This is a genomic window from Priestia sp. BR_2 (genome assembly GCF_041954005.1).
GTDB classification, from domain to species: Bacteria; Bacillota; Bacilli; order Paenibacillales; family Paenibacillaceae; genus Paenibacillus_AQ; species Paenibacillus_AQ lautus_A.
Genome location: NZ_JAVFHM010000188.1, coordinates 230687 through 346029 on the forward strand (window position 1 = coordinate 230687; position 115343 = coordinate 346029).

Here is a 115343-nt window from a genome sequence, read left to right on the forward strand (position 1 = left end):
ATGCGCGAATTGCGGGAAGCGGGGGTCAAGACGATGTGTCTTCTCGCTTTATCCGACGAGGGTAAACCCTTCTATGACGAGCAGGTAGCCAAACAGCTGTCCCGGGACGGCACCCCTTGCTTCGCATGCACTCCTGCGCTTCTTCCGCAGCTGGTGGAGGGCGCCCTCAAAGGGCAGGATTTGGCGGAGCTCGCGAAGCGGATTGGCACCAAAGGGATATAAACGCTGATCCAGGGCGGGGTGCTTTAAGCCCAAATCCGGTTCGCTTGTTAGATGACCGACTAAAAAGACCTCACCGTGATCCCGTAAACAACGGATCATACGTGAGGTCTTCTGCATGTTATTATGATTGGTTTTCGGTGTTTTGACCCGCGTTAGGCTGCTGCTGTTCAAACACCTCGGCTGCTTCTTCGGCAGAGAACTCGGTGTCAAATTCACCTGGAACCGGCATTTTGTTCAATTTCGTAGTCTGGACTTCCGCTTTTGTCGGTTCGTTGCTGTTACGGTTTTGTTCGCTCATAGTGGCACCTCCTTATGCTAGTACGACTTCTGTATTTTGCCAAGGATGCCTAAATTTTATGCAAAAAGGGCAGCAACAGCATCCGGCGGCATGTTCGGCACGAAGCTGACCGTTTCTCATGTTCATCGATGATAATAGAATTTCGTATTCAACGAATGCCTGTTTCTCTGCTATCATAGGGATAATCCTTTCAGGATAGACGGAGATCAGGCAGTACATACAGAACGGAGGATGTACGATGAGCAAGTCCTATACGTTCTACCCCCTTGGGGATTCGGCCGTCCTCATTCAATTTGCGGACTTCGTGAGCGAGAAGGTGCATCGTCAGGTCACAGACATGACGAGGCGATTGGAACGGGAGCCATTTATGGGCTGGATCGAATGCATCCCGTCGTTTACGAGCATCGCGGTTTACTACGATTATCATAAGATCGAAAAGCCTGACGGATTCGATACGGTATTTGCATATGTATGCTCGATGCTGGAACAGCGGATGGAGGCGAACACGGCAGACGAGAACCGGAGGCCTTACGAGGTTGTCGATATTCCGGTTTGTTACGGAGGCGAATTCGGGCCGGATTTGGACGAGGTGGCCCGGAAGAATCATCTGTCGCCCTTGGATGTCGTCAAGATTCATTCCGGGCAGGATTACTTGATCTATGCCATCGGTTTCGCCCCCGGGTTTCCGTATGTAGGAGGAATCCCGGAGCAAATCGCAACCCAGAGGAGAAAGACGCCCAGACTGCGAATACCGGCTGGTTCCGTTGGAATCGCCGGGACGCAAACCGGCATCTATCCGATTGAAACGCCGGGCGGCTGGCAGATTATCGGCCGGACGCCGCTCGCATTGTTTCGTCCCGGCGCCGAGCCGCCAACGCTGTTGAAAAGCGGGCAGTATATTCGGTTCCGGCCCATTCAAGCCGAGGAATACGAGCGGTTAAGGGAAGTGAGACTATGAGCATGACCGTCATCAAGCCGGGTCTGCTGGCGACTCTTCAGGATTCAGGGAGACGGGGTTACGGCAGGTACGGTATCATTACGGCTGGAGCCATGGACGACTATGCCTATCGGCTTGCCAACCGACTTGTCGGCAATGAGGGCGAACACGCCGTTCTGGAGATCACATGGTCAGGATTGGCCGTTGAATTTCACGACAATTGTTGGATTGCCCTTACAGGCGGGGATTTATCGCCGCTAATCGATGGCGTAAAGGTGCCCATGTGGCGCCCGGTGCTGGTCAAAGCGGGGCGTGTGCTGAGCTTTCAACAGCCGGCAGCGGGGTGCCGCGCTTATATGTCCGTATCCGGCGGATTTGATGTCCCGCCGGTCATGGGCAGCCTCAGCACGTATTTAAGGGCAGGTATCGGCGGATATGAGGGAAGAGCGCTCAAGCAAGGGGATACGCTGCATGCCCATCCTTCCCGGCTTCCGGTGGATTCGTCTGAACGAAACCTTCATGTTGACGATTCCGGCGGCTTTCTCACCGCGAAATGGTCCGTTTCTGCTTCAGGGTATGACTTCACCGGGCAAGATGCGGTGGTGCGCGTGCTGAACGGACGTCAATTCGATGATTTTGACGACGACAGCCAGCAAGCGTTGTTCCGGGATCGGTTCACCGTTACTCCGCAATCGGATCGTATGGGCTACCGATTGTCCGGTCCGCCGCTGACATTAAGGCAAGCAAAGGAATACATATCCGAGCCGGTTGCTCTGGGAACGGTACAGGTTCCCTCCGATGGCCAGCCGATTATTCTGATGGCGGATCGGCAGACGCTTGGCGGCTATCCCAAAATCGCGCAGGTGGCTTCGGTCGATATTCCGCTGATCGCCCAGCTGCCGCCAGGCGCCAGCATCCGTTTTGCGGAAATTTCCTTGGCGGAAGCGGAACGGCTATACGCGGCCCGCGCCCGGGAGCTTCGAATGATGGAAGCGATGATCAAGCATAAATTAAAGGAGTGGTGATTTCGCCATGGTTCGAGTGGACCTGAACTGCGATATGGGAGAGAGCTACGGAGCTTACAAGCTGGGCAACGATAAGGAGCTGCTTCGAAGCATCACCTCGGCTAACATCGCTTGCGGGTTCCATGCAGGCGATCCGGCCGTCATGCGGGCAACGGTGCGTCAGGCGGTCGAGAGCGGCGCCGCCATCGGCGCGCATCCGGGCTTGCCCGATTTGGCCGGTTTCGGAAGAAGAAGGATGGACATTACGCCCGTTGAGGCTTATGACATGGTCACCTATCAGGTGGGGGCCTTGATGGCTTTTGCGATACAGGAAGGAGCCGGGCTTCAGCATGTAAAGCCGCATGGAGCCCTTTATAATATGGCAGCAGCCTCCAGGCCCCTGGCAGACGCGATTGCCTCCGCCATCAAACAAATCGATCCGACCCTCATTCTGTTTGGATTGGCAGGCAGCGAGCTGATCGCGGCAGGGGAAGCAGCAGGGCTTCGAACAGCCAGTGAAGTGTTTGCGGACCGCACGTACCAGGACGACGGCTCCCTCACGCCGAGGAATCGGCCGGATGCCGTCATCACCGATCCCGAAGCTTCCGTCGCGCAGGTGGTGAGGATGGTTAAGGAAAACGTGGTGGTATCCTTGACCGGCAAGCTGATCCCGATAACAGCGGACACCGTTTGCATACATGGAGACGGTGCGCACGCATCGCTATTCGCCACCACCTTGCGATCCCGGCTTGAAGCCGAGGGCGTCAACGTACAAGCGATCCAATCGTAATGATCAGTTAAATATTTACGAATGACCCAGGCAGCTTACATAACGAGTACAGGAGATATGCCATATGTTAAAAATATTAATTTCAGGCTTTGAGCCCTTTGGCGGGAGTTCCGTCAATCCTACGGAGAGACTGGTTGAGGAGATCCGGCAAGAGGTCTTTCCTGGGGCCGAGATCCGGACGCTGCTTCTTCCCGTGCATTACGACGAATGCGCGGACATTCTGCTGCAGGAGATGAAGGCATGCGAACCCGATGCGGTCATCGCTTGCGGCGTGGCGGGGGGCCGGACCGCCATTACGCCGGAACGGATCGCGATTAACATCAAGGACATACCGCCGGATTCGACGATGACGGATAACCGGGGTGCACGGCCGCAAGACGAGCCTATAGACGTTGACGGACCGGACGGATTATTCTCAACCCTTCCGATCCGTTTGATGGTCGACCGGCTGAAGGAAGCAGGGATACCGGCAGCGGTATCCAATACAGCCGGAACGTATATTTGCAACAATACGATGTATGCGATTCTGAATGAAATCCGGCGCGAGCAACGGTCTGCTATTGCCGGCTTCGTGCATTTTCCGGCTTCGACGGAGATGGCCGTGGAGAAGCCGTCCCTGCCGACCCTATCGCATGAAACGATGCTGAAGGGCCTGCGGATCATCGTTCAAGCAACGATCGATGAATTGAATGGACGTGCTTAAGGGCTTTTTAAAAGCTCGTTCGACAAGTGTTACATCGAACCAGGCCATATTCAGATAAACCAGAAATCCCGCACCCCGTCTTCCATGGAAACATGGCATGAAGGGATGCGGGATTTTTTAAGACAACGATACGCATAGATTCGAAGCAAGGACCCTGCGGATATCGTCGTTAGTCGACTTGATCTTCGATCACCGGCACGCAAGGAGAGAGGAACGCGTCGCGCTGCTCCTGTAGTTGTCCGCGTGCCAGTACTTGAACCCGGAACTCGTTATCGTAGCCTTCCAAGTTCTCATCGTCCCGGGTGTACAGCAAACCGTATGAACCGGGAGCGATTTCGCCAATCAATTGGTACAACGCTACAATCTCGGCAGCTTCGGCTCCCTTGCGGTTGGTAAACCCGCCGACATGAAGATAATATGAGCCGTTGGCCGCATTTAAGGATAACAAGCCGCTGCCCCATGCGAATTCGGTAATTTTAAGCTGTATTTTCTGAATGATCATATCGAGCTGCCCGGCATCCGCTTCCGCAGGACTCTCTTGAATGGTAGCCCAGCCGTGAAATTCGTACATGAAAGCTCACTCCTTGTCGTTATAATGGATCGGTATCGATGTGGACTTCTATTCCATATCTTTGGCTGTATTCATGCAGTTTGTCAATAACCGATTGGGCAGGCTCCCCTTCAAAATGATAATAGACCTTTCTGCCGGTTTGCTCGGCAGCTTCGAAGGTCGCTTTCATTTGATCGCGCACCTTTTTGTTCACCTGCTGGAGGGCAGGCTTGGTCTGGGCGATGTATTCATCGCTAATCGCGTCGAATTCCCGGCCGATGGGATCGGAATCAAACTTCATTCTTGATTCTCCGCCGAGCCGTTCCGCCAGCGCATCGGCGGCCGCGTCCGGCTTGTTGACCTTCTGCAGCTCCCCGGAATATCTCGGTGCCTCTTGGGGGGTGTCGTTTGATTCGTCAGGCTTTTCGTTATCGGGTTTGTCACTCGGCTTATCTTCATCGGGCTTTTCGTTATCCGGTTTATCTTGATTCGGTTTGTCTTCGTCCGGCTTATTATGCTCATGGTCATCGTCAGGCTTCCGTGGATTCTCTCGCGGTTGTTCATGGGGCCCATCCGGCTTTTCGCGCGTCTTCGAGCCGAATTTATCGGTGAGCGAATCCAACCATCTTCTTGCCCGCGGGCCCAGTTTATTGGACAGCCACGAGAGGCCTTTGCCTACCGGGATCCGGCTGAGGATCACGGCTAGCACGGCAGCGGCCGCGTTTTGAGGAGAAAGCAGCTTCTTCGGATCGCGGATGTATCCAGCGATTTCGTGTCCCCCTGCGGCAATGCCGGCACCTGTCATGGCAATGCCGAGTGCTGGCCAGAAGCTGACAAACAGCAGGGACAGGGCAAAGGCGCCCAGTATGATGCCCGCTTGTTCCCAGCCGCTAAGCCGATCCCACCAATTCTGGAGGGAGTCGAACAGGCACGCAAAGCAGGAGGAGTCCGCTGCCGTCATGAAATCGCCAACGCTGGCTAGGATCCCGGCAGCTAGCATGAGGATTCCGATGGCTCCCAGAACGGCAGAATACTTTCTTACATTGTCCTGAACCTGATCCCTTTGGCCCGCGGCTTCGAGATTGCCGTACAGCAGCGAGTATCCGAGCTCGCGCCGCTCACGGTAGAAACCGATCAAGTAGCCCAGGCGTTTCCGGTCCGTAAACAAAGCCCGCGTCATCTGCCAAAGCTCCGTTAACGGATTGATGAGGGCTTCCCCCTTAAGCACAGGCAGTCGGTCGCGTATTCGATGCAGGTCCCAGTAGTCGATGAACAAGCCGAGAACAAGCAGGGTCAGGAAGAATCCTTCGGTTCGGTAGCCCTCCCCGGTCCACTCATGAAGGGCAAGTATCCAATCCGGCAGCCGATTCTGGCCATTCCAGGCCGCGTGATTCAGGATAGCCCAGAGCAGCAGGATCGCCGGAAAAGCATAGGCCCAGCATGTGAGGCGTTTGGAGAAGCGAAAAGCGAGGCCGATGCCGAGCGCGATCATGGCACTATGTACAGGATGCGTAACATTCATCATGGTAGGAATAAAGCTTTCCTCGAAGTAGCCGGGAAACCAATCGAAGAACTCCCAATGCAGCGTTTTGCCGCCAAGAAAAGAAACTCCGTAATTGCTTTGGACCAGCCGTCTAGACAGCTCCTCCATAAATTGAAAGCCAATGCCGGGAGCAGCGCCCAATAATACGTAATCGCCGAGGCTCAATGAAGTGGCTCTTCTTGAAAAAAACAAATATACTGCCAGCGGCAGCAGCTTGTAAATTTCCTCGATGATGGGGGTCATGACGGCAAATGACCATGTGTCGGTCGTCCGTCCTCCGAATATCATATGCAGACCCTGCATGGTCCCGTTGGTCAAGGGAATGACCAAGAGAACGCCCGAGAGAACAAATAAGCTGACCTGCTTCCAGGCGACCGTTTTGCTCCGGCTTAACAGCCAAAATTGCAGCAGCACGTAGAAGGACCATAAATATTGAACAAGCATGGTACGCGATTCTTCGATCAGAACCAGACTTACAACGAGCACCGCCAAGGAAATCCAGGAAAACAAGTGATAAACCTTTGAAAGGATAGGATATTTTCCGATCCATTCCCTTAAGACCCCGTATATCCGCTCCATGGTGTCCCTGACTCTCGTCCGAATAACCGCTATTGACGATGTAATGGAATTCACCCCCCGCTGAATCAACCACAAACTTTCCCATGGCTCCCGATAGACAGTTTGCTATATATTTACACAAATGGTCCTCATAGTGAAACATTTCTTTGATCAGCATATGCGGTTCGAGACGGAGGTAGTGCTGCTCATAAAATAAAACTCCTCTGGCGGCCGGCGGAAGATCCGGTTAACCAGAGGAGAGGGTTCATTATTTATATTTTACGACGATGGCATTGCTGATCTGACGGCCTGGCGTCGTTAAGTAAGAGCCGTTATAATACAATCCGCTGGAGGCCCCGCCATCTAGATTCATCGCTTGGTAGGCACCTGCCTGCTTCATGATTTCCGCCAGTTGGGGAATGGTAGCGCCGCCTGTCGTCAACAAAATCAGCTTGTGGTCCTTCGTGATGCCGAGCGCGCTTCGCGCACCGCCGCCCGTCAGTATCTTCGGATCCTTGAATCCTTCCTTCTTGACGTCCAGCGTCACCTTGCCATTGGTCAACAGACGCGGACCCGCTTGAAGTGCTCCTTCCATACGGCCTGTTTCATATACGGATTTGAAGTCGAGTCCCGGCATCATCGTCGCCAGATTGTTGCTGTCATAGGTGAAGATCGTCCGGTTATCTCCCGAGGCCTTGTGAAAAATATTGCCTTTGCTGACCAAATAACCGTACGGTGCTTTGTACGTTCCCGAAGTATAGGCGTCAAAGAACGTCCCGTTGATGGCAACCACGGCATTGCTGCGCTTCGCTATGCTCCGCAAGTCTTCGACTTTGCCTGCTTTATTGCCTGCCAAAACAACGTCCAGCTCCACCTTCGGATGGAGCAGCGAAACGGTGACGACCTGGGCGCTGAAGGAACGCGCTCCTACTTTAAATGTTTTTCTGGCCGACGTCACGGCCTTGGATGAACCGGTCATCATGTTCCCCGAAAGAACGGGAAGGGTGTTTGACACGCTGCCGTCCGTAATGTTCAGGGTGGATCTGTTATTGCTCCAGGACAGCTTAAGGCCAAGCTGCTGGCTGACAAATTGCAGCGGTACATATGTGGTGCCGTTCTCGGAGAACGGGGCTGCTTTTGCCTGCACCTTTTTGCCGTTTACATAAGCATTCCGACTGCCCAGGTACAGCGTGAGGGCTGTATCGTCTCGTGTGATGTTGAGTTTCTTCTCTGCAGCTGTATAAGCTACCTTTACACCGTCATAGGTCTTGAGTACCCCGACCGAGATGAAGGATTGGCTGTTCTTGTCCACGTAGGCCAAATTTTTGGGGGCGGATGCGGCATAAAGCGGCGTGATGACCGTCAGCATGGCCAGTACAATGATTGCAATGATTCTTTTCATGTTTCCTCTCAAGCTCCTTTGTCTCTATATCTGTATTGGGCGTAGTATTAGTGCCTATATTTTATCGGCTTGCAGGGACTATTTGTTTAGGACAAAAGTCCATGTTCATGGCACGGCGTTGTAAAAAAATTCCGATCACCCATTGACAAAGAAGCTCATCTCTTATATGGTTAATTACATGAGTAACTAACCAATTATGTAACGAGGTTATAAACGAAAGTTGGTGAGGTAAATGGCATTTCAGATTGATGACAGCAGACCGATATTCATGCAAATTGCCGACAAAATTGAAGACGACATCATCGAAGCACGACTGCCTGAGGAAACGCAGGTTCCATCAACGAATCAGTTTGCAGCCTTTTACCAGATCAATCCGGCTACAGCTGCCAAAGGGGTTAATCTGCTGGTCGATCAAGGAATTTTGTACAAGAAACGGGGGATTGGCATGTTTGTAGCTTCTGGAGCTCGTGAACTGCTGATGGAGAAGCGCAAGACGGAGTTTTATGAACAGTATGTGGTCGCCATGGTTAAGGAAGCGGCCAAACTTGGGATTACCAAAGATCAATTGTCGGAAATGATTCGCAGAGGGGAGCAAGACTGATGAGCCAAACCGTGATCGAAGTTAAGAATTTGAGCAAGGCATACAAGGATGCGAAGGCTGTCGATAATGTAAGCTTTACCATCGAGGCGAATAAGATCTATGGATTGCTGGGCAGGAACGGCGCGGGCAAAACGACCATCATGCAGATGATAACGGCGCAGCTGTTCCCGAGCCAAGGGGAGATTCGCGTATTCGGAGAACATCCATACGAAAATCATAAGGTGATCCGGCAGGTATGCTTCATTAAGGAAGGCCAGAAATATCCGGATATCTTTACGGTCAAGGACGTTATGGGAATTGCCGCCAACGTTTATCCGAATTGGGATGCGGCATATGCGAATAAACTGATCGAGGTTTTCCGGCTGCCTATGAAACGACTCGTAAAGAGATTGTCCCGCGGCATGCTCTCATCGGTAGGCATCATCGTCGGACTCGCCAGCCGCGCGCCCATAACGATCTTTGATGAACCTTATCTTGGACTGGACGCCGTGGCCAGGGAGCTGTTCTATGATCATCTGATCGAGGATTACACGAATCATCCGCGCACGATTATTCTGTCCACGCATTTGATTGATGAGGTCAGCAGATTGCTGGAGCATATTATCGTCATTGATTCCGGCCGAATCTTACTTGATGATACTACGGATGACTTGCGGGGGCGTGCGTTTAAGATCGTCGGTCCTTCCGGAACGGTTGAATCGTTTATTCAAGGGCACGAAGTGATACATCGGGAATCGTTCGCTTCCATGTTGTCCGTCACGGTGATGGGAAGCGCGACAACGAGGCTGCAAAAAGAGGCGGAGGAATTGGGCTTGGAAACAACCCCCGTTTCCCTTCAACAATTGATCGTATATTTAACTAAGCGCGAAAAGGTGGGGGTCCAACCATGAACGGAATTCCTGGCGTAATCCATATTTATTCGAGACAGAAACTATCCTGGTTTTACTTGCCCTGGGCCATCACGGCATTCAGCTTTCTGGTCAATTACATTATTAGCGTAATGGTTAATGGTGAAGCGATCTATGCCGGGGGTTTGGCAACGATCTTTATCTATGTGTTTATCGCGGCTCTGGTATCGGTGCTCCAGCTGTTTCCCTTCTCCCTCGGATTCAGCATTCGAAGAACGGACTTCTATCTGGGCTCTGTTCTGATGGTGGTATCGTACAGCGTCTTAACGTCGATTATATTATTGGCATTAGCCGAAATAGAAAGCTTAACGAGCTCTTGGGGAGAACGGTTATCGTTCTTCAAACTGCCGTATTTGAATGACGGCACGTTATTCGAACAATTCATCATTTATTTCATTTTGCTGCTTACCTTTGCCTTTATCGGGATAGGAATCGGCGTGTTCTATCTTCGTCATCGCGGCATCAAGACCTTTGTTATGTTCGCGGCCTATTTCATTCTATTGTCGGGGGCCAGCGTTCTGGTCACCCACTACGGCTGGTGGGGGCAAGTGATTGACTGGGTTGTCAGATACACTGCCTTTGAATTGTCCCTGTGGCTCATTCCCATCTCGGTTATCCTCGCACTCTCCAGCTACCGCTCGATTCGTAAAAGCTCGGTGTAAAGGCAAAAGACGTCCGATTACTCGGACGTCTTTTTGTTGTCTTTGTGTTTGTTAAACGCCTTCGATCCGGCAAGGGTCGTGCCCGGCGGGTACGAAAGCTGCGGGTGTTTGGAAGTGCCTATAAGTTGCGATGTGTATATGCCGGAGTGACCGGAAAAGAGGTAGCTGATGACGCAGGCCATAAACATATACACCGCGCCTTCACCGCCGAACAGCTCGATTCCCATAATAAAGCAAGCAATCGGGGTGTTTGTCGCTCCGCAAAATACCGCGATGAAACCTAAAGCAGCCAAGAAAGGGGCATGCAATCCGATCCACTCCGACAATGCGCTGCCCAGCGTTGCCCCGATAGCAAATAACGGGGTGACTTCGCCTCCCTGGAACCCTGCTCCGAGCGTCAGCGAGGTAAAGATAATTTTGCCCAGAAAAGCAAAAGGCGAAACTTCGCCAGCGAAGGCCGCTTCAATCAGCGGGATGCCCAGTCCCAGATAATCGCGGGTTCCGAGCAGGTAGACCAGCCCAATGATGATGACGCCTCCTGCAGCGCTTTTGACCATCGGATTGTGAAAAACATAACCGTACCACCGCTTGAGCGAATGGGTTAGCTCACTGAACAGCCGGCTTGTCAGACCGAATAGCAATGAGGCGAAGACGACCTTCATGATCACCATAAAACCCAATGCCGGAATATCTCCGATCGGATAATGCAGATGGCTGACGCCCCATAAAGAGGTAGCGGTCAGGTTTCCGACCATACTGGCCGCGAATGCAGGCAGGAGAGCCTGATGCGAGACCAGCCCGATGGCCAGGACTTCAAGCCCGAACAGCGTGCCGGCCAGCGGCGTGCCGAAGATCGATCCGAAACCGCCGCTGATTCCGCAGATCAACAGTATTTTTCGATCCGCCGGCGTTACGCGGATAAGTTTGCCGAGCCACTCCGACAAGCTGCCCCCCATCTGAACGGCGGTGCCTTCACGACCTGCCGACCCCCCGAATAGATGGGTGATTAAAGTACCGATCAGAACCAACGGCGCCATTCGCAATGGAATGCTTTCGGTTCCGCCATGAATTTGTTCCAAAATAAGATTATTTCCCTTGGCACTGCTCTTGCCGAACTTGTAATAAAGGAAGCTGACTGCGGCACCTCCCAAGGGAAGAAGGTATAACAGCCATGGATTTCCCAAGCGAAGGGAGGTTACGTAGTCCAGACTGTAGAGAAAGAAGGCGGAGGCACTGCCCGTCATCAATCCCACGAGGCTTCCCAGAACGACCCATTTGATGAAGTAACCGGATAACAAGGCCAATGACCGTTTCCCGGCGCTTTCAATCCATTTTTTCTTCATGCAAGCTCACCCGTTTCTATAGATTCGCCGCTAACCCCCCTATACACAAACAGACTCCTACCAGGAAAGCGACCTCTGGTAGGAGTCATTAGCTATGGAAGCAGTTATGGCGAACTCCATCGCCTCATTCAATTAGCATTTATTGTAATGGACCGGCGGCTTATATGTCAACAGACAACAAATCAGGGTTTAAACGAACGCTTAATTCGGATTGCTGCGATAGACCTGGAAAAAAGTGCTTGACTTGGACATGGACTTTTTTCCAAGGAGAAATTCAAATTGTCCATGGACGAAGAAAGGTGTCTATTTTATAGTTACCAATGATAATGATAATCAATATCATAAAATTGAGGGGAAAATGATGTCATCAAACACGTCCAATCCAAGTATTACGGATGCCAAGACCCACGCCAATATCAAAGGGCGCCCATGGGCTGCGACCCTGATTCTTACCGGGGGCGTGGCAGCATTGGTGCTTGGCATAGCTTTATCCATATCGCTCGGCGCGGCCGACATCGATCTGCGAAACGTATGGGAAGCGGTGTTCTTCTTTAATCCCGATGTGACGGAGCATCAGATTATTCAGGAGCTTCGGCTGCCGAGGGTCCTCGGCGGAGCGATGGTGGGTGCCTGCTTTGCCGTATCGGGTGCGATCATGCAGGGCATGACCCGAAATCCGCTCGCTGATTCGGGTCTGCTCGGATTAAATGCGGGAGCCGGATTTGTCATTGCGATCTGCTTTGCATTTTTTCCGGGATTGCCGTATATGTACCTGATTCTGTTCTCGTTCCTGGGGGCTGGCCTGGGTGCCGTGCTCGTGTACGGAGTCAGTTCCATGGCAAAAGGCGGTCTCACACCGGTTCGTCTCGTACTGGCGGGTGCGGCGCTGAGCGCTCTGCTAAGCGCGCTGAGCGAAGGCATAGCTTTGTATTTTCAGGTCGGACAGGACATGGCGTTCTGGTATGCCGGCGGTACCGCGGGGATTAAGTGGGTTCATCTGAAAATTATGCTGCCTTGGATAGCTGCTGCTATATTGGGCGCTATTGCATTGTCGCGTTCCATTACCATGCTCAGCCTCGGCGACGATATCGCCAAGGGACTCGGTCAGCGAACGGGACTTGTCAAGCTGGGCGGTACGGTAATCGTGCTGGTGCTGGCTGGGGCTGCCGTCTCGGTTGTCGGTGCGGTAGGCTTCGTCGGTCTGATGATTCCGCACCTTACCCGGAAGCTTGTCGGCGTCGACTACCGGCTCATCATTCCCTGCTCGGCCGTACTGGGAAGCTTGCTGGTCGTCATAGCCGACCTGGCGGCAAGAATGGTGAATCCCCCATACGAGACGCCTGTGGGCTCGATCATCGCACTGATCGGTGTGCCCTTCTTCCTTTACTTGGCACGCAAAGAAAGGAGGGAGCTGTAGATGGATGCCGTTACCCATACCATGCACGAGCGTAAAGGCAGGAAGCGCAAGATTATGACGCTATCTGTCCTGGGTGCATTAATCATTCTGGTATTTCTGATCAGCATGAACACGGGGGTCATTCGCTTATCGCCGCTTGAGGTCATAAAAACCTTGTTTGGCGGCGGGACGGACAAGCAGGAGCTGGTGCTGTTCGAATTCCGCTTGCCGCGGATCGTCATTTCGCTTCTGATTGGTGCCGGGTTGGCGATATCCGGCTGCGTTATGCAGGGCATTTCCCGTAATGAGCTGGCGGACCCCGGCATTTTGGGGATCAATGCGGGAGCCGGATTAATGGTTATGCTGTTCATTTCATTTTTCCCGAGCACGGCGGCTGCCCCGGTCTTTCTGCTGCCGGTACTTGCCCTGATTGGAGCGGGCGGCACCGCCGCATTGATATGCGTGCTGGCATACAAGAAGAATCAGGGCTTTAAGCCGACGGGCCTTCTGTTGACGGGAATCGCCGTAGCGGCCGGCATCAGTGCGGCTATGATCGTGCTGACGCTGCGTTTAAGCCCGGAAAAATATCAGTTTGTTGCCACCTGGCTAGCAGGCAGCATCTGGGGCTCGAGCTGGAAGTTCGTCCTGGCATTGCTCCCATGGATGCTTGTGCTGCTGCCCTTCGTGATGTACAAAGCGCAGGTGATGAACGTTCTCAATCTTGGAGAGCCGACGGCGACCGGACTGGGAGCCTCCGTTACAAGGGAGCAATTGAAGCTGCTGGCAGCGGCGGTCGGACTGGCTGCCTCCTGCGTCGCGGTGAGCGGCGGCATCGGATTCGTCGGGCTTATAGCGCCGCATCTGGCCAGGCGCTTGGTCGGTGCGAAGCATCAAATGCTGCTTCCGGTAACGGCGCTGGTCGGAGCCTTGCTGGTCATCACTGCCGACACTTTGGGCCGCTGGATTATTCAACCGTCCGAGATTCCGACCGGGATCGTGGTTGCCGTGATTGGCGCTCCGTACTTCCTGTACCTGCTTTCCAGGACAAAAGCTTAGCTGCCCAAGATCGCTGGGATCTAGCGCAATCTTGCGACGGGTAAGGGCTTGCATATTTTTTAACGCCATTACGGATTTAAGGAGGTCCTTATGCTGCGCCGATTTTTTTCCTATTACAAGCCTTATAAAGGGCTATTCATATTGGATTTTTGCTGCGCTATCTTTGCCGCTTTGCTGGAATTGATATTCCCGGTAGCCGTCAACCGCGTGATCGACGACTTGCTGCCAAGCGGGAACTGGAAGTGGATTTTATACGCTTGCCTAGGGCTTCTCGGCATTTATGTCGTCAGTTCTTTCCTGCATTACGTAGTTACGTATTGGGGTCATAAACTCGGCATCAACATTGAAACGGATATGCGCAAAAAGCTGTTCGATCGGGTTCAGAAGCAATCCTTCCGTTTTTTTGACAACAACAAGACGGGACATCTTGTCTCGAGAATGACCAACGACCTGATGGATATCGGGGAGATTGCCCACCATGGTCCGGAAGACCTGTTCATCGCCGTCATGACGCTTGCCGGAGCGCTGGGCATCATGCTCGGGATCAACTGGCAGCTTGCCGTGATGACGTTTGTGATCGTTCCTTTGATGATCTATTTATCGCTGTATTTCAGCGGGAAAATGTCGGCGGCGTTCAAGCGCATGTTCTCCGATATTGCCGATTACAATGCACGCGTGGAGAACAACGTCAGCGGGATCCGCGTGGTTCAAGCCTTCTCGAATGAGGAGCATGAAATCGCGCGTTTCGCCGAGAACAACAACCGCTTTCGCGTGACGAAGCTGATTGCTTACCGCATCATGGCCTGGAACTCGTCCATCAGCTTTATCCTGATGAAATTCATTTCGCTGTTCGTGCTGGTATGCGGCACCTGGTTCGTGATTGAGGGCCGGATGACCAACGGGGAATTTATCGCTTTTGTCATGCTGTCTAACGTGTTCCTCGGTCCGATTAAACAAATCAATGCGGTCATTGAGATGTATCCGAAGGGAATCGCCGGCTTTAAGCGGTATTTGGAGCTTCTGGAAAGCGAACCCGACGTCGCGGATATGCCGGGTGCCAAGCCGGTCGGCCATGTACGTGGTGACATTGCCTTTCATGGCGTAACCTTCGGGTACGAGAACAAAGACCACGTCCTGGAGGATGTCCATTTGTCTATTCGCGCAGGCGAAACGGTCGCGCTTGTAGGGCCGTCCGGAGCGGGCAAGACCACGTTGTGCTCATTGCTGCCTCGTTTCTATGACACGGAAGCCGGAAAGATAACGATAGACGGGATCGATATTCGCGACATGACGATGCAATCCCTTCGTTCCCATATTGGCATCGTCCAGCAGGACGTGTTCCTGTTTGATGGCAGCATCCGCGAAAATATCGCCTATGGCAGGTTAGATGGTGACGACAGCGACATCATGAAAGCGGTGGGCCGTGCCCAGCTTGAAGAGCTGGTTGCTTCGCTTCCGGATGGGCTGGACACCTTGATTGGCGAGCGGGGCGTGAAGCTGTCCGGCGGACAGAAGCAGCGACTGTCTATAGCCCGGATGTTCCTCAAGAACCCGCCGATCCTCATTCTCGACGAGGCGACGTCCGCGCTTGATGCGGAAACCGAAGCGGCGATTCAACAGGCGCTTGCCGAGCTCTCGGAAGGACGAACGACGCTGGTGATTGCCCACCGGCTCGCAACCATCAAGAACGCGGATCGCATCGTGGTCGTTGCGGACAAAGGCATCGCCGAACAAGGAGCCCATGAGGATCTGCTCGCGGCGCACGGCATATACAGCCGTTTGCATCGAGCTCAATTCGGGGCTTGATTCAACCAACACCATAATTAGGAGGCTGTAAAATATGTTCAAGTCAAAATTACGCGTCATGCTCACCATCCTTGTCTTATGCTCGATCTTCATCTCGGCATGCGGCGCAAATGGAAATACGGCGAATCAAGCCGGTTCCGCAGGCGAAACAGCAACAGGGAAGGATACTCCGAAGACCGAAGCCCCAGCCCCAACAACCAAAAAGGTGCCGACAATTAACGGAGACATCGAAATTCCAACGGATCCTCAGCGAATTGTAGTGGATGCCTACTTGCCAACACTGCTGCTGCTCGGAGAAAAGCCGGTAGGCGCCACCGCGAAGGATTTGGAGAACGTCCATATCCAGGACCAGATCGATGGCATAGAGAACACCGGGGAAAGCTCTGCGGAGAAGATAGTGGAACTTAACCCCGATCTGATTATCAGCGCAAACTCGGACCCGGAGCTATACGAGAAATTGTCCAAAATCGCACCGACCGTCATTCTTCCTTATGAAACCTATCGAGGCGTGCACGAAGAAGTAGAGGGGCTCGGCGCAATCCTTGGCAAGGAAGAAGAAGCAAAAGAATGGCTTGCCGGTTTTGATGAAAAAATTGAAGCGCTGCGCACAAAAGTGAACGGTGTGTTGGAAGAAGGTGAGACGTTCTCGATCTTCGGCGCATTCGGCAAAACCTTCTACCTCTACGGTGACGGCATTTATCGCGGGGGCTTGGCCATCTATAAGGAACTCCAGCTAACGCCTCCGGCAGCGATCCAAAAGGAATTGATTGATGCCAACGTGACTTACAAGGAGGTTTCCTTGGAAGTGCTCAAAGATTATGCAGGCGATTATATTTTCTTTGATGAGTCCAACGGGGCCGAGATGGATAAGAAGGATAAGGTGTGGACTTCGATTGAAGCGGTGAAGCAGGATCACGTGTTTTATATGGATGCCAAGCGATTCTGGCCGTTTGATCCCATTGCGGTCCTGGCTCAGGCCGAGGAAGTGACGGACATGATCGTTAGCCAAAAAGAGAAGGAGAAAACGAAATAAACCGCGGTATCGGTGCTCCTCGGATAGAAATGCGGGCGGCATGGAGGTGACGTTGATCCTCTCTTCAAGCAGCAGCGAAATGGCAGACCCTGAGGAAGAGGGCTGCCATTTGCATTGGCCGTGGAAATGACGAAACGCAAGCCATGCAGAAACCATCAAGCATTGGCGCGGTGAATAAGACGGTACCTCAGATGCGTAACCCCGGGAGATTCGATGACGGTTGTACGAACGAATTCGATATCGGAGGGGAGATGTTCGAACAATTTCTGACCGTTGCCTAGAAGGATCGGCACCAGCGTGATCAAGAGCTCATCCAGCAGGCCTGCTCCCATATATTGTTGTATGACGTTGGCTCCTCCGGCGATTTTGACGTCTTTGTTCCCCGCCGCAGCTTTTGCTAGTTCCAATGCCCGTTCGATCCCATCCGTGACAAAGGTATAAGTCGTACCGCCATCCTTCGTTTCTGCCTGCCGTTCTTCATGAGTCAGAATAAATACCGGCATATGAAAAGGGGGCGTATCTCCCCAAAAAGGTTGTCCATGATCAAACATCGTGCGGCCAAGAACGACAGCGCCGGTTCTGCGATTGGATTCGGCTATCAGCTCCGCGTCCCGGTTAAACTGGCCCCCGGTCAGGCCATGCATTTCGCGCCAGCTCGTGAGTTCATAAATCCATTCATGAAGCCGCTCGCCGCCTTTGCCAAGGGGCAAGCGGGCGCTATGGTTCGGACCTGTGATAAATCCGTCCAATGACATCGACATTTCAGCGATAACTTGTGACATAGATCGGTACATCTTTCATCTGAATGATCTTTATGGAAAGCTTTCTGTTGTATAAGAAAACGGTTTTCCAGGATCAGTATAGCACCCGCGTTATGATTAAATTTCTTATCATTTGCTAAATTCAAGGTGACGCAAAAAAACAGAGGTGCAGGATGTAACAAGGGCAAGGTCCGCGCAGGCGGTCCTTGCCCTTGGTTTATTACTGTTAAGGAGAAAAGAAATTTACTTGGTGTTGGCTCAATCAATCACAAGATCACGTTAAAATCGCGGCATGCGATCCGGATTTAGCGTGCATCCGCCGGCTCGTCCACGGCTTTCAGCTTATCGTTCAGGATGCTGTCCTCAAGCACGCTGAATTTGTCCCCGTATACTTTCGAAATATGTTTTTCGCCCCATGCACAGAGCATATCCAGAATTCCGCTCAAACTTCTGCCGTACTCGCTGAGCTCATATTCCACTTTAGGCGGCACTTGATTATGAATGATGCGATTGATCACGCCATCTTCCTCCAGCTCTCGCAGCTGCTGCGTCAGCATTTTTTGGGTGATGTGCGGCATGAGGCGCTTCAGCTCGTTGGTCCGTTTACGGCCATGGGTCAGATGGCAGAGGATCACGCATTTCCACTTGCCCCCGATCACTTCCAATGTTGCTTCGACGGCTATATTGTATTTCTTCGTTTGCATATGGAGCCTCCTATTCTTGATAGGCACCAAAAAGTGCCTAGGGTACTGTCAGGTACCTACATTACAAAAAAGTACGTTCTTCACACAAGTGATGATATGAATCATAATAGCATTTGCCGGCTGGATTACACCATACGTCATATTTTTACAATATACAAGCAAGAGAATAGGATAGGGGGAAATAGGAACATCATGATTATAGATAAAAAAAGAAGTTTGCTTGCGCTTATAGCGCTTGCCGTCAGTGCCTTCGCCATCGGAACAACGGAATTCATCAGCGTAGGGCTGCTGCCGTTGATTGCGGAGGATATGAATATCTCCGTGACGACAGCCGGATTAACCGTGTCGATGTATGCGCTGGGCGTTACCTTCGGTGCGCCGATTCTCACGTCGCTCACGTCCAGAATGTCCAGGAAAACTTTGCTGCTCTGGATTATGATCATTTTTATTATCGGTAACAGCTTGGCAGCGAGCTCAGCTTCCATTGGCGTCCTGCTTGCAGCACGGGTCCTGTCGGCCTTTTCACATGGCGTATTCATGTCGATCGGCTCGATTATCGCCGCAAGCGTGGTGCCTGAGAACCGCAGGGCATCGGCGATCTCCATTATGTTCACGGGCCTTACCGTAGCCACGGTCACCGGCGTTCCGCTCGGAACGTTTATCGGTCAGCAGTTGGGCTGGAGGCTTGCTTTTGTCGCGATTGTGGCGGTCGGCATCGTTGCGCTGATTGCGAATAGTATCCTGGTCCCTTCGGACCTGCCTAAAGGAGAACGCACTTCATTCCGCGACCAGGCTAAATTGATGACGAACGGAAGACTGCTGCTCATGCTTCTGATTACGGCTCTCGGTTATGGCGGGACCTTTGTTGTCTTCACTTATTTATCCCCATTGCTTCAGGATATAACAGGCTTCAATGAAAATACGGTGGCCGTCATCCTGCTTGTCTATGGGATAGCCATTGCAGTCGGTAACGTGATCGGCGGGAAAGCGGCCAATCGCAACCCGCTGAAAGCCCTGCTCTACATGTTTATAGCCCAAGCCTTGGTGCTGGTTACACTTACGTTTACCGCACCGTTTCAAACGGCGGGACTCATCACGATTATTCTTATGGGATTCCTGGCGTTCATGAACGTGCCGGGTTTGCAGGTTTACGTTGTGATGCTGGCCGAGCGCTTTGCGCCCGGAGCCGTGAATATGGCGTCCGCGCTGAACATTGCCGCATTTAATGCCGGTATCGCCATCGGCGCTTTTTTAGGCGGCTTGATCACGAATTCCATGGGCCTGATTCATACGGCGTGGATCGGATCCCTGATGGTGGCCGGTGCGGTCGTGCTCACCGGATGGAGCTTGAAGCTGGAACGAAAGGATTCGGAAAACCCGGATAAATCGGATAAGCCGGATATGCCAGCGGCATGAAACAACAATTTAGGATGAAGGGAGGTGATGGCGGAGCGGATCATGGGAGATACTGCACAATAGGTACATCAATTTTTTTCACAATCCAAAAAAATTCGGAGGTTTATCAACATGACAGCAAAACACTTACAAGATACAACCACTTTATATAATGGCGTTAACATGCCTTGGTTTGGACTAGGCGTATTTAAAGTTGAAGAAGGACCGGAGCTGGTGAATGCCGTTCGTACGGCCATTCAGCACGGCTATCGGAGCGTGGACACCGCCGCCATATACGGCAATGAAGAAGGTGTCGGGCAGGGCATTCGCGAAGGCTTGGCAGCTGCCGGATTAAAAAGAGAAGATCTGTTCGTCACATCCAAGGTGTGGAATGCCGACCTGGGTTACGAATCGACTTTGAAGGCTTATGAGGAAAGCTTGCGAAAGCTGGGATTGGAGTATTTGGATTTGTACCTTATACACTGGCCGGTTGAAGGGAAATATATAGAGGCGTGGAAGGCGCTCGAAACGTTGTACAAGCAAGGGCGCGTAAAAGCCATCGGCGTGAGCAATTTCCAAATCCATCATCTGGAGAAGTTAATGAAGGAAACCGACATCAAACCGATGGTGAACCAGGTGGAATATCATCCCCGATTAACGCAAAAAGAATTGCAGGCGTACTGCCAGGCGAACGGTATTCAGCTAGAAGCTTGGTCTCCCTTAATGCAGGGTCAGCTGCTGGATCAGGAGGATCTTCAGATCATCGCGAAGAAGCATCATAAATCCATCGCGCAGATCATTCTTCGTTGGGATTTGCAGAACGGCGTGGTGACGATTCCGAAATCGACCAAAGAGCATCGGATCACCGAGAACTCCGATCTATTTGATTTTGAATTGTCCATGGAGGATATGCAGCGCATCGACAGCTTGAATCAGGATCACCGTGTGGGACCGGACCCGGACAATTTTGATTTCTAAAAAAATCGGCGTTTACCGCAAGCATATAAGTGTAATGAATAGTGCGACTCTCCTGAGCTTCTCCACCCTGGTGGGGATCGGGAGGGTCCATTCCTACATAACGAAAAGGAGCGAGGATCATGAACTTGGATTTACAGGGTAAAGTCGCATTGGTCACAGGCTCGACATCGGGCATCGGCAAAGCGATCGCCATGTCGCTGGCAGCCGAAGGAGCGTCGGTCATTATCAATGGAAGACACGAGGATAAGGTGAAGCAGACGATCCATGACATTCGCGCCGTCCATCCGGATGCCGAGCTGCGTTATGCCGTGGCGGATCTCGGAACCGAGGAGGGCTGCCACCAGGTCAGGGAAGCCGCACCGGTCGTTGATATTCTGATCAACAATTTAGGCATCTTCGAGCCTGCCGAATTTTTCGATATATCGGATGCGGATTGGTTCAGGTTCTTCGAGACGAATATTATGAGCGGCGTCCGTTTAACCCGACACTATTTGCAGAACATGATCAGCCGCAATGAAGGCCGAATTATTTTTATCGCGAGCGAAGCAGCCGTCATGCCCTCCCAGGAGATGGCGCATTACAGCGCAACGAAGACGATGCAGCTGTCCCTTTCCCGGAGCTTGGCCGAATTGACGACAGGAACCCGCGTCACGGTGAATACCGTTATGCCCGGCTCCACCCTTACGGAAGGCGTCGAAACGATGCTGGATACGCTGTATCCCGATGAGAATCTTACCATCGAAGAAGCCGAACAGCGGTTTATGAAGGAAAATCGGCCGACTTCCATTATTCAGCGGCTGATTCGTCCGGAGGAAATTGCCGATTTCGTCGCCTACCTGAGCAGTCCCAAATCCTCCGCGATCAACGGTTCGGCACTCCGGATTGACGGGGGCTTGGTACGAAGCGTATTCTGAGCAAGCCCATGGCCTAACGCATTCGATGGCATGCTATCGGGATGAGCGGTACTTTAGCCTGAAAGAGTTGGGTTTAAACCCGGTATAACGAACAAAGCAGCGAATGAAATACGGAAACGAGCCGAACCCGGTTTCCTCGGCTATGCGTCCGATCGGCTCGTTGGTGTGGATCAGCAAGCGTTTTGCTTGCTCGATCCGATGCCGCGTCAGGAACTCCAGGGGCGTGCAGCCGAACGTTTTTTTCATGCAAATGGAAATATAATTCTGGTGAAAGTGCATGGCATCGGACAATTGCTGGTAGCTGACCGGCTCTTTGTAATGTGCTCTTAAATAGTTAGCCGTTCGTTCGGCAATGGCATAATGAGGATGCGTCTGCTGGATTCCTTCTTCTTCGGCTTGGAACAGCAGCAGCAGCTCATGCATCAGCTGCTGCTGTTTCCAGCGTGCCGCGAAAGATGGCGATTGCTGAAGCAGCTGCAGCTGTTCAATCAGACGTGCGGCCTGCTCTTTCGAAGACAGTTCTCCGTACTTGGGAATATAGAAAGAGAAATTATCGAACTGCACATAAGGGTGATCCGATTGCGATAAGGCAAACGGGATCCGTTCTTCCGCTTCAACCCACGGTGCGACCGTCTGAAAATGCAGCCAATAAAAATGGGTTTCCTCCTGACAGGGCAGGTACGTACGGTGTGCGGCATCGGGTCTTAGAATCAGGTGATACCCTTCCTTTACGCTGTAAGATATTCCGTTCTCTTCCAGGAATAACTCCCCTCTGGTCACGAGAATCAGATCAAAGACACCGATGTTATACCGATCCGGATGTCGATCTCCTTTCTGGTAGGTATCTTCTCCGCAAATCATATAATGCGGCAATGGCGGAGCCGTAAACTGGAAAATCATCTCCGGCCGGTCCTCCTTCTCCAACTAGCTTTTCTCCATGATAATCGTTTTGTTGTTCCGGATTCAATCCATCATGATGTTGTAATCGGATAAAAAGATGTTGTTTCTGTGTATAGGGAAACGCCGGTTGAGATGATATATTTCTACCTGAGTAAGCACCTATAAGACAGAACAAGGAGCGTGGAAGTCGATGCTGCATCAGACGGCTTTTAACAGTTTGCCGCTTAGAGCGATTAAGCCGGCCGGCTGGCTTAAGGATCAGCTGGAGATTCAAGCAAGCGGGTTTACGGGACATCTGGAGGAACAGTGGAAGGACGTCGGAGCAGACAACGGATGGCTTGGCGGCCAGGGAGAGAGCTGGGAGCGGGGACCTTATTATGTCGACGGTTTGCTTCCTTTAGCTTATTTGCTGGAGGACGAGTCTTTGATCGCTAAAGCGAATCGATGGGTCGAGTGGTCGCTTGCCAGCCAGCAGGAGAACGGCATGTTCGGTCCGGCGCGCATCACCTCCGTGAATCAGGATATCGATAAGGATCAGGATTGGTGGCATTACATGATCATGCTGAAAGTGATGATGCAGCATGAGGAAGCAACGGGCGACGAACGCATCATTCCGTTTCTGACCAAGTTCTTTACTTACGTCCATTCGGTCATCGAGGAACAGCCGCTGCGGGGCTGGGCCAAAACCAGGGGGGCCGAGATGCTGCTGTGCATCGTGTGGCTGCATAAACGAACGGCGCAGCCTTTCCTGCTGCGGCTTGCGGATACGATCGCGGAACAAACCACGGACTGGAGCGGTATTTTTCATGATTTTCCGTTCTGGCGCAAGGTTGAAGAGTGGGATTGGACAACCCATGTCGTGAACGTGGCGATGGGCATCAAAACGCCGGGCGTGCTGTATGAATTACACGGAAATCCCGTGGAGCGGGAAAGCGTACACCGGGGCATGGATTCCTTGATGACGTACCACGGGCAAGCGCACGGCATGTTCTCGGGAGACGAGTGGTTGTCCGGCACCCATCCGAGCCAAGGGGTTGAATTGTGTGCCGTCGTCGAGTATATGTTTTCGATGGAGCAGCTTACGCGCATTTTCGGGGAGGGACGCTTCGGGGATATTTTGGAGAAGGTCGCGTTTAATGCGCTGCCTGCCGCCATCTCTGCGGACTGGACCTCACATCAGTATGATCAGCAGGTCAACCAAATGATCTGCAACGTCGCTCCGCGGGCTTGGAGCAACAGTCCCGATGCCAACGTATTCGGTCTGGAGCCGAATTTCGGGTGCTGCACGGCCAATATGCATCAGGGCTGGCCCAAGCTGGCCTCGCACCTGTGGATGAAGGACCAGGAGGACGGGTTAGTTGCCGTTTCCTATGCTCCCTGCACGGTTAGAACAACGGTTGGCCGCCAGGGCGTGTCCGCTGAGATTGCGGTCACCGGCGAATATCCATTCAAGGATCGCATTCAAATCCATCTGTCGCTTGAACGCGCGGAATCATTCCGGATATCGCTGCGCATCCCGGCCTGGTGCGACCATCCCGTCATTACCTTGAACGGGCGCAAAATGACAATTCAGGCAGAGTCCGGTTATGCCGAGATCGTGCAGACCTGGCAGAGCGGCGATCTGCTGGAACTGTACCTGCCTATGGAAGTGAAGACCGAGTCACGCAGCATGTACGCAACCAGCATTACAAGAGGACCGCTGGTGTACGTGCTGCCCGTGAAGGAGAACTGGCAGATGATCCGGCAGCGCGAGATGTTCCACGATTGGGAGCTCTACCCTGCTTCCCCATGGAAATACGGACTGATGGCCGATACGTCGTTCGAGGTGCTGGAGCGGGAGGTGGTCCGTCAACCGTTCCTGGCTGCCGATGCGCCTGTACGGGTGAAGGTGAAGGGCCAGCTGATCCGGGATTGGAAAATGGAAGGCAACAACGCCGGAAACCCACCGCTGCATCCGAACACGGACGGCCAGCCCGTTACGGAATTGGAGTTGGTTCCGTACGGAAGCGCGAAGCTTCGGATCGGAGAATTCCCTCTGATCGGGGATCGGACCAGAATCGCTAAGAATTAAGCTGGTATGTTAACACATTCGAAAACCGCGGATATCGCGGTTTTTTTTGTTGTACGGATCTATGGTCAAATCACCAAAAGGAATGAGCAGAAATATTGCGATTACCTCTGAAAGATGTCGCAACCCTTGTTCCGTAGTGCATGAAGAATGCGAACAAGCGGTAAGCACCGCAGGTATTCATGAATGCGGGATATGTATCCATTGCGGGCCGGGCCAATATTTAGCCTTTACAGCCAGCGCGGAGAATCGAATCAAGATAGACGACCATTGTGGGCTGCACTATACGGGCTATTTTTAGATCGCTGTTTTCATTTTGTCACATAATCGGCCTCCTTCCTGTCTTGTTTAATGACAAAAACGCATGAAGGAGGTTTCTTCGATGGATTGCAAAGCATGATGTGGCCATTGTGGGTGGAGGTATTGCCGGACTGACCGCAGCTCTTTATTTAGCAAGAGGAGGAAAACGCGTCGGCGTTTTGGAAAGTCAGAATCAGACGGGGGGAAGGGCGATCACGAAGAAGCCTATAAATTTGCCATAAACAATGATAAAGCATAAGCTGGAAACACGAAGTCACGTATATATACCTGTTTCCCAATCGTCTTTATGAATAGTGTGAAAACGAATTTATATATAATTGTATAAAAGTAAAACTATGGTATTCTGAGAGTATAAGGATGAGGTTGTTCCTCGAACGGGACCATTGTTGAGTAAAAATTTGATATCAAACTTTAGGAGGATGAAAAATGAAGGTCAAACGAATTGTTACAAATGTTGCGGCGCAGGACATTTCCAAAGCTTCGTATTTTTACGGGGAAGTACTTGGACTTGATCAACTAATGGATATGGGATTTATTGCAACATACGGTTCGCATGAGAAAATGGGCACTCAGGTTAGTTTCCTATCAGAGGGAGGCTCCGGAGCACCTGTGCCTGATCTGTCGATTGAGGTTGATGATCTTGATGAGGCGTTAACTCGGATAAAAGAAGCAGGAATTCCAATTGAGTATGGACCAACCGAGGAGCCATGGGGGGTTCGGCGTTTTTTTGTTAGGGACCCATTCGGGAAACTTATCAATATTCTTATCCATCTTTAAATAATAAATGGAGCAAATCGTTGCATGGGCAGCGATAGCCCGGCAATGGAACTCGTCCAACCAATGGGGCAGACGTATGGAGAACTTCATCGTTACGGGCCCCTTTATGAAGTATATTCATGCTGGCAACGGACGACGCTTAAGGTTAAGTAAATCTTATGTGGGAGGTCATAATTTCTTGAAATTTGAACTAGGACGTTGCTTACTGAATGAACGATTGGTGGAATCCGGGAAGTCAGCGGAATGGTTGGCAAAAGACTTGCTTATTAAACCGGAACGAGTATACGACTTTATTGAGAACAAAAGAGTGATGCCACTCAAAATTGCCGTATCGATCGCCGATTCCATCGGTTGTGACGTTCGTGCCTTATATGAATTAATTCCGCACCATAATGAAGCAAAGGGAGATTCGCGGAATAATGGGTAGGCTGCACTAAGGCTACAAATGTGATTCATTGATCTAAGTTCACGGGAATCGATGGCTCTGTCAAAATAAGAAGGCAGCTGATCATTTGTGATCGGCTGCCTTTTTTAAACTCTCCGCAATTCATGAACCGGTTAGATAAGCATTTAGCTATATTTCACTGCACCTAGCATTAAGTTAACGGGCAGGATTACTCAATAAAATCATAGAATACCTAATATGGGATTTGATCTTAGGAGGGCGGAAAATGGAATTCACATTTATTCGGCACGGTCATGGAGAACATCTCAACGATTATCCGAATCGGTTAAATACGCCCCATCCTCGTCTTACAGAGTACGGCAAATTTCAAGTAACGCAGCTACGAAATGAAATTAAAATGGATCCTGATGATTTAGTTCTTGTAAGTCCCACTAAACGTACAATTGAGACGGCAATGATTATAAAAAATGGCATGGACTTCATTATTTCTCCATTGGTTGGTCCGAGAATGTTTCCTCAGAACCCCGAACTTCCTTTTTTAGCTTGCGATCACATCCTTTCTAAAACGGAAATTACCCATCTGTATGGAGATATTGAAATTCTTGATTTCAATTTGGATTGCTGGAAAGAAGGGATCAATAGGATCGAACAAGATATTTTCGAACGATATGCTGCGCGGTTGTTAGAGTGGATCGGGGAAAGTTATAAAAAAATATTCTTTATTTCACATGATGGTACGATAACGAATTATCGGATATTGCTTGGAGAAAAAGGATTGACTAGGAAAGATTTTCTCGGGGAGGCTGGGTTATACCGAATGAACTTGTAAGCTGTTGGACAGTAAGCGCTAAGCTAACATCCCTTGAAAGGCTGTGATGAACATCGGAAACCCATTGCGGGAAATCAACTGGGTGGAGAAAAGCAATACCCTTGAAGTTTTGCTCGAGCATGAAGGTTCAATTCATACCGTCTCCTTGGATTCGGGGCTGGAGGCAGAGGTAATCAAAATTGCCGCGCCAACGGCAGACTACGTACTGAAAGTGTGGAACAAAGCGTCCAAGCCGAATGTACATGCTCAATATCAGATTTTGAATGCTTTATTCACGCATGGATGTTCGGTCTCTGAGCCCGTGGGCTGGGGAACGGACCGAAATGGCGATTCAACATTGCTGACCAGTTATGACGGAACGCCCGTTCAAACGGTCGATCAGCGTAAACTAGCGAAGCTGGTGAAGATTTTAGCGGATATACATAAGCTCCCGCTTGAAGATTTTATTGGTGACCGGTTACCCCGATATGAGTTCATCGATTATTTCTTTCCTCGCATCGAGAACCACCCCGATATCCGGGTTCTTCTGGAAGAGCTTCTTCAGCGTGCGGATATGAAACAGTCATGTTTGATCCATGGCGATTACCACCTGGGCAATATTCTTGAGACTAAAGACAAGCTGACGGTGATCGATTGGACAAATGCTCAACGGGGGGATCCCAGATATGATGTTGCTTGGTCGATTATCGTAATGTGGGTATTTGCAAGCGAAGAGCAAGCCGCCATCTATCGTACCGCATGTTGTGCCGAGTATCGTTACGAAGAACAAGAGCTTGAATTGTTTGAAGCCATAGCCTGTTTAAGAGGAATCATGCTGTTTAAGGCGAATGATGTACCTATCGGTCATCGTACCATCTCAAGGTTTAGGTCCATATTGTCGAAAAACGAATATTTAAACGACCAACTGCTCTAAAGCACTCCTAGATGAATATCAAGCAAAATGTGTAGCAGTATCAGGTTATGCTTAAACGTTTGCTAAAGAGCATTAGAAGAGATTACGCAGGAATGGCATTTGGGGAAACTCCCGTATGTCGGTTGCACCGCATTTAATGGATAAAGGAGAGTTGATGCCCATTGGAAACAATCGCTTGCGTCACGGGAGCCGATCGGGGTTTAGGATTGAGCTTGGCGAAATGGCTTCTTGAAAACGGATACACCGTGTTTGCCGGACGCTATATGGAGGATTGGGACGCGCTGGATCGATTGCTGGAGGATTATCCGGACCAGCTGGAACTGATTCCGCTTGATATCGGCGACGATGCCAGCGTGCAGCAGGCAGCCAAGCTGATCCGGGATAAGGCGCCGCATCTGGATCTGCTCATAAACAATGCCGGCATCACGAAACGGTCCGATCTGGCGAACATTCAGGGCGAACTGGATTTTGCCGACATGGCCCAAATCTACAACGTCAATACCCTCGGACCTCTTCGGGTAAGTCATGCACTTATCGATCTGCTGATCCAAGGAAACAACAAGCTCGTGGTCAATATCTCTTCCGAAGCCGGCAGCGTCAGCAGAAATAAACGCAAGGAGATGTACGGTTACTGTATGTCGAAGTCCGCGCTCAATATGCAATCCTCGATACTGCATCAGCATCTGTCAGCCGATGGAGGACAGGTCATGGTGTTCTATCCCGGGTGGCTGCAATCCTACATGAGCGGCGAACTGAATCAAGAAGCGGCCGTGCCGCCGGACGTGTCTGCCGATCGCATCATGAAACTTGTGATGGACCATAAGGCATACGCTGGCGAACAGCCGATTTTTCTGGATTATGAAGGACAAGTGTGGCCCTGGTGAAAGGGCGGGAGAGGAGACTGCAAATCAATGAAAGCCATTGCGCTGGGACAATACGAGGGAGCGAAATATCATCCGTTTACGCAGATTGACCGCGAACTGCAAACCATTTTCGAACCTGCGATGGACGTGGAATGCACGGATGATTACGCCGTACTGCAAAAGGATAAGCTGGAGGGATATGATCTGTTCATATCGTACGCAGAGTTTTCGGATGGGGAGATACCTGAAGATCAGGTACAAGCGCTTATATCCTATGTGCGCAACGGCGGGGGGCTGTTAGTTATCCACAACGGCATCTCGCTGCAGCGGAGTACGGAGCTGGAAAAGTTAATCGGCGGGCGATTTACGGGACATCCGGCATATACGTCGCTGCCGGTTCGATATCAATCGGGGAGCCATCCGATCGTGGAGAGCTTAACCGATTTTACGATCGATGAAGAACCCTACCGGTTCGAATTGAGTCCGCATGAAACAACGGTTGTCTTTGCGGAATACGAGCATGACGGCCAGCGCTGGCCTGCGGCGTGGGCACATCCATACGGCTCCGGCCGGGTGGTATATCTGATGCCAGGTCATCATTCGCCGTCTTTTCGGATAGAATCCGTGCGTCATCTGATTCGGGAGAGCGGACTATGGGCTGCCCGGAAGTGCGTAGACTAGAAAATCGGCATGCATCATAGGCATTCTATCACCGCTCTCGAAGGCGGTGATTTTTAATTTGCGCGGAATAGTTCCTGGTGCCAAACGCCTTCGTTCCGTCCGGATTTGTATTTGAGGAAAATTTTAAAAAGAGGGTTGACAGCAGCATGTCCCTTCTTGTACTCTGTGTATGTAATCGTTTACGTAATCGATTACATACTGGAATCAGGATGATATTTTGAGGTGAAAGATGATTGGCAAAAGCAACGATTAAACAAGTAGCAGCGGCAGCAGAAGTATCAACGGCAACCGTTTCAAGAGTGCTTAACAACAGCGATTACGTAAGCGATGAAATTAAAGAGCGGGTGATGGCGGCCGTGAACCGGTTGAATTATCGTCCAAGCGCCATCGCACGAAGCCTGAAGCAGGACCGCACGTACATGATCGGCGTGATCGTGCCCGATATTTCAAATCCCTATTTCATGGGCATATCCCGAGGCATTGAGGATATTGTAGGTAAAGAGGGCTTTCAGTTAATATTTTGCAGCTCGGACGAAAACCCGGAGAAGGAGAGGCGATTGCTAAAGCTTCTGCAGGAAAAGCGCGTGGACGCCGTCGTATTGGCAACGTCGGGCGGGAACGACCCGGCGATCAAGCAGATCGCGGATTCCAACATGCCGATCGTGCTCGTGGACAGGAAGCTGGACTCGCCGGAAACAGGATCGATGCTCGATCTGGTAGCCGAGGACAATACCGAGGGAGCCTTGCGCCTAACCCGGAAGCTGCTCGAGGAAGGACATACGGCTATCGGCGTAGTTAACGGGCCAACGAGATCAAGCACGGGGAGGGAACGTCTTGAAGGCGTCATGAACGCGATGAAGGCATTTGGGATGAACGAGGGCCCCATGGTGTATAACGGAGATTTTTCCACGGAGGACGGAATCCGGGCAGTTCAGCAATTTCTGAACGCGGAACGCAGGCCAACCGCCATCATTTCCCTGAATAACCGCATGAGCCTTGGCGTTCTGCTCGAGATTGTGCGCAGCGGCCTGAAAATTCCTGCCGACATGGCAGTTGCTTCTTTTGGCGAGGTGGAAGCCGGACCTTTACTCAAGGAATCGGGACTCTACTACATGGAGCAGCATCCCTACGATATGGGAATCAAGGCCGGAGAAATCCTTCTAAGCCGAATACGGGCAGAAGCCCGGCAGGAACCGGCTTATGAAATATACAGCAATGAAGTCAAACAGTTGAACTGATCGTACATGCCGCCGCTCTAAAAACAGAGAGGATGATGGAGATGCATAATCAATCAAACATCTGCAATCGATTGCAGAACGAATTGCCTAAAATCGGCATTCGCCCTATCGTGGATGGCCGGCGGGGTGGTATCCGGGAATCGTTAGAGGATGTCACCATGGATATGGCGAAACGAACCGCTCGCTTGCTCACCGAACGGCTAAGGCACAGCAACGGGCTTCCAGTGGAATGCGTGATTGCCGACACCTGTATCGGAGGGGTAGCTGAGGCCGCACGAACCGAAGAGAAATTTGCCAGGGAGAATGTAGGTCTTACCATTTCGGTGACACCATCCTGGTGCTATCCGACGGAAACGATGGATACCCACCCGACCAGGCCAAAAGCAATTTGGGGTTTCAACGGGACGGAACGTCCCGGGGCCGTATATCTGGCGGCGGCGCTGGGAGCGCATAATCAGAAGGGTCTGCCGGCCTTCTCCATCTATGGACGCGATGTACAGGATATCGGGGATACCGAAATAACGGCGGATGTTCAGGAGAAGCTTCTGCAATTTGCCAAGGCAGGCCTTGCCGTAGCGACGATGAAGGGGACCTCCTACTTATCGATGGGCACCGTATCCATGGGCATCGCGGGCTGCATCGTCGACGAAAACTTTTTTCAGAGGTATCTGGGGATGCGCAACGAATATGTGGATATGACCGAATTCGTACGGCGGATCGAGCTGGAAATTTACGATCACGACGAATATGAGCGGGCACTGGTCTGGATTAAACAGAATTGCAAGCCGGGAACGGACGTCAATCCGGAGCATTTAAAGCGGTCCGAAGAACAGAAGGAACAGGATTGGGAAACCGTCGCGAAGATGGCGCTGATTGCACGCGATTTGATGGTGGGCAATCCGAAGCTGGCGGCCATGGGATATGGAGAAGAAGCGCTCGGCCGACATGCACTGGCTGCAGGATTCCAGGGACAGCGTGCCTGGACGGATTACTTCCCGACGGGGGATTTCATGGAGGCGATATTGAATTCCTCTTTTGATTGGAACGGTCTGAGGGAGCCGTATATCGTCGCAACGGAGAATGACAATCTGAATGGAATCACGATGCTGTTCGGTCATCTCCTGACGAATGCGGCCCAGGTGTTTGCAGACGTTCGTACATATTGGAGTCCGGATGCCGTGAAGCGAGTGACGGGATACGAGCTGGAGGGCATTGCGGCCAACGGCGTGATCCACCTGATCAATTCAGGACCGGCAGCACTAGACGGAACGGGAAGGCAATCGAAAGACGGCAAGCCGGCCATGAAGCCGTTCTGGGATATCACGCAGGAGGAAGTCCAGGATTGTCTGAATGCAGTCAAGTGGTGTCCGGCTATTGATTTCTTCCGCGGCGGGGGATTCTCCACGGACTTCACGACCCGGGGAGGCATGCCGGCAACGATCGCAAGAATCAATATGGTCGCGGGTGTCGGACCGGTCCTTCACATCGCGGAGGGAATAACCGTGGAGCTCCCGGAGGCCGTGCACGATGTATTGGACCAGCGAAGCGACCCCACTTGGCCGACGACCTGGTTCGTTCCGAACCTTACCGGCGAGGGACTGTTCAAGGATGTTTACACCGTTATGAGTAATTGGGGATCCAACCATGCCGCCATGAGTTACGGCCATATCGGCGGAGATTTGATTACTTTGGCGTCGATGCTCCGCATTCCGGTATGCATGCACAACGTGCCGGAGGAGCGGATCTTCCGGCCAAGCGCTTGGACCGCTTTCGGCGGGCTGGAGCCGGTTTCTGCCGATTACCGGGCATGCGCGTCTTATGGTCCTTTGTACAAATAGGAGGCAGATGATATGAAGCAGTTATACACCATCGGGGTTGATTTCGGTACGGAATCGGGCAGGGCCCTGCTTGTCGATATCACGACGGGCCAGGAAGTAGCGACCCATGTGACGCCTTACGCGCATGGAGTCATGGACGAGGTGCTGGTCCATTCGGGTTTGAAGCTGGAGCCGGATTGGGCGCTGCAGCATCCGGAGGATTACTTGGAGGTTCTTAGGCAATCGATCCCCCGCGTGCTGTCGGATGCAGCGATATCGGCTGATCAAGTCATCGGCATTGGCATCGATTTTACGGCATGTACGATGATGCCGCTGGATGCAGGCGGGACCCCGCTCTGTATGACGGAGGAATGGAGGGACCATCCGCACAGCTGGGTGAAGCTGTGGAAGCATCATGCGGCGCAGGAAGAAGCGAACCTGATCAATGCAGCCGCAGCTTCGCGGGGCGAGAAATTTCTTGCGCGTTATGGAGGAAAGCTGTCCTCCGAGTGGATGCTTGCAAAGTCTTTGCAGATTCTGAGGGAAGCTCCCGAATTATATGAACGGTCCGTGTTGTTCATGGAAGCTGCCGATTGGGTGGTCATGCAATTGACCGGCCAGCTCGCGCGAAGCAGCTGCAACGCCGGTTATAAAGCCAATTGGCATAAACGGGAGGGTTATCCGTCCAAGGCGTTCCTGCATTCGCTCGATCCGAGGTTCGGAAATCTCGTCGAGACGAAGCTGAGAGGAGCGATCAAGCCCCTGGGTTCGAAAGCAGGCGGATTAACCGAAAGTATGGCGGCGATGACGGGGCTTCTGCCGGGAACCGCGGTAGCCGTAGCCAACATCGATGCCCATGCGATGGTACCGGCCGTCAGCGTCGTAACCCCGGGGAAGCTGGTACTCGCTATGGGAACCTCTACTTGTCACTTGATTTTAAGCGACAAAGAAGTGACCGGCGAAGGCATTTGCGGCGTCGTCGAGGATGGGATCATTCCCGGTTATTACGGGTATGAGGCAGGACAATCGGCCGTTGGCGATATATTCGCCTGGTATGTGGATGAGGCAGTTCCGGAATACGTTAGGCTTAAGGCTGCAGAAGAGCGGCTTGGCGTTCATGAGTGGCTCGAGAAGGAAGCGGCCCGATACGCGCCTGGACAAAGCGGACTGCTTGCGCTGGACTGGTGGAACGGAAGCCGTTCCGTGCTGATGGATGCCGATCTTAGCGGCGTCATGCTTGGTTTCACCTTGCAGACCAAGCCGGAGGAGATTTATCGGGCCCTGCTCGAAGCCACAGCCTTTGGTACCCGGGCTATTATCGAGGCGTTTACCGATAGCGGCATTGAAGTTCAGGAGCTTTATGCTTGCGGCGGATTGCCGCAGCGCAACCGGCTGCTGATGCAGATTTATGCCGACGTTACCGGCAAAGAGATCAAGATCGCGGATACCGTCCAGACGGCCGCTTTTGGCGCAGCCATGTTCGGTGCGGTTGCGGCAGGCAAAGATCAGGGAGGATATGGCAGCATCGTGGAAGCTTCGGAGGCGATGGCCCGCGTTCGGGAAGAAACATTCAAGCCGATTGAAGCTAACGTCCGAATGTATGACCTGTTATACAAGGAGTATAAAGGACTTCATGATTATTTGGGCAGGGACGAAAATGGGGTGTTGAAACGGCTGAAAGCGTTAAGAAGCAGTTTTAACTCTGAAGGATCAACGGATTCGGCCCGAGGATAGACAACGGGTTATGACTCACATAAGGAATGCAGGCTATCGTGTTGGTAGCATGGCCTGCATTCCTTAACCACCCATTCTGCAATCGATGTCATATTGTTGGCAAAGCGTTTTAAGAAGCGCTTTTTACCTACGCCATCAACTTATAAGGAGCGATCATCCATGGACAATCAAACAGCGTTATCTTCACTCAGCCGCAAGCGATCCGGAAAAAGAAAAAGGGAATCCAGCTACGACCGTTCGGGAGGGAATAAGGATTACTTCTCCATCCAGCCGGGCGACCTGACCGAAATTTGCAGCATTCCGGGAGCGGGTGCCATCACCCATATTTGGATGACCATGGCGACCGACGCCCCTGCCGAGGAATTGTATCTGCCGCGCAAAGTCGTACTCCGCATGTACTGGGACCAGGAGACCGAGCCCAGCGTGGAAGCGCCGATTGGCGATTTTTTCGGAATGGGGCACGGCCTCACCAAAAATTATACGTCAGCGGCGTTGATGATGAGTCCCGAGGACGGCAAAGCATTCAACAGCTTTTTTCGCATGCCGTATGGGAATGGCGCTCGTATAACGATCGAGAGCGAAGCGGAGCATCCGATTAAATTTTATTTCTATGTGGACTATGAATCGTACGATAAGCTGCCCGAGGAGGAGCTGCGATTCCATGCCCAGTGGCACCGGGAAAATCCGACCGACGGGATCGCGGATCACGGGGTGGATAACGCTTTCTACGAATTCGGCGGCAAGAATACGACGGGCAGCGGCAACTATGTCATTTTGGACGCGGTTGGGAAGGGCCATTACATCGGCTGTAACTTCAATGTCCATAACCTCCGCGATACGCGGGAATGGAACTGGTACGGCGAAGGAGACGACATGATCTTCATCGATGGGGAGCCATGGCCTCCGACTCTGCACGGCACGGGCATGGAGGATTATTTCAATACGGCCTGGTGTCCGCAGCAGGAGGTGTGCACCCCGTATCATGGCATCATTATGGGCGGCGGCCAGAACTGGAGCGGAAAAATCTCCACGTACCGGTATCATATCCTGGATCCGATCATGTTCGATAGCAGCATCAAGGTCACGATTGAGCACGGTCATAACAATCATCGGAGCGACGATATTTCCTCGACGGCGTACTGGTACCAGGCGGAACCCCATCGTTCTTTCCCGAAGCTGCCAAAGGTGGATAAACGCTTGCCAATGCCGGATACGAAGCCGCTCAATCCTGCAAGTTTGAATCAGATATTCGGTCATAACAATCCCTGATGTTCACGGGTGGAATATAGGAATCCACAATCAGATCGAAAGGGGAGATGAGCTTGAAATGGAAAAATGCCCTCTTCGCAGGCATGATTTTGCTGTTATGCGGCTGCGCGGGGGGCGGCAAGGTGAATCCTCTGCTTGATGCGACAGACAAAAGCTTTTTATTAAAAGGCATGACCGGCGTGGAGCAGGTTTCGCAATTAACCGGGGAATCCTCCCCCAATCGTACCGATCAATACGCCGTGTACGGCACCGATCTGGGTTCCATGATGAATGACGGGGAACGAACTTACTTCGTGTTCGGGGATACGTTCGGCGAGAGGGCGCCTGATCAGACAGGCGGAGGGGGAAGCTATTGGCGCTCCAATACGATAGCCTATACAACGGACGCTCATCCGGCTGACGGTATCGCATTCGAGGGAATGATCACGGATGAATTCGGCACGGCGAAGGAACTGCTGCCTTCCGCCAAAATCGATTACGAAGAAATGACGAAAATTCCGACCCATGGCATTGCGGCAGGCGGTGCCTTGTATTTGCACTACATGTCGGTCAACCATTGGGGCGATCCGGGGAAGTGGGACGCCAATTACAGCAGCGTGGCCAAATCGACCGATAACGGTGAAACCTGGGAGCTGCAGGACCGGCTCCGTTGGCCGGGAGACAGCAATTTCATCCAGGTTAGCCCCTATAAGGTGGAGAATGAAGCAGGCGGTTCGGATATTTATTTTTGGGGGATTCCTTCGGGCCGCTTTGGCGGCGTTCAGCTTATGAAGGTGGGCGAGGAGCACATCGAGAATATGTCCGAGTACCGATATTACAGCGGATTGAACGATGACGGCAGTCCCAGGTGGAGCGCGGATATGAAGGATGCCAGGTATGTGGTGGATGACACCGTCGGCGAGCTGTCCGTAGTGTGGAATTCTTATCTGGAACGCTGGCTGATGACCTATTTGAAGGAAGGCCAAGGGGTTGTCATACGTGAAGGCATGACGCCTTGGGGGCCTTGGGGCGAGCCCCTGGATTTGGTCCGGGCCGAGGATTATCCGGGGCTATACGGGCCCTATATGAACGATCGGTATACGGAGAATGACGGGCAGACGATCTATTTCACATTGTCTTTATGGGATCCCTACAATGTTTTCTGGTTTAAGGCTTCGCTCGAAAAGTGAGGCGCGGATTCCAAGAATGATCGGTTTAAATGCGGACCAGCGTTTAAATAGTTTGATCCATTAAAAGGAGGGTTCATGATGCAGAAAAATACCATCGGCTTCAAATCCTGGCCTGTTCTGTTCTCCGTTGTTCTTGTTCTGGCGATGCTCGTTACGGGCTGCGGCGGACGATCTGGCGGTCCCGGAGGAGGAGCTTTAAGCAATCCATCGGAAAATGAAAGCGCAAACAACGGGGATGAAGCCAGCGGCAAGGTTGTGATCGATTTCTGGGCGCAAAAATTCGAGGATACCACCGATGCCTGGTTCAAGAAATGGGTCGGCGAGTTCAATAAATCCCAGAGCGAGGTTGAAGTGAAGCTGACCATCGTTCCGGCCGACGCCTGGGACCAGAAGATGAAAGCAGCGCAGGCCGCAGGCAAGGCACCGGACATCCGAACGATCAACTACGGCAATGTGGCCAATGCGGCAAAAACGGGTCAACTGATGGCCCTGAACGATTTAATGGAGCCTTCAGCCTTCGATGATTTGTACGACAACATGAAGGACTTCGTATCCGTTAACGGTCAGTACTATGCATATCCGAAGCTGGTTGAGCCGTCTGCCGTGATGTTCTATCGGAAGGATATGTTCCAGGAAGCCGGGCTTGATCCCAATCAGCCGCCGAAAACATGGGCTGAGCTTCTGGATGCGGCCCAGAAGCTGACCAAGAAAGGCGTGTTCGGCTTATCGATTGCGCAAACTGCGCCGGATCTGGGCTGGTCGAGCTGGGGGCTGCAGTATAACGGGGCAGGTCATCTGGCGGTTACGGAGGACTGGTCCCAAGCGGACGTGAACAATGACGGTTACAAGGCCGTTTTGGACTTTTACCAAAAAGCGTACCAGTCCGGCGTCATGCCGAAGCAGGCGTTGGCCGGATATGCGGACATCAAGCCTTTCGGCGAAGGCAAGATCGCCATCCAGATTTGCGGTTCCTGGGCGATCGGTCAGCTTCGCAACACCTATAAAGACATGGTGGATAAGGTAGGGATTGCGCCGATGGCATCGATGGACGGCGATTTGACGAAGCCGACGGCAACGCTCGGCGGCTGGTCGCTGGCGGTGGACGGCAAATCCGAGCATCCACAGGAATCGGCCGATTTCATCTCCTATTTGCTCGCAGGCGACCCGAACATCATGATCGATTTTTTCAAGACGTCCCAGTTCTCCAAGTTCTCCCCGCGCAAATCCGTGGACGAAGCGATGAAATCCGATCCGGATGCATCCAAGGATGAATGGCGTGCACTCGTATCCGAGCGGATCATTCCGCATTCGCAGGCTGAGCCGGTTTATCCGTGGGACATCAGCTTCGCGCTCGCCACGTCCATCGAGTCCGCCATGAAGGGTACTTCGGTGGATAAGGCGCTGGCGAAGGCAGAGAAAGACATTAACGATTTCATCGCGAAGAATAAGCTTGCCGGTACGAATCCGAAAAAATAGTGTTGGCAGCCGTCCGGAAATCCGGTTTTCGAAATGTTATTTTCGGATGGCTGCTTCATCCTTGGCCAATGGTGGTGACGCTACATGTTCAAGAAAAATTATCGGCAGGACAACGGCGTGGCTTACATGCTGCTCGCTCCCATCGTCATCCTGCTGACCGTCTTTGTCATCATTCCGTTCTTCTATGCACTGCGGGTGAGCTTCTATAATTGGAGTTTCTATCAGGATTCCACCTTTGTGGGCTTGCAGAATTTCTATATGGTGCTGACCGATGACCTCTTTCTCCAATCCATCTGGGTAGGGCTTAAGTTCGCGCTGATGGTCGTTCCGACGATGCTGATTCTCTCGTTTCTGTTCGCGAACATCATTAAGAATCTGGGCTCCGGTTTCGCAAGCGTTGTTAAGACTTCCGTCTACATTCCCACCATTATTTCCGGAATCGTGGCGTCGGTCATCTTTGTCTTCATCTTCGATTATGCCGGAGGCCTGGCCAATTACATCATCGGGCTGTTCGGATCGGAGCCGAAAGCCTGGCTTGCCGACGTGGCAACGGCGCTGCCGAGCATCGCGGCTCCAGCCGTGTGGCTGGGCTTCGGACTCACGACGCTCATCATGCTGGCAGGCCTCCACGATATCCCAAAAAGTTACTATGAGGCTGCCGAACTCGAGGGGGCGGGCATCTTCGTTCGCATGTGGTACATCACGATTCCGCTCATGCGCAATGTGATCCTGTATCTGCTCGTAACCGGATTTACGGCGCAAATCTCCCAGTTCGAGCTGTCCCTCGTCATGACGGGCGGCGGCCCGCTCAGCGAGACCACGACGCCGAACCTCTACATCCTGAACCACTTCCGAAACGACGTCATGGTCGGGAACTCCATCGCGGCATCGCTGCTGTTGTTTGTGGTCCTTGGCAGTATTTCGGCCATTATCTTCAGAGTACTGAATTCGGAAAAAGCGATCGACGGATAAGAAGGCAGGAGGATAACATGATGAAATCGTTAAACGGTGTCCAAAAAACATTGATGACGCTCTTGACCGGACTGGTGACGATCATGGCGCTGTTCCCGCTGCTCTGGGTCATCATTGCCGGTTTCAAAGATAAGGCGGAGGTGCTTGCAACGCCGTTCCGTTTCTTCCCGAAGAAATGGATGGTTCAGAATTATACGGATATTCTGAGCGACGCGACCTTCATTCAATCGATGCTGGTCACATTCGGGGGCGCCGTTCTCTTCGCGGCGCTGAGCTTGGCCGTGAACGCCACCGCGGCTTACGTCTTCGCCAGGCTGGAATTCAGGTTCAAGACGATGTTGTGGGTTTATGTCATCGTCACCATGTTCATTCCAGGCATGGCCATTCTGCTGACCTCCTTCATTGTGGTGAATGAGATGGGAATGCTCGATACGCTGGCGGTGCTCGTATTGCCCGGCATTGCTTCCGCGGGTCATATGTTCTTCATCCGCCAATTCTACTTGAATATTCCGATGGCGCTTGAAGAGGCGGCGCTGATTGACGGAGCAGGAAGGATCAAGATTTTTACGCATATCTTCATTCCAATGTCGTTTCCGGTCTTCGTCATCGTGGGCATAGGCTCCTATTTGGCCTATTGGAACTCCTTCGTATGGCCGACGATGACGATCACCAACCCGGAGCTCTTTCAAATCATGCAATATTTATACACCTTCCGTTCCGAACGGGCAACCGAAATGGGCATGCTGATGGCCGGATCGGCGCTTTCCTGCCTGCCGACCATTATCTTGTTCCTCTTCTTCCAGAAGCACATCATTTCAGGAATCAAAATCTCCGGTTTGAAGTAACATTCTAAGCCAACAGGTGGAGGTGGGGCATGATTATACTTGAGAACAGGCATATCCGGCTGGAAATCAGCGAGAATGACGGCACGGTTCGAGGCATTCGCGATAACGTTAGAGGAATCGGGCTTATCGCGGATACGGGCACGGCGGATCCATTTCGCTTGGAGACGGACGCGGGTTTCAACAGCTCCTTTCAGAACTTCGGATGGAGCAGGGAAAATACGGAAGACGGGACAGATCAGGTTCAGTTGAGCTGGGACACGCAGCAAGGTATGATCGTCACGGCTTCCGTAAAGCTCGCAGAAGAAGCGGATTGCATTGAATTCCGATGCGCAGCAGAGAACCATTCGGGAATCCGATTGCTGAGCCTGGAATATCCGGTTATTCCGAATTTGACCACGATCACGGAGCACGGCGAGGAGGATTATATCGCCCATTCCTTTGCAACCGGCTTTGAGGTCAACAACCCGATGAAGGTATTTGAAACGGACGGAATCGGATTTCGTTTCATGCCGTATCCGGAGAGCTTCTCCGGGGCAACGATGCAGTTTTTTGCCTATTACGGCAAAGACAGGGGCGGGCTGCAACTCGCTGCCCTGGACGGCGAGGGCCATCCGAAATGGCTCAATTTCTTCAAGAACGGGAACGGCTTGCTGGAAGCCTCCGTGATCCATGGCTGCAGTGATATGGGACCCGGCAAGGGGATCAAGCCGCATTATCCGGTGCAAGTGTCGATTCTGTCAGGAAGCGGCTGGTACGAAGCTGCTGACCGGTACAAGTGCTGGGCCGTGCAACAGAAGTGGTGTAGACGCGGCAAGCTTTCGGAGAGGGCTGCGAAGGAAGGCAGTCCATGGCTGCATGAGGATATGGGCGCGGCAACCTTCGGTATCAATGCGGGATCGGATCGTACGGCATGGATACAACAATACCACGACTGCATCGGAACGCCGATGCTCCACATCCTGGGCCCCGATTGGACGCATCGGCCGCAAACCTTCGGCAGCGGCGTGCCGGGGGGATATGATGATTGGTTTCCGACCCGCTTCAACCCAGAAAACATCGCTCTGATCCGAAAGCTGGGCCATCGCTTCGCTCCGTTCGAATTCGATTACCTTTATCATTTTGACGGAGCCGACGGAGAGCTTGGCAGAGCAGCCGAGCAGAAGTTTCCCGAGCTGAAAAAAAGCGTGGATGCTTACCGCTTTCCGTTCCTTTGTCCGGCGCATCCGTACACCCACGATTTTCATGTGAGGCGGGATACGGCACTGCAGCAGAGCGATGACATCGATTCGATCTACTACGATATCTCCGCCAACAACATTCTGAAGATCTGCATGGATGACAGCCACGGTCATCCGGTCGGAGCCGGCAGCATCATTGAGGAGGCTTACCGGCGGAACTTTGCCGATACGAAGGCGGCCATGTGCGAAACAGCCGGACGCTATATCCCCATGGGTACCGAGATGATGAATGAAACGATGCTGGATCTGATCGACTACTATCAAGCCCGGGCAGGGGGGCAGCCGGCGGCGCCGCTCGAAGGATGGCCGATCCGGGAGCTGCTTAAAACAGGTGCGGCCTATCTCATCCCGATGTTTACTTACGTATATCACGAGTACGGCGCGCTGAGATTGGACGGCTGGGGCAAGCTGACCGAGGAAATCGGAGAGCTTTACTATTTTACGGTAGCACGCACGTATCTCTGGGGCGGCCTGTACGAATTGAATTACGAGTACAGTCCGATGGAGGCGCTGGACGGCAACGAAAATACCGCGGAGGAGCATTATTATCCGTTTGAACCGCGCGGGTATGCCTTCTCGGCGAACAGGGCCGATTACTTGGCTCTGTATGCACGGCTGCGAATCGGTGCCGCGAAGCCGTATTGGTCGTATGGCACGATGCTTCGGCCGCTCTCCTTCGACGTTCCTATGACGCCGATGAAGTGGTTTCATTACAACCACGGCAAGGATACGCCGGAATATAACAACTCGGGAGAACTGCTGACAGACGCCGTTATCCACTCGGCATGGCAGAATGATCAAGGGGATGTCGGCTTGTTCTTTGCGAATGTGACCGGAGAGGAGCAGACAATAAGCATCGAGCTCCGTCCGGAAGACTTCGGAAAGACGACCGTGACCGGGCAGCTGTACACGAAAGCGGGAGAGCCGGCCATTGATTGCTCCATGGAACAAGGCGGATTGCGTTTGCTTAAGCTGCCGGCACGAAGCATAGCAATGTTGGAACTGACTTCGCCTTAACTTGGCACAATGACGCGGTTTTCTGAGGCGGAGGATGATAGAAATTGGGGCGGCGACGTCGGACAATTGGATCAGATTGACGATTTCAGCCTGTTAAAGAATGGACGACGTGTCGCTGGCGGGGGATTTCTTGCCGGAAAACGAGCAGAATGGAGGACTTATGGCACAATTACCGGACGCTTATGTAAAGCGGTGGGATTATGACCAATTAGGGAGTGCAGCTCCCAAGCTGAGTCTTAAACAAATCGATAAAGGCACTTATCACTGCATAATGACATTTGAGCTGGATCAGGAGATACGACAGGATGATTGGCAGCTGCGCCTGGAGCCTGCGTTCCAGCCGTATTTTCACTGGGCTCCTCATATAACGCCGACTTCCCGGCATGTGATGGATCAGCACTGCTTTCGGTCGCCTGCCCTCATTGCTCATGACGGCACCAGACTGCTCACACTGATACCGGATCTGGATCTGATCGCGAAGGATGCGGACGCTCGTTGGTACTTGGATCTGGATGCTCCGAACAACCAATTCGTCTTGGGAATGAGCCGGACCCGTGTGAGTGATCACGTGCTGTTTGAGAAGGTGGAGGGTGCTGCTTATTCGCCCGGAACGTTCTGCATCGGCTTCTACCTAATGACGTTGGAGGATGATCAAGCTGCATTGAACCCCTGGCGGCCGGTGCTGCAATTTTTATGGGAGCGATGGGGTCACTCCCGACTCCGTCAGGGCATCCATGACAGAGCTCCTCTCGAACACTATGTAAAACATGCGTACGACTGGGCTTTTCGCCATTGGAAAGATACGGTGTGGCAGGAATTCGAATGGAACGGACTGAAGGTCGGGGCTCCCGTATTCATTGCCGACGTGAGTCAAAGTCCGAATTATCCTGGCGTTCCGAACGAACGGGAAAGCCGATCGATCTGGAACCAAGCGTGGTTCAGCTCCCTTCGTTCGGCGCAAGGCCTCTATCGTTACGGTAAGAAACAGGATGATCCGGAACTGGTTCGCAAAGCCAGGCTCATGAAAGAGCTGGCTCTTGCTGCTCCGCAGCGAAGCGGGTTCTTTCCCGCCGTTATTGCGACGGAGATGAAGCGGGTGATGGTGGAGGGACAGGAAGTTAACCGGTCAGGTAGTTGGGACCATGCCTTCTGGGGGAATTCCAATCGCAATCCGGCCGATCCTTGGGGCTCGATCGCGGAAGCGCCTTACCATGAGCTGGACATGAGCTGGACGGCGCTGCTCATGCTTCGCTGGCATGATGAAATCGAGCCGGATCCAAGGCTCATGGAATACGCCGTACGCTATGCGGATGCGCTTCTGGCTCTTCAGGACGAGAAGGGCTATTTTCCGGCCTGGCTTGACCAAGAGACGTTAGCGCCGCTGGATATTCTACGGGAGTCTCCGGAGACGTCGCTCTCCGTCACGTTTTTGCTGAAGCTGCACGACATGCGGCCGGATCCCACATATTTGGAAACGGCAGTAAGGGCGCTGGAGGTTGTCGTCAACGAGATCGTGCCGTCCGGCAGATGGGAGGATTTTGAGACGTATTGGTCCTGCTGCTCCTATGGCCGCGAAGAGCTCCCCGGCTGCAAGGTGGTTAGGAATAACATGTTCAAGCAGTGCAATTTCTCCATGTTCTGGACGGCGGAGGCCTTATTTCAGATGTACAAGACGACCGGCGAGATGCGATATCTGACACTCGGCACACGTGTGCTGGATGAAATGCTGATGACGCAAGCCTCCTGGCAGCCTCCCTATCTGTATGTTGACGTATTGGGCGGATTCGGCGTCATGAACTGCGACGGGGAGTGGAATGATGCGAGGCAAAGCCTGTTTGCCGAGCTGATCCTTCAATATGGCGTGGAATTGGACCAGCCGGAATATATTGAACGCGGTGTTGCCGCATTGCAGGCCTCTTTTGCCATGATGTATTGCCCCGAGAATATAAAAACAAAACAGCAGTGGGAACGGGCGTATCCTTTCTTTAACGAGAAGGATTACGGCTTCATGATGGAGAATTACGGTCATGACGGCGATGTAGGTGAGGATGGGCGGGGTATGGGGACTTTCACCATTTTTGATTGGGGGAACGGCGCGGCCGCCGAAGCTTACCTGCGGATCAAGGCCCATCTGGGTCAGACGTTGAAAGACCGGTACGGATACGATATCACACATTAAAGGAGCGATTACGGATGATGAACTTTAACGGGCTCAACATGCATCTCGGAAACTTATCCAAGCTGTCTAATGCGCAGACGAGATCCATCAGCGCGGAGAATTTTACCGGCGAGAAAGGAAAAGGGGGCATGGCGACGGACGGCACGGGTGCAGCGGCTTCCAGGGATCTGGGCGCGGGCTGGAAGGTGTCTCCTTCCGTGGAGATTATGCCGGGAGAAACCTTTACTATGGGTGACATTCAAGGCCCTGGGGCCATTCAGCATATTTGGCTGACCTGTCATCCGTCGCTGTGGCGCAATATGATTATCCGCATGTATTGGGACGAAGAGCAGGACCCTTCGGTTGAGGTTCCGGTGGGCGATTTGTTCTGTAACGGGTGGGGTGAACGTAGCGATGTCAATTCGATTCCGGTTGCCGTCAATCCGGCCGGCGGCATGAACAGCTACTGGCAGATGCCGTTTCGCAAGCAAGCCCGATTGACGATGGAGAATCGCGCGCCGGAAAAGGCGGTCCTTTACTACCAAATCGACTATACCCTGACGGACATCCCCGAAGAAGAGGCTTATTTTCATGCACAGTGGCGGAGAACGAATCCCGTTCCTTATAAGGACGTTTACACGATCCTGGATGGCGTGAAGGGACAGGGGCACTATGTAGGGACTTACCTAGCCTGGCAGGTGAACAACAGCGGCTGGTGGGGCGAAGGGGAGATCAAGTTTTATATGGACGGGGACCAGGATTACCCGACCATCTGCGGTACGGGAACGGAGGATTATTTCGGCGGAGCTTGGAACTGGGAACAGCCGATCGGTACGTACCGAACCTACTCGACGCCTTATCTGGGGATGCACCAAGTGCTGAAGCCGGACGGATTATATCGCAGCCAGCAGCGCTTCGGCATGTATCGATGGCATGTCATGGATCCGATCCGCTTCCAAAGCGATCTTCGCGTCACGATCCAGGACCTCGGCTGGAGGTCAGGAGGCAGATACCTGCCGCAGCAGAGCGATATTGCATCGACGGCGTTCTGGTATCAGGCGGAGCCCCATGCGCCATTCCCGGAACTCCCGGATAACGATGAGCGGGAGGTTATATAAGCAGGCGCTATTGCTTAGCTTCCGGTATGGTGATAGTGTGAAGCCATGGACCCTGTTGCATCTGCTTGTCGGTTTCATGGTCGTTAATGGAGGATAGGATGGACAAACATACAATTTATACCATTGCAGATCGGGTAGGCGTATCTCCTTCCACGGTGTCCAGAGCCTTGTCGGGGAGAGGTTACTGCAGTCCCAAGACGAAGAGCAAAATTCTGGCGGCTGCCCAAGAAATGAACTATGCGCCCGATCATGCAGCGAAGATGCTGAAAATGAGGCAAACCAATAAAATCATTTTTGCCGTTCCGGATATATGCAACCCTTTCTATTTCGATATGATCAACGGCATCAATCAGGTGCTGGAGGAGCATGATTACCTGATGATTCTGTTCTACACCAAGCACAGGCTCCAGGAGGAGATGAAGGCGATCCAGACGCTTCGGGAAAACGTCGCCGACGGCATGATCATGGTGTCTTTCGATTTTGGAGAAGAAAATATCGGGGCTATCAATGCGCTGCAGGCTCCGGTCGTGCTGACGAATAAATACGTGTCGCCGGATGGCAGCGACCGCTTTGACTACGTATATGTGGATACGTATGACGGAATCAAGCAAAGCACGGAGCATCTGATCAAGCAAGGCCTGCGCAGCATCGCCTATGTCGGCGGTAATCTCAGCGAGCAGACCGGCCATGAGCGGTTCTGCGGGTATCGGGATGCCATGCTGGAGGCAGGAATCCCCTTGATTCCTCGTTTTATCGCCGAATCCGACTATACGGAAAGCGGCGGTTATGCGATGGCGAAAGCGTGGCTGCAAGGGCCCGACCACCCGGAGGGCATCGTTGCCGCGAACGATCTAATGGCGATCGGCGTCATGAAAGCTTGCGAAGAAGCCGGATTAAAAAATCCCCATGACGTTGCCGTTGTGGGCATGGATAATCTGGACATTGCCTCCCGCGTATATCCCAAGCTGACGTCCGTTGCTTTGCAGCAGGAGGAAATCGGCCGCAAAGCGGCCCAGATCCTGATGGATCGCATAATGGGAATTCCGAGGGAGGAGCGGGCCGTGAAATTGATGCCGCAGATGGTCGTGCGCGATTCCAGCGTAAAGATATGAAGCGAGGATGGAGTATAATGGGTTGTTTCCGAATGAACATGAACGTCATGATAAAGGCTCCATCATGAACTAGCATGCTTGCGTTGAATATGGTGTTGAACCGTTCCTAGCAGTACAACTGCCAAGAGAACGGTTCTTTTTTTTGTTGTAAGGAAATGATCTTTGGTGGGGAAGTCCCCAACCTTCGCGCTTGCGTGATCGGGTTGGGGACTTTGTCGTGGATCAAGGATTTGTAGGATCATAGCGAACTGAGAAGCGGAGGTGTTCGCTGTAAGGGTAATAATTATTACTCTTCAGAGTAAAATTGATTGACTATTAAAGTAATTTAAAATACTCTATAAAGTAACAAGGAGGTTCACATTGAAAAAGTCCAATCGAATCATGGTTGTTGTGAAGGGAGAGAAACGGAAACGGATGTCAACAATCCATAGTCTTCAACCGGATATTCACACGCTTCACGGATTTTTTAGCAAGGAGCTGGAACCGGCCCTATATATTCAGTCCGGGGATACCGTGGTGTATCGAACCTTGGATGCGGGATGGGGACTTGCGAAGCGCTCTGCTCCGGGAGCGCCGAGAACGAAGTTTACGGAGCGTGCGCCGGAGCGGGTGGAGAAGCAGTTCGGGCATGCCTTATTGGGTCCCGTGCATATCCAAGGGGCTAAACCGGGGCTTACCTTGGAGATACAGATCAACGAGGTCGTTCCCGGGCCGTGGGGTTGGACCTCTGCCGGAGGGTTTCCAAGCTATTGGAACGAGAAGCTGGGCATGACCGATACCCAGGAAATGACATTGGACTTTGAATTGGATGCCAAAACAATGACTGGCAGGAGTCAGTTCGAAAATTTCAAGTACAGCGTCGGACTGAAGCCATTCATGGGGATTATGGGCATGCCGCCGGAGGAAGAAGGTCAGCATACGACTTTTGTGCCGCGCCCTTATGGAGGAAATCTCGATTGCAAAGAATTAACCGCCGGGAGCACCTTGTATCTGCCGATTCCGGTAGATGGCGGGCTGTTCTCAACAGGGGATGGACATGCGGCTCAAGGCGACGGCGAAGTTAGCGGTCCCGCTTTGGAATGTCCCATGGAGAAGGTGAGCCTAACCTTTCATGTCCGTGACGACATGCCCATCAAGATGCCCAGAGCAAAGACGAGTACCGGTTGGCTGACGATGGGATTCCACGAGGACCTGGACGAAGCGATGTGGATGGCCTTGAGCGGGATGCTGGATCTCATGACAGAGCTTTATTCCATTTCGAGAACGGAGGCGTACGCATACGCCACCTTGACGGTGGATCTGAGAGTAACCCAGATCGTGAATATCCAGAAGGGCGTGCATGCATTTTTGCCTTTTGGCGCGTTGAGGTGAACGAATGCACCAAGTGTTGGCTTTTTTAAATGTCGATTTTATAGGAGGGCTCATGCATGCAGTTATACGAAACGATGGTCAATAACCATGGGGTACATATTCATGTGACGGAGGTACATCGGGAACTTAGAAATGAACAAAGCTCACTGGTTATCATCCCGGGCCTTTCCGAGTCGGCCGAGGATTATATCGACATTATGGAAAAAATGGTAACGCTGTCGCCCAGGCATATCGTTGTCATTACGCTCCGAGGCCGTGGCCGAAGTGATTCTCCTGATTCGGGATACACGCTCGAGGATCATATCAGCGATCTGGATGCGGCCATTCGCCATCTTGAACTGGAACAGTTCGTACTCATGGGGTACTCACGGGGGGTAGCCTATCAATTAGGTTATGCCATTCGGAACCCGAAACGCATTGAAGGTCTGATCATCGGAGACTATCCGGCGATACATACCCAGCTGCCAGCGGGATGGGTGGATTTCTTTGCAACGCTGCCGCCTTGGAGAGGGAAGAAGCTATTCGACCGGATGAAACCATCGGCCCTGCATGCCCTGCAGAAGGATTCCGCGAAGGTAGAATTTTGGAGCGACCTGTCCCGATTCACATGCCCTGTCCTCATTATTCGTGGCGCAAAACCGCATCCCGGGTTATCATTAGAAGCAGTGGAACAATATAAGCTATCGCTGCCGCAGGCACGAATCGTGGAATTCGAGCAGCATGATCATAATATTTTCGAACCGGATGCGGACGAGTTTGTTCGCACCGCAGACTCTTTTCTGAGAGAGATTAAGAAGAAATCAATAAACTAGCACAAGAAGGGTGTACGGACTTGGACAATCTGAAGCTGAATGTATCACTTTTACGACAAAGGGTTCCGAACCTCACCAGCGCGGCCAAATCCGTCGGATTGCGGCCCGCCACGGTTTCCAATCTATGTACGGGAAAAATACCCGTAGGCCGGGCGGAGGTTCGCACCATAGCCGCGCTGGCAGCCTTGGCGAAATGCAGCCTTGACGAACTGATCCTGCGCGGGGAAAGCGTGGAGATGATCGAAACGGGCATTAAGCCTCTTGATCTATTCGCTCCTCTGGCAAAAGGCGGCACCGTCGGGCTGGTAGCTCGTCCCGGTATGGGGCAGCTGGTGCTGCTCGGGGAGTTGTTTCATCACTTCAAGCAGGAAGGGTATATGACGATTCTGCTGAAGCCGGAAGGGAACTATCCGGAGCTGCAGGATATGCTGAATGACGTAGAGCGGGTTGCTTCTTCAATAGAAGAAATCCATTCTATCGTATCGCATGCGAATACCGATAAAGAAATTGTGTTTGCCGCGGATCGGGAGCATGTCTTAACCGGCAAGATCTATGATCTTCAGGAACGTTTTCAACAGGAAGGCATGCAGCAGATCACGACTTTTCTTGTGGACCTCAAAGGTGCGGTTGTTGATGAAGACATGCCTTACGGGCCGCTGGAGACGCTGTGGTATTTCGATGCCGATCTGGCGGCAAGACATCTGTTTCCTGCCGTGAACCCGTTATATTCCACCTCTTCCGTATTAGAAGGCGTTCATCTGGATCAGGTTCACTTAGCGGTCCAACAGCGGGCCCAGAAGCTGCTTCGCCGCTATCGGGAGCTTCGTTCGCTGGTTCAAGTACGAGGATTGGAGGCCATTCCGTCATCTGAAATGGAGGTTTATGAGCGGGGAGAACGGCTCGAAGCTTATCTAACGCAGCCTTTTTACGTTGCTGAAGCTTATACCGGACTGCCAGGCGAGCGGGTCCACTTGCAAGAAGCGCTGCATGACGTTCAAGCCATATTGAACGGCAGCATGGATCATCGATCGGTGGAGAGTTTATCCTGGATCGGGACAATAAAATAAGAACTTAGTTAACCAAAGCTGAATTCCCTAAGTTTGTTCATCGGGAATATCGGCTTTTTTACATGATTTTGCATAATATAATCCGTACGTCCCATAGCTGATACGCAAAGGTCAGTATATAATATGTGCTAGTTTGTACCGTACAGATGGCAAGAAGTGTATTTAACAACTGAAACTCTGCTGATTCCGTACGGACACGAAACTATACATAAGGGAGAAATGGACATGAAAAGAAAAGGTTGGCTAATCGCATTTGCAGCGGCATTATTGTTAACGCTTATCGTAGTACCGGTTCAGCAGTCTTTTAGCGCAGAGGGCAATCCGACGGCAACGGCCATTACGCAGAGCGCCCTGAACAATCAGTTCCACTTGGATCACGTCGTGAAGATTTACGTGCCTTCCACCGTAAAGGGGGATATTCCCATCACGGATGCGGCTCACCAAAAGTTTGTCGATCAAGCGTTGACGAAGCTGTCCGGCTGGTTTGGCGGGGCAACGGCAATACCGGGCGAAGGGGCTTGGGTGGATAACAACAAAACCTTGATCAAGGAAAAAGTAACCATCGTGTACGCTTTTGCCGAGAAACTCGACAAGGATTCGCTCAATCAAGTGGTAGACTATGCGAAGAAACTCAAGGAGGATCTTTCGCAATCTGCCATTTCGCTTGAGGTTGACGGTAAACTGTATTTCATTGAATAGCAGTCTCCGATCCATGAAGTGATCATAGGGGAGGTCTCCCAGCTGTCTGTTGTATGGCAGAAGAGGGAGACGTCCTCTTTATTATGTGTGGACTTGTTAGTAGAGAAACCTCCACAGATAAAAAGTGGCGTAAGATTCCCAGTTCGCCCATCCTGCGGACAGCTCCAGAATCTCCCTCTTCGTCGGTTTCGCCTCTAGGCCCAGCAGATGTTTGATGGCATTATGCAGTCCCACATCATCGATGGGAAAAGCCGCCGGCATTCGCAAACAGCGCATCAGCACATAATTGGCCGTCCACGGTCCGATGCCGCGGATGCCGACCAGTTGTTTCTCCGCTTTCTTTAAGCCGCCAGCTTCCAGCAGCAGTTCTTTCGTTAATTTTCCATCCGTCATAAGCCCAGCTACACCGAGGAGATACTCGCATTTTTTTACGGTCATCCGAAGTCCACCAAGATCTTCAACACGCAGCGGCGCGATGTCCTCAGGCCTTGGAAACATCCAGTAAACCTCGCCTTCACACTCGATGCGTCTGCCGAAGGCCTCGACGAAACGCCTTTTTAGCGTATACGCGTAAGCCAGGTTAATCTGCTGTCCCAGAATGCCCCAGCATAAAGCCTCGAACAGATCCGGAATGCCCATGTTGCGAAGCCCGTAGAAGGACTGGACGGCTTGACTGAGCAGGGGATCGGTCTCGGCCATCGAATAGAACGGCACTAAATCGGTGTTTAGATCGAACCAGTCCCGGACATAAATGGCTACCTCCGCCCGCTTGCTTGGTTCGGTCGGGGTGGTATTCCCCAAAAATCGAACCAGGATCGCTTGCTCTTGATTCCTGGCGCTGACTTCGATCACGGCAACGTCATCTTCAAGCGGGATCGCCCGGTAGATGCTGTCGTTCCGAATCGTAAAGAGACATTCATTCGGCGATCTTTGCAAATAATTGAGGTTCTCCTGAAAGCTGAATTCCTTCGGCACGAATAGCTTTAGCGTATGGATATGATCCTCCCAGCTGTCCTTGGGAAGCCGTTGTTGTTGTTCCATGGTATACGGCTTGTCGCCGCGATTGTGGTCCGGTTCATGCATGATCATCGTTTCCTTTCGTTCCTGATCTACTCTATACTAGTTGTACCATAAACGCGGACCTCATAATTTTGTTATCTTGCTCTTATATTCCAAAAAGCGTACAACCGGATCTTCCTGTGGTTATAATGTTAGCGGAGGTGAGGAAACGTGGCAAACCGGATACAACCGACCGAAGCCCAGTGGAAAGCCATTATCGACAATGACAAGGACAGTGACGGCCAATTTTTCTACGCGGTGCAGACGACGAAAATCTTCTGCAGGCCATCCTGCAAATCCAGGCCCCCGAAATTTGAAAATGTGCGCGTGTTTCGATCGGCGGATGAAGCGAGGGCCGAACGCTTCCGGCCATGCAAAAGGTGCAAGCCGACCGGTGAGCGCCTGCCGGACCACGAATGGATCGAACTCGTTGTCGAGTATATCGATGCGCATTATACGGATCATTTGACGCTGGATGTCTTGGCGGATGTAAGCCACGGCAGTCCGTACCATCTGCACCGGATTTTTAAGCGGGTCAAAGGGCAGACTCCGATGGAATACATTCAGGATTACCGGATCGGCAAGGCCAAAGAGCTTCTTGCGAATACCAGCCTGGCTATTACGGATGTCGGCCATCAAGTGGGCATAGAGAACACGGCTTATTTTATCACGCTGTTTAAGAAAAAGACGGGAATGACCCCCCTAAGCTATCGAGGGCAATATATGAACAATACGAGTGCGGAGGTGCATAATCATGAAATCTAATCATTCGATCATTAGCTGGACACGATTGCGGCATGATGACTGGAACATATATATCGCGGCCACGCCGCAAGGTTTATGTTATATCGGATCACCGGATAAACCGTTCAAAGAGCTGGAGGAATGGGTGAACGCGAAATTTCCTGGCTGTGAACTATTCCAGAATGATGAGGGCATGCAGCCATATGCCGCCGAGCTGGCGGACTATTTTCAGGGGAAACGGGAACGGTTTGAGTTCGCAATGGATTACAAGGGTACCGATTTCCAGATGGCGGTATGGAATGCACTGTGCCAGATCCCGTATGGGCAAACCTTCACGTACTCTGACATTGCGCATCAGATCGGCAAGCCGGCGGCTGTGCGTGCTGTTGGTGCGGCTATCGGGGCGAACCCGCTGCTTATCACCGTGCCTTGTCATCGGGTAATCGGCAAAAGCGGCGCATTGACGGGATATCGCGGGGGTCTTGAAATGAAGACAAGATTGCTGCAATTGGAGCGAATGAACATCTCCGTGAGGGAGATGAAGGAGTATGCCTAATCCTTTGCTGCAGCGCATAAAGAATCTGGATTGGCCTGCCGTACAGGCAGCTTTGGATGAACAGGGATATGCGGTCATTCCCAAGCTGCTCTTGCCCGAGGAATGCGCAGAGATCATAGGCACGTATACGGAAGAGCAGCGTTTTCGCAGCACGATCCAAATGGCCAGGCACCGGTTCGGACTGGGGGAGTACAAATATTATCAGGCGCCGCTTCCCGAAACGCTGCAGCAGCTTCGGGAAGGCTTGTATCCTGAACTTGCGCTGACGGCGAACCGCTGGTTGAGCCGGCTAGGGCATGAAGAGAAGTATCCGGCAAGTCTGGATGAGTTTCTGGGGATGTGTCATGCCCAAGGTCAAGAGCGGTCAACGCCGCTGATTTTAAAATATGAAGAAGGCGGATATAATTGCCTGCATCAGGATTTGTACGGTGATGAGTTCTTTCCGTTCCAAGCGGTCTTTGTGCTGAATGAGAAGGAAGTCGATTACACGGGCGGGGAGTTTCTGCTGGTGGAGCAGCGGCCGCGGGCACAGAGCCGGGGACATGCGATCGCCTTGGATCAGGGAGCGGGACTGATCTTTCCGACCAACCATCGTCCGGTGCAGGGAACAAGGGGAAATTACCGGACTACGCTCCGGCATGGCGTCAGCATGGTCACGTCGGGGACAAGATACAGCCTGGGGATTATTTTTCATGACGCGAAGTAAAGGAGCTGGATGCGCATTCACTCATTCGTAATGAAAGGAGGGAAGTCGTATAATAGAAGAAAGTATAGGAATGAGGTGTCCCAGGTGAAACATGAAGTGCTTTATAAAACGCCGAAGACCCTGCTCAATAAAGGAACCGGTTTCCTGAATGGATACAGCCATACCTTGAATCCGTATACAGGATGTACCTTCGCTTGCTCCTACTGCTACGTCCGGCAAATGCCGGTTTCGATATTCCGAAATCAGGAATGGGGAAGTTGGGTTGACGTTAAGCTCGAATCTGCTGCCATTCTGCGTAAAGAACTGAAGCGTGCCAAGTCCAAGGGGCCCGTCACGATCTTCATGTCATCCAGTACCGATCCCTATCAGCCGATTGAGGCCAAGGAAGAAGTGACCCGTGCCTTGCTGGAGGCCATGGTTAGCGAGCCGCCGGATTTCCTGCTGGTGCAGACGCGCAGTCCGTTGGTCCGACGGGATATCGATTTGCTGCAGCAGTTAGGAGCACGCGTGCGGGTAAGCATGACGGTCGAGACCGATCGAGAGGATATTCGCAAGCATTTTACGCCTTCCGCTCCGCCGATCCAAGCCAGATTGAAAAGCCTTGAGCTGCTAAGAGACGCAGGAATACCAACGCAAGCAGCGATTGCTCCCGTCCTTCCAAGCACGGAGGCATTTCCTCAGATCCTCAGGCCGCTCGTCAATCGCGTGTGCATCGACGATTATTTCATGGGGGACGGCAGCGGAGGCAAACGTACGAAACGGCTGCCCGTTCAGGCGTTGTACGAGAAGCTTGATCTGGAAGAATGGTATGATCCCGCCGCCTATCAGGTGGTCTACGATCGATTCAACAGGGCGTTTCCGCAAGAGCAGCTATTTGTCAGTCAGAAGGGTTTTGAACCTTAAACGTTAGATGGCTCGTCTAGCAGATGAGCGCTTGCTGTGTAAGATGTTAAATGAAAGAGTTTAAAGGTGAGGACCGGGAGATAGCTTCCGGTCTTTTTATCATGCCCAGCAGTAGATGATTATGGTATGATAGGCGAAAATCACCAGTCAAACGTAGAGGAGCGAATGAACAATGAAGTTGGATTTGACGGATCAAATTGCGTTAGTCACCGGTGCTGCGGGCCAATTGGGCCGGGTCATGGTCCGAACCTTGGCGGAATGCGGCGCAGATGTGGTTATCCATTATCGGGGAAGCTTAGCCAAGGCGGAAGAGCTTCAGCGCGAGGTGGAGTCGATGGGCAGACGCGCGTACACGGTGCAAGCCGACGTGACGGATCAAGCATCCGTGAATGCCATGCGGGAAGCAGTGCTTGAACACTTTGGCATGCTGCCTCATATCATCGTTGCGAATGCCGTGGAATCCTACCAATGGACGTCTGTCTTGGAGCAAGCGCCGGAAGATTACGAGAGCCAGTTCCAATCCTGCGTCATGCAAAGCGTCTACCTGGCAAAAGCCTTCGTGCCTGCCATGATCGAGCGAAAGAGCGGCCGCTTCATCGGCATCAATACCGAATGTTCGATCCAGAACTTTCCGAGTCAATCCGCCTACGTAGCAGGCAAGCGCGGCATGGACGGCGTATACCGCGTACTCGCGAAAGAAATCGGCGAGCATGGGATCACCGTCAATCAAGTCGCGCCCGGCTGGACGATCAGCGACCGCGATCGGGAGAACGGTACCGAGCATAGCGCCTCCTACGAAGCTTCCGTGCCCCTGAAACGCCGCGGAACGGACCAGGAGATTGCCAATGCCGTGGCATTCCTTGCCTCGGATTTGTCATCATTTATCACAGGAGCTTATATTCCGGTATGTGGCGGCAATGTGATGGTGGGGATTTAGCGGTTCGACCCATGGATTGAAAGTGTGAAACGTCCACGAACTTCGGATTCGCATTGCGATTTAGGGAAGGCGAAGTTCGTGGAGGTGTTAAGTAGAAGTCCCTTGCAAACACGAATACATAGATCTCAGGAATTCAGTAAGATAGAAGGAGACGAGACGATGACGGCAAAACCACAACTGGTATTGGATTTAGCTGGCGTATTGGTGAGTAATTTTTCATCTGTTTTTTGGCTTACATTAGCGGAGGGCTCCGAAATCTCGTTTCAAGATATCAGGGTACAATTTGATGAGGTTCGTAGAGACTTATGGACAGGAAAGATGAAGGAAGATGAGTTTTGGGGATGGATGAGCCTGCGAATGAAGCAAATCAATAAAGAGGAAGCCAGGGAGTTAATAACTCAATCGTTGCAGCCGCTTCCTGGATTAAATCACTTGGCGCAATGGAGCGAAATCGCGGATATCCATGTACTAAGCAATCATTGCAAGGAATGGCTGGAGCCGATATTAGAAAAAGTAGAACCTTATGCTAGGAGCATTACCATTTCGAATCAAGTCGGTTTGAGGAAACCTGATCTGCAAATTTATAAACATGTTGTGAAACAATTCGAACGTTCAGAACTGACGGTTGTTTATGTTGATGATCAGGAAAAGAACCTGAAACCGGCTATCGACCTTGGATGGAAAACCTTGCTGGCCGATCAAGAGCATAAATGGATAGAACAAGTGGGACCTATGTTGGTGACAAACGTCTTGTAAGTCAGGCGAGAACCACTGGAAAAAATGATATCGGAAATTTAGTCAATGAAAAGTGAGGAATTCTAAATGTTTGGACGAGGGAATCAAAAGTACCCTATACCCGCAACGCTGCTCAAGTTGAAAGAAATGAATGAGCAAATCGTACATGATCTCGAGGTGGAACTGGACGATATTCTGGAAATCTATATGGATTATGATCTTAACAATCAAGACGCCGAATTTGCATACAGCGGCCATCCGTTGGATGTAATTCCATTTGCCTTTACCGCTTTTGGAGGCGAGCATTTCGGATTTTTGACCGATTTTGGATCGGTGACTGATCTCGAGGGTGCCCCTGTCGTGTTTGTCCAAGCTTTACCATCAGAGGAGTTTCATGTCACTCTAATTGCGAGAAACATAAGGGATTACCTGGGTTTATTTTTAACCTATAAATGTATGATAAATATGTTTTCCACGGTTAATGAACCAAGTCAAGAACCGAGTGCTGTTGAAACGCACCCTCATTTATCAGCCGTAGAAGCCAAACTTATTCATGAGTTGGGAATCCAAAAGATAGAACCGGTTTCTTACCGTCAGAACATGCTGAGGGAGCGTTCCAAAGAAGTTGTGCAAACCATAAACGGAATCGGCGTAAAACGAATGACTGCGCGTGAGTTAGGACCAACCTTTAATGTAGAGGAATATGATAAATATGATGTATTGAACAATAAAGTGCGGGAGTTTTTTCAAGAGGCTTGCTTAGAGAATAAACTGGCCTGCATTGCAGATCTTCAAGAAGCGGGCATCTTGTTGACCCACACGTACGACCTAAATGAGTTTTTAATAAATGAACTGAGAGCGATGGGCTGCATTTATGAGTCGAGAATACTTGAATTAACAACGAAGTCTTACGATTTTTCGATGAGTAGCACACTTCATGAAATCATTCCAGAGATTTGAACGAAGCATACAAGCATGCAGGGAGGACGCCGTGTAAATGATCATATTAATCAGCGGAAACAGCTGCACGGGAAAGACATATATGACTCAACAATTACTTGAAAAGTATCACGTGCCTTATCTGTCCATCGATCATTTGAAAATGGGCTTGTACAGAGCCGACATGAACTGCGGTTTCACGCCGGTGGATTCAACCGAGCATATCGGTGCACAATTATGGCCGATCATCAAAGGGATCATCATGACAAACATCGAAAACAAGCAAAATCTAATCATTGAAGGCTGTTACATTTTGCCTCATCATCTGCAAGATTTTGAGCCGTCCTATTCACAACACATCATTTCCGTGTTCTTAGGATTCTCCACCTCGTACATCCGGCAGAATTTCCAATCCAACATCGTTCAACACCGCAATGCTATCGAAGCGCGAATGTATCCTGAAGAGAGAACTGTTGCCGACTATACTCATGAGCATGATGTATTCCGTGAAAAGTGTGCGTCATCGAATGTCCCTTATTTTGAAATTCAAGAGAACTATGAAGAAGAAATCGCAAATATATATGCCTACATAGATCGTGAGAAGAAGAAACTCGAGTATGAACAGCGGTAATTAAAGTTTGGAACAAACCATAACACAGGTTGACGAAGAAAGGACAGTCGCCATGGATTTATATCTATATCATTATTATGATGCGGCAACAGGACCCTTTCAAAATCTATCCTCGCTATCCATCGAAGAAGCGTTGCAGGTACAGAGGAGGCTCAAACTAAATAATAATTGGTTTGCGAGTCAACGTGCGGATGATTATATGACCATCCGTCGCGATCTGGAAGCACGGGCTAGAGCTCTATTCAGGGCCAAAGGCGGCAAACCAACAAAAGAATATCCGCATTACATGACGCTTGGATCTTGCGAATGGATTAAGGAATGGTATCCGAATGGAAAAGAAATCAGGATTCTGCTATATGATATGCAACCCGAAATGATGAGTTTCACTTATGGCGACTTATTTCCGACCATGCGGTATCAAGACGACAAGCCTTATAGAGGAAAGGTATATGTAAAAAACGAAATCCTTCAACTTGTAGACGAGTTTGGCTGGCCTCAAGATTGGAACAAAGACGGACATCATGGACCCGAACGTTATATTGAAGTGCAGGTTTGGGACGATCGGGCACTCGGTCCTTTTATGATATCCTAGATTGAATGAAATTGATAAAATGAAATGTTCTGACCACAATTCAATTAAAACTCGACTTGTGGTTTTTCTTTTCACCAAATTGATCCTTTTGAGCTATTGATAATGATTAACATATAAAGTAAATTTTTTACATATCAATCAACTTACAAAATACGTAAAAGAATCAAAATTGAGTAAGAACAATGCATCGACATGGTTTTAAATTAACAAGTTAATTTTCATCAAGGAGGTGATGCCGGCTTACATCAAGATAGGCTAACGTTTAATTATCAATGATTGGGGAGGGATTAATGGATGAAAAGGGATTTATCCAGATTGCTGGACAAATCGAGAGTGATGTTATTGCCTTTAATGGTCGTCATGTCTATGATTATGAACTTTTTTCCCCTTGAAGTTTCTGCAGCAGAACGGGGCGCTTGGGCACCCAATGTATCTTATGTCGTTAACGACAACGTGACGTACGACGGGAAGGCGTATAAAGCTATTCAATCTCATACCTCATTACCCGGATGGGAACCACCCAATGTTCCTGCATTGTGGCAATTTGTTCAAGGTGGTGGAGGTAATGATACAGTAGCTCCGACAACTCCTACGAATGTAATTGTAAGCGCAATCACCTCTTCAACCGTTACTTTATCCTGGCAAGCATCTACGGACAATGTAGGTGTGGCAGGATATGATGTATACCGAGGAACATCCCTTGCCATCTCTGTTACAGGAACGACAGCGACAATAACGGGTCTCTCACCGAACACGACATATTCTTTTAAGGTCATTGCAAAGGATGCTGCCGGGAACCTTTCTCCTGCCAGTGCGATCGTCAATGCCACCACTTCAGATGGAACGGGTGGGGGTCCCCAGCCGACGAAACATATATTGACAGGGTACTGGCAGAACTTTGTCAATGGTGCCAGCAAATTGAAAGTTAGAGATATACCGGATCAGTACGACATCATTGTTTTAGCGTTTGCCGAGATGGATCCTGCTAACCCTGGTGGTGTCACTTTCAACGTTGATTCCGCACTATCCGCAGCTCTTGGCGGGTACACAAGTGCCGAATTAATCGCGGATATTCAGGCTAAACGCGCTCAAGGTAAGAAGGTCATCATATCCATTGGAGGGGAATTAGGGAACATCAATTTGAATAATCCTTCCCCGAATGTAGCGAACTTTGTGAACAGCATGTACGGAATCATCACTCAATATGGGCTTGACGGGATAGACATTGATCTGGAGCATGGCATGAATGTACCTAATGTAACCAATGCGATCCGCCAACTAAAACAAAAAGTAGGAAATGATTTTGTTCTGACGATGGCTCCCCAAACGATAGACATGCAGAATCCAAACACTTCTTACATGCAGCTATATAACAATCTGAAGGATATGACAACCGTAATTAACGTCCAGTATTATAATTCTGGATGCATGTTAGGACGCGACGGGAAATGCTATTCCCAAGGCACGGTTGATTTCCTGACGGCTCTTTCGGACTTAACGCTGCAGTGGGTATCGCCTTCCCAATTGGGAATAGGAGTACCTGCTACCTCTTCAGCTGCCGGAGGTGGATATGTTTCTCCAGCGGTCGTAAATAATGCCCTGAATTGTCTAGCAACTGGAAACAACTGTGGAAGTTATAAGCCTGTAGCTAAATACCCTGATATACGGGGAGCAATGACGTGGTCCATTAACTGGGATGCGACTACGAATTACGCGCTTGCCAAAACGGTGAGACCATTCCTAAACACCCTTCCTTAATAAGCATGATATTTGTACAACTTAAGTAGATTTTATATAAAATAAGGAAACCTCTCCTAGATGAGTGGTGGTCTCAAACCATCATGATCACAGAGAGGTTTCTGTATGGATATCTAGCCTCAACGGAGCAGGCGGAATCATGCTGGAGAAGCAGAGCCATATAATAGGATCATAAGAAATCTGGAGGCAACAGGGATCGGAAGCATGATCCGCATGCGTAGTGCTGCATTGCCTAGTAAAGAAATGAAGCGACCGTTTACCCAGCAATATTTGAGGGAGAACGGTCATTCTTTGATGCAGACAGTGCAATAACAGCAATACGCCCCGGCCTAAAGCCAGGGCGCATCTTCTATCTAAATATAGCTTTGAAATACAAACTGAGTTTCACGGCTCCCATATCACCGTTGGATACGGGAGTTGGTCATAAGCACTTGCCCAGTAGTAGGAGTCCCCCATGATTCGCCTCGGCAGGAAGCCGATCTCGCCGCGGGATACGGTGACGAGCTCGGACTGCGATTGGAATATGCCTTCCGCACTCGTCGCGGCCGTAACGTATTTGCCTGCCATATGGGTGAATCGTCCGCTGATCTTGGCCGCAACAGGCATTCTTGTCTCCATATCAACCATCTTAAAAGTGACTTTGGCGATGCCGGCGGTGTAAGTGATGTTCATCTGGTCGATCACCATCGGTTTCATCGCAGACGGCATCGTCGATGCGGATGCAGCCAAGCTGGGAGCTCCTTCATTGCCGCTGATATCGACTGCAGTGATTTTGTAATAATAGGTGGTGTCCGGCAGCAGCCCTGTATCTTTATAAGAAAGTCCTTTCGAGGTTCCGGCGTAAGTAGCGGGTCCAATCTCAAAGCCGGCTTCGGTTCCCCGATAGATCCGATATGCATTTACGGCACTGTTATCCATAGCCATATCGTAGGTTATATTGATCCGTTGATAATCAAATGCGATAGCTGCCGCTCCGCTGACCGCGCTTGGCGGTTCATGGTCGGCAGGAGGCTGCCAGGTATAGCCGCCAGGTCCCCATTCGCTTGGAAAATCCAAGATTGAGGAGTAATGGTGGAGGGCAATGCCTCCAAACGCTGGATCATTCTGAACAGTGTCGTACACCTTGTTTAACTCCGACTCCATATAAATTCGTCCTTCTTCATGGAAGCTGATGGTTTCGGGATCCCCGCCATCCGCGATGTCTTTGGTCTCGACACCGATCACAACCGACTTTGGCTTGCCGATCAGATTAGCATAGGCCAGCTCATTCAGCGCTTGCGCGATAATGCCTGCACTGCCATCCGCCTGATCGCGGTAATTCATGATCGAGATGTAATCGGCGGTATCCTGAATGTGTTCAGACAGCCATTTGGTTTGCCCGTTCCACGGGATATTGCTCGCATCGGCCGAAATGTCATACCATCTCGGGATCGCTGCGCCAACCGACAAGGTGAGTCCCGATGCTTGTTTGCGTTCCATGAGCAGCTGCAGCATATCCAGATACTGAATCTGGACGGAGGGCTTTGCGGTTTTGAAGTCCGGCAGGATATACGGCTCCGTATCCACGTTCACGCCGTCGAAGCGAGCGGAATCGCCGGAAGCCAGGTTGTAATTCAGGATTTGCTCAAACTCCCGCACGGCGTGAGTTTGATATCGGCTGTAAGCTCCGAAGTAAGGAGGTACGGTCCCCCCGGCGATTAAAGCTTGAACATAAAAACCCTCGGCGTGAGCCCACTCGACGAATTGTTGGACTTCGCTCCGGTAATCCTCCAACATTTTTGCTCCATTATATTGCCCCACAGCCAAATAGAGGGTCGTGATGGGACGTTGATGAAAAGTCGTAACATCCTTCGCCATAGAAGAGAGAACGGCTCGGGAATTCGGATTCAGGACCAGAGGATAGGAGGCATTCTCCCAGATCCAGATCGCACGATCCTGATCCGGCAGCGGTTCCGGGTCATACGTGCTGCTGGTCACCGTCTCAGGATTCGTCGCCGAGGGATTGTAAACATCACCCATTACATTAGCGAGATGTGGGTTGATATGATCATCCGACATATAAACGGTATTCGTAACCGCAGCGAAATCCTGATCTTGCTGAGCCGACGTCTGTCCCCCGGTTCTTGCATAGACCGTCAGACTATAACCTGTATTGCCGCGTGAATCGGTTGCCCTTGCCTCCAGACTGTGAACCTGGCGAGGGGATTGTCGTAGATCCAATGTATATTGATATCCGTTCTTGGCAGGGGAAACCTGCAGCCAGTCGCCGCCGTCGATGCGGAGCTCAACCAGCGCAATCGGATTCTTCCCTTCTGCGGATATGTTGATTTTCATTTTGTTGCGCTGCAGCGTAGACTCGGTTGGGCTGGTAATCTCCACTTCCGGTGTATCAGCTGCAGGATTATCGATGTTCAAGTGAATCCAAGGAGACCAGATGCCATAACGCGTTATCGCGTCATTGCCTTTCAGGACCATTTCGACGGGGCCGTCAAGTCGGCTTGTGTCGAGTTTATAGGACCAGTTCCCGCTGTCATCGCCGTTTGGATCCTCCATCTGAACATCCGCCATGAACTCACCGTTCACGATGAGTTGAAGCTCATACACCCCGGAATAGGTTCCGAATAACTCCGTTACGCCCGGCTGTATTGCTTGCCCGTCCTGATGGGAGTCAATCGTAATGAACGCTGCCGCTTTAACCTGCGGCAATGGAACGCAGAGTGTAGTAAACAGAACGGCCGCCAGAAACAAAAGCCCGCACCTTCGTAAATGTGAAAGCATCATCTTAGTCACATCCTTGTCAGTTTTGATGTAAACCAAATGGACTCAACGGCAGCCATCATGATCGGAAGAGCCTAAAAATACCATGCTGCGCAAATTTAAAGCGCTTACTTTTTAAATATTACGAAAAAGATCGATTAGAACCGATGCCTGGCATGTGTCAGGTTATTTTTGTTGTGTTCGAATGGGCGTCCATTCAATCGACAAGAGCAGTTTGAAATGGACCTCCGCCTGGAGACCGAGTAAAACTCTATACCTGAGGCGGTGTGAACCTGCGCAGATCTCCATTAAGATGTGAGTAACGATTTTTTCCTGACTAATGATGGAATGTAATATTCATCAAAAAATGGGGTGTTGGATCTGCTGCAAAAATCATTTAAAACCATCATGCAGAGCACATGGATGATATGGGAACGCTTCTTCAGCTTTATTTCCAGATTCCGCAGCTCGCATATCTCGCGCTTTGGCATATGCACGGTCATGATCAAGAAGCATCGGGGGGAGCGCATCGTCTGCGAGGATTCCACGGTCATTCAGGATGGGGATCTGGTAGGCGAGCTTCATTTGGATAATGAGACGGTTCTGAAGCTCATTCGAGCAGAAGGGCCGGACCGCGCGGCCCTGAAGATTGCGAGACTTGGAAGAAAATCCATGCAGCAGATTAGCCGGGCTTACGAAAGCCAGTCCGAGTTCAGCGAGGTTAACGCATTGGTCGGGATTACGCTGCTTCACCGGGGATTAACGCATGGGCTTGGTTTTGAGCATCAAGCAATGAAACCGGATCTGTTCCAGAAGCTGACCACTTCCTATCTGCGCATGCTGTTGTCCGTGATGCACCCGGAGGGGAAGAGCCGCATCGATCGAAGAACCGAATTGCTCGTACCGATGAAGTTGATTCATACCCGATCCTCTTTAAGGAAGCGATTTTCGATGGGAGATCGGAGACAGCCACATGAAGAGGGGAACGCGGTCTTCGTATCGGCTGCGGTAGAAGGTTGAGTATAAGGGCGATATATCCATATAGTAGACCGGTATGCTGTTTAAACGGGAGAACATGAAGAAACGGGGAGAACGTACATGGAAGAATGGTATAAACTTGACCACGCGGGAAAGCTGTTCCCCGCGGTTGCGGGGAGGGAGAACTCATCCACCTACCGGCTGTCGATGATGCTGACAAGCCGGGTGAAACCATCGGTTTTGCAAGAGGCGCTCGATAGCGTGATTAAGAGATTTCCTCTACTCAATGTCGAGCTAAGAAATGGACTGTTCTGGAAATTTCTGCGGGAGAAGGAGACACGCTTGACGGTGGAGCCGGAATCCGCCTATCCCTGTGCACCCGTTACTCTTTCGCATGAGAACGGAAGCTTGGTAAGGGTTCTGTATTACGGCAGCAAGATCAGCGTGGAAATTTTTCATGCTCTAACGGACGGAGGAGGGGCATTGGAGTTCCTCAAAACCTTGGTATTCCAGTATTTATCTCTGCTCGGCGAGGACGTGGAGGACAAGGAAGGCCTGATTCTGCCGCCCGCTTCATTTGCCCGATATGCTGAAGCTCAAGATAGCTTTCAAGCGCATTATACTTCGGCCACTCCCGACGCCAGGATGCCGGATGCACTTCAAATTCCGGGCACCCGTTTCTCGCCTTATGGACACAACGTCATACACGGGATGGTTCACGCATCGCGGCTGAATGCGGCAGCCAAGCAGAAGGGAGCAACCCTTACCGCTTACCTGACGGCAATTTTGATTATGGCGGTTTACGATACCACACTGCCTTTCAATAAGGATAACCATCCGGTCGTGATCAGCATGCCGGTGAACCTGCGAAAAATGTTCCCTTCCAGCAGCCTCCGCAACTTTTTTGCGGTCATCAACATTGGCGTACAACTAAAGGAAGGCATGACATTCGAGCAGGTGCTCGAAATCGTTCATGCACAGATGAAAGAGAAAACGACCAAGTCTTATTTAAGCCAAGCGATGGCCGGCAGCATGAAGTACGAAAAAAACCTGTTTTCCCGATTCACGCCGCTGAAATTAAAGGATCTGGCAATCCGTTACGGCTTTGACCATTTCGGGGAAGAAGCCAAAACGCTTACGCTTACCAACCTAGGTCGAGTCGACATTCCAGCTAGCATGGCCTCGCATATCGAGGCGATGGAAACCACGATGTATCCCACAGCCAAAAGTCCCATGAACTGTGCCGTCAGCTCGATCAACGATCAGCTCACCATCACGTTTGCGCGAAATATCGTCGAAAGCGATGTGATCATGCGCTTTTTTCGCCAGCTTGCCAGCCTAAGCGAATTGGACATTACGATTGTCAGCAATGATTGGGGGATGGGCGCATGAAATGCGAAAGCTGTGGCGTATCCGTAGATCCGGCGCATCAAGCGTGTCCCTTATGCCGCAGGAATGTGCAAGGTAAAGATGATAAGTACCTCGTAAGTAATTCATGGTATCCCGTCTATGAGGCTGCGGAGGAGCAGCATGCGAGCAGCAGTCTTGTATCCAAGTGGCTTACCTTTCTTGCGGTATCCGTCATGGGGATATCCGTCCTGATTAACCTACTTGGAAATCGCGAGGTATGGTGGAGTTTAACTCTCATACCCTGCGTGTTGTATGCGTGGCTGTCCATCAGGCATACCCTGATGTCCGGGTCGCATCTCGGCGGCAAAATTATCGTTCAGCTGCTCGGGCTGTCCGGTATGCTGCTGTGGATCAACGTGGCGTCGGGAACGTCTTACTGGTCGACCGGCTATGTCATTCCGTTCCTGATGATGGCGGCAACCTTGCTCATTACCGTTATATGCTGTTCGCGAAAAATGGGCTGGCGGGAGTTCGCAGGTTACTTATTAACTCTGATCCTTCTTGGTATCGTTCCCTTATTGCTGTATGCCGTTGGCATGTCGCATGTATTATGGACAGCCGTAGCTGCGGCGGTGTACGCCTTGCTGACATTCGGCGGGATGTGCCTGATTGCAGACAAGGGATTCCGCAAGGAAATGAAGCGCAGACTACATTTTTGACAGGAGGTAATCACGATGTGCGCGATCACGGTTAGAAGCATGGCCGATTACGAACGCGATGTTCGCGGCGAAGTGGCCGAGGTGTTTGTTAACGGGTATTATAAGGAGTTGTCTTATTTCACCCGAGACCGGAACATGCTGGAGAACGCCTTCCGGACGTTGTTCAGCCCGGAGGTGTTTTATGTGGCGGAGGTCCAGGGAATCATAGTCGGAATCTTGGCTTGTTCCCATAATGGGCAGCGGGCCATGCCGGTCGCGTTAGCCCCGCTTCAGGATGCTTTTGGAGGCAAGACGGGAGAGCTTGCATATAACGTCATGAAGGACGAATTCAACCCGGCATTGCCCTATGATGACGAGACCGGATATATCGAATGCGTGGCCACAACCGAAAAAGCACGCGGCAAAGGCGTATCAACCGCTTTGATGAAACACGTCATGACGGAGCTGCCATACAGGCGTTACGTTCTGGAAGTGACGGACAGCAACCAAACCGCGCTTCGATTATATCAGAAATTAGGATTTCGGGAGTTTAAGCGTATATCCGAGGACTCGGATGAGAAAGGCTTCAACGACCGGATTTATATGGAGTGGACCAAATCGGCTCCACGCGGTTAGGCAAGCGTGTTATGTTTTGGTTTTAATTAGAAAAAGTGAACAGCTTACAGAAAAACCGTCCACGGAGATCATCCATGGACGGTTTCTTTTTTCTGGATAAGATAGCCACGGGCAAATATGCCCAAGCCATCGGAGATTCGTGCAAATAATCGACAGGCTATCGCTCATAAGATGAAGTGTTAAGGATTCATGTAACGGGATTGTGGGGAGGTGGCATGGCTTGTTGACGATGCTGCTCTTTATGTTTGCGGTCGGTGCCGCAATGGCCAGCGTGGATACCACCTGCGGACTGAACGTGCTAGGCAGCCTGGACAGCACGAAGGTCAGTAAATTCAAATATGCGCTGGTCTATATCGCGACCTGTACCCTTGGCGGCGCCGTAACGGGGCTTGCGGTCGGGGGCATCAATTATGTGCTGAAATTAACCCCCGCGGGCTTATATCAAAACTACGTCATCGTTGTGCTGTTGGTCGTGTTTCTGGTCTTGGAGTTGATTCAAAAATCGGGAATCCTGCCCTCCGGCAATTTCATCGTTCCCTCGGAATGGATCAAGGCTGCAGGGTATCGATCCGCGGCGTTATGGGGCCTGATTCTGGGCTTGGGTTTCATCACGCTGCAAGTGGGCGTCCTCTTTCATGCCTACATCGTGCTTTCCTTGTTTGCGGCTCCATGGTGGTTGAGCCTGCTGGCAGGCGCGACGTTTGGAATGGTTCGAGGCACCTTGTTCAGCCTTCCGCTGATGCGGTCCATCGTATACTGCATGCTTAAAAGAAGAGTATACAGCTTCACGCTGCTGACGGCGGTGCGGCTGACGGCTTCCATGCTCCTGATCATGGGAGCCATCATCTGCATCATCAGCTGATGATGCCAAAAAGGAGCATACAGGTCCATGTACGATGTTCTTGCGATATTCGTTACGCTTCCCATCCTATTATCGGTGGCAAGTTATGCCTGGGGCCGTGCCTTCGGTGATCCGGATCCATTCCCCGGGGGAGCCGGGCTGCATGTGCTGCTCATTCTTCTGCAAATTTTGACGGTGACCTTGGTATACAGCTTTCCGTCGTTGATCAGCTTTCTGGGCATTTCCTTGCTCTATTTCATTCAAGGACTGGGCGTGGCTTATTTCATCCGAATAAAAGGAAGGGTGGACTGCGGCTGCTTCGGGCCTCAGATCAGCTCCAGGCTGGGGTTTCCGTTGATTGGGTTTAATCTGGCGATGGGCTTCGCAGGATTGGTTTGCAGCTCTGCCGCAAGGCTTGCGTTTCATCAGTCGTTCACGATAACGGGTCTGCTTATGGAAGGCATGATATTACTGCTTGCGCTGTTTGTAGTTGTAGGAGTGCCGGATGCCTTACACGCAATCCGAATATACCGCGAAATTGCCGCACCGCATATTTCAAAGATAAAAAGAAGGTAGAGGAGGCCGCGATGAACACGTTCTTCTGGTTCTCATATGCCATACTGTGGATTTTGGTCGTGCCTTTGGTGATTCTGAATTTGATCCTGTTCCGGCAGCTCGGGATTATGGTAATGGGCACCGCAAGAGGAGTGAATCAGTCCGGTATCCCGGTCGGCAACAAAATGCCCGGAGCCACAACGACAACCTTGCAAGGAGCCGAGTGGTCCACCAGCGAGCTGATTGGCACGCCATCCCTCATGCTGTTCGGATCACCGACGTGCAAGGAATGCGCCGAGATCCTGCCGGATTTTCAGCGGATCGCCATGATGAATAACGTGAAACCGATCCTGCTGTTATTTTCGTCCGCGGATTTGGCTTCGGATTATGTCCGCAAAATAGCATATGACGATGAGGTGCTGATCGTAAGCTCGGAGTTCGCAAATCATTTGGATGTACAGGTCACGCCTTACGCCTATGCGGTGGATACAAACGGCATCATCCGGCATAAGGGTCTGGTCAACAGCCGGGAACAGCTTGAAGCGTATGCGAAAGCATCAAGAGTTTCCTAAGACGAGGTGAGAGCATGTGGAGGAAGCCGGAGAGCAAGGACGAAGAGACGCAGGTGCTGATCAGCCGGGTTACCCGGAAAATGAACCGCAAGACGCTCCTGAATAAAGTCGCGCAAAGGACGGCCGAGGCGCTCGCCAAAGTGTTGGTACGGCCCAACGATGACGATATCCTCAAACACGCGTTTGCCGCGGGGCCCTGCAGACCTCCGCACGGACAATATTGCACGGGCTGCGGCGCAGATGCCTCCTGCCCGTCCGATTATATCATTTGCACGCCAAAGACGGTGATCAACGATTGCAAGGGCTTATGTCCTTATCCTTCCGGGTGGTGGTATACAAGCGATCCGGTGGGACATCGGGCCAAGTGTCAGGATTGCATCTCGCAATACGTACATCCTTATGTCGGACGGGACTGGTGTTACCAGGGGGCCAGGGTCTATGGGCGGTATGTAATCTGTGCATGCCGTTCAACGGAAATGTATTGATCGAAGAATGAGGCATGCATAGAATAATTGTTATGAAATGGGCGGGGACAATAGTTCAGGCAGCAGATTCAGCAGCTTTACCAGCGTATGTGCATCCCCGTAATTCCAACGGTCGGCTTCCAGCACATAAACAAGGCTGTTTTGGACGGCCGGCAGGTTGTGCCAGATCGAGGATTGCATCAAGTTTTCCGCTGCTTTCTTGGATATGGGGTTGCCGGGAAGAAGCATAAAGATGCGATCGCCGGCATATGCGGGCAGATCCTCAGCCGATATTTCCTGATAACCCATCCCGTCGCTCAGAACCGTACGGACAGGTTCCGTCGGCTGAAAACCATGGGTGTGGTAAAGCCCTGTCGATAACCCCGACATTCCCATTACGAAGAGACGGGACCCGTGGTCAAATACGAGGACGGTTGCCGTTTCGCCAGGTTTAATCGCTCGCTGAAGATCACTCCACATAGCTTCCGACTTGGCCCGGTACCATGCCAGCCACTGCTCTGCCTCGCGGGTCCTTCCAAGCCAATCGCCAAGGGTGTGCAAGCGGTGGGCGAGAGGAGCGAATGAATTGAATGTGACGGTAGGCGCGATTCTTGAAAACCACCGATACTCTTTTTCATCGGCATGCGCCAATATAATCAAATCCGGTTTCCATTCCAAGGTTTTAATGGAATTCTTCCGATGGCTGATTTCAAAAACATACTGCCTATCGGCCTTTGGGTTATGAGCTTTAGAGGTGTGTTTGCCCATCGGCTGGATCCCGATCGCAAGCAGATCGCCGAAAGTCTCGCCGTAATACAGAATCCGCCGGGGTACCGATGGGATATCGACTTCATGTCCGGTCCAGTCTTTTACGCGCTTGCTGACGTCCATGTGGTCGGCGTATTGCTTCGGCGACATCCCCGTGATCTGGCGGAAACGGCGACTGAAGTAGTACTCATCCGTGTATCCCACTTCTTGGGCGATGGATCGCAGCGGCTCATTTTTCCGTAGCAGAAGTTCTTTGGCACGGTTAATACGCAAATCGGTTACGTAATGCAATGGTTTCTTCCCTGTAAGTTCCTGGAATATAAGCGTGAAACGCCAGGTCGATAATTGGGCCATGAGCGCCAGTTGTTTTACCGTCAGATCAGGATCCATGTAATGCTCGTCTACATAGTGAATGACGTTTTCAACGGCTTGTACCAAGGTCGGCGACTGGCCGTCCTGAATATTTTGCTGGAGCAAAAACGCCATCAATTCATAAAACCGGGCATGCAGCTGCACCCATTGAATGTCCGATGAATGTTCGCCTTTAGAAGGTAACGCTTCGGCCAGCCGAAGCAACTGAGAGCTTGGATAGGCACATAATTCGATCTTCCCGGGAATGAGCTCGTCTGTATAGGTTATATGCTGCTGTTCACCGGCCTGAATGACGTTGAAGGCGAGCGTGTAGTATTGCATGGCGTTGTCCGTTCCGTTATGAACCTGATAAATGGTCCCGGGACACAGTAAATAACATTTCCCTGGCGTAATCGTGAGGGTGCGTTGGCCGATCTGCAGACTGCCGTTGCCTTTGGCAATGATGAGCAATGTATGAGTGATCGAGATGAGCCTGCCGGATGTCCATCCGATGGACTCCGTTTGGCTATCCATGTCCACGACAAGATAAATTAAGCAGCGATAGGGGATGTGAGAAGGTTTCGACTTCATAAGGATAACAACTCCAAGCTATTAATGATAATGATAATCAATATCGATAATTGTAAATAGAAAAATGAGACATTTCAATAGACAAGCATTGAAATGCCTCATAAAGACGTGACCGTTATTTGCTTAACATGCTCGGAAGCTCCTGGAGCAGCCATTCCCTTGTTGCTGCATCACTGCCGGACTTGGCAATGTCGATGGTATACGCATGCCCGTTCTTGACTGCCGGGAGATTGGCCCAGATTGTACTGTTCATCATGTCTTGCGTCGATTTCTGAGCTTCGGGCTGAATCGGATTCAGGATAAAAATTCGGTCTCCGGCAAATTCGGGCAGTGTCTCCATCGAAATTTCCTTGAATCCGCTTTGTTCATCCAGCAATTGTTGAATATTCGGCGTCGGTTTAAAACCGTTAGGATGGTAGAGTACTTGGGAGAAGCCCGTGCTGGCCATGACAAACAGCCGATCTCCGGGATAGTAGGTGAAGACGGAGGCCGTCTCATCGGCTTGTATGCCGGTCGAATGCAGCTGCTGCCACATGGCATCCGCCTTAGCCTCATAATCGGCTACCCATTGTTCGGCTTGAGCCTTTTTGCCGAGAATATCGCCAAGCTCCGGCATACGCTTCTCCAACGGAGCAAAGGTGTCAAACATAAGCGTCGGTGCAATCTTGGACAACTGTTCGTAAGCCGTTTCGTCCGGATTCGCCACGATAATCAGATCCGGATTGAGGGCGAGCACCTTCTCCAAGCTGGTAGGAAAACCAATATCTTCGACATGTTGTATTTGATCTTCGAAGACCGACCCTTTCATCCGGTTTATATCGGTACCGACAGCTTCAACGTTCAATGCCAGCAAATCACTGAAGGTTTCCCCGGAAAAAATGATGCGATTCGGCGATGCGGGGATCTCAACTGTGTGCCCTTTATAATCCGTATAGGAACGTTTGGCAGCTTCCGAGCCTGCATCGGATGGAGGTGATTCGTTAGAGCCGGTGGTTGGTTGAGTGGCCGTGGCAGCCGTTTGCTGCGTTATGGAATCGGCAGCACCGGTTCCATTGCAAGCCATCAGCGCGAGGCTCATCAACGTTAGGATGCTGATGGTTACGGGTAATTTTTTTGCAGGTTTCATGATTTCTCCTCCACAATGGTATTCAATGATTCATAGATAATGATAATCATTCTCGATATGAACATCATAAAGGATGCTGATTCCGGACTCAATGGACAAAAGAGAAGGTGCCCTTTCATTTTGTACAAGCCGATTAACCCGGATAGCGAATGTGACAAAATTCATTTCCACGGCTTCGAGCATCGTTCATACTTGGGTTCCGAAGACTTTGCACGTCGGGAGGGAGCACCTTGTCCAGAATAAGACGCGGGGATATGATTTTGTTCGCCATCATCCTGATCCTTGGATCCTTCACGGGGCTGCAATGGTGGAAGCATAGTCACGTGGAATATCAGCAGGGTCAGCTTCAGGCGCTGATCACGGTGAATGGCAAAGAATACGAAACCGTCCCGCTGAACGGGGACGAACGCATCATCGACATTAAGACCAAGTTTGGACACAATACATTGAAAGTTTATGACTACGGGATCCAGATGATATATTCGGATGCTCCGAAGCGAATCGCGCTGGACATGGGTTTTATCTCGGAACCTTATCAACAGATTATTTGCGTGCCGACCAGAGTGGTGGTAGAGGTGCTGGTACCTGAGCATGAACGGAACGAGTCCGAACTGGATGCCGTGGTGAGCTAGGCTCAGGGAGAAGAGTAAGTATCATAGGCTTAAATGAAAGAACCGGGTTTTGAACCGGTTCTTTTTGTTGTTAAGGACATCTGGTATGAATGCAAGGATAGCGTAACTTTGTCGCAGAAAAGACAGTTATAATAAATGAAGGGATAAAGTTGCGTAACCACGTGCTTCCGGAGCATAAGATCCATAGATCTTAGGTCGACGGGATGCCCAGTCGCAGAGTAAAGGTGGGGAGTTAACATGGAGCTGGTCGCACTGATACTAGTTGTGGGCTTTTTGTTCGTTGTGGTATATTTGAGGGCAATTTGGAACGTGTTGCTGGACATTCGAAACGAGTTAAGAAGTGATGGCGACAGAGGGGCGTGATACGATGCTGAGCGAGAAAAAAGACTACTCCCATATATACTGGATCGGAGGCTCCCCCTGCTCGGGCAAGTCGACGATTGCCGAAAAATTGGCGAAGGATTACAGCTGCACCTATTATCAATGCGATCTATTCAACGAGAAGCATGTGACCATATGCCATCCGTCGGAGCACCCCACCATGTCCCGATTGAAGGATATGTCCTGGAATGCATTGTGGTCGCGGCCGGTGGAGCAGCAGGTTGAGGAAGAATTGGAGTTTTACCGCGAGGAATTTGGCATGATTATGGATGATGTTTCGGCCCTGCCGGACACGAGCCCCATCATCGTTGAAGGTGCGGCTCTATTGCCGGAAAAAGTCGAGCACCTGGTACCCAGCCCGCATCATGCGATATGGATCGTCCCGGTTCCGGCATTCCAGAAGGAGCATTATGCCAAACGGGAATGGATCCACGAAATTTTGGTATCATGCGATGATCCCGGCGCCGCGTTTCGAAACTGGATGGACCGGGATATCGGGTTTGCGAGATACGTGGCCAAGGATGCCTTGGACCGCGGATTCAAGGTGATGTTCGTGGACGGGAGCCGAAGTGTTCGGGAGAACTACGAAGAGGTCAGGCGTCATTTTATGCTATGCAAACAACAGGGAATCCAATGAAGAAAATCAAAATCGCATTGTTGGTTTTGCTAGTGCTTGTGCTCTTGTCTCCCTTTGTGTAAGTGCAAGCCAATAAAATGATCTATGCCAAGAAGGTGAAGACCTACCTGCTTGAAGAAGAACATTATACGCAGGATGAAATCCAGTCGGTCCAAGGCATCTGGGGCGTTAAGCTGCCTCCTTTTTATGCCGTCGTGGTATTTAAAGACGAGCCTGAGGTAGAGTATATTTATTTTGCCCATGATACGATTATGCAGTTTGAATACCGATTGACGCCTGAGGGGGAAGCCCGTGGAATTACACGATCCATGCTAAAGCATGATATCCCAAGGGATTGATATGGTGTTGCAATTTTTAGTTTAAAGCTGTTCAGGGGGGAGCATCGCATGTCCATAACGCTACAAACTTCACGTCTGCAGTTGAAAACCGTGGATCGGGAACGGGCAGCGGATGTGTTGGATTTTATCGTCAGGAACGATGAGTTTTGGAAGATTTGGGAGCCTGCCAGGGAAGCGGAGTTTTATACCCTGGAGAAACAGGCTGAGATTCTGGCAGCGGAAAGTCGAAGCATCGCTGACGGTTCCCTGCTTAAAGTGTGGCTGCATCAAAACGATGAGATGATCGGCTCGATTGCGATCAGCAATATCGTGCGGGGTGTTTTTCAATCGGCTCATGTCGGGTATAAGCTGGCGCAATCTCATACGGGAAAAGGGTATATGACCGAAGCTCTGAGCGCCGTGGTCGGCTATTGCTTTGATACGCTGGAGCTGCACCGTTTGGAAGCCAACATCATGCCGAGAAACAAAGCCTCGATGAACGTCGTGAAACGACTGGGCTTCTATGAGGAAGGTCTGGCGATCAAATACCTGAAGATAAACGGTGTATGGGAAGACCACCTTCACATGGTGCTCCGTAACGAACGTATGGAGTAGATCATGTGGAAGAGAGTCTCTACACTTATTCTTCTCGTTTCATCATGACAACATTTAGACTGGGACCTGAGATTCCATGTACGAAGGTGCTGAGTTTTTGTATTTTGATGAGTAAGAGATAAAGTGGAGAGGTTCGTACAGAACACGGCTGCGGAGTTGAGCACATTATTGGCTCCCGAAGGGATCCATGTACAAGGAGGTTAGGCGTGTTACTGAAATACATACAACAAACGGGTTCGTGGATCTGTATCCTATGGATCGTGTTGGCATTATGCTCTTGTCAGAACGGAGGGGAGCGGGTAGAGCACATTGAGGCTTTTATCGTTGAAGATGTGATGATAACTGCAGATGGACTCAACATGCCTTCAGGTTATAAAAAAGTGAATTCGATAACCAATCATGAAGATAATCAAGGGGCCACGCTGTCGCGTGTACGAGCGATTGAAGACTATTACGATAGCGGAGGGAAGTTTGTGAAAACCAGGGTGTATGATCAGAGTCATAAACGATGGAAAAATATACCGAACGAGGATTCCAGCAGCCAAGAAAAGGAGCTTGAAACACCTCTAACCATCCACATCCCCGACAATCATTCCTGGACACCCGTTGAGCTATCGGATCAACAAAAGGATGAAATAAAAGCCCATGTTATCAAACACACCCAAAAATGGTGAGTCTATTTGTAATTGACGATAGGAGGAGGACTCCTCATGTTTCATGTAGAGATAAGGCGGCCGAATCGTAGTGATATGAAAGCGATGGAGCATTTTTTCCGGTTCGTGATTACCGATACGTTTGCCAAAGAAGGCTTGGTTGATTTATCGGAGGACATCGAGCAGGAGATTGACAGCAAAATTAGGTGCTTGAACGCGGATATTGCAACGAACGGAGAGCAGAGGTATTTTCTGATCGGACTTATAGACAACAGCGTTGTAAGCAGCATCGAGTTTGGCCCGTCCAATGCATTGATACGGAAAAGTTCCAATGGAGTACTGCGTGACGTGGTTGAAATCGGAACCGTATTTGTGCATCCTGATTATCAGCAACAGGGAATCGGCAGTCTGATGCTTCAAATCATGTATCTTACGCTGCTCAATAAGGGGATAACGGAATTTTGTTTGGATAGCGGATATACGCGTGCTCAGAAAATATGGAAGAAGAAACTAGGTGAACCCGATTACGTCCTTCAAGATCACTGGGGGCGCGGAATCGACCATTTGATATGGAGAAGAAGGATGACGGACGTTCCCATTGTGTTTAGTATCGCCGATAGATCCAAGGAATTAGCAGAATCGAGTGGCGTGCAGGATACATGAAGAAGATCATTTTACTTGAATAATTATACAAATAAATGTATATTAATTCCTATCATACGGTAGGAGTGGTATACGTGCTAAAGAGAATCGAAGAACTTGCCTTAAACGCTTGGCCGGCGCTTCAAACCTTGACGCACCATGGGTGGCTGTTACGTTTTGCAGACGGTTATACGAAGAGATCCAACTCGATTAATGCCTTATACACGGATCCATCGATAGACCTTGACGCCCAAATTCATGAATGCGAGCGGTTATATGTTAAGGCTGGGCTTGACGTCGTATTTAAAATCACCCCGTTCAATCCGCAGGAGCTGGACCGTATGTTGGATTCCAGGGGTTATTCCATACTCGATCCAACCAGTCTGAGGGTGTTAGATCATCTGGATCATCTGGAGCTTCCAACGCATAAGGAGGTTAAGATCGAAGAACGGCTGACGGATGAATGGCTGAGCGTGCTGACCGAGATAACTGGAATATCCGAGAAATATAAGGCTGTAAAAAGAAAGCTGTTCAACTATTCCGTGATTCAATACGGATTCTTCATCCTATATGATCTTGGTGAACCTGTGGCATGCGGGATCGGGGCAATAGAGCAAGGCGTCGTCGGCATATTTGATCTCGCCACAGCTCCGGCATGCCGAAATCGCGGGTTCGGAAAACAGTTACTGTTACATATTCTGCATTGGGCCAAGAAGAATGGAGCCGCAAACAGCTATCTACAAGTGGTCCAGAACAATGTTGCTGCAAACCGGTTGTACGATCGTCTTCAGTACAGGGAGATCTATTCCTATTGGTATAGACATAAGCGTATCGAAGGATAAAGGCAGCGTCCGTAGCGTATGAACCGGTGAATCTGAGCTTATCGGATCCAGGGGTTACCCAATCGAATGAACAGTTGTATAATCATGGAAGATGCCTGCCACAGAGGACCCCGCCTTAGATGAAGCTGTCTAAGTTGGGTCTTTTTAGTCAAATGGGCTGTTCGCAGTCATAAATCGCGTTTTCCCTTTTTCTAACGTACTCATGAAGGATACAGAAAGTTGGTGAAATTATGTTCGACTTATCTTCGAAGTATTATGACGTGATCTACAGCTTCAAGGACTATGAGCAGGAGGCGCGGCAGGTCCGGGAATATATCGAAAGACAAAGCAAGGAGTACCAAACCATTCTGGATGTAGCCTGCGGAACGGCGGAACACGCTGTTTTCTTGAAGCAGCACTATGCAATCGATGGAATCGATTTGAACCCCGAATTCGTAGCTATAGCGAAGTCGAAGAATCCCAAGGGGGATTATTCGGTGGCTGATATGACCCGTTTTCGACTCGGCCGGAAGTATGACGTGATTATGTGTCTGTTCAGCTCCATCGGGTATGTGAAGACGCCGGAGCTGTTGGTTCAAACCCTTGTGCAGTTTAGGGAACATCTGAACGAGGAAGGTATCATTCTAGTTGAGCCATGGCTTACGCCGGACGTTTGGACAACCGGAAGAGTGGACACGATCACGACCGAGCGCCATGGGATCCATATGAGCAGAATGTCCCATTCGGATCGCGCAGGTAATGTTTCGATCATGAATTTTTCGTATTTGTTTGGCAGCGAGGTTGGAATCGAGCATTACACGGAGGAGCATCGTATGGGTCTATTTACCGTGGAAGAGATGATCGGGGCATTTCGGGAAGCGGGACTGGATGTGGAGCACGATACGCAAGGCTTGATCGGAAGAGGCATGTATATTGCCCGAATAGCTTAGTAAGGAGGACCTCAAAATATGTATGCGCATAGACCGCTGAGGGATGAGGATTTGCAAGCGATTTGCAGCTTTCCTCAAACGCCGGAAGAACTGTTTTACATGAGCCCGAGATCGGAATTCCCTTTGACGCCGGATCAAATCCTGAGTTTGCTTGAGAACCGCTTTGATCCAACGGTTATCGTTGAAGAATCCACCGGGCAGGTCGTCGCCTACGCGAATTTTTATGAAGATGCGGATGGATCGTTGTGGCTTGGCAATGTCGTTGTTGCACCGTCGCACCGTGGACTCGGTGCAGCGCAGAAGCTGTTGCGTACCATGATGGACATCGCCAAAGAAAAATACGAAATGGAACGTTTTTATCTAAGCTGTCATAATACCAATTCCAGAGGGCTTGTTTTTTATCATAAGTTGGGGTTCGAGCCGTTCGATGTCCGCATCACGGCGTTAGATGACGATCGGAAAATGATTACCATTCAGATGAGGCTGGATTTGGTCTGAGCAAGTCGTGTTGTTCAGTCGGATTCTGAGGTGAAAGGGGAGCTTTGGGATGAACACCATACAAGCGGTGCTGTTTGATTTCGATGGTACTTTAGCAGATACGCTGCCGCTCTCGTTTAAAGCGTTCCGGGCGGTTTTCTTGAAGTACGAAGGCCAGCGGTTGACCGATGCCGAGATCGTTCAGACGTTTGGGCCAACGGAGGAAGAGATCATTGCCAATCATCTTTCGAATCCGGCCCATGTTGATGAAGCCGTAGAATATTATTACGAAGTGTTTGAGCAGAATTTTCAAGAGCATGTGCAGGTATCGGAAGCCGTACAGGATCTAATTGTGAAGCTGTCGGATTTACGTTTACCCATGGTTATTATCACGGGCAAGAGCAGAAGATGCCTGGATATATGTTTAAGAAACCTGAAACTGGACGGGTATTTTGCCGCTACCATTACGGGAGATGAGGTTGAACGTTCTAAACCGGACCCGGAAGGGATATTCAAAGCCGTTCAACTGTTGGGTCTGAGGACATCGGACGTGGTTTTTGTCGGGGACAGCGATGCCGACATTGCGGCTGGCAAATCAGCTCAGGTATTAACCATCGGGGCGCATTGGTTTGATACCGTTCAGAATGCACAATTTGCGGTGGAACCCGACTATATGTTTACACGGCCCGATCAGTTGATAACATGGATCATGGCGAGGAATCATTGAGCGAATGAAAGCAGGGGTTATATTGAAACAGCAAGACAACTATCGATTTCCAGGGTAAGCCCTTTACGATTGAATGTGAGGACATCTTCCTTCGGGAATATTTGTTGGAAGATCTGGATGCGATCTGCAAGATCACGCACGAACCGGAGATCAGACAGTTCCTGCCTGGATGGGATGTATCAAGGGAACAGCGGCGAGAATGGTTAACCGACTATGAAATGCCGGAGAATCGGCGGTTCCTGCAAGCCGTTCAAGACGGCGGGGATGTGGGGCAGCTGCGTCTGCGGTTAGCCATCGTCTTGAAAGAAACAGGCGAGTGCATCGGCTGGTGCAATAGCGGTCCTAAGGAAGAGCTGCCCCCGCCTAACCGGGAGATCATGTACGGAATCTCCAATCGGTATTACAATAAGGGATATGCCACCCAAGCCGTGCGGGCGTTAATCCGTTATTTGTTCCGGAATACAAGGGAGCGAGAACTCAACGCAATCGCCGTCGTTCATAATCGTGCTTCCAATAAAGTAATCCAAAAGTGCGGATTTGCCTATATCGGCGAGATCGAACTTGAGCAGGAGCGGTATCATCACTATAAATTATGCGATGAGTAACAGGGAGGCCCAATGAAACAGCTTGCCCTTGGAGCGGGGATATTCATTGTGACGGAATTGCTTTTGATCACGCTTTTAGGCGTGGACGAATGGGCAATGATGGTGTTCTCAGCAGGTGTAATCATTACGATATTATTGTTGATTTTCATGCGTCTGACGGAGTTGGTGAAGAGTAACAGAGACCGTCTAGATCATCAACAAAGGCAGAGGATCCAGGAATTGAACCGACAATCCAGATTAACTTCGACATCCGACAATGGTTCGATGAATCCAGATGAATAAAATGTTATGCTGGGTAGCGAAAGGGTAATGGTTGAAGTTAAGCAGCAAGAAAGGAGGCCCAGCCTTGCGATACAACGTTATTTTATTTGATGCGGACGATACGCTATACGACTATGCCCAATCGGAGGCGTTTGCGTTAGCCGGCGTTTTTGGCGAGATCCACCAGGAGTGCACGAATGCGATCGTAGACAGTTACAGGCGCATAAACCAGCAGTTGTGGAACGATTTCGAGCAGGGGATCGTGACGCAGGGCGAATTGCGTACGGCTCGGTTCGAAAGACTCCTGGAGGAACATAGTATCAAATGCGCTTTGGACGCTGAAGCCTTTAGCAATGTCTACATAAAGTATTTAGGACAGGGCTCCTTTCTCATGGAAGGGGCAGAGAAGCTGTGCAGTCAACTGTCCGAGCGCGGTCAACGCATGGCCATCATCACGAACGGAATCAAGGAAGTGCAGTTTAATCGTATCAGCCGATCGGCGCTGTGCGATTCCTTTGAATGTATCGTGGTTTCGGAGGATGCAGGATCTCAAAAGCCGCACGAAGGAATATTCGATTACGCCTTCGATAAGTTAAACCACCCGGATAAAAGCGAGGTGCTCATTGTTGGCGATTCGTTAACTTCCGATATACAAGGAGGCATCCGTTACGGGATAGATACCTGCTGGTATAACCCGCAGCGAAAGGCCAATCCGACGTCCATTCACCCCAAGTATGAGATACATACTTTGGAGGAGCTTCACGACATCATTTCATCCGAATGACAGTGCTTTGGCCAGATTGATGAAGTTGGGGCAATATAATCCTTTCTAGATGTTTCAATTATCCTGAGGGTTTTCCAATAGGTTCCATGCGAAAAGGGAGGAAGGTGCAGAGGTGGTTCAGTGTCCATGGTGTGCGCAGGAGGTAACGTTGATTGATAGTATGTGTCCGGAATGCAAGCATGAGGTATTGCCGGAGCATCTGAGCACAGAGACGAATGAACAAACTACCGACCGGTACGATTCAACAGCCGAAATGGATTACCTAAGCATTGAGGAATTAATGGCCAGCAAGTTCCATTGCCGCCGCTGCGGTCACCGTGAATGCAGCTCGCAGGAAGTCAGCATGAGCGGTACGGGCATAAGCAAAATATTCGATATCGACTATCATCATTATCTCTTCGTATCCTGTACGCGGTGCGGTTTCGTCGAGGTATTCAATCCCGATGTCCTCCGCGGACATCAATCCGGAGTGCTGGGAACGGTGCTCGATCTCATCTGGGGTTAACTAACAGAACATTCAGCAAAGGAGCATGAACATGATACAGGCATTTATTTTTGACATGGACGGGGTCATAATTGACAGCGAACCGCTGCACTTTGAAGTGGATATCCAGGTGATGAACTACTACGGATCCTCGATAACCCATGAACAATTGGAGAAGTATGTAGGCATGACCAATCCGGAGATGTGGGCAGCCATTAAACATGAGCATCAGCTTGCGCAATCCGTATCGGAGATTATCGAATACCAATTGTCCAATAAAATCGAGATGCTCACCTCTCGGGAAATGGAGCCGATTGCCGGCATTCGGGAGCTTCTGGCTGAACTTAAAGCACGTCGTATCCCTGCTGCGATTGCATCATCCTCGCCTCCCGTATTTATTACGGCCGTCTTGCGCAAGTTCGATCTCCTGGATCAATTCGAATGCGTCGTGAGCGGTGAAGAAGTGGAAAAAGGAAAACCGGCGCCGGATGTGTACCTCAAAGCGGCTGAATTGTTAGGCGTGGAGCCCGAGCACTGCATGGTGCTGGAGGATGCCCGGCATGGCGTTGCTGCAGCGAAGGCGGCCGGCATGACATGCATCGGCTTCGTGAACCCGAATTCGGGAAATCAGGATTTGTCGCAAGCCGATCATGTCGTGGATTCCATCGGGGACGTTCTGAGGATTTGCCAATTTGAATAGGGCTTGGTCTTGGATCCTGGCAGTTTGGCCGCGCACATTGCGGCTGAGCTGTTTTTTGTTTTTGGTCCAATTGGTTATAAACCCAACTTATTGATCATAAAACTCGTTTATACTATATCTACTATATTATATCTACTATTAGGATCTAGACCTAAGTCTAGGTTCATTATCGTCTGAAGACGGAAGGCATCCTCCTCCATTCGTGATATCCTTGCATTAACATGATACGGGAGAGGAATGTGAATCGATGATTTCAAATTCGAATGTAAGCAACGATATCGCACGATACACGGGCTGCCCAAGGGTCAGCCAAGCAGAGGAGATTAGGCTTGATGGATTTTTTACGTAATTTAGGCGATATCGGATTATTCATTCATGCCATGATCGACGCGATCATTTTTCCGATTCCGGCACTGTTCTCGCAGTTGTCCTTAAGTGCCTTGAGTCCGGACCGTGCGATCTGGCTCGCCACGATCGGGTTTGTCGGGTGCTTGATCGGAACGCCCATCGGATATGGAATCGGCAAGGCTTCAGGTCATTTGGTGTTGACCAAGATCATGAAGAAAAAATGGTATGATTCCGCCACCGCTTTGTTCACCAAGCATGGCGAAGCCGCTATCCTGGTCGGTGCGTTTACGCCGATTCCCTTCAAAATATTCACCATTCTATCCGGCTGCATGAACTATCCTTTATGGAAGCTTATCAGCTATGCAGCGCTCGGACGCGCCGTGAAGTTCTACACGGTGGGTGTGCTGTTCTACGTATATGGCCGTGCTGCCGAGAATATGGTGGACAGCGTGCTTACGATTATTTTGTTGTCCGTTGGTGCTCTGATCGGGGGCATTTGGCTGACGGTGCGGCTTATCAAGAAGCGCAGGAATAAACGTTCGGAGGTCCCCGTCGTGAAGGGGCCAAAAGATTCAATTGACGTAACGGCAGGTGAAGAATGAATGATAAAGCGACTGCAAAGTTTTGATCACCGGGTATTCGTCTGGTGCAACCAGACGATCAGCAACCGAGCCTTTGACCGGTTGTTCGGCGGCATCACCCATCTCGGCGGAGCCACCTTCACCATTCTGAGCGCGTTGCTTATCGCCTGGGCAGCATTCGAAGCTTGGGATATAACGGCATATCAGAGTGCCATTGCGTTAACCGTTAGCCATCTGATCGTGGTCCTCATCAAGAGAATCGTCAGAAGAGATCGTCCCTTCCGGGTTTTGGAGCAGGTAAAGATCGGAAATTTCCCGCTGAAGGATTACTCCTTCCCTTCCGGTCATACGACGGCGATTTTTGCAGTCATTACCCCGCTGCTGTTTCTGGTTTCGCCGCTGCCGACGATACTGCTGATCATGCTGGCTGCGCTGGTCGGTCTATCCCGTATCTATTGGGGATATCATTACCCGACCGATTGTCTGGCGGGAAGCCTGATCGGATTCGGATCGGGATGGCTGGTCGTTTACCTGATGCATGTCTTGGGAAACACATAACGTTAGATAAGGAGTAATATCAATGAGATCCATATATGAGCAAAAAATCATCATATTAACCGGAAGTCTGGGAGAGGGTCATAACCAGGCATCAAAGGCCATTGTGGAATCAGCAAAAAGAAAATACCCTCATCTGCGCGTTAAAGTCATTGATTACATGGAGTTAACCCATCCGCGGCTGCATGTGGCCGGACAGTTTTTCTTTGTGCAGTGGATGAAGCATTTTCCATCCGTTTACGGTTATTTGTTCCAAAAAACGCGCGAGGAAAACACGCTCATTCAGATGCTGAAACGCTTCAGTACCTTCAGTCTTCAAAAACTGAGCGCAATGCTGGAAATCGAAAAGCCGGCTATCGTAGTCAGTACGTTTCCGCCGGCAGCGGCAGGCATGTCGCTGTTGAAAGCAATGGGTTACACGGACGTGCCGACGGCCACCGTCATGACGGATCATACGGATCACAGCTATTGGATCCATTCGCATACGGATTATTACATGGTGGGTTCCGATGTGGTCCAGGTTGCATTGGAGCGCAAAGGCGTGCCGAGCGAAAAAATCTCGGTGACCGGAATACCCGTCAACCCGCTCTATAGTCAACCGGTGGATGAGGAACGGCTGCGCGATTATTATGGCTTGAAACCATCCGAGCAGGTCGTGCTGATCATGGGCGGCGGAGAAGGGATGATCGATAAAGAAATTATCGAGCTCTTGAAATCCAGGGCATACCCGCAGGATGTTCGGTTTATGGTCGTCTGCGGACGCAATATGAAATTATATCAATCGCTGCTGGAAGAGTTTGCGGAGCATCCGCAAATCACCGTCATGGGTTATGTGGATCGTATGCATGAATTGATGGCGATGGCCGACTTGATGGTGACGAAGCCGGGAGGTCTCACGATTTCCGAAGCATTAACGATGGAACGTCCCATGCTGTTGGTTAAACCCTTGCCTGGCCAAGAGCAGGACAATGCCGACTACCTGGTTGGCATTGGCGTGGCACGTCAAGCTATGGCGGGAGAACTGCAGCTTCAATTCATGACGCTAATGACGGATCCGTCCTTGCTGCAAGAGATGAAGCGAAAAGCGGCCATTAACACGCATAAAGATTCGGCTCTATCGGTTCTGACCCGATTGATGGAGATTCAACGGCGTTACCGCCCTTCGCGAGAATGGGCCGAAGAAAAGAACCCGGTGCCCTACGAGGTGCTGAACAGGGAAGTTTATGTGAATGAAGCCCTGCACCACTACCATGACAGTTATCGGTAAGACGAAGGAGTTTTCCCTATGAATTTGTTTGAATTGGTTGAGCGGTTGTTTGAACAATATGGTTATCTGGTGTTATTGATTGGGCTCCCTCTTGATTTTATTGCTCTTCCAATTCCTCCAGGAAATACTACCCTGACGTATACCGGGTTCCTGACCTATAAGGGGGTCATCGACATGGTTCCGGCCATGGGATCTGCTTTTATAGGAGCGGCCATGGGACTGACCATTACCTATATCCTCGGCTACCGGTTAGGGATGCCGCTGATTGAACGCTATGGAAAATGGCTGTTCATCAAGCCGTCCCTTGTGGAGAAAACACAGGCGTATTACAGCAAGTATGGGAACAAGCTGCTCATTGTCTGTTTTTTCATTCCCGGAGTCAGGCAGTTTATCGGGTATTTCATCGGCATGATTCGAGTTCCCTATCGGACGGTTTGGATATACGGATACACGGGAGTGGCTGCATGGGTATTGGCCTTCTTCAGCATAGGCTTTATATTCGGGGAGCAGTGGCAGTACATTCTGAATGTAGTGGAGCATTATTTGAAAGTCATCTTTCTCTGTCTGGCAGGTTCGTTTCTCGTTCTGCTGGTTTGGAGCCGCGTGAAACGCGAGAAGGCCAAGAAACTGACCAACGCGACAAGGAATGAATAGTTTGGATCCATAACCCGGCGAAGGATCATTGGTTTGCTCGGGTTTAGTTTATATAAGATAGGGACGAGCTGTGAAGTGATTTGTGATAAGATCTAAATTAAGTCAACAGCAGCACATACATAATGTAAACGAATGATGAGAGGAGGGAGGGGCTGGCATGAGCAAAATCATACCGTTGTTCAGGGTGTTCGACGAAACGAAGGCAAGGGAATTCTACATGCAGTATCTTGGTTTCACCTTGGACTGGGAGCACCGGTTTGACGATTCGGCGCCGCTTTACATGCAAATATCCAAAGGTTCGTTATTGATCCATTTAACGGAGCATTACGGTGACTGCTCCCCTGGAGCAGCCATTCGCGTGGAGATCGCAGGAATTGAAGCTTTTCACGAACAGCTGTCAAACCAGAACTATCCGTATCAGAGACCCGGAATCGAGATCGCCCCATGGAACAGCAAAGAGGTACGTATAACGGATCCGTTCGGCAATCGAATCACTTTCTACGAGGAGATGGAACCCGAGTGATGAAGCTAAACGAGATACGATGGGAACAAGCAAGGCAGTATATGCTGCAGCGGGCCAGAAACCTTGAACGGGCCTTGTTCCGATATGAATTCGAGAACGGGTCGTTTACGGATGTGCTGATTGAGCTTTCCAGCTACCAGAACGAGGATGGCGGATTCGGTCATGGTCTTGAGCCTGACCTTCGCTGCAAGGAATCATCCGCCCTGGCGACGACCAGAGCGCTGGAGATCCTTCGGTTACATCCGAATCATCCCGAGCGGAACGAACGGGTTTTATCCGCGTTACAGTATCTCGAGCATACGTATGTGCCTGAACGCTCAGGATGGGACATTATCCCCAAAGAAGCGGAGCAGTCACCTAGAGCGATTTGGTGGCAATACGGCGCTTTTAAGGACCATTGGGGCAATCCCAATGCAGACATCATCGCTTATTTTATCGATGAACGGGAGCTGTATCCTCTGGAATCGCTGGATTCCTTGGTTCGTTATGCTCTGGACTACCTGAATCGAACCAGCGATTTAAAAGAAATGCATGAACTGTTTTGTTACTTGCGCTTGCATGAGCGATTGCCAAAGGAACAGGCATCGGAGATCAGGGAGGCTTTGGAGGCTTTCATGGACAACTGCATTAGCCTGGACCCCGGCAGCCGGGAGGGATACGGGGCAACACCGCTGAGCATTATGGACACGCCGAACTCTCCTTACTTTCCAAAATATCGAGCGCTTCTTCCGGCGGAGCTGGATTTGCTTATAGAGAACCAGGGCGAAGATGGGGCCTGGGAGCCGAATTGGAACTGGTACCAATTCGAAGAGGTATGGCCGTCGGCCAAGGAAGAATGGAAGGGCGTTATGACACTGAATGCGCTTCGGACGCTGCGTAATTTTGACCGGATTGAAGGGATATGATGGCAAGATCCTGAGGATGAAACAGATATGGCTCGGTTCGCCGTAAAGCGAACCGAGCCATTGTTGTTTGGAGAAGGGAAGATATGCCCGCAAATCAAGATGAATCCCTGCAAAGGGAAGCAAATGCGTAAAGCCTGCTTAAGCCTTCTTCGATCTCTTCCGTCGAAAGGTTTCCATATCCCAATACGATCCCTGTCGAACCCGGAGGATGCGATGGCGAGATTCTGTAATTAGAAGCAGGCTCGACGCGAAACCCGTATGAGACCGTATCGTTCCATGGGAGGAGAGCGTAAGCTTGAGGACCGAATATCACCTGAAGATGCATCCCCGCATCATCGCCGACAATGGAAATATCCTGCCCGAACAAGTGATGGAGCCGCTCCGTTAATACATTGCGGCGTTTCTTGTACACTTTTTTCATCTTATGGATATGCCGTTCCAGATGGCCGTCCAGAATGAATTGGCTTAGCGCTTGTTGAATGACGGTTGGGGTATGTATATTCAGTTTATCTTTCATCTCGGTTATGGCATCGGTTAGATCAGGCGGGACGATCATGAATCCGATCCGGAGGCTCGGCGTTAAGGTTTTACTGAATGTTCCCACGTAAATGACTCTCGAAGGCGAGAGCGTCTGCAGAGGAGGCACCGGGATTCCTCGAAGCCGGAATTCGCTGTCATAATCATCTTCGATCACGAAGGAGTCGGCTTCCTCCAGCATCCGGATGGCCTGATGTCTGCGCTGGATAGATAGTACGCTGCCGGAAGGAAACTGATGTGACGGCGTTAATAAAACCAGATGACCTGGTGCGAAACTCGTCACGGCGTCGATGCGCATGCCGCTGTGATCCACCTCAACCGGCACAAGCCGATAGTTCATCATCTGAAAAATATCGCGGGTAATATCGATCGTGGGGTCTTCGATATAGATGGAATGAAACCTGGAAGCTAACGATTTGGCAAGGAGGAGCAACCCTTCGGAAGCGCCGGACACGATCACGATTTGATCGGATGAGCATTGGATGCCCTTGGACCGGAATACATAGTCGCAAATGGCAGAGCGCAGCATCTTATCACCTTTGATGTGACCGTAATCATGGTTTGCATTCACGGAGTCCTCAGCAGCTTGTTTCAAGTACTTGGCCCAGATGTGCCTTGGAAACATCTTCTGATCGGGAATGCCGGCGGCAAAATCGATCATGTGCGAATGTTCAGTCGATGTAACTTTATGGATCGGCTGCTCGCCGACAGATGGCTCGTTTCGTGGACGGGGAGAAGGTATTATCCCGCCCGCTACATAGGTGCCTGATCCTACGCGCCCTTCCAAATATCCCTCAGCCGTCAGCTGCTCATATACCTCGATGACTACATTGCGCGCAATGCCCCACTCTTTGGCCAGAACCCGGGTCGGAAGCAGCCGTGCTCCCGCTGCCAGCTGTCCCGATTCGATCAGCCTTCGCAGCTGCTGGCATACCTGATGGGTAACGGATCGTTTCGATTCACGGTCGATATAAATGCCGTACACCGTATCCCTCCTTTAATTGGTTCCTCCAAATCCACCATCATTGGATCTCATCACAAACCATTTTCCTAATTATACTGAAGGCGAACCAATTCGAAAAGGGAGGAACTATCATGGATAGAACGTTAGGCAGATCGCAAATCCCGGTAAGCCCGCTCGGCTTAGGCTGCTGGGCAATGGGCGGGAATTTTACGTTGGACGGCTTGTCCGACGGATGGGGCGAGGTGGACGAACGTGAATCCGTTGCAGGGATTCATGCAGCCCTGGAGAGGGGCGTTAACTTTTTTGATACGGCAGACGTTTATGGTACAGGGCATAGCGAACGGGTGCTTGGCCGCGCATTAAAAGGAAAGCGGCACGAAGCCGTGATAGCCACCAAATTCGGATATACCTATGATGAAACAACGAAGGAAGTTTTTACGCGTTATAATGTTACGCCGGATTATATCCGCTACGCTTGCGAGCGGTCTCTTCAGCGACTCGATACGGATTATATCGATCTCTATCAGATTCATGTAGGCGGATTACGACCGGATGAGGTGGAAACGGTGATTGATGCCTTAAACGGTCTTCGTCAAGAAGGGCTGATCCGTACATATGGCTGGAGTACCTGGGATACGGCCAATGCCGAGTTATTTGCAGAGCGATCCGAAGCGGCAGCCATTCAGCACGTGCTGAATGTTCTCAGTGACGATAAGGAGATGCTTGCCCTTTGCGAACGTCATGGTTTGGCGAGCATCAATAATACGCCTTTGGCCATGGGGCTGATAAGCGGGAAATTTAATCAGGACACCCGATTCAATGATCAAGATGTGCGAGGAAGCGGTCACGACTGGGTCGCCTATTTCAAGGAGGGGAAAGCCGTACCGTCGTTCCTCGCTAAACTTGAAGCGGTGCGGGAGATTTTGACGAGTGAAGACCGTACTTTAGTTCAAGGAGCGTTAGCATGGATTTGGGGAAGAAGCCGCGCGGCGATTCCGATTCCGGGTTTCAAAACGAGAAGGCAAGCGGAAGAACTAATAGGAGCCGTTGCTTTAGGACCTTTAACGGCTGGACAGATGAACGAAATCGAAGGAATACTGGGCTCCATGTAGTCACATTCCAGTTATGTAGCAGGAGAGAAGCCCTTGGCAGATGCCGAGGGCCTTTTCGACGGGAAATTAGCAGCATCCATCAGGAGTGCAGACACTATTATTTTTCGGCGGAGATGCTAAAATCATGACATGGAATGATCTCAAACATAATGGAAGGGAGAGAGGGAACATGGATTTGAGGTATCCGATAGGACAGTTTGACTGGGGAGGCAGCACGTCGCCTGAGCACAGGAAAGTCTGGGTCCGAGAGATTAAGGGAATGCCGGAGAAGCTGAGGGCAGCGGTCCAGGGGTTAAGCCACGAGCAACTGGATACGGCTTATCGCGAGGGCGGCTGGACGATCCGCCAGGTTGTTCACCATCTTGCTGACAGTCATATGAACAGCTATATCCGGTTTAAACTTGCGTTGACGGAAGAGAACCCGACGATTAAACCGTATGACGAGCAGAAGTGGGCTGCCCTGCACGATTCATTGACACAAGACATTGAGGCTTCGCTTGCATTGATCGACGGATTACATGCCAGATGGGTCGCTTTATTGGAGAATATGAAGGATGGAGACTATCTGAGAACGTTCTACCATCCCGAAAACCAGCGAACAACGAGTTTGGAATACGCCGCAGGCATGTATGCATGGCATGGAAATCACCACATTGCCCACATCACGTCAGCCAGAGAACGATTTGGATTTTAGTCGAAATCACATCGAACTCCGTCATACGACGGGGTTCTTTGTGTGCGGCCATGTCGTGATTTCTAACTTGATTGTCGCAATTTTACACTGTGAATCAGGCGGTACGTGTGATAGATTAATGGCATGATGTCTTAATATTAGATACTGAGGTGACTAGAATGATCAGAATCGGAAAAATTAGTTATTGGCATGTGCACGCATGGGATTATACGAAACAAGCGCAGGAGCATCCCGATGCTCAGATCGTAGCGGTATGGGATGAGAATCCGGAGCGGGGAAGAGAAGCCGCCGAGAAGCAAGGCGTGCGTTTTCATGAATCGCTGGATGACATGCTGCAAAGCGACGATATTGATGCCGTGATCGTGGATGCTCCGACATCCATGCACAGAGAAGTCATGTTGAAGGCCGCAGCGGCAGGCAAGCATATTTTCACGGAAAAAGTAATTGCTGCAACCCTACAGGAGGTCAATGATATCATTAAAGCCGTGAAGGAGAATCAGGTCAAATTCACGGTATCGCTACCGCGGCTGAATGACGGTTATACGCTGGCGATCCGTGAGGTATTGGAGCAGGGATTGCTGGGAACCGTGACGCTCGTTCGCGTTCGCTTGTCCCACAATGGCGCAACCGCCGGTTGGCTGCCTGAGCATTTCTACAGCCTGGAGGAGTGCCGCGGGGGTGCCCTGATCGATCTGGGCTGCCATCCGATGTATTTGACGCGCCTGTTCCTTGGCGAGGAAGCCATTGACGTCCAAGCGAATTTCGGATACATAACGGGCAAAGAGGTAGAAGACAACGCCGTTGCCACGCTCTCTACGGCAGCGGGTGCCGTCGGCGTGGTGGAAGCCGGATTCGTTAACAACTTCTCTCCGTTCACGATCGAGATTCATGGCACGGATGGAACCATCCTGTACGGTACGCCGGATAGCAAGCTTCTGATTCGTTCAACGAAAAAAGAAGAGTACAAGGATGCTTGGGTTGAGCTGCCGGTACCGGCGAACCGCGCAAGTGCTTTTGAACAATGGATTTCTCATATTCAAGAAGATACCGTTGCCGAAGAAAATATCGCATATGCGGTTGAATTGACCAAATTGATGGAGGCAGCCAATCGTTCGGCCAAGGAGCATCGTGCTGTAAGATTGGATGAACTTCAAGCATAAGATACAGGGATGATGCACCGGGATGAATAACCATTTTCCATACGAAATGATGAAAGAGCGGCAGGATGCCTTGGAGCGGCTTGATCTTAGGGTCTATTGGGGACGTTACGAGATCCGGGTCCTTCGGTTTCATCTCACCACCTTCCCGCCCGGGAAGATTGTCTCCTTCCATAAGCATGCGGAGTATGAATTTCATTTCATACCCCGCGGCAAGGGGACCGTTATTATGGAGGATGAGCCGTATGCGCTGCGGGAAGGGATGTTCTATTTAACGGGTCCGAACGTGCTTCATTATCAGGAAGCGGATACCGCGGAACCGATGGACGAATTATGCCTGCACGTCGACATCATTCCCCGCGATGAGATTTCCGAGCCTGAGAGCCCGGCACTGCCTGTTTCGGATCCTTGGGAAATGGCGGAAGCCGATGACTGCATGGAGAAGCTGAGAGAATTGCCGATGAAGCCGACGATGGACATCCATCGCGCGATGCCTTATTTTCTTGAGGCTTATCAGGCTTCGCAGGAGAAATATTCGGGTCTGTACACAACGATCAAACAATGCCTTATTCAGATATTGCTGCGCGCTGTGCGCGCATATGAATCCGAGCCATCGGAAGCGGAGCTGCCTTCGCGCGATATGAAGGCTTACCGTTATCAATTGGCGCTGGAGTATATCCATGCGAATTCTTCGGGGGAGGTTGTGCTGGATGACGTCGCAGAGAAGCTGCATATCAGCTCAAGACAGCTGCAGCGGATATTCAAGGAGCAAGCGGAAGGTCAGTCCTTCAGCGAGATCCTGGAGCATGTCCGCCTGGAAGCCGTGTGCAGGAAGCTGATCGATACCAATTGGTCGATTGACAAAATCGCCATTCACGAAGGCTTCTCCAGCGGCAGTTATCTGCATACCGTTTTCCGAAAGAGATACGGATATACGCCAACAACATACCGAGCCATGAATGTGAAATTGTAGGGGGAGTATCAGCCATGGGCAAAACCATTCGAATTGGAATTATTGGAAGCGGCGGCATTGCGGGGGAGCATGCAAAGTACTATAAACAAATTGACGATGTGCAAATTGTTGCCGTAGCTGATATTTTACCCGGCAGAGCCGATCAGTTTATTGAGCGCTGGGGATTGCAGGGAGCCATCGGATTCGATGACCACCGCAGATTGTTGGATCTTGACCTGGACGGCGTAAGCATCTGTACGCCGAACGTCGCTCATTACCGTACGACGATCGATGCGCTGTCGGCGGGCAAACACGTTATGCTTGAAAAACCGATGTCGGTCACTTTGGATGAAGCGATCGAGATGGTTCAAATCTCGAAGAAGACCGGGAATATGCTTAATGTAGGCTTCCAGCCGCGATATGACCCGAACATGGGCATCATTAAGAATTTGATCCAGAACGGCGAGCTTGGAAAAGTGTACTATGTGGAAACCGGGGGCGGCCGCCGACGGGGAATGCCAGGAGGCACGTTTGTACGCCAGGAAATCGCCGGGGCAGGCGCTATGGCGGACATCGGATGCTATTCCCTGGACATGGCGCTGAACGCCCTGGGATATCCCAAGCCATTAACGGTATCCGCTTATACGTCGAATTATTTCGGGACGAATCCCAAATACCATGCGGAAGCCGGAGCGTTTAACGTAGAGGATTTCGGGGTAGCCATCATTCGGTTTGAAGGCGACCTTGTGCTTAACTTTAAAACATCCTGGGCTATGCATATGGATACGCTCGGGGCAACGATGTTCCTTGGGACGGACGCGGGCATGAAGATTACGCCTGCAGGCTCAGGCCCTTGGAGTGGTGTATGGGACGGGAAGGTAGGCTCGATTTCCTTGTTCCACGATATCCAGGGCCATCATACCGAAAGCGCAATACCGCTGATCAGCCATGAGCTGAATGTATTCCAGGAGAAAATCAAGGATTTCGTTAGCGCGGTGCGCGAAGGCAAGCCGGCGCCGATTCCGGGTGAGCAGGTGCTTCGCAATCAAGCGATACTGGACGGTATTCTGCGATCCTCCCAAAGCAAAAAAGAAGTGGAAATCCATATTCCGGATATGGATTAAGATGATGAAAGCCGTGCAACCAGCGCGGCTTTTTAGTTGCAAATTTAATTATTTAATTCGTGAATATAGCATTGCAAATGCTTCCATTTTTTAAATGGATATGATAGTATGAATGCGAACAATTGTTCTTCGACAGAGATGAATTGGAATCCATACATAACATATCCGGTATGAAAGATGGTGCAGACCTGATGACTGATCGATATGCTGAAATCGATGAAGTAATCGCTTATATTCACAAGAATATTTACGAGCCTCTCCCGTTATCAACGCTTGCGGATTACATCGGGTACAGCCCATATCACTTCTCGCGTATATTCAAGGATCGAATCGGGCTGCCTCCGTTATATTATGTTTCATCGCTTCGCCTGGAGAAGGCAAAGGATTTGCTGTTACATACGCATCTAAGCATACGGGATATCGCCATGGAGATCGGCCAGCAGAGTCTGGGGACGTTTACGACACGCTTCACGGAGAGGGTGGGGGTGACCCCTTCGCAATTCCGGAACTCGAAGGAGGAGGCCGACGAGCATCTGTTAGCCCTGCAGAAGCTGAACAGCTGGCGCGAGTCCATGCCGGTAGAAAATCCCGATTTGACGGTTGAAGGCACGATCGAGGCCGCGGCTCCCTTTCAGGGCGTGATTTTGATCGGGCTGTTTGCCAAGCCGATCCCCGAAGGGTTTCCCCTATACGGTACTTTGCTTTCATCCGTCGGCTCCTTTCGTTTTACCGACGTCAGACCCGGCACATATTATTTGATGGCTACTTCGGTCCCATGGGGCATGCAGGCGGTCGATTTCCTGCTTCCTCAGTCCACTACGCTGCGTACCCGTTCAAAGGAGCCCGTTATCGTAAAGCCGTACGCCAGGACGCCGCATCTTCATGTTACGCTCCACGTTCCCCGGCTGGATGATCCGCCGATTCTGATTTCCTTGCCGATTTTAATGAATCATTTCCTTAAGAGGGTTGCTCCCATGCTGAGATGAGTCATGATGGAGAGAAGCGGTCTGGTTCGTAAAATGGATACACTTTTGGCATTAAGGGCTTCCGAACGCAACGGCAGCTCTTCATTGCATTTCGTTGACATTTGGGTTCTGATTCATGATACTTGAATGAGGGCGAACGGCTTCGATTGTAAGTTTGTATGAACGAAAGATTTGAGGTGGCATCTGTGATTGTTGTAAGCTCATGTTTAGCCGGTATGAAAGTTCGCTATAATGCGACTGACAGCATGGATACGAATATTCAGCTGCTTGTTGAAGCGAAGAAAGCCGTAACCGTATGTCCCGAACTGCTGGGTGGATTCACCATCCCTCGAGAACCTGCGGAGATCGTTGGAGGGAACGGGGATGATGTACTGGCGGGAAAAGCCAGAGTGGTGGAGCTATCGGGCAGAGACGTGACCGAGATGTATATCCAAGGTGCACACCAGGCTCTTCGAATGGCACAAGAGCTTGGAGCCTTGCTGATCGTCCTGAAAGAGGGAAGTCCTTCCTGCGGAAGTGCCATGATTTATAACGGAGAATTTGACAATGTGAAACAGGCCGGTTATGGCGTGACTACGGCTCTTCTGCGCCGGGAAGGCTATACGGTTATATCTGAGCACGAGCTAAGCGTTTATGCGGCACAGCCGGAATACGCAACTCTCTTTGCCGAGAGATAATCTTGTTCATCGGTTTTGAGGGTTTTCGTCCTGCTCAATAATTATGATAGAATTATCATATCGACTGCTTATGGCGTAGTGATTCTTTATATTGGAGGGAAATATGGAACTCATAAATCAAACTGAAGTACAGCAAATGATTGATAAATTGAAGGATCAGGATGTATATATCCATCTTGAGATGACGACAGGCGCCTATGCTGCCCATTATGACAGCTCCAAACACCCGGCGGCTAATTTTATAACGAACGCAACCATTCGTTACAGTCATGGTTCCATATCCGGCAACGGACCTTACAGGGTCGGATTGAAGATGGGCCAAGGCTGGGTATATACGGAAGGACTCACCCACTTCGAGCAGACGGACACCGAACGGCTCATCATGGCGGGTCATGACAGTCAGGGGAAACTGGTTGTCGCTTTGCAGCTGAGCCGGGAACCTTTTTAATAGAGAGAGGAGATGAGGATCGATGGAGCAAAACATACTGGTCGTATTGCCGCATCCGGATGACGAGGCTTTTGGTTTGTCCGGAACGCTGGCTAAATATATTATTGAAGGCGCACATGTAACCTACGCGTGTTTAACGCTGGGGGAAATGGGCCGCAATATGGGCATTCCTCCCTTCGCGAATCGCATTACGCTTCCAACGATACGCAAAGCGGAGCTGGAAGAATCCTGCAAAGCCATCGGCATACAGGATCTGAGATTGCTTGGTTTCCATGATAAAACGATTGAGTTCGAGGATCAGGACAAACTGGACGGCGTGATTGCTTCTCTGCTTCAGGAGATCAAGCCATCGCTGGTGTTCACGTTCTACCCTGGTTACAGCGTGCACCCCGATCATGATGCAACAGGCGCGGCCGTCATTCGAACGATTGGTCGGATGCCGTCCGAAGAAAGACCCGTGGTCCAATGTCTGGCTTTCTCCAACAACTGTGAACAGGAATTGGGTAAACCGGATGTCTACCAAGACGTATCCATGTTTATGGTGCAGAAGCTGAACTCCATTCAAGCTCATCGCTCTCAATTCCAAGCAGCCGAGCTGCTTGGCAAGAAACAGATGAAGGCCAAGGAAGTGGAGCAGCGCTTCGGAACGGAGCGTTTCTGGACCTATACCTTTGCATAAAAGATCCATCATCGGTTGGATTCATAAAAAGAGCCGCAGACTCAGCATCTGCGGCTCTTTTTTTTTTCAAGGTTTAGTCTACTGAAATATGTCGGCTTCGGTCAGGAAGGGTTACTCTTCATTTGCTTCTAGGGGGCAGAATGAATCAACAGCCAATGCTAGGGGCTGGTGATGGATAAAGGATACATTGTGCCTTCCATACAGAAGGAGGTTCTCCCGGTCTCTTCCGATACAACGAGGACCAAGGCATCACTGATCTCGGATAGTCCTATGGCTGCACGGTGACGGGTTCCGAGCTTGCGATCCCCGTAGGTTTTGGCGGTTAACGGGAGCACGTTCGCAGCCGAAATAATCATATCTTTGCGCACGAGCACAGCTCCATCGTGGAGCGGACTGCCCGGAACGAATATGGATTCAAGCAGGGGGCTCGTGATTTCCGCCGACAAGGGAATGCCGGGCGTTATTAAGGAATCCAGGCCGTCCTCGCGTTGAATAACAATTAACGCACCCAGATTTTTTTGGCTGAGATGGTATACAGATTTCGCGATTTCTTGATATTTGCTGGTGAAGGGGAAGAGAAAACAATTGAGATAATACGTTGATGAAATCGATTCGGCTTCCATGAACTTGGTTCGTATCGAGTCCAGCTCCCCTAGCAGGCAGGAGCCGTCTCGATCCAAATTGACGATAACCTGCTGCAGGTGGCCCGTGATATCCGAAAGCTGTTCCTTTAATTTGCGTTTCAGCGGCGTAAAATTGCAGTCTTGATTGTGCATCCGATGTCTTCCTCCTTATCATTGGTATCATTACCATTCGGGGATGGCGATATTCCGTAATTCGGCTTGCTTTTATCCAGTAAACGTCGGGAAAACCGATTTATCAGGAAAACTGATAAATGCTATAAGAACATTGTAATTGACCGGTCCCGTAAGCTGTGATAGGTTCAGAGGAGCAATAAAATTAATTGTATCGCAATAGTAGGAATTAATAATGTGCGCTTTTGAGAGGTGGATATTGTTGGAACTTCAAGTAACGAACAGTCCTTTTAATCAGGAACAAGTGGAATTGCTGAATCGCTTACTGCCTACACTGACGGAATCCCAGCGGACGTGGCTGAGCGGCTTTATCGCGGCTTTGCAGGGAACGGCAGCCGCTGCGGCAGTTGCTGCTTCACCGCAAGCGAGCGCGGCGGCAGCCGTATCGGCACCGGTCGTGTCAGCTCCTAAAGAAGTCACCGTCCTATATGGGTCTCAGACGGGCAACGGTCATGGATTATCGAAAAAGTTATCGAAGAAGCTTGAAGAAGTCGGATTGCAGGTCACCATGTCCTCGATGAGCGATTTCAAGCCGAACAACCTGAAGAAATTACAGAATCTCCTCATTATTGTAAGTACGCACGGAGAGGGCGAACCGCCGGATAACGCGATTCCATTCTATGAGTTCCTGCATGGCAAGCGGGCGCCTCAGGTGGAGAATCTTCAATATTCCGTACTGGCGCTGGGGGATACCTCGTATGAATTTTTCTGCCAAACGGGTAAAGATTTCGACAAGCGCCTCGAGGAACTGGGCGGTAAGCGGCTGACGCCAAGAGTAGACTGCGACGTGGATTTTGATGAATCGGCCGCGGAATGGATGAATCAGGTCCTCCTATCGTTGAATGAGGCCGGAGCGGGATCGTCCGCTGTTGAACATGTAAGCGCGGTAGCCCTGACCGACAGTACGGAATCGGAATATTCGAGAAGCAATCCGTTTCAAGCCGAGATCCTCGAAAATTTGAATTTGAACGGAAGAGGGTCTGACCGGGAAACCCGTCATATCGAAATATCGCTTGAAGGATCGAATCTGCAGTATGAGCCTGGCGACAGTTTAGGCATCTATCCGGAAAATCATCCGCAGCTGGTAGATGATCTCATCGCTGAAATGGGATGGAATGCAGACGAAGCGGTCGTTGTGAACAAAAGTGGCGAAGCGCGGACGCTGCGGGATGCCTTGCTCCGTCATTATGAAATCACGGTTCTCACGAAACCTCTGATTGAACAGGCGGCTAAGCTGTCGGGGAGCGAAGGGCTTCGGAAACTGCTGGAGCCTGGACATGAGCAGGAACTTCGTGCCTATATCGAGGAACGGGATTTGCTGGATCTGGTACAGGATTATGGGCTGCAGCAAGTGGCGGCAAGCGATTTTGTATCCATTCTGCGCAAGATTCCGGCTCGTCTGTACTCGATCGCAAGCAGCTCCAAAGCGTTTCCGGATGAAGTCCATGTCACCGTTCGTACGGTCCGCTATGAAGCACACGGCCGCAACCGCTACGGGGTGTGCTCGGTACAATTGGCAGAACGACTGGAAGCTGGCGATTCATTGCCGGTATACATTCAGCATAACCCGAACTTTAAGCTCCCCGAGAATCCGGACACCCCGATTATTATGATTGGACCCGGCACGGGCGTGGCCCCTTTTCGGGCTTTCCTGGGGGAACGGGAAGAGACGGGCGCAGAAGGGAAATCGTGGCTGTTCTACGGCGATCAGCATTTCACGACGGACTTCCTCTACCAGATCGAGTGGCAGCGCTGGTTGAAGGATGGGGTGTTGACTCGCATGGATGTTGCCTTCTCACGGGATACGGACAAGAAAGTGTACGTGCAGCACCGGATGCTGGAGAACAGCAAGGAGCTGTACCAGTGGCTCCAAGAAGGGGCTTGCGTATATGTCTGCGGCGATGAGAAAAAGATGGCTCATGACGTGCACTCCGCACTGGGGTCCATTCTTGAACAAGAAGGCGGGATGAGTCCGGAAGAAGCTGCGGAATATCTGACGCTCATGCAGCAACAGAAACGTTATCAGCGGGATGTGTATTGAGGTCATCCCTGTGGTTTTCGAGAGGAGAAAAGGAACATGTCTGATAATAACCTTGTATCACCGAATAGTGCGCCGCATAGCGATGTCGAAGACATCAAGCGTCGAAGCAATTATCTGCGGGGCAGTCTTGTAGAAACATTGGAGGATCGCATTACGGCATCGATTCCCGAAGACGATAACCGATTGATGAAATTCCACGGCAGCTATATGCAGGACGACCGGGACTTGCGAAACGAACGGCACAAGCAAAAGCTGGAGCCCGCTTATCAGTTCATGCTGCGCGTACGCGCAGCGGGCGGTGTCGTCACGCCGGAGCAATGGCTGATGATGGACCGCGTAGCCCAGAAGTATGCAAACGGCACGATTCGATTGACAACGCGTCAATCCTTCCAGCTCCACGGTGTATTGAAGTGGAATATGAAGAGCACCATTAAAGAAGTCAATGAAGCCATGCTTAGCACGTTGGCCGCTTGCGGTGACGTTAACCGTAATGTCATGTGCAATCCGAACCCCGATCAATCCGAAATTCATTCGGAGGTATACGAATGGGCACGCATGCTCAGCAGTCATCTCGATCCGCGTTCGCGTGCGTATCATGAGATTTGGCTTGACGGCGAGAAGATCGTGGACAGCACGCAGAATGGAGAGGAACAGGAGCCGATCTACGGCCCGGTGTACCTGCCGCGGAAATTCAAGATTGGGATGGCCGTGCCGCCTTCCAACGATGTCGATGTTTATTCCCAGGACCTCGGCTTCATAGCGATCGTGGAGGACGGCAAATTAAAAGGCTTTAACGTCTCGGTAGGCGGCGGCATGGGAATGACGCACGGTGATCCGCTAACCTATCCTCAAGTGGGGAAAGTCATCGGATTCTGCAAACCCGAGCAGATCGTGGACTTGGCCGAGAAAACGGTGACGATTCAGCGTGATTACGGAGACCGCGCAGTGCGCAAGCATGCTCGTTTCAAATATACGATTGATGACCGCGGAATCGATTGGTTCGTTAACGAGCTGACCAGCCGTCTGGGATGGAAGCTGGAGGAGGCAAAGCCGTTCCATTTCGATCATAACGGCGATCGTTACGGCTGGGTAAAAGGCAGCAACGGCAAATGGCATTTCACGCTGTTCATCCAGAACGGGCGCGTGAAAGACGATGCCGATTACCTGCTGATGACGGGTCTTCGCGAAATCGCCCAAATCCATAATGGCGATTTTCGATTGACGGCCAATCAGAATCTGATCATTGCCAATATCAGCAGCCACAAAAAGAAGAAGATTGAAGAACTCATCAAGCGTTACGGGCTGACGGACGGCCATCATTATTCTGCGCTGCGCAGAAATTCCATGGCATGCGTAGCCTTGCCGACTTGTGGATTGGCCATGGCCGAATCCGAGCGATATTTGCCGACGCTATTGGATAAAATCGATCCGATCCTGGAAGAGAACGGACTGAGCGAAGAGGACATCGTCATTCGAATGACAGGATGCCCGAACGGCTGTGCCAGACCGATGCTGGCCGAAATCGCGTTTATCGGTAAGGCACCGGGCAAATACAATATGTACCTGGGCGGCGGATTCTCCGGACACCGGCTGAACAAGCTTTATAAAGAGAACATCGGGGAGGCTGAGATTCTGGACTCCCTTCGCCAGATCATGAAGCAGTACGCAGAAGAACGCGGGATCGGCGAGCGCTTGGGCGATTATGTCATTCGCGCCGGTTACGTGAAGGAAGTATTGGACGGTCAACAATTTCACGCGTAATTCTACTAAGTTATTAACAAACCGGAGCCCTTCTTAAAGAAGAACTCCGGTTTGTTACGTTCATCGCACCTCATTGTCCGTCTCGCCCCATATTTCAAACCAAAGAGCCGCCTCTCGAAATGGGAGGCGGCTCTTTTTCGCTGCTCATTGCTCCAATACGCCGGCCGTGCTCGTTTTCTTTTTAAATAATGGGATCAGCAACGCCGATCCTGTGAGGAGCAAGAGTGCACTGACCGCATAGACGAAGAACAGGGACAGCTGGTCTTTGAGCAATCCTCCCAGCGACATGCCCAGCACCATCATGCCCATAAAGATCGGGGTAAGCGCGCCGCCCACCCGACCAATATATGGCCCCTCCGCATTGTTTAGGATCAGGGTGTTGATTCCAATGTGGATGGCGGGGTAGAAGAATCCGTTAAGCACCAGAAGCAGCAGCGTAAACATGATGTTTGTTGACCAGCCGATACCGAGGTTTCCGATAGCACTAACGGTCAGTCCGAGAGCCAGTAAGGTTTGAGGGGTTATTTTCTTGGCAAATGCCATGACGAATCCCCCTCCGACCAGCATCGCCGCCCCATTGACGGTTAACAGCCATTGCAAGAATGATTTATCCTGCCCGAGGTTCTCAATCGTCACAAAAATTGCGAGCGGCTGGATAAGTCCCGATGCCAAGCCAGCGGCGGCGAAGGTCGCACCTAGTGTTCGGAGCGTTTGATTACTCCATACATAACGAAGGCCTTCGATAAGTTCTTGCTGGAGATTCTGGTGCTTGGGTTGTGTCTCTTCCAGCATATCGCGAGGCAATAAAGTCAGAATCAAGCCAGAACCCAGAAATAGGGCGCCTGTGGCGATCAGCGATATTTCAATGCCGTACTTCTGGTATACAAATGCGCCTGCGATCGGGCCGATGACCGTAAAGAAGGCGACCATGGATTGAAACATGGCCATTACGGATTGCAGCTGTTCAGCGGGCACATGCTGTTTGAACAGCTTCATCGCCGAGGGCTGGGAAAATTGCGACACGGTGGCAGAGAAGAACGTGAGTACCAGCAATGCCTGCCACGACCCGTTATGAACGGCGATCAGCACGAGAAATGCCGATAACGCGGACAAAACATCCGAACGGACCATGGTACGTTTAGGACGCCAGCGGTCGGCGAAAGTACCGCCGATGAAGGCAAACAAGAAAATAGGGGCAAATTCGGCTACGGATATGAGAGATACATACACAGGATTATTGCCTGTCATGTCCGTAACGTATAACAGAATGGCGAAGTTGCGGACCCAAATGCCGAGGTTCAAGAGTACGCGTGAGAACACAACGGTTCGGACATACGGGTTGTTAAGCATCATGAATGATTCTCCTTTCGTGACCTGCATTGTGCAGGCCGGACATCGTAAAAAATAAGCGAATGCGCATTTCGTTGATTAATACATAGACATAATAATATTATGTCTATAAATAATCAACATATATTTTGTGTTGTCTATAAATCGCTCGCCAAAAAGGCACTTCCCGCATTGGATCATGCGCTTGAAGTACCTTCGAACCTGATGATTATTACGGGTATGTGTCTATTTTCCGGATCTACGCTCTTAACCTTGTTCAAGGGACTTAATAGAGATATAATGGACAGGGGTATTTATTGAATACCGGCTTCAGATTCAATGATGAAAGAGAGTCGAAACGTATGGGCCGTAAATGGAATAATATTAAGGAAAAGAAAGCATCCAAGGATGCTAATACAATTCGCGTATACGCGAAATTCGGTGTGGAAATTTATGTTGCCGCCAAAAAAGGCGAGCCGGATCCTGAATCCAACCGTGCGCTGAAGGTTGTACTAGAGCGTGCCAAAACATACAATGTGCCGAAAGCGATCATTGACCGCGCCCTGGATAAAGCCAAGGGCAGCGGGGACGAGAACTATGAAGAGCTTCGTTATGAAGGCTTCGGTCCGAACGGATCGATGATCATCGTCGATGCATTGACGAACAACGTCAATCGGACGGCGCCTGCCGTGCGCTCTGCCTTTAACAAGAACGGGGGCAATATGGGCGTCAGCGGTTCGGTGTCCTATATGTTTGATCCAACGGCCGTCATCGGAGTGGAAGGAAAGACGGCAGAGGAAGTCATGGATCTGCTGCTGGAAGCCGACCTGGATGTCCGCGACATCTTGGAAGAGGAAGAAGCTGTGATCGTTTACGCTGAACCGGATCAGTTCCATGCGGTTCAGGAAGCATTCAAAGCTGCTGGCATAACGGACTTTACCGTTGCCGAGCTGACGATGCTGGCACAGAATTTTGTGTCCCTGCCGGAAGAAGGACAGGCGCAGTTCGAGAAGCTGATCGATGCACTGGAAGACCTTGAGGATGTTCAGCAAGTCTATCACAACGTGGAGTTTGAGGAATAGTTGATACGGATCGATATCCTATTAAAAAACCATCGTATTCAGGAGTCCTGCGTACGATGGTTTTTTGCTGAATAGCTATTATTTTGGATTAACCCTTATTGGCCGGATTGAACAATGATGACTTCGGCCGAGGTGATGGCTGGAATGGACTTGGTCATGATAGGCGAGTGGTAGGCTACGACCTTCGCACCCGGCTTCAGTTCCGATTCCGTGCTGAGCCCCGCAATCACTTGCGTGTCTTCGGTAACGTTAAGAATGACGTCATTCTCCGTTGATTGGTCGGAGCCTACATTGATATACAGCTGGTCTTTGGTCGTGCGGTCGGATGCTGCAACGGTGCCTTCGATTTTGGGAGCGGTCGTTTCCGAAACCACGATCTTATCAGCGTGAGTCCGGGCAGGATAAATCAGGGTCATCACTTGGCTGTAATAGGCCTCGATGCGGAGATCTGCTTTCAAAGCTTCAGCCGTCAGCGGTTTACCCTTCGCATCGACGATCTCCGTATTCTCGTCTACGGTAAGGATGACGTAATTGACGCCGCCCGACTCCAGTGCCTGACCCATGACGGTGATTTTGTTATCTGCCTTGTCCGTAATGATTCCGTTCGTGCCGGCAGGTTCTTCTTGTACAGGCTCTTCTGCTTGGGCTTGAACCCGAATGTAGTTGGTTGACGATTGAGGCGGCATGCTTAATGCCACATAAGGTCCGTAGAAAGCGCGAATGCTCATGCCGGCTTCCAGGCCACCCGCATTGAGCGTGCTGCCGTCTGCATTGATGATTGTCGCTTTTGGATCCAGATGAAGCAGGATAGTCTCTTCACTGTCGTTGTACAGATTGGTACCCTCCACCAGAATGCCTTGCTTGGTTACCTCAGCGATGGTTCCATCAATACCCGCAAAGTCTTTATCCTGAACGATGATCGTAAGCGCTGAGCCTTGAGCAGGCAGACTCTTGGTGATGTTCGGGCCATAGAAGGCTTTAATTGCTTTGTTCTTGTCCACAATCGTTTGGAGTTGGACTTTGTTTCCTTTGGCATCGATGATTTTAGTGTCCTTGGAAATGGAGAGCTTGATTTCTTGTTGATCGGTGGCACCGAGACCGCGGCCGGTGACCGTAATCCATTTGCCCGTTTTATCGTTTACGTATTCCGTTATATAACCCATGGTTCCAGGAACGCTTTTCTTTGCCTGATTCACGATGCTGCCTTGCCCCGTATGGACTGAAGCAGGAGGGGCGTCCTGTGCATTAGCGGCTGCCGGCAGTGCTGCCATCGCCAGAATTGTAGCGGTTGTTAATACTTTGTAGATTTTGTTCATGATAGGTATCCTCCAAGTGTAGATTATCCTAAAGGCTAGGATACAGCCAAGCCATGCGCGAATTGGTAAAATGTACTTGCTGCACCTCTATAGACGGGAGATCTGTAGAAATGTTGCAGCACGGGCGGAAAAACATGCTGAACGATTCCGTTATTTAACTAGAAGACGGGGGCAGCCATGGAACATATGAACTTGGAGCACGTGACAGATTTGTGCAAGCTGACGAACGAAAGTTTAGGCATGCCTATGGTTATTGTAATCCGCATGATAGAATGAAATACTCGCTGACACCAGTCGGGATGTCGTTAACCGATCAAACCTTATCGGAAGCCTTCTTTATCACAGTGAATCGTTCAAGAATCGAGGGATGGATCCATGAATCTTCATGCACTCCGCATATTTAATGATGTTTCCAAAACGGGAAGCATTACGAAATCGGCCGGCAATCTAATGTTAAGCCAACCGGCCGTTACCGCCCAAATCCGCAATCTGGAGCGGGAACTCGGCTTGAAATTGATTGAGGCGAATGGGCGCAATATTCAATTGACAGAAGCCGGTGAAGCGTTGGCCGCGCACTCCCAGCGGTTATTTGCGATGGAAGCCGAGATGGAAGACATGATGCAAGCCATTAAATCTGGCCGGGAGGGAAGTTTGCGGATATGTGCGACGGAGCTGCCGGAGACCGCCTTGCTTCCCGGATGGCTGGTTGGATATAAACAACAGAATCCACGCATGGATGTGGAGCTGCTGAAAGGGAATTCCAACACAGCGCTGCAGCGATTACGGGATCATTCGGTACATATCTCGATCGTTTGCGGCAGTTGGTCCATAGAAGACGAGGTCATTGAGTCCTTTACGATTATGGAGGACGAATTGATTTTTGCCGTACCCGCAATTCATCGCCTAGCCGGCAGAGAAGTTACTCGATTCGAGCTTATGGAGGAGCCTTTTGTGCTGAGGGAGGAAGGGAGTTACACACGAAAACAGTTAATGTCTCTGATTGAGGCCTCAGGCATCCGGGGACCTCGTTCCTCCATCACGATAGAGGGGTTGAACGAAACCATTGAGGCGGTTAAAGCGGGTTACGGGGCTGCCCTGGTCCCGGCTCTATCCATCAAGACAGAGCTGGCTTCCGGCGAACTTAGCAAGGTAAAGGTAACAGGCGTAACGATCCCGCATCCCATACGGGTGTGTACCAAAAAGCTAGAAGCGATACCCGCACACATCCGTTCTTTTATTTCCTATATCCAGGCGGATATCCGCGAAAGACACTACGATATCCATGGATGATGAACGGCTCGCGCCTGATTCATCCATTTTTTTTATGAAACGAAGCGTAATCGGTATTATTCCTTTTTTATTATTTAGGGTACACTCGGTTAAGCGGATGCTAGATCAGATGAGAAGGAGCGAGGTACATGCGACCATACCTTTTTGAACATTTGGAATTTGTACGTGCACAAACCTTGAATCTTGTAAGGGATATCCCGGATGATATGGCGGAATGGATTCCGAGCGGAATGAACAACCACGTGAAGTGGAATGCAGGACATATCTATTTGACGCTGGAACGGTTTACGTTCGGCGTGAATGGCGAGACCATGCACCTCCCCGAGCATTATACCGAGCTGTTCCAGACGGGCTCCAAACCAAGGGAGATCAACGCTTCATGGCCTTCCATGAGCGAACTTATCGAACGGCTTGAAGGTCAAGTCCAGTGGATCGAACAGAGGTACACAACACATCTGCAAGATACCGTCTTGTCTCCCTACACGACATCCAAAGGTTTAAAGTTATCCAAGATAGAAGAATTCTTAAGCTTCTGCTTATATCATGAAGGCATGCATTTTGATAAAATCAAATCGATATTAAGTCAAAATATCCAGTGATTTTACAATTTATGAAGGGGTTTCATACATAAAGTCGAAATAAGTAAAAACAGCCTGCAGCATGAAAGAAGGTGAACCGGCGTTATCAGGAAAGACAAAGAAATGGATAAACGGCGAATCGCATTTGTCCCTGTATTGAAGTGTGAGCAGAGAGGACACGGAAATACAACTTGAAGAGGAGTCGGGCAAATGCATATCGTTACCGAAAGATTAGTGATTCGCGAATTTGAACCAGGAGATTGGCAGGATGTTCTTCAATATACATCCGATCCCTTGGTGATGTTTTACATGCCGGAGCCGGTCCATACGGAAGAGACGGTGAAGGAATTTCTGGAGCAGAACAAAGGCGGGCAGGCGCATCATTATGCCGTCATGCTGCAAAAGGAACAACGCGTGATCGGACACATGGTGTTTCATCCCTGCTTTGGCGAACATACTTACGAGATCGGCTGGGTCTTTCATTCAGCCTACCACGGTATGGGGTATGCTACGGAAGCCGCCGGAGCCTTGCTTCAGTATGGCTTTGAAGCATTGGGAATACACCGGATCATCGCGACATGCCAGCCAGAGAACACGCCTTCGTATAAGGTGATGGAGAAGCTTGGCATGAGGAGAGAAGGCTGCTTTAGGCAGTGTATCCCTCGAGGCGAAGTTTGGTGGGATGAGTATTACTATGCTATCCTAGAGTCTGAATGGCGTACAATTTCATAGACCTGTTGTTATAATATGCTGTGCCCAATGTATCTCTTTATAACAATGAGATGCATTGGGCATTTGGTTTTAAATCTGTGAATAAGGGAAGTTGATAAGCAATGACTGAACAGGATGCACTTAATCGAAAGTTACTGACGGAGGGCGATTATGTAACGGATGAACCGATCGACCTGACCAATTGCGAAAAAGAACCTATTCACATTCCAGGATACATTCAGCCCCATGGCGTACTGCTTGCCATTAATCCTATCGACGATTTCAGGATCGCGCAGTGCAGCCGAAATACGGAGCAGCTGCTCGGGATCAGCGCCGAATCCCTTTTGGGACAGAGTCTTGAGGAGCTTATCGGAAAAACGCAATTTGAGCTTATGATTCGCCGAGACCTTCAAGCAATAGCGACACCGGACTTACAATATATCAATCTTACGATTTCGGTTGCCGATGAGCCGATTGAGTTTATCGGAATTCTTCACGAAAGCGAAGGGCTGATTCTGCTGGAACTGGAGCCGGTTTCGGAAGATACCGTGCCCTTTACGGATGATTTTGAATGGATCCAGACTTTTTTCAGTCGGATAAAACGAACCGAGAATCGGGTTGAAGCAAGTCAAGTGGCTTGCGAGCTCGTGAAGGACATTCTGGGTTATGACCGTGTGATGCTGTATGAATTCGATGATCACTGGAACGGAAAAGTGATTGCCGAAGCCAAAGAGCAAGGGCTGGAATCCTTCCTGGGCCATCATTATCCGGCATCGGATATTCCTCGGCAAGCCCGTGAACTGTATTTGAGAAATTGGCTGCGTACGATTGTTGACGTGGGTTATGCGCCGGTCGAGCTCATCCCCACCGTGCAGCCTTTGACCGGAAAGCCGCTGAACCTCAGTTTATCCGTTCTTCGCAGCGTGTCGCCGCTTCATATTGAGTACCTTCATAATATGGGGGTCGGCGCGACAACCACGATCTCCCTTATCCATGACAACCAGTTATGGGGATTAATCACCTGCCATCACTACAGCCGAAAATACGTATCTCACCGCACCCGAAACTTGTGCAATTTTCTGGGATCCTTTTTCTCCAACGAACTGTATCAACGCCAGCAGCTCGATGATTACCAAACCGAGCTCAGGCTTCGAATTTTATCCGCCCGTTTTACCGAAATTTTCATCGGCAACACTGATGTCTATCAGGTGCTTGAGCAGCTTGAGACCGAAGAGCAGGGCCTGCTGGATTTAATGAGCGCTACCGGTGCCGCCGTCTATTACCAGGACAATTTGATGTTGTATGGCACGACGCCCACTTCGAAGCAAGTCATGGAGCTGGCCGGCTGGTTATCCGCCCAAGCAGAGGATTATACGTACCACAGCTCGAAACTCAGCGCAGAGTATGAGCCTGCCAAAGCATTCAAGGGTGCGGCCTCCGGCGTATTGTATCTCGCCCTGTCGCCAGGTCAACAAAACTATGTCATGTGGTTCAGGCCGGAGGTTGTTGAAATCGTGGATTGGGCTGGCGATCCGGCCAAAGCCGTTATACAAGAAGAGGATAAAATGCGTTTATCCCCTCGAAAATCGTTCGAAAAATGGAGGCAGGTGGTGGAGGGCACTTCATACTCATGGAAGGCTCAGGAATTAAGCGTTCTCCCCCAATTGAAATCGATTGTCCGCAAGCAAACCGATTTTCAATTAAGACAAGCCAAAGAACAGGCCATTCAAAATGCACGCATATTCAGGGAGAACGAGGAGCGGTATTTGCAGCTTATGGGCCACTCCCCCGTAGCCTTCTTGTCACTGACAACGGCGGGAACCATCGTGTATTGCAATTCGCGGGCCGAGACGCTGTTTGGCGCAACGAGGCCGGAGGAACTGCTCCAGCTTGAAATATACACCTTGGCTAGCGATGGTTCCCGCATGGGTCTAAGAGAGCAAATCAAACGGATGGATCAGAATCAGGCCCAGCTCGTTTCCGGCAGCGGCTGGTTTGATACGCTGGATGGAAAGAGGATGGAGCTTGAATATATGCTGGCAGCCATTCATCAGGGACGCAAATCGTCCATTATGGTCATTTTGAGAGAAGGTACCCCGGATGGAGGCCCCGATCGCGTATACTCCGATGTATTGAACCAGCTTCAGAGCTACGTGACAACAGATCCATTGACCGAACTGCCCAATCCGGCTACTTTCGAAAAAGAATTGGCGACGGATTGGGAGGAAAGCGTTCAGAACCAGGTTTCTCTGGCCTTGCTGATGGTCGATATCGATGATTTCCGGGTGTATAACACGCTTCATGGTCTATATGGCGGCGATTTATGTTTGCAATGGATTGCCGACGCACTGAAAATCATAGGCGAATACTATGGAGCGGCCATTTCGCGTTACGGCGGCGGAACCTTTATATTGAAGATCAAAGATACCGATCCCGACCGAACCTATGAAGTGGCTGAGAAGATACGTCAAGGCGTCCTGGCGCTCAGCATCCCCAAGGACCGAACGGAGGAAGACGGATTTATGACGGTAAGCGTAGGAGCGGCTTGCCTAACGCCCACCTCCATGCTGAGTCTTTCCCATTTGACTGACGAAACGGAAAAAGCCATGCATATTGCCAAGAGCAAGGGGAAGAACAGAGTCACGCTATATGGATATGAAACGGATTGATGTCCGTTGGAACCAAGAGGAAGTTGGATAATCAAAAGCCTGCAGCTCGATTATGGAGCTGCAGGCTTCTTTGCTGTATTATATCCCTGTACATATGATGCTAAAATGAAGACTGGAGTTGAACGAGTGGAAGTTGGAGGTGTTGCATGACCCGATTGATGCAGCCGCGGAAAGCAGGAAGCAGAAGAAAGCGCGTCTTGTTGAGAGTTTTGCTGGGACTGATAGCCATCATGCTGGTTTATTCGATTAATGTGGGATACACGATTTGGAAATATGCAGGGCGAACGGTGAATATTCCCTCCGATGCAGCGATCGTTCTGGGTGCAGCAGTATGGGAGGGGAGACCTTCGCCTGTGTTTCAGGGGCGCATCGATCATGCGTTATGGCTGTATGATCAACAATACGTAGACAAGCTCATTTTTACAGGGGGACGCGGGTCCGAAGAGGAAGTAGCCGAATCGGAAGCGGCCAAACAATATGCCATCGAACACGGCGTTCCGGAGAGGGATATCCTGGTAGAGACGAGTTCGACGATCACCGAGCAAAACCTGTATTATGCCAACAAGATAGGCGATGCGGCAGGGCTGTCCTCATATATTATCGTGAGCGATCCGCTGCACATGAAGCGGGCGATGGCGATGGCTGAAGATATGGGTCTCGAAGCCAATCCTTCTCCCGCGTCACGGAGCGTTTACCAAAGCGTAAGAAGCAAGCTCCCCTTTTTATGCAGAGAGGTCTTTTATTATATCGGTTATCATCTGGCGAAACCCCTTCGATAAAAGATCCGATAATGCGCAGTTTGCGTGTTAGTCCAGACTTCCGAGATCGTTGGCAAGCATCTGATGGCTTTCCTTATCCGTTACCCTGTCGAGATAACTTGCCGCTTTTTGCTTGGATGCCAATGCAAGCTCCTTGTTCCTCAGAACCAGATAGGCTCTGGCTTCCGCTTCGTATCCGTAACCGATGTAGAAGGGTTCGAGGTTAGCCGATGACCCGATCGTGATGCAGCGCTTGGCATAATGCAGTGCTTGATCGCCCTGACCCGTTACCGCGTATACTCGGGAGAGCTGCCAATACCCGATAGACAGGTTGCGCTCTGTATGATCCGCCACCCGGCTCCAATGCCAAAAGGAAGCATGACACATGTGAATCATGTTCTCTTCGTCTTCCGTCGTCCGCTGCTTCTTCTCCAAGATATCCCAGACCTGATTGAAGCAGTTTATTGCAAATGGTTTATGTAAGTTTGAATCTTGAATGTCCATGCCTATGTCCTCCGATTGTACGCATTATAATGCAGGTAAATGGATCGTAAAGGTTGTCCCATGATCAGGAGTGCTCTCCACGTTCATCGTACCGCCGTGATTATGAATAATATTCTTGGTAATCATGAGACCGAGTCCCGTGCCGGTGTCTTTCGTTGTAAAAAAGGGCTGTCCCAGTGATTGGATCTGATCCTGCGTCATCCCAACTCCTTCATCCTGCACGATAATCTGTACCTCGGGACCGCTGTGCACAATGTCCAAGGTGATGCTTCCCCCGTGATTCATCGCTTCCATCGCGTTTTTCAGCAGATTGATGAACACTTGCTTGAGCTGGTTGACTTCGCCCTGTACATAGATCGGAACCAGTGGATAATGGGGAATGATCTCTATATTCTTGAGAGCGGCTTGCACCTTCATCAGCGTAATGATCTGATCCAGTATGGCCGACACGTCGATGGGTCCGCTCACGTGGGCGCCCTGCGGTTTGGAGAGCACCAAGAGTTCATTGACGATGAGCTCGATGCGTTTGAGCTCCGATTCGATGATTTCAAAATAAAGCTCGTTGCTGCGTTCCGCGGATCGCAATAACTTCACGAATCCATTAATCGATGTCAATGGATTTCGAATTTCATGAGCGATGCCGGCGGCCAATTGGCCGGCGGTCGTCAGCTTCTCGGATTGCATCACGCGGTCCTCTTCCATTCGCTGCTCCGTGATGTCCTTGAAGATGCCGACGGCCGCTTTCTCGCCTTCATATTGTATGATTAACGTGAATCCCGTGACCATCTTCTCCTGCCCGTCCAGACAGCGTATCAGATAATCGACGCTTCCGATTTCTCCGCTCTCGGCATACGTTGCCCTGCGTTTCATCAATGCTTGATGATACGATGCGTCGACGATCACGTCGGTTGAAATGCCCAGCACGTCATGTGAGTGCGTCGCATTGACGAGTCGGAGCGCGGCAGAATTAACATAGTGCACAATGCCTTTTTTAGTTATGAGTACGGAGAGAGGGAGCTCTTCCAGCAGCTGCAGAAACGAATTTTCCTTCTCGTTCAGCTTCTGTTCCTTCTGCTCCAGCTGTTTCATGAGCTGCCTCAGCAGCGATCGATCCTCGAATTGTACCAAGTATCCCTTGGGCCCCCGCTCCGGATCGTGATCAACGCTGCAGCGTGCACTAAGGTATAACTCGCGATCAGACGGATGACGGTAAGCATGTTCAACCGGGGGGACGGATGGCTGATGACCCTGGGCAGCCCTAGCGTTCTGAATCACTCGATTCAATAACTCGCGCAGGCTGTTTTCTTCTTGCGGCGCCCCGGCAGTTAACTCCTGCGGCGAGTAACCCAACAGATCACATAGTGCCGAATTGACCTTAAGAATCGTTCCATCTAGCGATACCAAAGCCATACCGATTACAGATTGTTCGAAGGCAAAATCATGATTAGGGGTGGAATAGGGCAGCACTGCAAGTCTCCTTTCAAATTTCTGGGAGGAATTGAATGTACCCATATTATAAGTGGGGCGATTTCATTCATCAATCCTTTAAAGCGATAGATTTAAGCAGGATTTCTTTTTTTGCGTAAAATGTCAGTATCATCCATCCCATCATCTGCTGATTGAAAGCATGTGCGCCCTATCGCATCCGAATCATCCATTCAAGAAAGGCAAGGCAGCGTATGCGCCCCGCCACTCTTGAGGAGAAATCTATTACGTCCACGATTTAAAGTTTCTCAGTTTTTGAGTGCTTGATCCAAGGATAGCTTGAGCTCATCCGTAATGGTGCCCATCGGCAGGCGCAGGGTGTCGGATGAGATAAGGCCTTGCTTGGCAAGCAGCCATTTTAGCGGAGCGGGATTGGATTCTGCGAACAACTGATGAATAACGGGAAGCAGCACTTCAAACTCCTTTTCGGAACGAGAATAATCCCCTTGGGCAGCTAATTGATACACACGAATAAAAGCCTCGGTATTCACATTGGCCGACGCCAAAATGCCCCCGGATGCACCATGACGCAGCATCTCATGAAAGCGGACATCGTCCCCGCATAGAACAGGCTTCGTATCGTATGGAGACAAGCTTCTCATAAGCTCCGTACTCGCAGTGCTGTCCTTCATTCCGATGACACCGGGGATCTCCATGATTCTTCGAATGGCATCAACCGGTAAGGAAATTCCAGTGCGCGAAGGAACTTCGTACAAAATAACCGGTATCCCCACCTCCGCGACTTTGCAGAAATGTTGTATAATGCCCTCAATCGAAGGGCGGCTGTAATACGGCGTGACCACCAATACCGCGTCTGCCCCGATATGTCCTGCCCATTCCGTCCGCTTCATGCTGGAGAACGTATCGTTGGTACCCGTACCAATAATGACCGGCAATTGCCGCACGTCCAGACCTTTTCGCGTTTCCTTCACCACCTGAACGACCTCTTCCCAAGTTACCGTCGGCGCCTCTCCGGTCGTACCGTTGATGATCAATCCTTGAATGTCATGGGATAACAAATTCTCCAAATAACGATGATAAGACGGAACATCCAATGCGTATTCATGTGAAAAGGGAGTGACCACCGGAACATAAATACCTCTCAAATCTAGCGGACTCAACATGATCTTTCCTCCATTTCATGAATTGTGGCTTTACTTTACCATGGGAATCGGGATCGGGGTTATCTATAATATTAGATAGTTATTATCAATATTATTGATGAGGAGAGAGCGATGGAACTGAGCTATCTGCAAACCTTCAGGGAGGTTGCTGTTCGAAAGAGCTTTACTAAAGCCGCTGACGAATTGGGTTATGCACAATCCAGCGTTACCACCCAGATCCAGAAGCTGGAGAAGGAGTACGGCGTCAAGCTGTTTGAACGGTATGGCAGAGGCCTGAGACTGACGAAGTCAGGGGAGGAGCTGTTCAAGTATGCTGTCCAAATGCTGGATCTGTTCCAGCAGTCTAAGGAAAAGCTGACGAAACAAGGCGGGGGCATCTTATCGATTGGAGCGATCGATTCGCTTGCCGCATATTTTCTTCCATCCGTCCTTCATCGGCTAAGACAGGAGCATGAAGATCTTGCCATCCGCTTGCAAACGGATCGTGAAGATAGCATCGTCAGTAAGGTAAGAGAGGGCGAGTACGATCTCGGGCTTATTCTGGAGAACAAACCGGAAGACACTTCATTGAATTGGATCTCGATCCGGGAAGAGCCCCTCCATCTGATTGCCCATCCGGATCATCCGCTTCGCAGGTTGCCCGTCATCGAACTGGAGCATCTGGCTGATTACGAATGGATTATGACCGAGGATACTTGCAATTACCGAATCATGTTGGAAAAAGTGCTGCGCGCCAGCGGAGCTCCCGTCCGTATTGGTTTGGAATTGGGCAACCCCGAGGCAATCAAAAGATATATCATGTCCGGCACCGGCATCTCCCTATTGCCGAGAATGGTAGCAGAGGAGGAAATCAAGAGGGGAGAGCTGGCGGTTCTTCCCTTTCAACACCCTGACATTCGACTGGACATCCAGATTGTCGTTCATCCTAAGAAGTGGCTGTCACACTCGCTTCAGGATATGATCGAAATGTTGAAGTCTAAATCCTAAGGACGCAGGCTGATATTGCATTTAACGAAAAGATTCAGTATCATTTATGTAACAATGTATAGGTTTATGTGTGACTGGCGTAGCATGGGGAACCATGAGGGAGCACATGAATGACAACGGCCGTACGCCTGGGCAGAGGTAAGGGAGTTTATTTCCCTTACCTCTTTATTATTTTCTTGGGCTTCTATCGTCTCTGAAACTATGAAAAGGGGATAAAACAACGATGTTCAAAACGAAAAAAATATTGCTGCTGGGATCCGGAGAACTAGGGAAAGAAGTCGTAATTGAAGCACAACGATTGGGTGTCCAAACCGTAGCCGTCGATCGTTATGCCGATGCTCCTGCCATGCACGTTGCCGATCACAGCCATGTGATCGATATGCTGGACGGAGAGAAGCTGCGCGCTATTATTGAGTTGGAAAAGCCGGACCTGATCGTTCCGGAGATTGAAGCGCTGGCTACTGCGGAGCTGGTGAAGCTGGAGGATGAGGGGTTTCGGGTGATTCCTACCGCCAGAGCCGCAAAGCTTACGATGGACCGTGAGGGGATCCGCCGGTTGGCATCAGAGGAGTTGGGACTGCCGACTGCGGACTATCGATTTGCCGATACCTATGAGGAATTCAAGCAGTCTGTCCTGGACATGGGTTTTCCGTGCGTGATCAAACCGTTGATGAGCTCCTCCGGCAAAGGTCAAAGCGTGTGCCGTTCGGAAGGGGATATCGAGTCCTGCTGGAACATCGCCATGGAAGGCGGCCGCGTTCAGAACGGAAGGGTGATCATTGAGGAATTCATTTCATTCCAGTCGGAAATCACGCTTCTGACCGTCCGCTCCGTCAATGGAACAAGCTTCTGTGCGCCGATCGGGCATATTCAGGAAAGCGGAGATTATATCGAATCGTGGCAGCCGCACGACATGTCTGAAGCGCAAATCGAGGAAGCTAAATATATTGCGCGGAAGATTACCGACGAGCTTGGCGGATACGGCTTGTTCGGCGTTGAATTATTTTTGGCCGAGGATAAGGTGTACTTCAGCGAGGTATCCCCGCGTCCGCATGATACTGGGCTGGTTACGCTGGTCACGCAAAATCTATCCGAATTTGCGCTTCATGTCCGTGCCATTCTCGGGTTTCCGATACCAGAGATCGAATTGATCACGCCGGGAGCCAGCCGCCCCCTGAAAGCCGGCCGAGAGCTGGAAGACTATACGATTACAGGCGCCGATCAAGCGCTGGCCGTTCCGAATACGCAGCTTCGCATGTTCGGCAAACCGGTAACCAAGGTCGGAAGACGAGTAGCAGTCGCGCTGTCAACCGCCGGCGATGTCGAAGAAGCGCGGTCACGTGCGAAGCTGGCCTTGGATAAG

General features: G+C 50.8%; 116 protein-coding genes and 2 riboswitches (2 of these 118 running past the window's edge). Of the genes, 97 read left to right on the forward strand and 19 right to left on the reverse strand.

Annotated elements, in window-relative coordinates; all coding sequences use genetic code 11:
* Positions 1 to 222, forward strand: partial view of a VWA domain-containing protein gene (locus RB298_RS11350; protein ID WP_375120177.1) — the 3' portion only. Its footprint begins 990 nt before the window's first position; 222 of the gene's 1212 nt are visible here — the last part of the coding sequence; the start codon falls outside the window, past its left edge; its stop codon occupies positions 220 to 222.
* Positions 223 to 343: 121 nt separating this feature from the next.
* Here the strand turns inward: RB298_RS11350 and RB298_RS11355 are convergent, their stop codons facing one another.
* Entirely contained in the window at positions 344 to 520 is a 177-nt protein-coding gene (locus RB298_RS11355) for a hypothetical protein (protein ID WP_009591058.1), read from the reverse strand.
* 238 nt (positions 521 to 758) lie between these two features.
* Between RB298_RS11355 and pxpB the strand changes: the two genes are divergently transcribed.
* The 4 genes from pxpB to RB298_RS11375 all read left to right on the forward strand — a co-directional run bounded on the left by pxpB (position 759) and on the right by RB298_RS11375 (position 3954).
* Positions 759 to 1478 (forward strand): 5-oxoprolinase subunit PxpB, encoded by a 720-nt coding sequence (pxpB, locus tag RB298_RS11360; RefSeq protein WP_096774283.1) that lies wholly within the window; start codon positions 759 to 761, stop codon positions 1476 to 1478.
* Entirely contained in the window at positions 1475 to 2482 is a 1008-nt protein-coding gene (locus tag RB298_RS11365; RefSeq protein ID WP_486047088.1) for a 5-oxoprolinase subunit C family protein, read from the forward strand. Before pxpB ends, RB298_RS11365 begins: the two co-directional genes overlap by 4 nt.
* Positions 2483 to 2489: 7 nt before the next feature.
* Complete coding sequence (locus tag RB298_RS11370) at positions 2490 to 3251, forward strand: LamB/YcsF family protein (RefSeq protein ID WP_486047089.1); 762 nt, start codon at positions 2490 to 2492, stop codon at positions 3249 to 3251.
* Between the two features lie 64 nt (positions 3252 to 3315).
* The gene (locus tag RB298_RS11375) at positions 3316 to 3954 is read left to right on the forward strand and encodes a pyroglutamyl-peptidase I (RefSeq protein WP_213579052.1); all 639 of its coding nucleotides are present in this window, start codon (positions 3316 to 3318) and stop codon (positions 3952 to 3954) included.
* 169 nt (positions 3955 to 4123) lie between these two features.
* Here RB298_RS11375 and RB298_RS11380 read toward each other — a convergent pair whose 3' ends face one another.
* From RB298_RS11380 to RB298_RS11390, 3 genes are all read right to left on the reverse strand, one after another.
* Complete coding sequence (locus RB298_RS11380; protein ID WP_096774279.1) at positions 4124 to 4525, reverse strand: immunity 7 family protein; 402 nt, start codon at positions 4523 to 4525, stop codon at positions 4124 to 4126.
* 19 nt (positions 4526 to 4544) lie between these two features.
* Positions 4545 to 6701 carry a restriction endonuclease fold toxin gene (locus RB298_RS11385; RefSeq protein ID WP_452515722.1) on the reverse strand — a complete coding sequence of 719 codons (2157 nt, stop codon included), beginning with the start codon at positions 6699 to 6701 and terminating at the stop codon, positions 4545 to 4547.
* A gap of 172 nt (positions 6702 to 6873) precedes the next feature.
* A complete protein-coding gene (locus RB298_RS11390; RefSeq protein WP_486047090.1) occupies positions 6874 to 8007 on the reverse strand; it encodes a phosphodiester glycosidase family protein in 1134 nt (377 codons plus the stop codon).
* Between the two features lie 232 nt (positions 8008 to 8239).
* Here RB298_RS11390 and RB298_RS11395 point away from each other — a divergent pair, with 232 nt between their 5' ends.
* The 3 genes from RB298_RS11395 to RB298_RS11405 are packed head-to-tail and all read left to right on the forward strand — an operon-like array spanning position 8240 to position 10178.
* On the forward strand, positions 8240 to 8608 hold the full coding sequence (locus RB298_RS11395) for a GntR family transcriptional regulator (RefSeq protein ID WP_009591066.1): 369 nt from the start codon (positions 8240 to 8242) through the stop codon (positions 8606 to 8608).
* A complete protein-coding gene (locus tag RB298_RS11400; RefSeq protein WP_486047091.1) occupies positions 8608 to 9498 on the forward strand; it encodes an ABC transporter ATP-binding protein in 891 nt (296 codons plus the stop codon). Before RB298_RS11395 ends, RB298_RS11400 begins: the two co-directional genes overlap by 1 nt.
* Positions 9495 to 10178 (forward strand): hypothetical protein, encoded by a 684-nt coding sequence (locus tag RB298_RS11405; protein ID WP_096774275.1) that lies wholly within the window; start codon positions 9495 to 9497, stop codon positions 10176 to 10178. Before RB298_RS11400 ends, RB298_RS11405 begins: the two co-directional genes overlap by 4 nt.
* A 17-nt stretch (positions 10179 to 10195) precedes the next feature.
* On the opposite strand, the gene RB298_RS11410 is transcribed toward RB298_RS11405, so the two are convergent.
* On the reverse strand, positions 10196 to 11521 hold the full coding sequence (locus tag RB298_RS11410; RefSeq protein WP_486047092.1) for a voltage-gated chloride channel family protein: 1326 nt from the start codon (positions 11519 to 11521) through the stop codon (positions 10196 to 10198).
* A 72-nt stretch (positions 11522 to 11593) separates the two neighbouring features.
* Positions 11594 to 11654, reverse strand: a riboswitch (Fluoride riboswitch).
* A 228-nt stretch (positions 11655 to 11882) separates the two neighbouring features.
* On the opposite strand from RB298_RS11410, the gene RB298_RS11415 reads away from it, so the two are divergent.
* From RB298_RS11415 to RB298_RS11430, 4 genes are all read left to right on the forward strand, one after another.
* Entirely contained in the window at positions 11883 to 12938 is a 1056-nt protein-coding gene (locus tag RB298_RS11415) for a FecCD family ABC transporter permease (RefSeq protein WP_049788715.1), read from the forward strand.
* On the forward strand, positions 12939 to 13973 hold the full coding sequence (locus RB298_RS11420; protein WP_096774272.1) for a FecCD family ABC transporter permease: 1035 nt from the start codon (positions 12939 to 12941) through the stop codon (positions 13971 to 13973).
* Between the two features lie 90 nt (positions 13974 to 14063).
* Positions 14064 to 15779, forward strand: coding sequence for an ABC transporter ATP-binding protein (locus RB298_RS11425; RefSeq protein ID WP_486047093.1), 1716 nt, complete (start codon positions 14064 to 14066; stop codon positions 15777 to 15779).
* 34 nt (positions 15780 to 15813) lie between these two features.
* A complete protein-coding gene (locus tag RB298_RS11430; RefSeq protein WP_486047094.1) occupies positions 15814 to 16812 on the forward strand; it encodes an ABC transporter substrate-binding protein in 999 nt (332 codons plus the stop codon).
* 155 nt (positions 16813 to 16967) lie between these two features.
* On the opposite strand, the gene RB298_RS11435 is transcribed toward RB298_RS11430, so the two are convergent.
* The gene (locus tag RB298_RS11435) at positions 16968 to 17594 is read right to left on the reverse strand and encodes a dihydrofolate reductase family protein (RefSeq protein ID WP_486047095.1); all 627 of its coding nucleotides are present in this window, start codon (positions 17592 to 17594) and stop codon (positions 16968 to 16970) included.
* A 284-nt stretch (positions 17595 to 17878) separates the two neighbouring features.
* A complete protein-coding gene (locus tag RB298_RS11440) occupies positions 17879 to 18277 on the reverse strand; it encodes a winged helix-turn-helix transcriptional regulator (protein ID WP_486047096.1) in 399 nt (132 codons plus the stop codon).
* A gap of 192 nt (positions 18278 to 18469) precedes the next feature.
* Here RB298_RS11440 and RB298_RS11445 point away from each other — a divergent pair, with 192 nt between their 5' ends.
* From RB298_RS11445 to RB298_RS11455, 3 genes are all read left to right on the forward strand, one after another.
* Positions 18470 to 19693 carry an MFS transporter gene (locus tag RB298_RS11445; RefSeq protein ID WP_096774267.1) on the forward strand — a complete coding sequence of 408 codons (1224 nt, stop codon included), beginning with the start codon at positions 18470 to 18472 and terminating at the stop codon, positions 19691 to 19693.
* Between the two features lie 111 nt (positions 19694 to 19804).
* Positions 19805 to 20650 carry an aldo/keto reductase gene (locus RB298_RS11450; protein WP_096774266.1) on the forward strand — a complete coding sequence of 282 codons (846 nt, stop codon included), beginning with the start codon at positions 19805 to 19807 and terminating at the stop codon, positions 20648 to 20650.
* Between the two features lie 119 nt (positions 20651 to 20769).
* Positions 20770 to 21564, forward strand: coding sequence for an SDR family NAD(P)-dependent oxidoreductase (locus RB298_RS11455; protein ID WP_192571448.1), 795 nt, complete (start codon positions 20770 to 20772; stop codon positions 21562 to 21564).
* A 33-nt stretch (positions 21565 to 21597) separates the two neighbouring features.
* Here RB298_RS11455 and RB298_RS11460 read toward each other — a convergent pair whose 3' ends face one another.
* On the reverse strand, positions 21598 to 22488 hold the full coding sequence (locus RB298_RS11460) for a helix-turn-helix transcriptional regulator (protein WP_486047097.1): 891 nt from the start codon (positions 22486 to 22488) through the stop codon (positions 21598 to 21600).
* 166 nt (positions 22489 to 22654) lie between these two features.
* On the opposite strand from RB298_RS11460, the gene RB298_RS11465 reads away from it, so the two are divergent.
* The 24 genes from RB298_RS11465 to RB298_RS11580 all read left to right on the forward strand — a co-directional run bounded on the left by RB298_RS11465 (position 22655) and on the right by RB298_RS11580 (position 50434).
* The gene (locus tag RB298_RS11465; protein ID WP_486047098.1) at positions 22655 to 24535 is read left to right on the forward strand and encodes a beta-L-arabinofuranosidase domain-containing protein; all 1881 of its coding nucleotides are present in this window, start codon (positions 22655 to 22657) and stop codon (positions 24533 to 24535) included.
* 383 nt (positions 24536 to 24918) lie between these two features.
* On the forward strand, positions 24919 to 25074 hold the full coding sequence (locus RB298_RS11470; RefSeq protein ID WP_486047248.1) for an FAD-dependent oxidoreductase: 156 nt from the start codon (positions 24919 to 24921) through the stop codon (positions 25072 to 25074).
* A gap of 205 nt (positions 25075 to 25279) precedes the next feature.
* Positions 25280 to 25630, forward strand: coding sequence for a VOC family protein (locus tag RB298_RS11475; protein ID WP_213579041.1), 351 nt, complete (start codon positions 25280 to 25282; stop codon positions 25628 to 25630).
* Between the two features lie 178 nt (positions 25631 to 25808).
* The gene (locus RB298_RS11480; RefSeq protein WP_096774600.1) at positions 25809 to 26057 is read left to right on the forward strand and encodes a transcriptional regulator; all 249 of its coding nucleotides are present in this window, start codon (positions 25809 to 25811) and stop codon (positions 26055 to 26057) included.
* A 244-nt stretch (positions 26058 to 26301) separates the two neighbouring features.
* Positions 26302 to 26865: a histidine phosphatase family protein gene (locus RB298_RS11485; RefSeq protein ID WP_486047099.1), complete on the forward strand. Its 564-nt coding sequence runs from the start codon at positions 26302 to 26304 to the stop codon at positions 26863 to 26865.
* Between the two features lie 82 nt (positions 26866 to 26947).
* Complete coding sequence (locus RB298_RS11490; protein WP_486047100.1) at positions 26948 to 27778, forward strand: aminoglycoside phosphotransferase family protein; 831 nt, start codon at positions 26948 to 26950, stop codon at positions 27776 to 27778.
* A 161-nt stretch (positions 27779 to 27939) separates the two neighbouring features.
* Positions 27940 to 28662, forward strand: a complete 723-nt coding sequence (locus tag RB298_RS11495; RefSeq protein ID WP_486047101.1) for an SDR family NAD(P)-dependent oxidoreductase — start codon at positions 27940 to 27942, stop codon at positions 28660 to 28662.
* Between the two features lie 27 nt (positions 28663 to 28689).
* Entirely contained in the window at positions 28690 to 29322 is a 633-nt protein-coding gene (locus RB298_RS11500; protein ID WP_486047102.1) for a ThuA domain-containing protein, read from the forward strand.
* Between the two features lie 233 nt (positions 29323 to 29555).
* Positions 29556 to 30560, forward strand: coding sequence for a LacI family DNA-binding transcriptional regulator (locus RB298_RS11505; protein WP_486047103.1), 1005 nt, complete (start codon positions 29556 to 29558; stop codon positions 30558 to 30560).
* Between the two features lie 41 nt (positions 30561 to 30601).
* On the forward strand, positions 30602 to 32398 hold the full coding sequence (locus RB298_RS11510; protein WP_486047104.1) for an L-fucose isomerase: 1797 nt from the start codon (positions 30602 to 30604) through the stop codon (positions 32396 to 32398).
* Between the two features lie 12 nt (positions 32399 to 32410).
* Positions 32411 to 34111, forward strand: a complete 1701-nt coding sequence (locus tag RB298_RS11515; RefSeq protein ID WP_486047105.1) for a ribulokinase — start codon at positions 32411 to 32413, stop codon at positions 34109 to 34111.
* 159 nt (positions 34112 to 34270) lie between these two features.
* A complete protein-coding gene (locus RB298_RS11520) occupies positions 34271 to 35380 on the forward strand; it encodes a glycoside hydrolase family 172 protein (protein WP_486047106.1) in 1110 nt (369 codons plus the stop codon).
* A gap of 47 nt (positions 35381 to 35427) precedes the next feature.
* Positions 35428 to 36549: a glycoside hydrolase family 183 protein gene (locus RB298_RS11525; protein ID WP_486047107.1), complete on the forward strand. Its 1122-nt coding sequence runs from the start codon at positions 35428 to 35430 to the stop codon at positions 36547 to 36549.
* Positions 36550 to 36624: 75 nt separating this feature from the next.
* A complete protein-coding gene (locus tag RB298_RS11530) occupies positions 36625 to 38025 on the forward strand; it encodes an ABC transporter substrate-binding protein (protein ID WP_486047108.1) in 1401 nt (466 codons plus the stop codon).
* Positions 38026 to 38109: 84 nt separating this feature from the next.
* Positions 38110 to 38997, forward strand: coding sequence for a carbohydrate ABC transporter permease (locus RB298_RS11535; RefSeq protein WP_277746240.1), 888 nt, complete (start codon positions 38110 to 38112; stop codon positions 38995 to 38997).
* Between the two features lie 17 nt (positions 38998 to 39014).
* Entirely contained in the window at positions 39015 to 39842 is an 828-nt protein-coding gene (locus RB298_RS11540; RefSeq protein ID WP_145037911.1) for a carbohydrate ABC transporter permease, read from the forward strand.
* A gap of 29 nt (positions 39843 to 39871) precedes the next feature.
* Positions 39872 to 42097 carry a DUF6259 domain-containing protein gene (locus RB298_RS11545; protein ID WP_486047109.1) on the forward strand — a complete coding sequence of 742 codons (2226 nt, stop codon included), beginning with the start codon at positions 39872 to 39874 and terminating at the stop codon, positions 42095 to 42097.
* 160 nt (positions 42098 to 42257) lie between these two features.
* A complete protein-coding gene (locus RB298_RS11550; protein ID WP_486047110.1) occupies positions 42258 to 44276 on the forward strand; it encodes a hypothetical protein in 2019 nt (672 codons plus the stop codon).
* Between the two features lie 14 nt (positions 44277 to 44290).
* On the forward strand, positions 44291 to 45373 hold the full coding sequence (locus tag RB298_RS11555; RefSeq protein WP_145037917.1) for a glycoside hydrolase family 172 protein: 1083 nt from the start codon (positions 44291 to 44293) through the stop codon (positions 45371 to 45373).
* Positions 45374 to 45471: 98 nt separating this feature from the next.
* Positions 45472 to 46485: a LacI family DNA-binding transcriptional regulator gene (locus RB298_RS11560; RefSeq protein ID WP_486047111.1), complete on the forward strand. Its 1014-nt coding sequence runs from the start codon at positions 45472 to 45474 to the stop codon at positions 46483 to 46485.
* Between the two features lie 414 nt (positions 46486 to 46899).
* Positions 46900 to 47856 (forward strand): acetamidase/formamidase family protein, encoded by a 957-nt coding sequence (locus RB298_RS11565; protein ID WP_486047249.1) that lies wholly within the window; start codon positions 46900 to 46902, stop codon positions 47854 to 47856.
* A gap of 56 nt (positions 47857 to 47912) precedes the next feature.
* Entirely contained in the window at positions 47913 to 48668 is a 756-nt protein-coding gene (locus RB298_RS11570; protein ID WP_486047112.1) for an alpha/beta fold hydrolase, read from the forward strand.
* 20 nt (positions 48669 to 48688) lie between these two features.
* A complete protein-coding gene (locus RB298_RS11575; RefSeq protein WP_486047113.1) occupies positions 48689 to 49735 on the forward strand; it encodes an ATP synthase beta subunit C-terminal domain-containing protein in 1047 nt (348 codons plus the stop codon).
* Positions 49736 to 49960: 225 nt separating this feature from the next.
* Entirely contained in the window at positions 49961 to 50434 is a 474-nt protein-coding gene (locus tag RB298_RS11580; protein WP_096774253.1) for a DUF3574 domain-containing protein, read from the forward strand.
* Between the two features lie 96 nt (positions 50435 to 50530).
* Here the strand turns inward: RB298_RS11580 and RB298_RS11585 are convergent, their stop codons facing one another.
* Entirely contained in the window at positions 50531 to 51517 is a 987-nt protein-coding gene (locus tag RB298_RS11585) for a DNA-3-methyladenine glycosylase family protein (protein ID WP_486047114.1), read from the reverse strand.
* Positions 51518 to 51664: 147 nt separating this feature from the next.
* Between RB298_RS11585 and RB298_RS11590 the strand changes: the two genes are divergently transcribed.
* The 10 genes from RB298_RS11590 to RB298_RS11635 all read left to right on the forward strand — a co-directional run bounded on the left by RB298_RS11590 (position 51665) and on the right by RB298_RS11635 (position 59994).
* Entirely contained in the window at positions 51665 to 52258 is a 594-nt protein-coding gene (locus RB298_RS11590; RefSeq protein WP_486047115.1) for a bifunctional transcriptional activator/DNA repair enzyme AdaA, read from the forward strand.
* A complete protein-coding gene (locus tag RB298_RS11595) occupies positions 52248 to 52793 on the forward strand; it encodes a methylated-DNA--[protein]-cysteine S-methyltransferase (protein ID WP_486047116.1) in 546 nt (181 codons plus the stop codon). Before RB298_RS11590 ends, RB298_RS11595 begins: the two co-directional genes overlap by 11 nt.
* On the forward strand, positions 52786 to 53499 hold the full coding sequence (locus RB298_RS11600) for a 2OG-Fe(II) oxygenase (protein ID WP_486047117.1): 714 nt from the start codon (positions 52786 to 52788) through the stop codon (positions 53497 to 53499). The genes RB298_RS11595 and RB298_RS11600 overlap by 8 nt, the downstream gene beginning before the upstream one ends.
* Before the next feature lie 84 nt (positions 53500 to 53583).
* A complete protein-coding gene (locus tag RB298_RS11605; protein ID WP_486047118.1) occupies positions 53584 to 54402 on the forward strand; it encodes a radical SAM protein in 819 nt (272 codons plus the stop codon).
* A 172-nt stretch (positions 54403 to 54574) separates the two neighbouring features.
* Complete coding sequence (locus tag RB298_RS11610) at positions 54575 to 55339, forward strand: SDR family NAD(P)-dependent oxidoreductase (RefSeq protein WP_486047119.1); 765 nt, start codon at positions 54575 to 54577, stop codon at positions 55337 to 55339.
* A 159-nt stretch (positions 55340 to 55498) separates the two neighbouring features.
* A complete protein-coding gene (locus RB298_RS11615; protein ID WP_486047120.1) occupies positions 55499 to 56095 on the forward strand; it encodes an HAD-IA family hydrolase in 597 nt (198 codons plus the stop codon).
* A 66-nt stretch (positions 56096 to 56161) separates the two neighbouring features.
* Positions 56162 to 57034 (forward strand): hypothetical protein, encoded by an 873-nt coding sequence (locus RB298_RS11620; RefSeq protein ID WP_486047121.1) that lies wholly within the window; start codon positions 56162 to 56164, stop codon positions 57032 to 57034.
* A gap of 82 nt (positions 57035 to 57116) precedes the next feature.
* On the forward strand, positions 57117 to 57644 hold the full coding sequence (locus tag RB298_RS11625; protein WP_486047122.1) for a 2-phosphoglycerate kinase: 528 nt from the start codon (positions 57117 to 57119) through the stop codon (positions 57642 to 57644).
* 52 nt (positions 57645 to 57696) lie between these two features.
* Positions 57697 to 58236, forward strand: a complete 540-nt coding sequence (locus RB298_RS11630; protein WP_486047123.1) for a hypothetical protein — start codon at positions 57697 to 57699, stop codon at positions 58234 to 58236.
* 294 nt (positions 58237 to 58530) lie between these two features.
* Positions 58531 to 59994 carry a chitinase gene (locus RB298_RS11635; protein WP_486047124.1) on the forward strand — a complete coding sequence of 488 codons (1464 nt, stop codon included), beginning with the start codon at positions 58531 to 58533 and terminating at the stop codon, positions 59992 to 59994.
* Between the two features lie 384 nt (positions 59995 to 60378).
* Here RB298_RS11635 and RB298_RS11640 read toward each other — a convergent pair whose 3' ends face one another.
* Complete coding sequence (locus RB298_RS11640) at positions 60379 to 62775, reverse strand: Ig-like domain-containing protein (RefSeq protein ID WP_486047125.1); 2397 nt, start codon at positions 62773 to 62775, stop codon at positions 60379 to 60381.
* 384 nt (positions 62776 to 63159) lie between these two features.
* Here RB298_RS11640 and RB298_RS11645 point away from each other — a divergent pair, with 384 nt between their 5' ends.
* The 8 genes from RB298_RS11645 (at position 63160) to RB298_RS11680 (ending at position 68866) form a co-directional block, all read left to right on the forward strand.
* Positions 63160 to 63771, forward strand: a complete 612-nt coding sequence (locus tag RB298_RS11645) for a YkoP family protein (protein WP_096774596.1) — start codon at positions 63160 to 63162, stop codon at positions 63769 to 63771.
* 78 nt (positions 63772 to 63849) lie between these two features.
* On the forward strand, positions 63850 to 65121 hold the full coding sequence (locus tag RB298_RS11650; RefSeq protein ID WP_486047126.1) for an alcohol acetyltransferase: 1272 nt from the start codon (positions 63850 to 63852) through the stop codon (positions 65119 to 65121).
* Complete coding sequence (locus RB298_RS11655) at positions 65118 to 65798, forward strand: DUF6320 domain-containing protein (RefSeq protein WP_096774241.1); 681 nt, start codon at positions 65118 to 65120, stop codon at positions 65796 to 65798. The genes RB298_RS11650 and RB298_RS11655 overlap by 4 nt, the downstream gene beginning before the upstream one ends.
* Positions 65799 to 65813: 15 nt before the next feature.
* A complete protein-coding gene (locus RB298_RS11660; RefSeq protein ID WP_096774240.1) occupies positions 65814 to 66413 on the forward strand; it encodes a GNAT family N-acetyltransferase in 600 nt (199 codons plus the stop codon).
* A 229-nt stretch (positions 66414 to 66642) separates the two neighbouring features.
* A complete protein-coding gene (locus RB298_RS11665; protein WP_255250537.1) occupies positions 66643 to 67275 on the forward strand; it encodes a hypothetical protein in 633 nt (210 codons plus the stop codon).
* Between the two features lie 27 nt (positions 67276 to 67302).
* A complete protein-coding gene (locus tag RB298_RS11670; protein ID WP_486047127.1) occupies positions 67303 to 67830 on the forward strand; it encodes a MauE/DoxX family redox-associated membrane protein in 528 nt (175 codons plus the stop codon).
* Positions 67831 to 67841: 11 nt separating this feature from the next.
* Positions 67842 to 68381 (forward strand): redoxin family protein, encoded by a 540-nt coding sequence (locus RB298_RS11675; RefSeq protein WP_486047128.1) that lies wholly within the window; start codon positions 67842 to 67844, stop codon positions 68379 to 68381.
* Positions 68382 to 68395: 14 nt separating this feature from the next.
* Positions 68396 to 68866, forward strand: a complete 471-nt coding sequence (locus RB298_RS11680; protein WP_096774236.1) for a hypothetical protein — start codon at positions 68396 to 68398, stop codon at positions 68864 to 68866.
* Between the two features lie 30 nt (positions 68867 to 68896).
* Here RB298_RS11680 and RB298_RS11685 read toward each other — a convergent pair whose 3' ends face one another.
* Positions 68897 to 70555, reverse strand: coding sequence for an AraC family transcriptional regulator (locus RB298_RS11685; protein ID WP_486047129.1), 1659 nt, complete (start codon positions 70553 to 70555; stop codon positions 68897 to 68899).
* Positions 70556 to 70670: 115 nt separating this feature from the next.
* Positions 70671 to 71681, reverse strand: a complete 1011-nt coding sequence (locus RB298_RS11690; RefSeq protein ID WP_486047130.1) for an ABC transporter substrate-binding protein — start codon at positions 71679 to 71681, stop codon at positions 70671 to 70673.
* A 230-nt stretch (positions 71682 to 71911) separates the two neighbouring features.
* Between RB298_RS11690 and RB298_RS11695 the strand changes: the two genes are divergently transcribed.
* The 21 genes from RB298_RS11695 to RB298_RS11795 all read left to right on the forward strand — a co-directional run bounded on the left by RB298_RS11695 (position 71912) and on the right by RB298_RS11795 (position 86200).
* The gene (locus RB298_RS11695) at positions 71912 to 72313 is read left to right on the forward strand and encodes a NusG domain II-containing protein (RefSeq protein WP_096774234.1); all 402 of its coding nucleotides are present in this window, start codon (positions 71912 to 71914) and stop codon (positions 72311 to 72313) included.
* A 343-nt stretch (positions 72314 to 72656) separates the two neighbouring features.
* Entirely contained in the window at positions 72657 to 73331 is a 675-nt protein-coding gene (locus tag RB298_RS11700; protein ID WP_486047131.1) for a hypothetical protein, read from the forward strand.
* 77 nt (positions 73332 to 73408) lie between these two features.
* Positions 73409 to 73669: a DUF3139 domain-containing protein gene (locus tag RB298_RS11705; RefSeq protein WP_486047132.1), complete on the forward strand. Its 261-nt coding sequence runs from the start codon at positions 73409 to 73411 to the stop codon at positions 73667 to 73669.
* Positions 73670 to 73717: 48 nt separating this feature from the next.
* Positions 73718 to 74263, forward strand: coding sequence for a GNAT family N-acetyltransferase (locus tag RB298_RS11710; protein ID WP_036661139.1), 546 nt, complete (start codon positions 73718 to 73720; stop codon positions 74261 to 74263).
* 206 nt (positions 74264 to 74469) lie between these two features.
* Entirely contained in the window at positions 74470 to 74937 is a 468-nt protein-coding gene (locus RB298_RS11715) for a hypothetical protein (protein WP_277746220.1), read from the forward strand.
* A gap of 36 nt (positions 74938 to 74973) precedes the next feature.
* The gene (locus RB298_RS11720; RefSeq protein WP_277746219.1) at positions 74974 to 75579 is read left to right on the forward strand and encodes a GNAT family N-acetyltransferase; all 606 of its coding nucleotides are present in this window, start codon (positions 74974 to 74976) and stop codon (positions 75577 to 75579) included.
* A gap of 74 nt (positions 75580 to 75653) precedes the next feature.
* Positions 75654 to 76400, forward strand: coding sequence for a GNAT family N-acetyltransferase (locus RB298_RS11725; protein ID WP_486047133.1), 747 nt, complete (start codon positions 75654 to 75656; stop codon positions 76398 to 76400).
* Between the two features lie 230 nt (positions 76401 to 76630).
* Entirely contained in the window at positions 76631 to 77329 is a 699-nt protein-coding gene (locus RB298_RS11730; RefSeq protein ID WP_096774229.1) for a class I SAM-dependent DNA methyltransferase, read from the forward strand.
* Positions 77330 to 77347: 18 nt separating this feature from the next.
* Positions 77348 to 77827, forward strand: coding sequence for a GNAT family N-acetyltransferase (locus RB298_RS11735; protein ID WP_015735951.1), 480 nt, complete (start codon positions 77348 to 77350; stop codon positions 77825 to 77827).
* A 49-nt stretch (positions 77828 to 77876) separates the two neighbouring features.
* On the forward strand, positions 77877 to 78533 hold the full coding sequence (locus RB298_RS11740) for an HAD family hydrolase (RefSeq protein WP_375120138.1): 657 nt from the start codon (positions 77877 to 77879) through the stop codon (positions 78531 to 78533).
* Positions 78534 to 78637: 104 nt separating this feature from the next.
* A complete protein-coding gene (locus RB298_RS11745; protein ID WP_486047134.1) occupies positions 78638 to 79138 on the forward strand; it encodes a GNAT family N-acetyltransferase in 501 nt (166 codons plus the stop codon).
* A 12-nt stretch (positions 79139 to 79150) separates the two neighbouring features.
* On the forward strand, positions 79151 to 79420 hold the full coding sequence (locus tag RB298_RS11750) for a hypothetical protein (RefSeq protein ID WP_090908551.1): 270 nt from the start codon (positions 79151 to 79153) through the stop codon (positions 79418 to 79420).
* A gap of 64 nt (positions 79421 to 79484) precedes the next feature.
* On the forward strand, positions 79485 to 80183 hold the full coding sequence (locus tag RB298_RS11755; RefSeq protein WP_486047135.1) for a YjjG family noncanonical pyrimidine nucleotidase: 699 nt from the start codon (positions 79485 to 79487) through the stop codon (positions 80181 to 80183).
* A gap of 148 nt (positions 80184 to 80331) precedes the next feature.
* Positions 80332 to 80688, forward strand: coding sequence for a zinc ribbon domain-containing protein (locus RB298_RS11760; protein WP_228468890.1), 357 nt, complete (start codon positions 80332 to 80334; stop codon positions 80686 to 80688).
* A gap of 31 nt (positions 80689 to 80719) precedes the next feature.
* The gene (locus RB298_RS11765; protein ID WP_096774225.1) at positions 80720 to 81367 is read left to right on the forward strand and encodes an HAD family hydrolase; all 648 of its coding nucleotides are present in this window, start codon (positions 80720 to 80722) and stop codon (positions 81365 to 81367) included.
* A 332-nt stretch (positions 81368 to 81699) separates the two neighbouring features.
* The gene (locus RB298_RS11770) at positions 81700 to 82317 is read left to right on the forward strand and encodes a YqaA family protein (protein WP_036661104.1); all 618 of its coding nucleotides are present in this window, start codon (positions 81700 to 81702) and stop codon (positions 82315 to 82317) included.
* Positions 82318 to 82854: a phosphatase PAP2 family protein gene (locus RB298_RS11775; protein WP_015735943.1), complete on the forward strand. Its 537-nt coding sequence runs from the start codon at positions 82318 to 82320 to the stop codon at positions 82852 to 82854.
* Between the two features lie 22 nt (positions 82855 to 82876).
* On the forward strand, positions 82877 to 84118 hold the full coding sequence (locus RB298_RS11780; RefSeq protein ID WP_096774223.1) for an MGDG synthase family glycosyltransferase: 1242 nt from the start codon (positions 82877 to 82879) through the stop codon (positions 84116 to 84118).
* 18 nt (positions 84119 to 84136) lie between these two features.
* Positions 84137 to 84772 carry a DedA family protein gene (locus RB298_RS11785; RefSeq protein WP_015735941.1) on the forward strand — a complete coding sequence of 212 codons (636 nt, stop codon included), beginning with the start codon at positions 84137 to 84139 and terminating at the stop codon, positions 84770 to 84772.
* Positions 84773 to 84929: 157 nt separating this feature from the next.
* On the forward strand, positions 84930 to 85295 hold the full coding sequence (locus RB298_RS11790; RefSeq protein ID WP_486047136.1) for a glyoxalase superfamily protein: 366 nt from the start codon (positions 84930 to 84932) through the stop codon (positions 85293 to 85295).
* Complete coding sequence (locus tag RB298_RS11795; protein ID WP_486047250.1) at positions 85295 to 86200, forward strand: hypothetical protein; 906 nt, start codon at positions 85295 to 85297, stop codon at positions 86198 to 86200. The genes RB298_RS11790 and RB298_RS11795 overlap by 1 nt, the downstream gene beginning before the upstream one ends.
* A gap of 94 nt (positions 86201 to 86294) precedes the next feature.
* On the opposite strand, the gene pdxR is transcribed toward RB298_RS11795, so the two are convergent.
* Complete coding sequence (pdxR, locus tag RB298_RS11800) at positions 86295 to 87722, reverse strand: MocR-like pyridoxine biosynthesis transcription factor PdxR (RefSeq protein ID WP_486047137.1); 1428 nt, start codon at positions 87720 to 87722, stop codon at positions 86295 to 86297.
* Positions 87723 to 87832: 110 nt separating this feature from the next.
* Between pdxR and RB298_RS11805 the strand changes: the two genes are divergently transcribed.
* The 9 genes from RB298_RS11805 to bshB2 all read left to right on the forward strand — a co-directional run bounded on the left by RB298_RS11805 (position 87833) and on the right by bshB2 (position 95530).
* On the forward strand, positions 87833 to 88813 hold the full coding sequence (locus RB298_RS11805) for an aldo/keto reductase (protein WP_486047138.1): 981 nt from the start codon (positions 87833 to 87835) through the stop codon (positions 88811 to 88813).
* Positions 88814 to 88982: 169 nt separating this feature from the next.
* Positions 88983 to 89507 carry a YfiT family bacillithiol transferase gene (locus RB298_RS11810; RefSeq protein WP_096774217.1) on the forward strand — a complete coding sequence of 175 codons (525 nt, stop codon included), beginning with the start codon at positions 88983 to 88985 and terminating at the stop codon, positions 89505 to 89507.
* A gap of 158 nt (positions 89508 to 89665) precedes the next feature.
* Complete coding sequence (locus RB298_RS11815; RefSeq protein WP_096774216.1) at positions 89666 to 90667, forward strand: Gfo/Idh/MocA family protein; 1002 nt, start codon at positions 89666 to 89668, stop codon at positions 90665 to 90667.
* 22 nt (positions 90668 to 90689) lie between these two features.
* Positions 90690 to 91637 (forward strand): AraC family transcriptional regulator, encoded by a 948-nt coding sequence (locus tag RB298_RS11820; protein WP_015735934.1) that lies wholly within the window; start codon positions 90690 to 90692, stop codon positions 91635 to 91637.
* Between the two features lie 14 nt (positions 91638 to 91651).
* On the forward strand, positions 91652 to 92740 hold the full coding sequence (locus RB298_RS11825) for a Gfo/Idh/MocA family protein (protein WP_009595639.1): 1089 nt from the start codon (positions 91652 to 91654) through the stop codon (positions 92738 to 92740).
* A gap of 191 nt (positions 92741 to 92931) precedes the next feature.
* Positions 92932 to 93726: a helix-turn-helix transcriptional regulator gene (locus tag RB298_RS11830; RefSeq protein ID WP_486047139.1), complete on the forward strand. Its 795-nt coding sequence runs from the start codon at positions 92932 to 92934 to the stop codon at positions 93724 to 93726.
* A 185-nt stretch (positions 93727 to 93911) separates the two neighbouring features.
* A complete protein-coding gene (locus RB298_RS11835) occupies positions 93912 to 94403 on the forward strand; it encodes a 2-thiouracil desulfurase family protein (protein WP_277746210.1) in 492 nt (163 codons plus the stop codon).
* A gap of 103 nt (positions 94404 to 94506) precedes the next feature.
* Positions 94507 to 94851 carry a YojF family protein gene (locus tag RB298_RS11840; RefSeq protein ID WP_119847813.1) on the forward strand — a complete coding sequence of 115 codons (345 nt, stop codon included), beginning with the start codon at positions 94507 to 94509 and terminating at the stop codon, positions 94849 to 94851.
* Positions 94852 to 94873: 22 nt separating this feature from the next.
* Positions 94874 to 95530, forward strand: a complete 657-nt coding sequence (gene bshB2 / locus RB298_RS11845) for a bacillithiol biosynthesis deacetylase BshB2 (RefSeq protein WP_096774214.1) — start codon at positions 94874 to 94876, stop codon at positions 95528 to 95530.
* Between the two features lie 158 nt (positions 95531 to 95688).
* Here the strand turns inward: bshB2 and cdaS are convergent, their stop codons facing one another.
* Positions 95689 to 96306 (reverse strand): sporulation-specific diadenylate cyclase CdaS, encoded by a 618-nt coding sequence (cdaS, locus tag RB298_RS11850; protein WP_486047140.1) that lies wholly within the window; start codon positions 96304 to 96306, stop codon positions 95689 to 95691.
* A gap of 241 nt (positions 96307 to 96547) precedes the next feature.
* Here cdaS and RB298_RS11855 point away from each other — a divergent pair, with 241 nt between their 5' ends.
* Complete coding sequence (locus RB298_RS11855; RefSeq protein ID WP_486047141.1) at positions 96548 to 98386, forward strand: assimilatory sulfite reductase (NADPH) flavoprotein subunit; 1839 nt, start codon at positions 96548 to 96550, stop codon at positions 98384 to 98386.
* 36 nt (positions 98387 to 98422) lie between these two features.
* Positions 98423 to 100147 (forward strand): assimilatory sulfite reductase (NADPH) hemoprotein subunit, encoded by a 1725-nt coding sequence (gene cysI, locus RB298_RS11860; RefSeq protein WP_486047142.1) that lies wholly within the window; start codon positions 98423 to 98425, stop codon positions 100145 to 100147.
* 144 nt (positions 100148 to 100291) lie between these two features.
* Here the strand turns inward: cysI and RB298_RS11865 are convergent, their stop codons facing one another.
* Positions 100292 to 101497 carry an MFS transporter gene (locus tag RB298_RS11865; protein WP_486047251.1) on the reverse strand — a complete coding sequence of 402 codons (1206 nt, stop codon included), beginning with the start codon at positions 101495 to 101497 and terminating at the stop codon, positions 100292 to 100294.
* A gap of 341 nt (positions 101498 to 101838) precedes the next feature.
* Between RB298_RS11865 and RB298_RS11870 the strand changes: the two genes are divergently transcribed.
* The gene (locus tag RB298_RS11870; RefSeq protein WP_486047143.1) at positions 101839 to 102558 is read left to right on the forward strand and encodes a YebC/PmpR family DNA-binding transcriptional regulator; all 720 of its coding nucleotides are present in this window, start codon (positions 101839 to 101841) and stop codon (positions 102556 to 102558) included.
* A 95-nt stretch (positions 102559 to 102653) separates the two neighbouring features.
* On the opposite strand, the gene RB298_RS11875 is transcribed toward RB298_RS11870, so the two are convergent.
* On the reverse strand, positions 102654 to 103874 hold the full coding sequence (locus RB298_RS11875; RefSeq protein WP_036660928.1) for a hypothetical protein: 1221 nt from the start codon (positions 103872 to 103874) through the stop codon (positions 102654 to 102656).
* A gap of 375 nt (positions 103875 to 104249) precedes the next feature.
* On the opposite strand from RB298_RS11875, the gene RB298_RS11880 reads away from it, so the two are divergent.
* From RB298_RS11880 to RB298_RS11900, 5 genes are all read left to right on the forward strand, one after another.
* The gene (locus tag RB298_RS11880; RefSeq protein ID WP_192571503.1) at positions 104250 to 105164 is read left to right on the forward strand and encodes a LysR family transcriptional regulator; all 915 of its coding nucleotides are present in this window, start codon (positions 104250 to 104252) and stop codon (positions 105162 to 105164) included.
* A 128-nt stretch (positions 105165 to 105292) separates the two neighbouring features.
* The gene (locus RB298_RS11885) at positions 105293 to 105763 is read left to right on the forward strand and encodes a DinB family protein (protein WP_192571504.1); all 471 of its coding nucleotides are present in this window, start codon (positions 105293 to 105295) and stop codon (positions 105761 to 105763) included.
* 189 nt (positions 105764 to 105952) lie between these two features.
* The gene (locus tag RB298_RS11890) at positions 105953 to 106474 is read left to right on the forward strand and encodes a GNAT family N-acetyltransferase (protein WP_096774205.1); all 522 of its coding nucleotides are present in this window, start codon (positions 105953 to 105955) and stop codon (positions 106472 to 106474) included.
* A 101-nt stretch (positions 106475 to 106575) separates the two neighbouring features.
* Positions 106576 to 109122, forward strand: a complete 2547-nt coding sequence (locus RB298_RS11895) for a diguanylate cyclase domain-containing protein (RefSeq protein WP_486047144.1) — start codon at positions 106576 to 106578, stop codon at positions 109120 to 109122.
* Positions 109123 to 109268: 146 nt separating this feature from the next.
* Positions 109269 to 109901: a YdcF family protein gene (locus RB298_RS11900; RefSeq protein ID WP_486047145.1), complete on the forward strand. Its 633-nt coding sequence runs from the start codon at positions 109269 to 109271 to the stop codon at positions 109899 to 109901.
* A 27-nt stretch (positions 109902 to 109928) separates the two neighbouring features.
* Here the strand turns inward: RB298_RS11900 and RB298_RS11905 are convergent, their stop codons facing one another.
* The 3 genes from RB298_RS11905 to dapA form a co-directional block, all read right to left on the reverse strand.
* Complete coding sequence (locus RB298_RS11905) at positions 109929 to 110384, reverse strand: hypothetical protein (protein ID WP_486047146.1); 456 nt, start codon at positions 110382 to 110384, stop codon at positions 109929 to 109931.
* Positions 110385 to 110408: 24 nt separating this feature from the next.
* The gene (locus tag RB298_RS11910) at positions 110409 to 111851 is read right to left on the reverse strand and encodes an ATP-binding protein (protein ID WP_375120125.1); all 1443 of its coding nucleotides are present in this window, start codon (positions 111849 to 111851) and stop codon (positions 110409 to 110411) included.
* Between the two features lie 266 nt (positions 111852 to 112117).
* A complete protein-coding gene (gene dapA / locus RB298_RS11915) occupies positions 112118 to 112993 on the reverse strand; it encodes a 4-hydroxy-tetrahydrodipicolinate synthase (RefSeq protein ID WP_486047147.1) in 876 nt (291 codons plus the stop codon).
* Positions 112994 to 113104: 111 nt separating this feature from the next.
* Here dapA and RB298_RS11920 point away from each other — a divergent pair, with 111 nt between their 5' ends.
* Positions 113105 to 113980, forward strand: coding sequence for a LysR family transcriptional regulator (locus RB298_RS11920; RefSeq protein WP_486047148.1), 876 nt, complete (start codon positions 113105 to 113107; stop codon positions 113978 to 113980).
* A 60-nt stretch (positions 113981 to 114040) separates the two neighbouring features.
* Positions 114041 to 114121: riboswitch (ZMP/ZTP riboswitch) on the forward strand.
* 82 nt (positions 114122 to 114203) lie between these two features.
* A protein-coding gene (gene purT, locus RB298_RS11925) for a phosphoribosylglycinamide formyltransferase 2 (protein WP_096774198.1) crosses the window boundary here: on the forward strand, positions 114204 to 115343 show its 5' portion. The gene runs 21 nt beyond the window's last position; the window shows 1140 of its 1161 coding nt (coding positions 1-1140); the start codon lies at positions 114204 to 114206; its stop codon lies off the right edge, out of view.

Bases quoted from the DNA above. Each gene is read 5' to 3' on its own strand.
- RB298_RS11565 (WP_486047249.1), top strand. From the start codon at position 46,900: ATGTCAACAATCCATAGTCTTCAACCGGATATTCACACGCTTCACGGA.
- RB298_RS11410 (WP_486047092.1), bottom strand. From the start codon at position 11,521: ATGAAGAAAAAATGGATTGAAAGCGCCGGGAAACGGTCATTGGCCTTG.
- RB298_RS11475 (WP_213579041.1), top strand. From the start codon at position 25,280: ATGAAGGTCAAACGAATTGTTACAAATGTTGCGGCGCAGGACATTTCC.
- RB298_RS11540 (WP_145037911.1), top strand. From the start codon at position 39,015: ATGATGAAATCGTTAAACGGTGTCCAAAAAACATTGATGACGCTCTTG.
- RB298_RS11640 (WP_486047125.1), bottom strand. From the start codon at position 62,775: ATGATGCTTTCACATTTACGAAGGTGCGGGCTTTTGTTTCTGGCGGCC.
- RB298_RS11905 (WP_486047146.1), bottom strand. From the start codon at position 110,384: ATGGACATTCAAGATTCAAACTTACATAAACCATTTGCAATAAACTGC.
- RB298_RS11880 (WP_192571503.1), top strand. From the start codon at position 104,250: ATGAATCTTCATGCACTCCGCATATTTAATGATGTTTCCAAAACGGGA.
- RB298_RS11900 (WP_486047145.1), top strand. From the start codon at position 109,269: ATGACCCGATTGATGCAGCCGCGGAAAGCAGGAAGCAGAAGAAAGCGC.
- dapA (WP_486047147.1), bottom strand. From the start codon at position 112,993: ATGTTGAGTCCGCTAGATTTGAGAGGTATTTATGTTCCGGTGGTCACT.
- RB298_RS11440 (WP_486047096.1), bottom strand. From the start codon at position 18,277: ATGCAAACGAAGAAATACAATATAGCCGTCGAAGCAACATTGGAAGTG.
- RB298_RS11735 (WP_015735951.1), top strand. From the start codon at position 77,348: ATGTATGCGCATAGACCGCTGAGGGATGAGGATTTGCAAGCGATTTGC.
- RB298_RS11875 (WP_036660928.1), bottom strand. From the start codon at position 103,874: ATGAACAAAATCTACAAAGTATTAACAACCGCTACAATTCTGGCGATG.
- RB298_RS11570 (WP_486047112.1), top strand. From the start codon at position 47,913: ATGCAGTTATACGAAACGATGGTCAATAACCATGGGGTACATATTCAT.
- RB298_RS11370 (WP_486047089.1), top strand. From the start codon at position 2,490: ATGGTTCGAGTGGACCTGAACTGCGATATGGGAGAGAGCTACGGAGCT.
- RB298_RS11625 (WP_486047122.1), top strand. From the start codon at position 57,117: ATGACTCAACAATTACTTGAAAAGTATCACGTGCCTTATCTGTCCATC.
- RB298_RS11405 (WP_096774275.1), top strand. From the start codon at position 9,495: ATGAACGGAATTCCTGGCGTAATCCATATTTATTCGAGACAGAAACTA.
- cysI (WP_486047142.1), top strand. From the start codon at position 98,423: ATGTCTGATAATAACCTTGTATCACCGAATAGTGCGCCGCATAGCGAT.
- RB298_RS11630 (WP_486047123.1), top strand. From the start codon at position 57,697: ATGGATTTATATCTATATCATTATTATGATGCGGCAACAGGACCCTTT.
- RB298_RS11805 (WP_486047138.1), top strand. From the start codon at position 87,833: ATGGATAGAACGTTAGGCAGATCGCAAATCCCGGTAAGCCCGCTCGGC.
- RB298_RS11415 (WP_049788715.1), top strand. From the start codon at position 11,883: ATGTCATCAAACACGTCCAATCCAAGTATTACGGATGCCAAGACCCAC.
- RB298_RS11535 (WP_277746240.1), top strand. From the start codon at position 38,110: ATGTTCAAGAAAAATTATCGGCAGGACAACGGCGTGGCTTACATGCTG.
- RB298_RS11555 (WP_145037917.1), top strand. From the start codon at position 44,291: ATGATGAACTTTAACGGGCTCAACATGCATCTCGGAAACTTATCCAAG.
- RB298_RS11430 (WP_486047094.1), top strand. From the start codon at position 15,814: ATGTTCAAGTCAAAATTACGCGTCATGCTCACCATCCTTGTCTTATGC.
- RB298_RS11830 (WP_486047139.1), top strand. From the start codon at position 92,932: ATGACTGATCGATATGCTGAAATCGATGAAGTAATCGCTTATATTCAC.
- RB298_RS11425 (WP_486047093.1), top strand. From the start codon at position 14,064: ATGCTGCGCCGATTTTTTTCCTATTACAAGCCTTATAAAGGGCTATTC.
- RB298_RS11580 (WP_096774253.1), top strand. From the start codon at position 49,961: ATGAAAAGAAAAGGTTGGCTAATCGCATTTGCAGCGGCATTATTGTTA.
- RB298_RS11445 (WP_096774267.1), top strand. From the start codon at position 18,470: ATGATTATAGATAAAAAAAGAAGTTTGCTTGCGCTTATAGCGCTTGCC.
- RB298_RS11710 (WP_036661139.1), top strand. From the start codon at position 73,718: ATGTCCATAACGCTACAAACTTCACGTCTGCAGTTGAAAACCGTGGAT.
- RB298_RS11585 (WP_486047114.1), bottom strand. From the start codon at position 51,517: ATGCATGAACCGGACCACAATCGCGGCGACAAGCCGTATACCATGGAA.
- RB298_RS11810 (WP_096774217.1), top strand. From the start codon at position 88,983: ATGGATTTGAGGTATCCGATAGGACAGTTTGACTGGGGAGGCAGCACG.
- pxpB (WP_096774283.1), top strand. From the start codon at position 759: ATGAGCAAGTCCTATACGTTCTACCCCCTTGGGGATTCGGCCGTCCTC.
- RB298_RS11500 (WP_486047102.1), top strand. From the start codon at position 28,690: ATGAAAGCCATTGCGCTGGGACAATACGAGGGAGCGAAATATCATCCG.
- RB298_RS11355 (WP_009591058.1), bottom strand. From the start codon at position 520: ATGAGCGAACAAAACCGTAACAGCAACGAACCGACAAAAGCGGAAGTC.
- RB298_RS11785 (WP_015735941.1), top strand. From the start codon at position 84,137: ATGAATTTGTTTGAATTGGTTGAGCGGTTGTTTGAACAATATGGTTAT.
- RB298_RS11615 (WP_486047120.1), top strand. From the start codon at position 55,499: ATGACGGCAAAACCACAACTGGTATTGGATTTAGCTGGCGTATTGGTG.
- RB298_RS11395 (WP_009591066.1), top strand. From the start codon at position 8,240: ATGGCATTTCAGATTGATGACAGCAGACCGATATTCATGCAAATTGCC.
- RB298_RS11435 (WP_486047095.1), bottom strand. From the start codon at position 17,594: ATGTCACAAGTTATCGCTGAAATGTCGATGTCATTGGACGGATTTATC.
- RB298_RS11560 (WP_486047111.1), top strand. From the start codon at position 45,472: ATGGACAAACATACAATTTATACCATTGCAGATCGGGTAGGCGTATCT.
- RB298_RS11675 (WP_486047128.1), top strand. From the start codon at position 67,842: ATGAACACGTTCTTCTGGTTCTCATATGCCATACTGTGGATTTTGGTC.
- RB298_RS11380 (WP_096774279.1), bottom strand. From the start codon at position 4,525: ATGTACGAATTTCACGGCTGGGCTACCATTCAAGAGAGTCCTGCGGAA.
- RB298_RS11720 (WP_277746219.1), top strand. From the start codon at position 74,974: ATGTTTCATGTAGAGATAAGGCGGCCGAATCGTAGTGATATGAAAGCG.
- RB298_RS11780 (WP_096774223.1), top strand. From the start codon at position 82,877: ATGAGATCCATATATGAGCAAAAAATCATCATATTAACCGGAAGTCTG.
- RB298_RS11670 (WP_486047127.1), top strand. From the start codon at position 67,303: ATGTACGATGTTCTTGCGATATTCGTTACGCTTCCCATCCTATTATCG.
- RB298_RS11530 (WP_486047108.1), top strand. From the start codon at position 36,625: ATGATGCAGAAAAATACCATCGGCTTCAAATCCTGGCCTGTTCTGTTC.
- RB298_RS11870 (WP_486047143.1), top strand. From the start codon at position 101,839: ATGGGCCGTAAATGGAATAATATTAAGGAAAAGAAAGCATCCAAGGAT.
- RB298_RS11775 (WP_015735943.1), top strand. From the start codon at position 82,318: ATGATAAAGCGACTGCAAAGTTTTGATCACCGGGTATTCGTCTGGTGC.
- RB298_RS11455 (WP_192571448.1), top strand. From the start codon at position 20,770: ATGAACTTGGATTTACAGGGTAAAGTCGCATTGGTCACAGGCTCGACA.
- RB298_RS11815 (WP_096774216.1), top strand. From the start codon at position 89,666: ATGATCAGAATCGGAAAAATTAGTTATTGGCATGTGCACGCATGGGAT.
- RB298_RS11390 (WP_486047090.1), bottom strand. From the start codon at position 8,007: ATGAAAAGAATCATTGCAATCATTGTACTGGCCATGCTGACGGTCATC.
- RB298_RS11885 (WP_192571504.1), top strand. From the start codon at position 105,293: ATGCGACCATACCTTTTTGAACATTTGGAATTTGTACGTGCACAAACC.
- RB298_RS11465 (WP_486047098.1), top strand. From the start codon at position 22,655: ATGCTGCATCAGACGGCTTTTAACAGTTTGCCGCTTAGAGCGATTAAG.
- RB298_RS11825 (WP_009595639.1), top strand. From the start codon at position 91,652: ATGGGCAAAACCATTCGAATTGGAATTATTGGAAGCGGCGGCATTGCG.
- RB298_RS11610 (WP_486047119.1), top strand. From the start codon at position 54,575: ATGAAGTTGGATTTGACGGATCAAATTGCGTTAGTCACCGGTGCTGCG.
- RB298_RS11680 (WP_096774236.1), top strand. From the start codon at position 68,396: ATGTGGAGGAAGCCGGAGAGCAAGGACGAAGAGACGCAGGTGCTGATC.
- RB298_RS11685 (WP_486047129.1), bottom strand. From the start codon at position 70,555: ATGAAGTCGAAACCTTCTCACATCCCCTATCGCTGCTTAATTTATCTT.
- RB298_RS11705 (WP_486047132.1), top strand. From the start codon at position 73,409: ATGATCTATGCCAAGAAGGTGAAGACCTACCTGCTTGAAGAAGAACAT.
- RB298_RS11420 (WP_096774272.1), top strand. From the start codon at position 12,939: ATGGATGCCGTTACCCATACCATGCACGAGCGTAAAGGCAGGAAGCGC.
- RB298_RS11645 (WP_096774596.1), top strand. From the start codon at position 63,160: ATGCAGAGCACATGGATGATATGGGAACGCTTCTTCAGCTTTATTTCC.
- RB298_RS11770 (WP_036661104.1), top strand. From the start codon at position 81,700: ATGGATTTTTTACGTAATTTAGGCGATATCGGATTATTCATTCATGCC.
- RB298_RS11665 (WP_255250537.1), top strand. From the start codon at position 66,643: ATGCTGCTCTTTATGTTTGCGGTCGGTGCCGCAATGGCCAGCGTGGAT.
- RB298_RS11485 (WP_486047099.1), top strand. From the start codon at position 26,302: ATGGAATTCACATTTATTCGGCACGGTCATGGAGAACATCTCAACGAT.
- RB298_RS11450 (WP_096774266.1), top strand. From the start codon at position 19,805: ATGACAGCAAAACACTTACAAGATACAACCACTTTATATAATGGCGTT.
- RB298_RS11700 (WP_486047131.1), top strand. From the start codon at position 72,657: ATGGCGACAGAGGGGCGTGATACGATGCTGAGCGAGAAAAAAGACTAC.
- RB298_RS11660 (WP_096774240.1), top strand. From the start codon at position 65,814: ATGTGCGCGATCACGGTTAGAAGCATGGCCGATTACGAACGCGATGTT.
- RB298_RS11595 (WP_486047116.1), top strand. From the start codon at position 52,248: ATGAAATCTAATCATTCGATCATTAGCTGGACACGATTGCGGCATGAT.
- RB298_RS11890 (WP_096774205.1), top strand. From the start codon at position 105,953: ATGCATATCGTTACCGAAAGATTAGTGATTCGCGAATTTGAACCAGGA.
- RB298_RS11730 (WP_096774229.1), top strand. From the start codon at position 76,631: ATGTTCGACTTATCTTCGAAGTATTATGACGTGATCTACAGCTTCAAG.
- RB298_RS11635 (WP_486047124.1), top strand. From the start codon at position 58,531: ATGAAAAGGGATTTATCCAGATTGCTGGACAAATCGAGAGTGATGTTA.
- RB298_RS11690 (WP_486047130.1), bottom strand. From the start codon at position 71,681: ATGAAACCTGCAAAAAAATTACCCGTAACCATCAGCATCCTAACGTTG.
- RB298_RS11620 (WP_486047121.1), top strand. From the start codon at position 56,162: ATGTTTGGACGAGGGAATCAAAAGTACCCTATACCCGCAACGCTGCTC.
- RB298_RS11375 (WP_213579052.1), top strand. From the start codon at position 3,316: ATGTTAAAAATATTAATTTCAGGCTTTGAGCCCTTTGGCGGGAGTTCC.
- RB298_RS11520 (WP_486047106.1), top strand. From the start codon at position 34,271: ATGGACAATCAAACAGCGTTATCTTCACTCAGCCGCAAGCGATCCGGA.
- RB298_RS11920 (WP_486047148.1), top strand. From the start codon at position 113,105: ATGGAACTGAGCTATCTGCAAACCTTCAGGGAGGTTGCTGTTCGAAAG.
- RB298_RS11895 (WP_486047144.1), top strand. From the start codon at position 106,576: ATGACTGAACAGGATGCACTTAATCGAAAGTTACTGACGGAGGGCGAT.
- cdaS (WP_486047140.1), bottom strand. From the start codon at position 96,306: ATGCACAATCAAGACTGCAATTTTACGCCGCTGAAACGCAAATTAAAG.
- RB298_RS11510 (WP_486047104.1), top strand. From the start codon at position 30,602: ATGCATAATCAATCAAACATCTGCAATCGATTGCAGAACGAATTGCCT.
- RB298_RS11740 (WP_375120138.1), top strand. From the start codon at position 77,877: ATGAACACCATACAAGCGGTGCTGTTTGATTTCGATGGTACTTTAGCA.
- RB298_RS11600 (WP_486047117.1), top strand. From the start codon at position 52,786: ATGCCTAATCCTTTGCTGCAGCGCATAAAGAATCTGGATTGGCCTGCC.
- RB298_RS11650 (WP_486047126.1), top strand. From the start codon at position 63,850: ATGGAAGAATGGTATAAACTTGACCACGCGGGAAAGCTGTTCCCCGCG.
- RB298_RS11765 (WP_096774225.1), top strand. From the start codon at position 80,720: ATGATACAGGCATTTATTTTTGACATGGACGGGGTCATAATTGACAGC.
- RB298_RS11545 (WP_486047109.1), top strand. From the start codon at position 39,872: ATGATTATACTTGAGAACAGGCATATCCGGCTGGAAATCAGCGAGAAT.
- RB298_RS11655 (WP_096774241.1), top strand. From the start codon at position 65,118: ATGAAATGCGAAAGCTGTGGCGTATCCGTAGATCCGGCGCATCAAGCG.
- RB298_RS11550 (WP_486047110.1), top strand. From the start codon at position 42,258: ATGGCACAATTACCGGACGCTTATGTAAAGCGGTGGGATTATGACCAA.
- RB298_RS11515 (WP_486047105.1), top strand. From the start codon at position 32,411: ATGAAGCAGTTATACACCATCGGGGTTGATTTCGGTACGGAATCGGGC.
- RB298_RS11790 (WP_486047136.1), top strand. From the start codon at position 84,930: ATGAGCAAAATCATACCGTTGTTCAGGGTGTTCGACGAAACGAAGGCA.
- bshB2 (WP_096774214.1), top strand. From the start codon at position 94,874: ATGGAGCAAAACATACTGGTCGTATTGCCGCATCCGGATGACGAGGCT.
- RB298_RS11795 (WP_486047250.1), top strand. From the start codon at position 85,295: ATGAAGCTAAACGAGATACGATGGGAACAAGCAAGGCAGTATATGCTG.
- RB298_RS11750 (WP_090908551.1), top strand. From the start codon at position 79,151: ATGAAACAGCTTGCCCTTGGAGCGGGGATATTCATTGTGACGGAATTG.
- RB298_RS11865 (WP_486047251.1), bottom strand. From the start codon at position 101,497: ATGCTTAACAACCCGTATGTCCGAACCGTTGTGTTCTCACGCGTACTC.
- RB298_RS11525 (WP_486047107.1), top strand. From the start codon at position 35,428: ATGAGCTTGAAATGGAAAAATGCCCTCTTCGCAGGCATGATTTTGCTG.
- RB298_RS11840 (WP_119847813.1), top strand. From the start codon at position 94,507: ATGGAACTCATAAATCAAACTGAAGTACAGCAAATGATTGATAAATTG.
- RB298_RS11400 (WP_486047091.1), top strand. From the start codon at position 8,608: ATGAGCCAAACCGTGATCGAAGTTAAGAATTTGAGCAAGGCATACAAG.
- RB298_RS11365 (WP_486047088.1), top strand. From the start codon at position 1,475: ATGAGCATGACCGTCATCAAGCCGGGTCTGCTGGCGACTCTTCAGGAT.
- RB298_RS11820 (WP_015735934.1), top strand. From the start codon at position 90,690: ATGAATAACCATTTTCCATACGAAATGATGAAAGAGCGGCAGGATGCC.